Raw genomic sequence first — 115,343 nt, 5'->3', positions numbered from 1 at the left:
GCGGAACACCGTACTCGGAGTCTCCGATGTGGACGGAAAGGTGGCGTTCGTCTTCCCGGGGCAGGGCACCCAGTGGGCGGGCATGGCGGCCGGGCTGATGAGCGAACCGGTGTTCGCCGAATCCATCCACGCCTGTGAACGGGCGCTCAAGCCCCATGTGGACTGGTCCCTCACGGAGGTGCTGGCCGGCGGCGCCGACCGACTGGAACGGCTGGACCTCATCCACCCCGCGCTGTTCTCGGTGATGGTGTCGCTGGCCGCCCTGTGGCGCTCTCGTGGCGTCGAACCCGACGCGGTGCTCGGCCACTCCATGGGTGAGGTGGCCGCCGCGTGTGTCGCGGGCGCGCTGTCGCTGGAGGAGGCCGCCCGTGTCGTCGTGGTGCGCAGCCAGGTCATCGCCGAACTCGGCGTCAGCGCCGGCATGGCGTCGGTGACCGCGTCGCGCGCACAGCTGGACTGGCTGCTGGAGCGCTGGCCGGACCAGCTCTGGATCGCCGCGCTCAACGGTCCGTCCACCACCGTGGTCGCCGGTGACGACCTGGCGATCGACGGCCTGCTCGTCGAGTGCGCGCTGGACGGCCTGCACGCCCGCCGCATCCGCGTCGACGTCGCCTCGCACTGCCCGAAGATGGAGGCACTGCGCGAGGAACTGGTGGCCCGCCTCGGCGAGGTGCACACGACCAGGCCCTCGGTGCCGATGTACTCCACCGTGGACCTGGACTGGGTCGGCGACGCCACACTGACCGGCGCGTACTGGTATCGGAACCTCCGGCAACCCGTGCTGTTCCAGCCGGCCGTCGAGCATCTCGTCGACCAGGGCTTCCGGGTCTTCGTGGAGTCCAGCCCGCACCCGGCGCTGACCTCCGCCGTCGAGCAGACGCTGGAGAAGAGCGGCACGACCGGGGTGGTCACCGGCACCCTGCGCCGCGACGACGGCGGCCCCACACGGTTCCTGACCTCCGCCGCACAGCTGTACACGCGGGGCAAGGACGGCGTGCGCCTCGCCACCGGCACCGCCTACGGAACAGGCACCGGCACTGCCTCCGGCACCGGCACCGGCCGGCCGGTGCCCCTGCCGACCACACCGTTCCAACGGCGGCGGTTCTGGCTCACGACCACCGCCTCGGCCAGGCCGAGCACCGGCCATCCGCTGCTCGGCACGTTCGTCGAATCCGCCCGCAGCGGTGAGTCCGTGGCCACCGGCAGCATCTCGCCGGTCGAGCAGCCCTGGCTGGCCGACCACGCGGTGAACGGGACCTGCATCCTGCCCGGCACCGCGCTGCTGGACCTCGCGCTGCGCGCCGCGCACGGCACCGGTGGCACCGGAGTCGGCGAGCTGGTCATCGAGGCGCCCCTGGCACTGTCGCAGCAGGGCACGGCGGAACTTCAGGTCGTCGCGGACCCGGCCCGGCGTACGGTCGAGGTGTTCAGCAGGCCGGAACAGCCCGGCAGCCAGTGGCGACGCCACGCGCAAGGCACGATCGACGACACCCGCCAGGAGCCGTTCGTCGGGGCACCCCCGCCGGCCGACGCCGAGGAGATCGACGTCGACTACGCGTCGTCGGCCGCGCGCGGCTACGAGTACGGTCCCGCGTTCAGGGCCGTACGCAGGCTCTGGCGGCGAGGCGGGGAACTGTTCGCCGAGCTGCGGCTGCCCGAAGAGGCACCCGGCGGCTTCGCCGGCCCCGGGCTGCACCCCGTGCTCGGTGACGCCGCCCTGCACGCCCTCGCCCTGACCGAACAGCGCCCGGACGGCCACGTCGGGCTGCCGTTCGTGTGGCACGACGTATGGGCCGCCGACCGGCACACCACCCACGCGTACGCCCACCTGGCACCCGGCGGCCGGGACGAGTTCACCGTCACCCTCACCACCGCCGAGGGCGAACCGCTGTTCCGGGGCACACTCGGCATACGTACGGTGGCCCTGCGCGAGCTGACGGGCGCGCTGCCGACGGATTCGGCGTACCGGACGCGGTGGACCGAACTCGCCGACCCGGTGGCGGCACCCGCGCCGCGATGGGCGCTGCTGGGTACCGACCACCTCGGTGTGACCGCTGACGCCGACCTGGTGGATCTCGCCGATGCCGACGCGGTCCTCTGCATCCCGGCGCCCGGCGACGTCCGGGCGGCGACGCTGGACACGCTGTCCCACATCCAGCACTGGCTGGCGGCCGACCGCCCGGCCGACGTCCCCCTCGTCGTGCTGACCCGCAGCGACGACCTGGCGCACGCGGCGGCGCGCGGCCTGGTGCGCTCGGCGCAGTCCGAGCACCCCGGACGGTTCCTGCTGGTCGAGATGGACGACATGGCCGAGGATCCCCGCTCCTCGGCGCGGCTGGCCGACGCGGTGGCCGCCGGACGGCCGCACGTGCGGATCGGCGGCGGACGCCTCCGGGCGCCGGAACTGGAGCGTGTCACGCCGGGGCGGAACGCCCGACCGGACCTCAGCCGCGGCACGGTGCTGATCACCGGCGGCACCGGCACGCTCGGATCGCTGGTGGCGCGGCACCTGGTGACCGAGTACGGGGTACGCAGCCTCCTGCTCACCAGCCGCAGCGGTGCGCGGGGCGCCGGCCCTCTCGTCGCGGAACTGACCGGGCTGGGCGCCGAGGTGTCCGTAGCCGCCTGCGACGTCGCCGACCGGGACAGCCTGGCCGCAGCCCTCGACCTTGTGCCCGCCCGACACCCGCTGGTCGCGGTGGTGCACGCGGCCGGCGTCCTCGCGGACGGGGTGGTGACCGGGATGACCGCCGACCGGGTGGAGCAGGTGCTGCGCCCCAAGGTCGACGGCGCGCTGAACCTGCACGAGCTGACCAAGGACACCGAGCTGGCCGCCTTCGTACTGTTCTCCTCGCTGGCCGGGGTGCTGGGCAGCCCGGGGCAGGGCAACTACGCGGCCGCGAACGGGTTCCTGGACGCGCTCGCCGAGCGCCGCAGGGCCGACGGGCTGCCGGCGCAGTCCCAGGCGTGGGGCCTGTGGGAGGAGGCCTCCGGTATGACCGCCGTGCTGCGCGAGACCGACCGCGACGGCACCCTGCCGGACTCCACCCTGCCCATGCCCACCGAGTTCGCGCTGGCCCTGTTCGACGAGGCGCTGCGGCAGGACGACGCGGTACTCACCCTCGCCAGGTTCGACATCGCCAAGCTGCGCACCCGCGGGGCGCCCGCGCTGCTGAGCCGTCTCGTGCCCGCCGGACCGGCAGCCTCCGCACCCACCGTCCAGTTGCGCGACCTGACTCCGGCCGAGCGGGCCGAACGGCTGCTGGCCGAGGTGCGCGCGGCCGCCGCCGAGCTGCTCGGCCACCCGGATGCCGAGGCCGTACCCCCGGACCGGAGCCTGCACGAGTCCGGGCTGGACTCGCTGACCGCGGTGGAACTGCGCAACCGGCTGAGCGCCCTGACCGGGCTGCGGCTGCCCGCCACGCTGGTGTTCGACCACCCCGCTCCGCGGGCCCTGGCCGACCACCTCCACCGAGTGCTGGACGCTCCGGTGGAGGCGAGCGCCTGATGCGGCCGTACGGCTGTGCCCCCGCGCCGGGTGACCGGTCACGGGTCGCCCGGCGCCACTCGACGCGGGCGAAGGCCGACCGCGCCCGGGCCCGCTGTCGGCCGACCGGGCCGTGCGAGGCCGGCTCCAGCAGTTCGACCGCCGTGCCGAGGAAGAAGACCGGGCGGCACGACGCGTACGGCGAAGTGTCCTGGTGGGCCTCAGCGAATCCCAGCAACTGACTTGAACATGCTTGAACATGGTGGAGGTTGTGATGTCTCAAGACACGACGGACCTGGCCGGCCTGCGGGTCCTGGTGACCGGCGCGGCCGGCGGACTCGGCCGGGCCATCGCCGAGGCCGTGCACGCGGCGGGCGCGCACCTGGTGCTGACCACGAGGGACGCCGACTCGCTGCCCAGAGCCGCCGCCGGTCTCGACCGGGGCCCCGAGGTCGTCACGGCCGCCGCCGACGTCACCAACGACGTCGAGCTGGCCAAGGCCGTCGAGCTGGCCACCGAGCGGCTCGGCGGGATCGACGTACTGGTCAACAACGCCGGCGTGCCCGGACCGGCCGGACCGGCCTGGGAGAACGACCCGGCCGAGTGGGTGCACACCATGGAGGTCAACCTGGGCGGCGCGCTGGCAGCGTGCCGGGCGGTGCTGCCGGGCATGATCGAGCGCGGCCGGGGGCGGGTCGTCACGATCTCCAGCCACGCGGGGCACACCCGCTGGCCCTACGTCAGCGCGTACTCGGTGTCCAAGGCGGCGGTGAACAAGCTGACCGAGAACATGGCCATCGAACTGCTGCCGCACGGGATCAGCGCGTTCAGCTACCACCCGGGGATCTTGGACGTCGGCCTGGGGGCGTCGGCGACGGCGACCCGGACCAGCGACAACCCATGGCAGCGCCGCGTCGACTCCTGGCTCGACTCCCAGCGGGAGAGCGGCCGTTACACCCCGGTCGCCGAGGCCGTCGCCAACCTGCTCCGGCTGATCCGGGGCGAGGCCGACGCGCTCACCGGCCGCTACCTGACCCACGAGGACGACATCGCCGCGCTCGTCGCGGCAACCGGCCGCGCCTGACGAACCGGCGGTCGCTGTCGTCGTGGTCAGCCGAGCCGGACGCCCGTGTGGCTTTCCAGGACTCGAACGAGGCGGGCCTGGAACTCCTCGTCCCGTGACGCGGGGTGTGGTGTCTGGGTCCGCCGGTGGTACCAGTAGCCGCCGGTGCCCGGGGTCACGTCGTCGTGGGTGGCGAGCCACACCTGTGTTTGGTGGCCGGCGGCCAGGTCGTCCGGCGCGCCGGGACCGCCCATGCGGGTGGGAACCCATCCGGGGTCGACGACGTGGCTGGAGGTTCCTTCCCAGCGGGACGCGAACGCGAGCGCGAGGGTGGTGACCCAGAGTTTGGTGTCGTCGTAGGAAGCGGTGCCCGCGGTCAGCCGCCGTAGGTCGGTGGAGCCGGTTCGGTGCATGGAGCTGCTGAGGTAGATGAGGCGGGCCGGTTTGTCCATCAGGGCCGTCAGCATGTAGGGCGCGACGGTGTTGACAGTGATCGCTTCGGGGGAGTGCAGGACGCCGGCGTTGTGGATGACGGCGTCGAAGCGGCCGAACTCGGCGGCCTGTCGGGCAACTCCGCGGATCTCGTCCGGATCGGCGAGGTCCCCGACGACGACGCCCTTCCACCGGTCGGCGTCGTCGGCGTCGGTGAGACGGGCCGGATTGCGGACGTGGACGACCACGTCATGCCCGTCGTCGGCCAACATGTTCGCCGTGTCGCGTCCGAGCCCGCTGGAGGCCCCGGACACCAGAATCAGTGCCATGTCAGTCATCTTCTCGAACGAACCGCAGTTCATCGGGGACTGAAAGGGGGAAAAGCCTTTCCTCCCGCCTCGGCCGGAGACGTGAAGAGGGCTTCTGGGGACAGGCGCGGGCGATGGCCAGGGCGAGCGCCGGGGCCGGCTCCGATGACGGCGACATGGAACACCCGTTGGATAGGTCTATCCGTTTCCGGATTCGGTTAGCCCGATCCGGTTCGGTGCGGCCAGTGCGGAAGCAGAAATGGATAGGGTGATCCGGTAGCTAGACTGGGCGCCATGAACCCTGGCGCCCGAGAACCCCACGCCCCCGCCGCCCAGCGGCTGCGCAGTGACGCCGAGCGCAACCGGGCCCGCATCATCGCCGCCGGGCGCAAGGTGTTCGCGCGAGACGGGCTGAACGCCTCGATGGCCTCCGTGGCCCGGGAGGCGGGCGTGGGGATCGCCACCATCCTTCGCCACTTCCCCGCGAAGGCGGACCTGGTCGCCGCCGTCTTCTCCGACCGGATGGACGCCTACGCCGACGCCGTGGCAGTCGCGCTCGCGGACCCCGACCCCTGGCACGGGTTCACCGGCTACATCGAGACCGCCTGCGCCATGCAGGCCGCCGACTACGGCTTCGCCGACGTCCTGACCATGACCTTCCCCACCGCCAAAGCCCTGGAGAAGCGACGCGACGAGGCCTACGAGGCCATGGTCGAGCTCATCCGCCGCGCCAAGGCCACCGGCCGGCTGCGCGAGGACTTCGCCCCCTCCGACCTGGTCCTGATCCACATGGCCAACGCCGGCGTCGTCAACGCCACCGGCGACGCCGCCCCCGACGCCTGGCGCCGCGTCGTCGCCCTGCTGATCCAGTCCCTCGAGGCCCCTGCCCGCGGCCCCCTGCCCGCCTCGCCCGAACACGACGCCCTCTACAAGGCCATGCTCCGCGCCGGTCCGGCGGGCCCCAGCTCACCGGCACCGGGCAAGAAGGGCTGACCTCAGGGCCCGGTCGCCACCGCGTCGGCGGCCGCCGGGCGGAACGCCCCCGGGTTTTCACGCACAGCCGTCCGGGCGCGCGCGGCGAGGAGCGGCCGTGCTCCGTCATGGTCGACGTGCAGGGCGACGCCCAGCGCTGTTCGCATGGCCGGCGAGTACGCGATCTCACCCGTCGCTTCGTTTGCCTTCCGGGCAGGTGGGGACCCGGTTGCCCATGAATACGACACAACGCCGCCAGATGGGGCAGAACCGGATTTTGTGGCTGCTGGACCGCCTGGAGCGGGAACCACGGGCCGATGCGCTGATCGACGCGGCCCGCAGACGGGTGCGGTCCCTGCCGCTGGGGCGCGGCAGGGACGTACTGCACGGCAGGTGGCTGGGGCACCCGGTCCATCCGCTGATGGTGCAGGTGCCGATCGGCAGCTGGCTGTCGGCGGCGGTACTGGATCTGCGACCCGGCCACTCCCGCGAGGCGGGCCTCCTGGTCGGAGTCGGACTGGCCACGGCCGCTCCGGCGGCTCTGGCCGGCGCTGTCGACTGGGCGGAACTGCACCACCGGCAACAGCGGGTCGGCCTGGTGCACGCCGTGGCCAACTGGGCGGCCGTCGGCCTGTACACAACCTCCCTGGTCTGCCGACTCAAGGGCCGTACGGGTGCCGGCCGGGCGTACGGCTTCCTGGGGCTGACGGCGGTCGGTGTCGGCGGGATGCTGGGCGGCCACCTCGCGTACCGGCAGGCGTCCGGCGCCAACCACGCCGAAGAGGTCCCGCACGTCGTCACGGAGGGCTGGCACCGGATCGGGACCGTGGACGAGTTCCCGGTAGGTCGGCCCGTGCGGCGCAGTGTGGACGACGTGCCGGTCCTGGTCGTCCGGGAGACCGGCGGGGCGGTCCACGCGCTGGCCGAGCGGTGCAGCCACCTCGCGGGGCCGCTGTCCGAGGGCACGATCGTGGACGGGTGTATCGAGTGCCCGTGGCACGGCAGCGCCTTCCGGCTCGTGGACGGCTGGAACGTACGCGGTCCCGCGACCGCGCCCCAGCCCGCCTTCGACACCCGGATCGTCGGCGGCCACGTCGAGATACGCCTGCGCCACCAGGACGGGGGCGAGCGCGCGGCGAACGGCCGGGGAGCGGGCTGGCGGATGAGCGGGACAGGAGCGGCGCGTAACCCTCACGGCCACCACGACTGACGGTCGTCTGACCTCGCTGAGGCCGCCGCGTCGCACGGACGGCCTCACACGGGGCGTGCGGGCGACGGCGCTCCTCACTCGTGTGCCGACGCTCCGAAGGGGAGGGGCTGGTTGGAGCGCAGGTGTTCCCTCAGCGCCTGTTCGGTGTTGCTCAAGTGCAGCAACGCGGCGGCCTGGCTGAGGGCGGAGTCGCGGGTGGTGAGGGCCGAGTAGATCGCCTCGTGCTCGGCGAGGGTCCGGCCGGCGGCCTGGTCGTCGACCCGGCCGCGCCAGATCCGGGCGCGCAACGTTCGGCCGGAAACGCTTTCCAGGAGGGTGAGCAGGGTCTCGTTGCCGGTCGCCGCGACGACGGCCCGGTGGAAGGCGGCGTCGTGCGAGTTGAGCAGTTCGACGTCATCGCGGGCTTCGCGCATGGCGTCCAAGTGGCCTTTGACTTCGGCGAGTTGATCGTCGGTGATCCGGGTGGCGGCCAGCGCGGTGGCGACGGGTTCGAGGAGCCGGCGCACCTCCATGAGGTCCTGCAGGGCGGCCGAGTCGCTCTGCATCAGCTCCACCGCCCCGCCGAGCCCCTCCAGAAGCAGGCTCGGCTGCAGGCTGGTGACGTAGGTGCCGTCGCCCCGGCGGATCTCGAGGACCCGGGCGACGGCCAGCGCCTTGACCGCCTCACGCGCGAGGTTGCGGGACAGACCCAGCTGGGCGGCCAGGTCCGGTTCCGGGGGGAGCTTCGATCCCGGGGGCAGCGCACCCGTGCGGATCAGCTCCCGGAGCTGATCGATGGCCTTGTCCGTCAGAGACACTGAGAACTCCTCGCCCTACCGCCCACCCCGGGCACGTCCGACCTGATCAGTCCTTGGGCTCGGAGCTCGTCCCAGAGGCCTTCGGGAACGCACCGCCGGTGGAGTTCCACGTTCCGTCTGACCTGTTCCGAAGTCCGCATGCCGAGGGTGACATTGGTGACGGTGGGATGAGTGTGCGGGAAGGCGATCGCTGCCGCGGGCAGGGTCGTCCCGTGTGCCGCGCAGACCTCGGCGATCGCCCGGGCTCGGTCGACCAGGGCGGGCGGGGCGGCCTGGTAGTCGTACTTCATGCCCTCGGCGGGCCGGTCGCGTGACAGCAGTCCCGAGTTGAACACGCCGACGGCCACGACGCTCTTGCCCGATTCCCGTGCGGCGGGCAGTACGTCGTCCAGCGCCGACTGGTCGAGGAGGGTGTAGCGGCCGGCGAGCATCACCACGTCGGCGGCGGTCTCGCGCAGGAAGCGGGCTAGCATGGCCGACTGGTTCATGCCGGCGCCGATCGCACCGATCACTCCTTGGTCGCGCAGGTCCGCCAGGGCGGGCATGGCCTCGTCGGCGGCCTGCCTCCAGTGGTCGTCGGGGTCGTGCAGGTAGACGACGTCCAGGCGGTCGAGGCCCGTCCTCTCCAGCGTGGCCTCGATGGACCGCAGCACTCCGTCGCGGCTGAAGTCCCACTGGCGGCGCAGGTCGTCCCGTACGACGAAGCCCTCGCTGTCGACGCCCCGCGGGTGTTCGTTGGGTACGAGCAGCCGTCCCACTTTGGAGGAGACGACGTACTCGGCGCGGGGCCGCTGCCGCAGGGCCGCGCCCAGGCGCAGCTCGGACAGGCCCAGGCCGTAGTGCGGGGCCGTGTCGAAGTAACGGATGCCGGCTTCCCAGGCTGCCTCGACCGCGGCGGTCGCGTCCTCGACCGGGGTGACGCGGTACAGGTTGCCGATGACGGAGGCCCCGAAGCCGAGTTCGGTGAGTTCGACAGGGGTGTTCGTGATCTTCCGGCGTCCGATGGTCCGGTGCCTCAACTGCGCTCCTAGCGACTACGACTACGACTACGACTACGACTACGACTACGACTACGACTACGGGGACTACGGGGACTACGGGGACTACGGGGATACGGGTGGTGCGGTCGGGCCCGGTCGCAGGTCAGCGCCTGACGGCGGCCGAGCCGTCGGCCATGAGCGCCTCGACCTCGGCGAGCGAGGCCATGGAGACGTCCCCGGGGGTGGTCATGGTGAGCGCGCCGTGCGCGGTGCCGTAGGCGAGGGCCCGCTCCAGGCAGGCGTTCGTCAACCGGCCCGGCCGGACGCCGTCCCCGGTCAGCAGGCCGTGGATGAGACCGGCGGCGAAGCCGTCGCCGGAGCCGATGCGGTCCAGGACGTGCAGGCCGGGCATCAGGGGGCCGGTGACCAGGCCGGTCTCGGGTGACCAGGCGGCCGAGGCCCAGTCGTTGACACCGGCCGAGGGCACCTCGCGCAGGGTCGTCGCCAGCACCCTGGCGGAGGGGACCAGTCCCGCCACCTCGGCGAGCGCGTCCGGCACCTCGTCGGCGAGGACCCGCCCGTCGCCCGGGCGCGGACCGGCCAGCCCCAGGGCGCCGACGACCACATCCGCGTGCCGGGCGAGCCGCAGATCGACCTCGCGGGCCCGGTCGGCGCCGCCCCGGCCGACCCAGAGACTGGGGCGGTGGTTGGGGTCGTAGGAGACCGTGACGCCGTGGCGCCGGGCCGCGGCCATCGCCTCGTCCGCGACCTCCACGGTGGTGTCCGACAGGCCGGCGAAGACGCCACCCGTGTGGAACCAGCGCGGCCCCGCCGCGAAGATCGCGTCCCAGTCGACGTCCCCCTCGGCGAGCTGGGAGACGGCCGTGTGCGCGCGGTCGCTGACGCCCAGCGCGCCCCGGATGCCGTAGCCGCGCTCGACGAAGTTCAGGCCGTTGCGGGCGGTGCGGCCGATGCCGTCTTCGGGCACCCAGCGGATCAGTGACGTGTCGACGCCGCCCTGAAGGATCAGGTCCTCGACGAGACGCCCGACCGCGTTGTCCGCGAGGGAGGTGACGACGGCCGTCCGCCATCCGAAGCAGCGGCGCAGCCCGCGCACGACGTTGTACTCGCCGCCGCCCTCCCACACCTGGAAGGTGCGGGCGGTGCGGATCCGTCCCTCGCCCGGATCGAAGCGGAGCATCACCTCGCCGAGCGCCACCACGTCGGTCACGGCGCGCTCCTCTCCACGGCTTCGGCGGTCAGCCGGCGGATCTCGTCGAAGTCGCCCCGCTCCAGGTGCGCGGAGGTCGCCATCCAACTGCCGCCGACGGCGACGACCGCCGGCTCGGCGAGGTAGTCGGTCAGCCGGTCCGCGCCGATTCCACCGGTCGGCACGAAACGTGCCTGGGGGAAGGGCGCGGCGAGCGCCCGCAGGGTCCGCAGGCCGCCGAGGGGCTCGGCAGGGAAGAGCTTGACCGTGTCCACACCAGCCCGCAGGGCCCTCATCAGCTCGGTGGCGGTGGCGACACCCGGTACCACCGGCACGCCCAGCTCCCGGCACTTCGCGACGACGTCCCCGTCGAACCCGGGGGAGACCACGAAGCGGGCGCCCGCAGCCACGGCCCGCTCCGCCTGCTCGGGGGTGAGGACCGTGCCGGCGCCGACGGTGAGCCCGCCGTGCGCCGCCATCGCCTTGAGCACCTGCTCGGCGTCGGGGGTGCGGAAGGTGACCTCGGCGCACCGGGCGCCGCCCGCGACGAGCGCGGCGGCCAGCGGCGCCGCCACGTCGGCGTCCGGCACGGTCAGCACCGGCATGAGCCGGGCGCCCGCCAGGACGCAGGCCAGGTCGTCGGTGTCGCTCATCGGCCCAGCCATCCGCCGTCGACGGGCAGTACGGTGCCGTGGACGTAGGCGGCGGCGTCCGAGACGAGGAAGACCGTGGCGCCCGCCAGATCGTCCGCGCTGCCCCAGCGTCCGGCCGGGATACGCTCCAGGATCGCCTTGCTGCGTGCCGGGTCGTCCTGGAGGGCCTGGGTGTTGTCGGTGGCGATGTAGCCCGGGGCGATGGCGTTGACGTTGACGCCGTGCGGAGCCCACTCGTTGGCCAGCGCCTTGGTCAGACCGGTCACGCCGTGCTTGGCGGCGGTGTAGCCGGGCACGGTGATGCCGCCCTGGAAGCTGAGCAGCGACGCGGTGAAGATGATCTTCCCCTGGCCGCGTGCCACCATCGCCGCGCCGACGGCCCGGGTGAGGGCGAACTGCGCGTTGAGATTGACCTGGAGGACCAACTCCCAGTCGGCGTCGGTGTGTTCGGCGGCCGGGGCGCGACGGATGGTGCCCGCGTTGTTGACCAGGATGTCCACCGGCCGTTCCCGCCCCGCGAGGTCCGCGCCCAGGGCACGTACGGCCTCGGGGTCGGCGAAGTCGGTGCGGATGGCCTCGAAGGCGCGGCCCGCGGCGACGACGTCCTTCTCGATGTCGCTGCCGGACTCCTCCAGCGTGGCGCTGACGCCGATGACGTCCGCGCCGGCCTCGGCGAGCGCGCGGGCCATGGCCCGGCCGATGCCGCGCCGGGCCCCGGTGACGACGGCGAGCTTTCCGGTGAGGTCGAAGGAGGTCATACGGCGGCTCCCTGAGCGTCGTCGCTCTCGTCGGTGCAGTCCACGAGGATCTTCATCACGTCGCCGCCCGCCTCCAGCGCCTCGAACGCGGCGGGCGCCTCGGTGAGTGGCACGACCTTGCTGATGAGCCGGTCGGCCGGAACGGTGCCGTCGGCGACGAGCGCCACCGCCTTCTCGAAGTCGGAACGGTCGTACAACCGGGCGCCGACGAGGGTGAGTTCGCGCCAGAAGAAGCGGTGCAGGTTGATCTCGCGAGGCCGGGGGTGGATGGCGACGAGGCACAGCCGGCCGCGCACTCCGAGCACCTCGACCGCCGTGCCGACGCCGGCCGCGGCGCCGGACACCTCGAAGGCGACGTCCGCGCCCGCGTCCCCGGTCCACTCGCGGACCAGCTCGGGCACGTCGTCCACGGCCGGGTCCCAGGCGGTCAGCCCCGACTCCTCGGCGAGCGCGCGCCGGTGGGCGCTGAGTTCGGCGATGCGTACGTCGGCTCCGGCGGCCCGCGCGACCAGCGCTATCAGGATGCCGACGGGCCCGCCGCCGACCACGACGACCCGCTCGCCCTCCTTCACTCCGGCCCGGCCCACGTCGTGCACGGCGACCGCTGTTGGTTCGACGAGCGCGGCCCGGTCCAGGGCGAGGGCTTCGGGCAGCCGGATCAGGGTGGTGGCGGGCACGGTCCAGCGCTGCTGCATCGCACCGGGGGAGTCGATGCCGATGAAGTCCAGGTTCTGGCAGACGTGCTGGTGACCGGCCTGGCAGGCCGGGCAGGTGTCGTCCCAGCGCAGCGGCATCACGGTCACCGCGTCACCGGGAGCCCAGCCCTCCACGCCCGGGCCGACGCTCACGACACGGCCCGACATCTCGTGCCCGAGAACGGCGGGCGTGTCGACCCGGGCGTCCATGTCGCCGTGGAAGATGTGCAGGTCGGTGCCGCAGATGCCGACGTAGGCGGGGGCCAGTTCCACCTCGCCGGGTCCGGGCGGCGCACTGAGTGCGGGAGCCGTGTCCAGGGTGCGGGCGGCCGTGTAACGGACGGCGAGTGTCATCGTGTTCTCAGGGTCCCTTCTGCGCGGACGCCGATGGTCAGCAGCAGGTTGGCGTAGGTGCGGATGTCGGCGGTGACGATCGCCAGCGCCAGGTCGGGGGAGCGGGCGGCGTCGTAGAACTCGAAGCGGCCGAGCGTGTCGACCGGGGCGGGCGTCAGACGTGCGCGGTACTCGGCGATGGCCGGCGGTTCCGGTTCGTCCTCGGGCGGCACCATCACGTGGGCCGACTCGACGGGCAGGGCGCTCAGCAGGACGTCGAGCACAGTGGTGACGTCCAGCAGGCCGGGGGTCAGGTTGAGGTGGACGGTCCGGGCACGGTCGCCGATGGCGGTGCTCGCGGGGTAGTGGCCGTCGGCGAGCAGGACGCGGGCGCCGTGGCCGGCTCCGGCCAGCGCTTCGAGGATCCCGGGGTGCAGCAGTTCGGTCAGGAGCACGGTGTTCCCTCCTTCCTCTCAAAGGGCTGTAGGTGCGAGGGAGTTCAGGTGGTAGAAGCCGGTCGCGGTGCCGGCGAGGATCGCGTCGGTCTCGGCGGCGGAGCAGTCGCCGAGCAGGTCCTCGACGGTGGCGGCCCACTGGTTCCAGCCGCCCGCGAGGACGCAGACCGGCCAGTCCGAGCCGAACATCAGCCGGTCGGCGCCGAAGGCGGACAGCAGCACGTCCCACACCGGGCGGATGTCGTCGGTCGTCCACGTCCGGTGGTCGGCCTCCGTGACCAGGCCCGAGACCTTGCAGTACACCTGGGGGTGCGCTGCCAGTCGCCGCAGCGCCTCTTCCCAGAGCTTCAGTTCACCCGACGCGATGGGTGGCTTTCCCGCGTGGTCGAGGACGAGCGGCAGGTCGGGGAGGCGTTCGGCGAGCCGTACGGCCTGGTCGAACTGGTGGTCGCGGATCAGCACGTCGTACGCCAGTCCGCGCTCGCCGACGTTCCGCAACCCCCACTCCACGGAGGGGCGTTGCAGCCACGCCGGATCCGACTCGCCCTGGACGAGGTGTCGCACGGCCCGCAGATACCGGCCGCCGGGACCGGCCCGCAGTTCGTCGAGTACGTCGGCGATAGCGAGGGAGGTCAGGTCGACCCAGCCGACGACCGCTTCGATCAGGGGGTCCTGCTCGGCCAGGGCGAGCAGTTCGCGTGTCTCCGCCACGGAGGTGACGCACTGGACGACGACTGTGCTGCCCAGCCGCCGTCCCCCGATCGACCGGGTCGCGGTCGAGCACAGGTCGGCCGTGCCGAAGGAGCGGCGGATCGGTTCGTGGCCGGGCTCGTCCAGCCAGGGCTGGGGGCGGTGATCCAGGTCCCACACATGGTGGTGGGCGTCCACCAGACGCCGGGTGTCAGACACGGGCGGACCAGACCGGGCCGTCGGGGTAGGTGTACTCCTTGAGCGACTCCTGGTGCATCTCCGCGCTCAGGCCGGGCAGGGTGGGCGCGAGGTAGTGGCCGTCGGAGACGCGTACCGGGTCGACGAAGTGCTCGTGCAGGTGGTCGACGTACTCGATGACGCGGTCCTCGAGCGTGCCGGAGACGGCGACGTAGTCGAACATCGACAGGTGCTGGACCATCTCGCACAGGCCCACCCCGCCCGCGTGCGGGCAGACCGGCACGCCGAACTTCGCGGCGAGCAGCAGGATCGCGAGGTTCTCGTTGACCCCGCCGACCCGCGCGGAGTCGATCTGCACGATGTCCACGGCGCCCGCCTGGAGCAGCTGCTTGAAGACGACCCGGTTGGCGATGTGCTCACCGGTGGCGACCTTGATCGGGGTCACGGCCCGGCGGACGGCGGCGTGGCCGAGGATGTCGTCGGGTGAGGTCGGCTCCTCGATCCAGTACGGCTGGTAGGGGGCGAGGGCGCTCATCCAGTCGATGGCGGGCTGGACGTCCCATCTCTGGTTGGCGTCGACGGCGATACGGATGGAGTCGCCGACCGTCTCTCGGGCGGTGCGCATCCGCCGTACGTCGTCCTCCAGGGACGCGCCCACCTTCAGCTTGATCTGGGTGAAGCCGTCCGCGACGGCCTCCCGGGCGAGGCGGGAGAGCTTCTCGTCGGAGTAGCCGAGCCAGCCGGGGGTGGTGGTGTAGGCGGGGTAACCGCGCTCCAGCAGACGGGCGACGCGCTCCTCGCGGCCCGGTTCGGCACGCTGGAGGATCTCCAGCGCCTCCTCGGGGGTGAGGGCGTCGCTGAGCCAGCGGAAATCGACCTGGGCGACCAGTTCCTCGGGCGGCATCTCGCCGAGGAAGCGCCAGACGGGCTTGCCGGCCCGCTTGGCGGCGAGGTCCCACGCGGCGTTGACCACCGCGCCGGTGGCCATGTGGATGGCGCCCTTCTCCGGTCCCAGCCAGCGCAGTTGGGGATCGTGCACAAGGGAGCGGGAGAACGCGCCGAGGTCACCGCAGACTTCCTCGACGGACAGACCCACCACGTGCGGGGCCAGGGCCGCGATGGCGGCTGCCTGCACGTCGTTGCCGCGGCCGGTGGTGAAGGCCAGGGCGTGGCCCTCCAGCCCGTCGGCCGCGTCGGTGCGCAGGACGACATAGGCGGCCGAGTAGTCGGGTTCGGGGTTCATCGCGTCCGACCCGTCCAGATGCTCGGACGTGGGGAAACGTACGTCGAGGACGTCCAGGGCGGTGATGCGGGCGGAGGCGGATTCAGAGGACGACATGGCAACTCCTGTGCGAGCAGGGGGCGAACAGGCCCTGCGACGAGACGGGGGAAGAACGGGGGTCCGGCGGCCGTGCCGGCACGGTGTGTCCGGCGACGGCCGTCCGGAGTCACTCCTGGACCTTGCCGCCCGTGATGCGCGAGATCATCAGCGCGACCAGGATGATCAGGCCGTTGAGGGCGCCGATCCACTGGGCGGGGACGCCTGCCAGGGTGAGCACGTTCTGGATCATGAAGAGCAGCAGGATGCCGCTGAAGGCGCCGAACATGGTGCCCTTGCCGCCGTTCAGGCTGATCCCGCCGATCACGGCGGCGGCGAAGACGGTGAAGATGTAGCCGTTGCCCTGCGCGGACGCCACGGACGCGAGTCGCCCGGACAGCAGCAGCCCGGCGAGGGCGGCGAGCAGGCTGCCGGTGACGATGACGATCCACAGCACCCGATCGGTGCGGATGCCGGCCGCCTTCGCCGCGTCGACGTTGCCGCCGATGGCGTACAGCGAGCGGCCGAAGCTGGTCCAGCCGAGGACGACGACGGCGACGGCGAACAGGGTGAGGCAGAGCCAGATGGAGGCCGGCATTCCGAACCACTGGGCCGTGCCCAGGTAGAGCATCGACTGCGGCAGTTGGAAGAAGGTCTGGCCGCCGGAGATGCCCGTCAGGACACCGCGCAGCACGATCAGCATGCCGAGGGTGACGATGAAGCCGTTGAGGCCGAAGCGGATGATCAGCAGGGCGTTGATCACGCCGATGAGCGCGCCCACGGCGAGCGTGACGGGGATCGCCCAGGCGCCGGGGAGGAGCCCGAGTCCGTGTCCGGCGCCGGTCGGTACGACCAGCCAGGCCGCGACGCCGGGCGCGAGGCCCATGGTGGACTCCAGCGACAGGTCCATCTTCTTGACGATCAGGATCATCGTCTGGGCGAGGACCAGCAGGGCGATCTCGGACATGGTCTGCAGGACGTTGATGAGGTTGTCGGCCTGCAGGAAGACCGGGTTGACGATCTGACCGACGATCGCGATGACCACGATCGCGGGGACCAGCGCGAGGTCGCGCAGCCGGGCCAGGGGTATGCGGCCGCCGAACAGCGCGGTCCGCCTGGCCCCCGGCTCGGCGGCCTTGGGCGCGGGGGTGTCCGCGAGGACGGTTTCAGGCATTGAGGTCCACTCCTTCCATCGCGGCCACGAGGTCGTGGTCGTGCCAGCCGCGGGCGATCTCCGAGGTCACCCGGCCCTGGAACATCACCAGGACCCGGTCGCACATCCGCAGGTCGTCGAGTTCGTCGGAGGCGATGAGCACTCCGGTTCCGGTGTCCGCGGTCTCCTCGACCTTGCCGAGGAGGAACTCCTTGGAGCGCACGTCCACCCCCGCGGTCGGGTTGATCAGGACCAGCAGCCGGGGGTCGTCGGCGAGGGCACGGGCCATGACGACCTTCTGCTGGTTGCCCCCGGACAGGGAGGAGACGGGCAGCTCGGGGCCGGGTGTCTTGATCGCCAGGTTCTCGATCATGTCCTCGGCGAGCCGGTCCCGGCTGCGGCTGCTGAGGAACCCGTTCCGGCCGAGCCGGTGGGGCACGGACAGCGTGGCGTTGTCCGCGATCGACAGGTCCGGGACGAAGCCCTGGTGGTGCCGGTCCTGGGGCACGAACCCGGCGCCCGCGGCGAGCGCGGCGGGCACGCTTCCCGGCCGCGGCCGTTTCCCGGCGATCTCGACCTGGCCGCCGTCGGCGGACCGCAGCCCCACGACGGTCTCGGCGACCTCGGTACGACCGCTGCCGGCCGCCCCCGCCAGCCCGACGATCTCCCCGGCGCCCACCTGGAAGCTGACGCCGTCGTAGGTGTCGCCGCTCAGGTCACTGACGCTCAGGGCCGCCGTCGCGCCGGTGTCCAGGGAACTCACCCGTTCCCGGCTCCGGTCGGCGGCCGCCTCGCCGGTCATGGCGGCGACGAGTTCGGTGCGGGGGAGCTCGGTGACCGGCGCGGTCAGGATGTGCCGGGCGTCTCGGAACACCGTCACCATGTCGCAGATCTCGTAGATCTCCTGGAGGTGGTGACTGATGAACAGGAAGGTCACGCCCTGGCGTTGCAGATCGCGGATGCGGTCGAAGAGCCGGTTGATCGCCGCGCCGTCGAGCTGGGCGGTCGGCTCGTCGAGGATGATGAACCGGGCGCCGAAGGACAGCGCGCGGGCGATCTCGACGAACTGCCGCTGCTCCACGCTGAGATCGGCGGCCGGGGTCTGCGGATCCACGTCCACCGACCACGTCGACAGCAGTTCCCGCGCCCTGCTGCGCACACCCTGCCAGCTGATCAGCCGGTGCCGGCCGTGATCGTGCCGGTTCAGGAAGAGGTTCTCGGCCACGGTCAGGGTGGGGATGATCGTCGACTTCTGGTAGACGCAGGCCACCCGCTGCCGCCAGGCGTCCCGGTCCGAGAGCCGGGGCGCCGGGGCACCGCCGAAGGTGACCGTTCCCTCGTCCGGCGACTGAAGCCCGGTGAGGACGGAGACAAGGGTCGACTTGCCGGCGCCGTTGCGGCCGACGAGCGCGTGGGTCTCGCCGGGCCTGATGGTGATCCGGGCGCCGTTCAGGGCCACCGTCGGACCGAATCGCTTGACTATGCCCGTCGCCTCGACGACGGGCGGGCCCGCCGGGGCCCGTCCGTCGTCCGCCGGGGCGGGCGCGGGGGTGACTGTTCGCTCCCCGTCGCTCATCTCAACCGCCTTGAAATCGTGAGCCGTTGCGTTTCCCGGCGAGCCGTCAGCCGAGGTTGTTGCCCCACAGGGACTTGTCGTCGCTCTTCAGGCTGGCCACGCCGCCGTATGTGCCGCCGTCGGCGGTGACGAGCGGGGCGGAGAGCTGGTCCTCCAGCAAGCCGTCGCGGACCTGGACGATGGTGCTGTCGTGGTCGGTCCTGCCGGGCTTGAACGTCTTCCCGTCGATCGCGGCCTTCAGGTAGTACAGGGCGTACTCGGCGTAGAGGTCCGCCGGCTGGGAGACGGTGGCGTCGATCTTCCCCGCGGCGATGGACTTGAGCTCCTCCGGAATGCCGTCGTTGGAGACGACGAAGACGTGCTTCTTGTTCTCGGGGCCGACCAGCAGGCCCTTCTGCTTGAGGACCTGGAGGGTGCCGGACAGGGCGAAGCTCGACTGCATGTAGATGCCCTTGATGTCCGGGTTGGCGGTCAGGTCCGTCTGGAGCTTCTGCGCGGCGACGGCGCCGTCCCAGTTGGTGGCCTCACCGAACACCTTGATGTCCGGGAAGTCCTTCTTCATGCACTCGTTGAACGCCTCGGTGCGGTCACGGCCGTTGATGGAGTCGAGGCCGCCTTGCAGCATGACGACCTTGCCCTTGCCGCCGAGCTTGGTCCCGAGGTACTGGCACGCCTTCTCGCCGTACGCGCGGTTGTCGGCGCGCACGACCATGTAGACCTTGCCGCTGTCGGGGCGGGTGTCGACCGTGACGACCGGGATCTTCTTCGCCTCCAGCTGCGCCAGAGTCGGCGCGATGGCGGCGGTGTCCTGCGGTGCCATCGCGAGGCCCTTGACGCCCTGGCTGATGAACGTCTGCGCGTTGGCGGTCAGCTTGGCGACGTCGTTCTGCGAGTTGGTGGTCTTGAGGGAGAGGCCGAGCTCCTTGGCGTACTCCGGCGTGTACTTGATGTACGAGTTCCAGAAGTCGGTGTCGGAGCGCGGGTAGTCGACGCCGACCAGCGGCTCGTCGTTGCTCGACGCGGTGGTGCTGCCGGAACCGCCGCAGGCGGTGAGCAGAGCCAGTGCGGAGAGGGCGGAGGCGGCGGAACAGAGGGCGGTTCGGACTCTCATCGGTACTTCCTCACGCTGGTCCCGTAGCGGGAGATGGTTCACAGGGGCGACAACTGTGTGTCATCGCCGGGGAGAGATGGGATGTATGTATAGACGGGTGATCGGAGGTCTGTCTAGAGCCTCGAGCATTTCGCCCTCTAGATCCCGTTTGTGGCGCACTTCGGCATCGTGAATGAGTGCTCGAAGATCAAATCCATCCCATCAATCGTGGCCGGCCTGTGATGTGACTCAGCCACGCGTGATGCGCGAGACATTCCATGTCTTACTGGTGGCAAAGAGTGATGAAACGGAAAATAATCAGCAAAGCGACCGGTTGCGCAGTGCTTTTCATCCCTGCACGCCCGTTGACATCCCAGGGACGCATGAGTGACCTTCGTGCGTAACAACCGGCGCCCCGGGCAACGAGAGCCGCGCCGGTCGCGCCCTCCCCCGTCTTCCCTTCCGCATCAGGGATGTCCCATGTCGAGTTCGATCAACAGACGCCAGCTCCTGGCGGGCGCCACCTTCGTGGCCGCGACAACGGTCGCCGGTGGCATGTTCGGCGCAGGCCACGCGCAGGCGGCGCCCAGCACGTACACGCCCGACTGGAACTCGGTCGACCAGCACCCGCCGGCCCCGGAGTGGTTCCAGGACGCCAAGTTCGGCATCTACTTCCACTGGGGCGCCTTCAGCGTTCCCGCCTACGACAACGAGTGGTACCCGCGCAGCATGTACCAGGGCGGCAGTAACGCCAACAAGCACCACATAGCGACCTTCGGCAACCCGTCGGCCTGGCCGTACCACAACTTCATCAACGGCGCAGAGGACCTGGCGGGCAACACCGTCAAGTTCGCCCCGAAGCTGAAGTCGGCGGGCGGGAACTTCGACCCCGACGAGTGGGTCCAGCTCTTCGTCGACGCCGGCGCGAAGTTCGCCGGCCCCGTCGCCGAGCACCACGACGGCTTCTCCATGTGGGACAGCCAGGTCAACGAGTGGAACTCGGTGACCAAGGGGCCGAAGCTGGACCTGCTGGCCCTGTTCACCACAGCCATCCGCGCCAAGAACCTGAAGCTCCTGGTCGCCATGCACCACGCGTACAACTACAACGGTTTCTACCAGTACGCGCCCGCCCAGACGGACCCCGGCCTGAAGAAGCTCTACGGGCAGCTGAGCAGGGCGGAGGAGGACCAGCTCTGGTACGACAAGCTCAAGGAGGTCATCGACCGGGCCAAGCCCGACATCCTCTGGCAGGACTTCAAACTGGACGCCGTCGACGAGACGCAGCGTCTGAAGTTTCTCTCGTACTACTACAACCAGGCGGGCAGTTGGGGCCGTGAGGTCGTCGCCACCTACAAGGACGGCATGCACGGCAAGGGCGAGGTCTTCGACTACGAGCGCGGCGGCCCGGCCGACCTCACCGCCCCGTACTGGCTCACCGACGACAGCATCTCCAGCTCCAGCTGGTGCTACACCCAGGGCATCGGCTACTACAGCACCCAGCAGATGCTGCACTCGTTCCTCGACCGGGTCAGCAAGAACGGCAACGTGCTGCTGAACATCGCGCCGATGGCCGACGGCACCATCCCCCAGGCGCAGAAGGACATCCTGCTCGGCATCGGCGACCACCTGAAGCGCTTCGGTGAGTCCGTCTACGCGACCCGCGCGTGGACCGTGTTCGGCGAGGGCCCCACGATGATGGGCGGCGGCGCCTTCACCACACCGCACGCCGGCACCGCGCAGGACATCCGCTTCACCCGGAACAAGGCGAACAACGTCCTGTACGCCACCGTCCTGGGCTGGCCCGGGAGCTCCCTGACGATCAAGACCCTCGGCTCGGACCGGATCGACCTGGGGTCGCTGACCTCGGTGAAGCTCCTCGGCTCCACCGCCGGCACCTACATCGACCTGCCGACGCCCGCCCAGAACTCCTCCGGCCTGACGGTCACCCTGCCGTCCTCGGCGCCGTACAGCGCGAACGCCTACGTCCTCAAGCTCACCTTCTCCGGCACGATTCCCAGCGTGCGGCCGCTCACCGGTGCAGTCGCCTTCAAGGACGTCGACTACGCCGGTACCGGCGCCGTGCTCTCCACCGGTGACCACACCGCGGCCCAGCTGACCGCGGCAGGACTGGGGGCGCTCACCCTCTCCTCCCTCCGGCTCGCCCCCGGCCACCAGGTCATCGGCTACGCCGGGGACAACTTCACCGGCACCTCCTGGACCTTCACCGCCGACAACCCCGACCTCCGGGTCACCGGCAACAACGACAAGATCACCTCACTGAAGGTGCAGTTCAAGCCGTCGACCTACTTCCGGATCACCAACGTCACCAACGGCCTCGCCCTGGACAGCGGCGGCAACGTCGCCTCCGGGTCCAACCTCAAGCAGTGGACCTGGGACGGCCACGCCAACCTGCAGTGGCAGGTGGTGGAAGTCGGAGGCGGTTACTACAAGCTGGTCAACCGCACCAACGGCATGGTCGCCGACGGCTGGGGCGCCACCAGCAACGGCTCCCCGGCCAGGGAGGCCGCCTGGGACGGCAACAACAACCAACAGTGGACGATCACCCACCGGGGTAACGGCCGCTACTCGATCACCAACCGTGCCACCGGCCTGGCCCTCGACGGCGGCGGCAACGTGGCCTCGGGATCCGTGGCCAAGCAGTGGACGTACGACAGCAGCACCAACCTGCTGTGGACCTTGACGGCACTCTGACCCGCACAGGACGTGAGGGCACTTTGACCCGCACAGGACGTGACGGCGGCGGCGACGGCGTGACTCTCCCGCGCTCCCGCGTCCGCCGTCACGGCCGCGCAGTTCGCCACCGCGCCCGGCTCGGGTCACAGGCGACCCGCGTCGGTCGGATGCCGAGCAGGGGACGCAGCCGGCCAACTCCCCTGCGGGTGGGCTCACCGGCATATGGGCGGTCACGGCGGCCGCGTTTTCTGCTTGTGCGGGTGCCATTAACGAACGTGTCACGAGCCGCAAACGGTGTGGATCTCAGATGAAGGTACCGGCGGTGGACTTCGGTCTGTCCGAGGGGTCCGGGCGGACGATCGAGTACCACCGGTCCCAGATACGCGAGCACCTGGGGTTCCGGGTGTGCTCGGTTCAGGACGCGGAGAAGCTGACGGCCTGGCTGGCCGTCAGCGTCGCGCACGCGGAACGGAATCCGGACCGGGTGCGCGACGAACTGCTGAAGCACTGCCGCCAGGAGTGCATCGAGCCGCCGGCGCCGGACCGGATCACGCGCATGGTCCGCTCCGCCCTGCACACTGCGGAGGAGACTTGGTTCGCGACCCTCGCGGCCCGGCTGACCGATCAGGCGCGGGCCCGGGTCTTGGCGCTGGTAGCCGATGAGGCGGAGGACGAGGGCCAGGACGACGGCGAGGGTGAGTCGGTGCTGGCGCTGCTGAAGGCGATGCAGGGGAATGTGAGCCTGGAGTCGATGCTGCGGGAGATCCGCAAGCTGATCGCGGTCCGGGCGATCGGGCCGCCGCCGGGCTTGTTCGCGGATGTGGCGCCGAAGGTGCTGGCGTCCTGGCGGCAGCGGGCCGCGGTGGAGTCGCCGTCTCATCTGCGCCGCAGGGCGCCGGAGGCGGCGGTGACGCTGCTGTCCGCGCTGCTGGTGGAGCGGGGGCGGGAGGTGACTGACGCGCTGGTGGACCTGCTGATCGCCACGGTGCACCGGATCGGCGCCCGCGCGGAGCAGAAGGTGACCAAGGAGCTGATCAACGCCTTCATACGGGTCTCGGGCAAGGAGAACATCCTGTTCGCGATCGCCGAGGCGTCGCTGGGCGCCCCCGACCAGGAGGTGCGGGAGGTGGCGTTCCCGGCTGTGCGCGGGGGCGAGCAGACGCTGAAGGAACTGGTCCACGAGTACAAGACGAAGGGGCCGGTGTACCGGCGGACGGTGCAGACCACGCTGAAGGCGTCGTACACCAACCACTACCGCAGGGGCCCGATCTAGCTGCCATCGTGCGCCCGCTGCGGCGCCACCGACGTGATCGTCAGCGGGAAGCCGCCGGTGACGAACGCGTTCGGGCAGTCGGTGGACGTTCTCGTCCAGCTGTGCCGGCACTGCGACGCCGACACCGCCGCGGGCGGGCTGCTGCTGCGGTTCTTCGCAGAGGGCGGCGGCCGGGACAGGCCGAGGGCGCCCGGCTGATGTTCGCCTGGCAGAAGGAGGCCATGGCCCGCGAGGGGTTCGCGTGGGTCACGGCCCCGACACCGCCCCCTGAACCGGCTGCCCCTGCCAGGCAGTTCAGGCCCGCGGCAGGGGATGGCGGCATATGCTGCCTCAATCTGGGTCAGGAACTGGCCGGGGCAACCGTCGTCCGCTCAAGGCGGGCGAGGAAGCGGTCGTGTACGCGGCTGAGGAGCAGCAGGGACACGGTGGCGCCGATCAGGCAGCAGAACATGTCCCACTGGGCGTCCCACACATCGCCCTGGGAGCCCAGGAAGTCGTCCGCGGCGTCTCCGCCGACCACCGCGGACAGCCACTCCAGCATCTCGAAGACGGCGCTGAAGGCGAGGCAGGCGCAGACCGTCAGCGGGGCCAGCCAGCGGCTGCCGCGCAACGGCGAGGTGCGGACGAGGAGTTCGCGGACCAGGATCGCCGGAACGAAGCCCTGCATGAGGTGGCCGAAGCGGTCGTAGGGGTTGCGCTCCAGGCCGAACCAGTCCCGTATCCAGTCGCCCGCGGGCACCTCCGCGTAGGTGTAGTGCCCGCCCGCCATGAGGACGAGGGCGTGCGCGGCCAGCAGGCAGTACAGCAGATCGCTGAGCGGGAATCGCTTGCGCAGCAGGACCAGCAGCGGCAGGCCGACCATCACCCACACCGTTTCCAGGACCCAGGTGGTGGGGTCCTTCGCGTGCCATGCCGACACCGCGAGCGCGACGGTGACGAGGACCGCCAGCACGCCGGGCAGGCGGAGTCCGCCGGGAAGGGCACCCGGCTTGCCGACGCGCGGTGCCGGTGCCGTCGGGGTTGCGGCTGGGGGGAGGGGGGACATGGCTGGCTCCCTGTGTTTCGGGGCGGACGTCTTCCTCGGGTGGCTCCCGAGCCCTCGGCATGACGTGCGGCTGCTCATCTGCCGGTACTTCTCTACCGGACGGTGAAGCCGGCCGCCTTGGTGTCCAGGGTCGTGGTGCCGTCCTGCGCGGTGGCCAGGACGGCGATGTGCCAGACCCCGCGCGGGGACGAGGCAGCGTCGGAGCCGGTGACCTTGACGGTGTAGGTGCAGCGCACGGTGTCCCGTCCGGCGGGCTCGCAGACGGCCGGCTCCGCGGCGGCCATATCCTTGCTGGTCAGCTCCTCCTCAGCCAGGGACGAGTCCTCCGGCCAGGCCAGCACCTTCACGCTCTCGACGCCTGAGGACGCCGTGACGTCGGTGGCGAAGGCCAGCGAGCCGTCGCGGTCACCGTCCGGAGCGGTGTAGCGGGCGGTGCTGTGCGCCAGCGCCAAAGACTCCTCCCCGGCGTAGGCGAGGGTGAAGGCACCGGCACCACCGAGGGCGACGACACCGGCGGCAACGGACAGAGCGATACGTCGGGACATGACATTCTCCGTAACTGTCTTGAGCACTGGATCGGGTCGGCGCCACTGCCTGCGCCGCTGCACCGATACTCGCCGCGCGCGGGTGTGCCGGGCATGAGCGCACCTACTCAACTCAGCTTGAGTAGGCAGCACTTACCGGATCACGGCCCGTTCCCCGTCACACCGGTCAGGTCCTCCACCGTCGCGAGGCCGTCGGCCGGTGTCGCCTTGTCCACCAGCGTGCCGCCCGCTTCGGCTGCTGCGCCGGGGAATTGGTCGGCGCTCACGAACTTTCGCGCCCCAACCGTGTGCCGCCGGTCTCCTCGCCCAGCTGCATGCTGTTCGCAAACGAACGTTTGACGACAGGCGCGATGGTCATCCAATGAACCCGGACATTCCGGGACTCCGGGACGGCGCCAATCCAATCAGATCCGATGGTGATTGCTGACAGGGTTTGACGACAGATGGGGTCCGATCCTCCGCATGGAAGGGGCCCTCGGTGGCGAACCTGGTCTACAAGCGGGTCTCGACCGACCAGCAGTCGACCGCCCGGCAGAACCTCGTCCTGGATGAGGCCGGGATCGATGACCCGGTCGTCTTCGAGGAGGACCCAGGCACCTCCAGCCGCCTCCATCCCCTCCGGCGACCGAAGTTCGCCGAACTGCTCACCTACGCGCGGCCGGGCGACACCGTGCACATCTCCGAGATGTTCCGCCTCGTGCGCGGCACCCAGCACATCCTCGACGTGCTCGACGTCCTGCACCACGACCGGCTGGCCCTGCGCATCCACGACGGCGCGTTCTCCGCGACGGACCTCACCGCCCGCCACCCGCGCACCGGAGAGCTGCTGTCCACGGTGACGTTCATGGTGCAGACCCTCGCTGCCGCCGGCGAACTCCAGCGCGCCCTCCAGCGGGAGCTGACCTACGACGGACTGCGCGCCGCCGAGGCCAAGGGCAGCAAGGGCGGCCGTCGCCCGGCCGTGGCGGCCGGGAAGACCGGCACCGTCCGCACGGCGTACCTGGAGGGCCGGTCCATTGCCGCCCTGGCCCACGAACACGGCGTCAGCCGCGGCGCCATCCGCACGGCCATCGCCGACCTCATGCCCGAGCACACCCCCGCCGGCCGCGAGGACGCCTCGGACTGATCGAACTGGTCCGCAGGGCGCATGGCGCGGGCCTGATCGGCGAGATCCAGGTCGCCGACGTCCCCGGCCGCCGCGAACCCGGCACCGGCGAGATCAACTACGCCGCCGTCGCCCGCGCCCTCGCGGACCTCGGCTACGAGGGCACGGTCGCACTGGAGGCATGGGCCTCCGGCGACAGCGAACTCGCTCTGCAACGCTTCCGCTCCGCCTTCACTCTCTGAGGACGACGCCTTCTAAGACGTCGTCTCATTTGGCGAGTCTGCGGTAGCAGATGAGGCTGCAGGCAATGGCGGTGAAGGCCAGGAAGTGTTCGGCCTTGCGTTCGTAGCGGCGGTGCAGACGGCGGCAGCCGCCCAGCCATGACATCGTGCGCTCGATAGTCCAACGGTGTCGGCCGAGTCGCGTGGAGGACTCGATGCCCTTGCGGGCGATGCGGTGCCGGATACCTCGCTTGCGTAGCCATCGGCGCAGGTGGTCGTAGTCGTAGCCTTTGTCCGCGTGCAGCTTGGCCGGCCGGCGTCTGCGCGGGCCGCGGCGGGAGCGGATCGGCGGGATGCCGCGCACCAGCGGCTCGAGTGCCTGGCTGTCATGCAGGTTCGCGCCGGAGATCCCGACCGAGAGGGGTAAACCGGTCCGCTCGGTGATCAAGTGGACCTTCGAGCCCTTCTTGCCCCGGTCTACAGGATTCGGACCTGTCAGGTCCCCCCTTTCAGGGCCCGCATGTTCACCGAGTCGATCGCGCAACGTGACCAGTCCAACTCTCCGCGCGAGCCCAGTTCGTCGAGGATGACGCGGTGCAGCTTCGCCCAGACCCGGGCGGCGGTCCACTCGGTGAAGCGCCGGTGCGCGGTCGGCCCCGAGGGGCCGAAGACCGGCGGCAACTGCCGCCAGGTGCAACCCGTCGTGGCCACGAAGATGATCGCGGCCAGCACCTCACGATCCCCGTACCGCCGCCGACCGCCGCCCTGCGGCCGCGATGGAGCAGGCGGGACCACCCACTGGAACAGTTCCCACAACTCGTCCGGCACCATGCGCTCGACCATCACCACATCGTGCAGACTACCCAGCACTCCAAATGAGACGACGTCTAAGGACGACGCCCCTGAGAACGACGCCCTCCGACGACGACATCCTCCGACGACGCCAAAGGACGTAAGGATTCCCCGCATGACCGCCCAGCAGCGGTTCTTCGCGTCGGAGCGTGAGCCGGATCGAGGCGCTGTTCGTGTCGCCGGAGACTTCGACTGCGTCCAGATCTCCGCTCATCTCCAGGACCGATGTCTTCACGTCGAGCGAGGTCGGGGACAGTGCCACGTCGTGATCAGCCCGTCCCCCCTGCTCCACCGCGCACTGCTCCGGTCCTTGCGACGCGTTTCCTCCGCGCCCCTCCCCCCCCGACTGGTGTCTGCCGCTGCTTCCAGACTGCGACGTCGATCAACGCACGACGAGCGACGGGCATCGACGGGCACCGCCACCGACACTTGCGGACCGAAACTGTCCTCAACCCTCGCTAACGTGCGCCCCATGACGAACAAGGCCGCACGGAACACGCCCGGGACCGCAGCAACGGAAGGGTCCCGCCTCGACCCTCGCGCCCTCAACCGCGCCACCCTCGCCCGCCAACTCCTCCTGCGCCGGGAACCCGTGTCCGCCATGCCCGCGTACGACGCCGTAGGGCATCTCCTCGGTCTCCAGGCGCAGAACGTCAAACCGCCGTACCACGCGCTCGCCGCCCGCCTGGACGGCTTCGAGCCGGAGCAGTTGTCGGCGCTCATGGCCGACCGTGCCGTCGTCCGGATCGTCACCCTGCGCTCCACGATCCACACCCACACCGCCGAGGACTGCCTCACCCTGCGTCCCCTGGTGCAGCCGGCGCGCGAGCGGGAACTGAACCAGTTCCGCAAGGGGCTCGTCGGAGTCGATCTCGACCGGCTCGCGGCCATCGCGCGGGAACTCGTCGAGGCTGAGCCGCGCACCCTCAAACAGCTCCGCGAAGCCCTGATCGTCGAGTGGCCCGACGCCGACCCGTTCGCCCTCGGCCTCGCCGCGCGCTGCCGGCTGCCGCTCGTCCAGGTCACCCCGCGCGGACTGTGGGGGAGGAGCGGGCAAGTCGCGCTGACCACCGCCGAACACTGGCTCGGCCGCCCCGCCGAACCCGCCCCGGCACTGGAAGCTGTCGTCCGTCGCTACCTCGCCGCCTTCGGGCCCGCCTCGGTCAAGGACATGCAGACCTGGGCCGGGCTGACCCGGCTGCGCGACGCCTTCGAGCGGCTGCGCCCGGAGCTGCTCACCTTCCGGGACGACAACGGGGTCGAGCTCTTCGACCTTCCCGACGCTCCCCGCCCCGACCCGGACACCCCGGCCCCGCCGCGCCTGCTGCCCGAGTTCGACAACCTGCTCCTCTCCCACGCCGACCGCTCCCGTGTCGTACCGCCCGCCCTCAAGGGCCGCAGCTGGCAGGGCAACCAGGCGTACCGGACGTTCCTCGTCGACGGGTTCCTGGCCGGGATCTGGAAAATCGAAGAGGACGTCCTCACCCTCGAGCCGTTCGGCCGGCTCACGAAGGAACAGCGGCACGAACTCGTCGAGGAGGCAGGACGCATGCTCGCGGTCCTCCACGGCCACGAGTCGTACGACATCCGCTTCGGAACCGTGGCGAACTGACGCCCACTCAACCGATGCCCACTCAACCGATGCCCACTCAACCGACGCCGACCGAACCGACGTTGACCGAGCCGACGTTGTACCGAGCCGACGTCGACCGACCCCGTGCGCCCAATGGATAGGGGGCGCTGCGAACCGCTCGTGGCAGGTTCGCGGCGCCCCCTGGCAGTCACCTGAGGGGATGCCTCAGGAGTCTTCCGGGTGCCGGGCCTCGAAGGCCGTGGCTCCGCTAGGAGTTGACCTCAGCGGTGACCAGGTTCGAGAAGGTCGTCAACCGGGTGTAGATACCGGGGTACTGCGCGTCCGCGCAGCCGTAACCCCAGGAAGTAATACCTGCCAGGACGCCCCCGATGATCAGGGGACCGCCGCTGTCGCCCTGGCAGGTGTCCACGCCGCCGGACGTGTATCCGGCGCACACCATGTCGCTCGCGATGAACTCGGAGCCGTAGGAGCTGGAGCTGCCGCAGACCGAGTTGGCGACGATCGGCACGGTCGCGGTGCGGAGCTGGTTGGAGGAGCTGCCACCCGAGGAGGTGGTGCCCCAGCCGAGGATGCGGGCGGTGGTGCCGGCCGCGTACACGGAGGTCTGGCTCGACGAGACGTACCCGATCGGGGAGTACGGCATCGAGGTGGCCAGCGTCAGCACGGCCACGTCCTTGCCGCTCTCGGCGGAGGTGTAGCTCGGGTGGATCCAGATGTCGGTGACCTGGCTGACCGTGCCGTTGGTGCCGTTGCGGTACGTACGGCCGCCCACGACACGCGTGTTGCTGGTCGTTCTGCCGTCCACACAGTGCGCGGCGGTGACGACCTTGGTGGCCGAGACCAGGGTGCCACCACAGAACTGGCTCTGCGAGGCGTTCGTGATCTGCATGACGTACGGGTACGCGCTCGCGGTGGTCGTCGAGCCGCCGACTATGGGCTGGGGAGCGGCGACGGCGCCGGGAGCGGTGAGCAGAGCCGCCGCGGCGGCGGCAGCGGTCGCCGCAGCACCTACGACGGTCTTCCTGGCGCGAAGGAACCCGAACATGGGATCTCCTCTAGTGGGGGTTGCCGGTGGGGGACGCGCGGGTGTGGGGGGTGGTGCACAGCTTCACGGTGCCGCCCCGCTCGGGGGAGCCGAGCGGGGCGGCGGGCCGGTCTGTGTGCCCTGGCGTTGCGGCACGGCGTAACGCTAAGAGTCGGCGGGATCACCTCCCAATGGGGGATCCCCCTAGGGGAGTTGGGGAGGGAAAACCCTCGATGACCTCGGCCGGGGTTTGAGCCTAGGCTGGTGCCACCAGGCCGCCGAAGGTCGCGAGACCGACTCGGGGCATGGTCGTCAGGCCGCTCAAGGCATGGTCGTCAGGCCGCTCAATGGCACGGTCGTGGGGGCACCCCAAGGTCCCCCGGCCGTCAGGTCGCTTCGCGCGCCGGTCCCCGGGAGGGGCTCGTCAGCCGCTCCCGGGGAGGTCAGTTCGTACGGTGTCCCGCCGCCAGACGCACGATGTCCACCCGCGACCGGATTCCCAGCTTCCGGTAGACCCGGGTGAGGGTCGCCTCGACCGTCTTCACGCTGATGTACAGCCGGCCGGCGATCTCCCGGTTGGTCGCGCCCTCCATGACGAGTTCGGCGACCTGACGCTCCGTCGCCGCGAGCACGGCGAGCGCGTCCAGCGCCGGTGCCGAGGGCGCCGCCACCGGCTGCTGCTGAGGCGCGGGAGCCGTGGCCGCCTGCTCCACCTGCCGCAGCCAGGGCAGCGCACGGCAGCGCCGGAAGAGCCGGGACGCCTCGTCGTACGCCGTCGGCCCGGGCCGGGTCGTGCGCAAGGACGCCAGGGCGTACGCCGCCCGGGCCTCCTCCAGGCCGTACCCCAGCTTGGCCAGCCGATCCTGGGCCGATGTCAACTGCCGTACGGCGGCGTCCCGTTCACCCCGTGCGGCACGCACCAGCGCCTCGGCGCGGTCGAGGACGGCGAGCACGCTCTCCCGGCCGAGCCGCAGCGCGCGCTGCCGGGTGACGTCGATGACGTCCTGGGCCTCGGCCAGTTCACCGATCCGCACCAGAGCCTCGGCGAGATCGCCCTGCCAGCGCCCGCGCGCCGGGTCGGTGACCCCGAGCCCCTCCTCCAGCTCCCGTACCCGGCGCAGCGACTGCGCCGTGCCGGACACGTCGCCCGCCACCAGCTGGGCATGCCCGAGGGCGCACAGGGCGCGCGAGAGGTACATCAGGTCGCCGTCCTGCTCCGCGTGCTCGGCGGCCTCCCGGGCGAGCGCCTGGGCCCGCTCCACATCACCGCCCGCGGCCTCGCAGAACGAGGCGAGCATGGCGGAGGCACCTTCGGCGATACCGGAGTCCCGGGCGAGGACATAGCCCTCGCGGGCGAGGTCCAGGGCCCGGCCGCAGTGCCCGCTGCGCAATTCGATCTCGGCGAGGAAGCGCACGTAGTGCACCTCGCTCTCGACCATCCCGCGCCGGCGCACCTCACGCAGCAGCGCAGTGACCGTGGCCCGGGCCTCGGCGAACTGGTCGCTCATCATCAGCCAGCGGAAACGGGTCGCGCCCGCCCCGTTGTGATGGCACGCCAGCTGCGGGTCCTGCGGCTCCTTCAACGCCCGCTTGATCGTCGTCGGCGCGTCCGGGTGCCCCATCAGGGTCTCGATCTGCGCCTGGAGGGCCAGCGCGAGCAGTTCGGTGCGCCGGTCCTCGGCCTTCTCGGCCAGTTCCGCCGCGCGCGCGGCCTCCTCACGGCCCTCGGCGAAGTCACCGTCGATGACCAGCGCGCGCCAGGCCAGCTGGTAGCGGACGAGGGCGAGCAGCCGGGGGTCGTCGCCCGCGTCGGCGAGGGCCTGCGGGTAGACGGCGTCGACCTCGGTGATGGACTGCCCGGCCGCGTCGATCACCACCATCCACGCCCGCACCCGCTCCGCCGGTTCGGTGGCCCGGCTCAGTACCTCGCGGCCGATGTCCCGGGCGAGGTCGTTCTCCCCGGCGGTCACCGCGTCCTCGGCCGCCTGCAGCCGCCGCTCGTCCGGGCCGGGCACGGCGTCGGCCGGGGTGTGCCGGGCCGCGAGCAGCCCCAGCTCGGCGGCGACGGTGGGCGCGCCCCGGTCGCGGGCCACGGCCGCGGCCTCGCTGAGCCGGTCGGCGACCTGTGGATCGGTGCCGATGGTGGCCAGCGCCAGATGCCGGGCCCGCTCGATCGGGTCGACGGCGGCGGTGGACAGCGCGGCATGGGCGGCCCGCCGCTCCTGGGCGGTTGCCTCCGCGTACAGCGCGGCCGACACGAGGGGGTGCGCGAACCGTACGCCCGGCCCCTCCCGCTCCGGCGCCAGCAGGCCCAGCTCGACGGCCTGAGCGGTCTCCGCCTCGGCGTTCTCGCGCCCGGCGGCGTGCAGCAGCGCCGTCGTGGGCCGGGCGCCGGCGCTCGCCACGAGCAGGGTCCGGCGGGCCTCGGCCGACAGCATGTCCAGCCGGTTCAGCACCAGCGTGCGCAGCGAGGTCGGCACGGGCAGCGGCTCACCGGGGCGCGGCGGGGTCGGGCTGTCGGCGAGGGCGCGGCCCAGCTCCAGCGCGAACAGCGGGTTGCCGCCGCTGGTCTGGTGGATGTCCCGCACGGTGGAGCGCGGCAGACCGGTGTACCCCCGGTTGCCGAGTAGTTCGGCGACATGTGCCCTGGACAGCGGACTGATCCTCAGGGCGAGGGTGTCGGGAGGGGACGCGCGTAGATATCTGTCCTGCTCATGGCCCTGCGGGTCCGTCGACGTACGCACGGCGCACAGCATCCGCACCGGCATCTCGCCGAGCCGCCGCGCGGCGAATCCGAGCAGCTCGACACTGGCCGGATCCAGCCACTGGAGGTCGTCCGCGACGATCAGCACCGGCCCCTTGGCGGCGAGCACGCGCAGCGCCGACAGCACCGCGAGCCGCAGCGCGAGCCCGTCGCGCTGAAGGGTGGACTCACCGCGCCCGGTGAGCGCCGACTCCAGGGCCGTGCGCTGCGGAGCGGGCAACTGGTCGGACACCTCGTCCATGACCAGACCGAGGAGGTCGGTCAGGGCGAGGAACGGCAGGTGCGACTCGGACTCGGTCGCCGAGCAGCGCAGCACCGTCCGTGCCGTTTCGTCGTATTCCGTGGCCAAAGCGCGCAGGATGGTCGACTTGCCGATTCCCGCGGAGCCGTGCACGAGCACGCTGCCGCCGCGCGAGAGCTGCTCACGCGCTGCCGCGAACAGCTCCTCCCTGCCGATGACCTGGTCGGGGCGGGGTCTGCCAGGCTCCTTGAAGTCCCGTCGCACGGGCCACCGCTCCCCTCGTGTGTCGTGTCCGGGCCAATATTAGGCAACCAGTCTTTGAATTTCGGAACGCTGCCTTGGTGAGGGAAATAACAGGAAGGGTACGGCATTGGGAAATTCACAGGGATGTCACATGAATGGGAGCGGCTGGGCCGCCCCCTGAGGGCGCGGGGAACCGCGCGACAAGCCCCCACCGGCCTGCGGCTTCGAGGGACCGCGCTGCCGCCGGAGCGCTACGGCAGCAGCCCCGCCCGCCGGGCCTCCACCACCGCTTCCAGCCGGGTGTGGGCCCCCAGCTTGCGCATGGCCGAGCGCAGATATCCCTTGACCGTCTCAGGGCGGAGCCCCAGCCGCTCCGCCGCGACCGCGTTGGTCGCGCCCCCGGCGACGCACGACAGGACGTCCACCTCGCGCGGCGCCAGGACGGCCGGGCCCGTGCTTTCGGCGCCGGGCCCGGAGGCCGCTCCCGCCAGCCGCCCGCACACCTGCAGCAGCTCCTCCCGCAGCGCCGGGTCGTCGATCCTCGGGGCCAGCGCGCGCAGCGCCCCGTGGGCCTCGCGGACCTCCTCCCAGGCACCGGCCGACCCCTCCTCGGGGGCCCGGGCCGCGGTCAGCAGGCTCCGCGCCTCGTCCCGCACCACCAGGGCCTGCTCCACGTCCCGCGCCGCCTCCATGGCCATGCCGAGCGTGCGGTCGCCCAGCGGCTGGGCCGTGCGCAGCGCCCCGTACAGCACACCGCGCACCCGGCGGCGTACGACGATCGGCACGGCGAGGACCGAGCGGATGCCCTCGGCGGCGACCGCCGCGTCGTACTCATGGCTGATCTGGCGCGAGACCGAGTAGTCCGTCACGGCGCAGGGCCGCGCCAGGGCGACCGTCTTGCCGCCGAGGCCGTTGCCGGAGATCACGGCGAGGCTGCTGAGGGCGGTGGTCCTGTTGCCCTGGAGTTCGCTGATGCGCATATGCCCGAGGTCTGTTTCCACCAGTCCGCCGAAGGCCAGCGGCAGCCCCGTGGCCTGGCGCATCCGGTGCAGCGCGGCGCGCATGTCGGCCGTTCCGACGACTCCTAACGGGTCGAATGCCACGAACTCGTCCCTTTCCGCGCGGCGCACCCCCGTTCGGGGGTAGTGAGAGCTGTATCACGCATTACACGATGTCAGGCAACGGTCCGGCAATGAGGAGGACACATGTCGGCGAGGACGAGCGCCACGGAGGAGTTCCGGGCGGCCAGGGATTTCCTACTGGCCCACCGCGAGGACTACGAGGCGGCCTGCAAGGGTTTCGAGTGGCCGCGCCCGGATTACTTCAACTGGGCGCTCGACTGGTTCGACGTGATCGCACGTGGGAACGACCGCACGGCGCTGCACATCGTCGAGGAGGACGGCACCGAGACCCGGATCACCTTCGCCGAGATGTCCGAGCGCTCGGCCCGCGTCGCGAGCTGGCTGCGGGCACAGCGCGTCCGGGCCGACGACCGCGTCCTCGTCATGCTCGGCAACCAGGCCGAGCTGTGGGAGGTCGCCCTCGCCGCGATGAAGCTGCGTGCCGTCGTCATCCCCGCCACCCCGCTGCTCGGCCCCGCCGACCTGCGCGACCGCGTGGAGCGCGGCCGGGTGCGCCATGTGATCGTGCGGTCCGAGGACGCGCCCAAGTTCGACGAGGTGCCCGGCCGCTACACCCGGATCGCGGTGGGTGACGAGGTCGCCGACTGGCGGTCGTACGCGGACGCCTACGACGCCTCCGCCGACTTCGAGCCGGACGGCGACACCAACGCCTCCGACCCGCTGATGCTGTACTTCACCTCGGGCACGACCGCCCGGCCCAAGCTGGTCGAGCACACCCATGTGTCGTACCCCATCGGCCACTTGGCGACGATGTACTGGATCGGCCTGAAACCCGGTGACGTCCACCTCAACATCTCCTCGCCCGGCTGGGCCAAGCACGCCTGGTCCAACCTCTTCGGCCCGTGGAACGCCGAGGCGACGGTCTTCATCCACAACTACACGCGTTTCGATCCGGCCCGGCTGCTGGCCGAGATGGACCGTGTGGGCGTGACCAGCTTCTGTGCCCCGCCGACCGTGTGGCGCATGCTCATCCAGGCCGACCTCACCCAGCTGCGTACCCCGCCCCGCGAGGCCGTCGCCGCCGGTGAGCCCCTCAACCCCGAGGTCATCGAGCAGGTGCGCCGGGCCTGGGACGTCACCATCCGTGACGGCTTCGGCCAGACGGAGACGGCCGTGCAGGTCTCCAACAGCCCCGGTCAGGAGCTCAAGACCGGCTCGATGGGCAGGCCAGGACCCGGCTTCAAGATCGTCCTCCTCGACCCGATCACGGGCGCCCCGGACGCCGACGAGGGCGAGATCGCGATCGACCTGTCCAACCGCCCCGTGGGCGTGATGACCGGCTACCACGGTGACCCCGACCGTACGGCGCAGTCCATGGCCGGCGGCTACTACCGCACCGGTGACATCGGCTCGCGCGACGCCGACGGGTACATCACGTACGTCGGCCGGGCCGACGACGTGTTCAAGGCGAGCGACTACAAGATCAGCCCGTTCGAGCTGGAGAGCGCCCTCCTGGAGCACGAGGCGGTGGCCGAGGCGGCCGTCGTGCCCGCCCCGGACGAAGTACGGCTCGCGGTGCCGAAGGCCTACATCGTGCTGGCGGCGGGCTGGGAGCCGGACGCGGACACCGCCAAGGTGCTCTTCAAGCACTCGCGGGAGGTCCTCGCCCCCTACAAGCGGCTGCGCCGCATCGAGTTCGCCCCGCTGCCCAAGACCGTCTCCGGCAAGATCCGCAGGATCGAGCTGCGCGAGGCCACGGCGGCGGGTTCGGACGCCGAGTACCGCGAGGAGGACTTCCGGTGACCTCGTCGACCAAGTCCTCGACCAAGTCCTCGACCAAGTCCTCGTACACGCACGGGACGAGCCCGACGGCCCTCCTCGGCGACACGATCGGCGCCAACCTGGACCGCGCGGTCGCCGCCTGGCCGGACCGTGAGGCCCTCGTCGACGTCCCCTCCGGGCGCCGCTGGACCTACGCCCGGTTCGCCGCCGACGTCGACGAGCTGGCGTACGCGCTGCTCGCGAGCGGGGTGGCCAAGGGCGACCGGGTGGGCATCTGGGCGGTCAACTGTCCGGAGTGGGTGCTCGTCCAGTACGCCACCGCCCGCATCGGCGCGATCATGGTGAACATCAACCCGGCCTACCGCACCCACGAGGTCGAGTACGTCCTGGGCCAGGCCGGGATCTCGCTCCTCTTCGCCTCGCTCGCCCACAAGAGCAGCGACTACCGGGCGATGGTCGAGCAAGTACGCGGCAACTGCCCGAAGTTGCGGGAGACCGTCTACTTCGGCGACCCGAGCTGGGACGCGCTGCTGGGTCGCGGGACCCCGGTGCCGTTCGAGGAACTGTCCTGCGACGACCCGATCAACATCCAGTACACCTCGGGCACGACGGGCTTCCCCAAGGGGGCGACCCTCTCCCATCACAACATCCTCAACAACGGTTATTCCGTAGGGGAGTTGATCGCCTACACCGAGCAGGACCGGATCTGCGTCCCCGTGCCCTTCTACCACTGCTTCGGCATGGTGATGGGCAATCTGGCCGCGACCTCGCACGGCGCCTGCATCGTCGTCCCGGCCCCCTCCTTCGACCCGAAGGCCACCCTGGAGGCCGTCCAGCAGGAGCGCTGCACCTCCCTGTACGGCGTCCCCACCATGTTCATCGCGGAGCTGAACCTCCCCGACTTCGCGTCGTACGACCTGTCCTCCCTCCGCACCGGCATCATGGCGGGCTCGCCCTGTCCGGTGGAGGTGATGAAGCGGGTCGTCGCGGAGATGAACATGGCGGAGGTGTCGATCTGCTACGGCATGACGGAGACCTCGCCCGTCTCCACCCAGACCCGCCGCGACGACGACCTCGCACACCGCACCGGCACCGTCGGCCGCGTCCTGCCGCACATCGAGGTGAAGATCGTCGACCCGGTGAGCGGGGTGACCCAACCGCGCGGCACGGCAGGTGAGTTGTGCACCCGGGGCTACAGCGTGATGCTCGGCTACTGGGAGGAGCCCGAGAAGACCGCCGAGGCCGTCGACGCGGGGCGGTGGATGCACACCGGGGACCTCGCGGTGATGCGCGAGGACGGGTACGTCGAGATCGTCGGCCGCATCAAGGACATGATCATCCGGGGTGGCGAGAACATCTACCCGCGCGAGATCGAGGAGTTCCTGTACGCCCACCCGAAGATCGCCGACGTCCAGGTGGTCGGCGTACCGCATGAGCGGTACGGCGAGGAGGTACTCGCCTGTGTCATCCCGCGCGAGGCCACCGACCCGCTCACGCTGGAGGAGCTGCGGGCCTTCTGCGACGGGCAGTTGGCGCACTACAAGATCCCGAGCGCGCTGCGGATCCTGGACGCCTTCCCCATGACGGTGTCGGGGAAGGTACGCAAGATCGAGCTGCGGCAGCGGTACGGAACCGAGTAGAAGCAGCGCCGCCGTGAGGGGCGCCGGGCCGTCGCGCATGCGTCTGCGCCGCGCGGGCGCGACCAGCCGCGGACGGCCCGCGGTTCCACTCCCACGCTCCCGGCGGAGCGTTCAGGCGCCGGTCGCGACCAGGTCGGCCGCCGCGCCGTTGACCGGCTGCGGGGTGCCCGTGAGGTCCAGGACGAACAGGGAGACGCCCAGGCCGTCGGCACGGTCGCGGGCGTCGTTCGCGTACCCGGCCAGGGAGAAGTAGACGCAGTCCGCGGACTCGGTCATCGCGGTCAGCCACAGGCACTCGACGTCGCGCAGCGAGGCCGGATGGATGGACGGGTCCACCTGCGCCAGGACGCCCCGCGCGGCCAGCCCGATCCCGTTGGGCTGCCGCTGGTCGGCCCGGCGCACGCCCCGGTAGCCCAGCCAGCGCAGATAGAGGGCGACCGCGGTGACCGCGTCACGGGCGGTGCGGATCGTGACGGGCGTGAAGGCGGTACGGGGACGTGCGGGGCGATCGATCCCGTTCGGGTCCCGGGACCGCAGTGGCCGTAGCGCGCCCGCGACGGGAACGCGCAGCACGGTCCCGCAGGCGCAGCCCAGCTCGGGGTGGGGCCACTGGCCCTCGCGGCCACAGGTCCCGCAGCGGACGGTGACCCAGTCCTCGTCCCAGGTGCGGTGGGTGACGGCGCTGGGGTCGGCACGGCGGTTCAGCGACGGGGCGACGGGGGTGCCGCAGGCGCACGGATAGGCCGGGGCCGCGTACACATGCTCCCGCCCGCAGTCCGGGCACCTCACCGGCATGCTCTCGCTCATGCTCCCCCCTACCGCCGAATCACTACGAACAGCCCCCTCATCGTCCTCCAACCAGGGCCGTTCCGGCAGGGAAACACCCCGAGACGCCCAGGTCGAATCCGCTTCGCCCGCCCTTGACGCTCATTGCGTCGCCCCCTACATTGCTTCCAGATAGCAGAAAACACTTTCCATAATACGGAAACTGAGTGCTCACCGCGGGGCGCGAGGCGAGCGCGAGTCCGGCAGCTGAAGCAGGAGTACGCAATGGCTCGTATGACCGCTGCCCGCGCGGCAGTCGAGATCCTCAAGCGCGAGGGCGTCCGGGACGTGTTCGGTGTCCCCGGCGCGGCGATCAACCCCTTCTACGCCGCGCTGAAGGCCTCCGGCGGCATCCACCACACCCTCGCCCGCCATGTCGAGGGCGCCTCGCACATGGCCGAGGGCTACACCCGCACCCACCCCGGCAACATCGGCGTCTGCGTCGGCACCTCCGGGCCCGCCGGGACCGACATGATCACCGGGCTCTACTCGGCGACCGGTGACTCGATCCCGATCCTCTGCATCACGGGCCAGGCGCCCACCGCCGTGATCCACAAGGAGGACTTCCAGGCGGTCGACATCGCGTCCATCGCCAGACCGGTCACGAAGATGGCCATGACGGTCCTGGAGGCCGCGCAGGTTCCGGGAGCCCTCCAGCAGGCCTTCCATCTGATGCGCTCCGGCCGCCCGGGCCCCGTGCTCATCGACCTGCCCATCGACGTCCAGCTCACCGAGATCGAGTTCGACCCCGACACCTACGAACCCCTCCCGGTCTACAAGCCGGCCGCGACCCGCGCCCAGATCGAGAAGGCGATCGGGATGCTGAACGAGGCGGAGCGCCCGCTGATCGTGGCGGGCGGCGGCGTCATCAACGCCGACGCCTCGGAACTCCTCGTGGAATTCGCCGAGTTGACCGGCGTCCCCGTCGTCCCCACCCTCATGGGGTGGGGCGTCCTGCCCGACGACCACGAGCTGAACGCCGGCATGGTCGGCCTCCAGACCTCGCACCGCTACGGCAACGCCACCTTCCTGGAGTCCGACTTCGTCCTCGGCATCGGCAACCGCTGGGCCAACCGCCACACCGGGAAACTGGACGTCTACACGGCCGGACGGACGTTCGTCCACGTCGACATCGAGCCCACCCAGATCGGCAGGATCTTCGCCCCCGACTACGGCATCGCGTCCGACGCGCGCGCCGCGCTGGAGCTGTTCGTGCGGGTGGCGAGGGAACTGAGGGCGGAGGGGAGGCTGCCCTCCCGTACGGAGTGGGCGGCGGCCGCGCAGGACCGCAAGGCCCGCCTCCAGCGCCGTACGCACTTCGACGACGTCCCGATCAAGCCGCAGCGCGTCTACGAGGAGATGAACAAGGCCTTCGGCCCCGAGACGCGGTACGTCACCACCATCGGCCTCTCCCAGATCGCCGGCGCCCAGATGCTGCACGTCTACCGGCCGCGGCACTGGATCAACTGCGGCCAGGCGGGACCGCTGGGCTGGACGGTCCCGGCGGCGCTCGGCGTGGCGAAGGCCGACCCGGAGGCGCGGGTCGTCGCTCTGTCCGGCGACTACGACTTCCAGTTCATGATCGAGGAGCTGGCGGTCGGCGCGCAGCACCGCATCCCGTACGTCCACGTCCTCGTGAACAACTCCTACCTGGGCCTGATCCGCCAGGCCCAGCGCGCCTTCGACATCGACTTCCAGGTCAACCTGGAGTTCGAGAACGTCAACTCGCCCGAGCTCGGGGTGTACGGCGTCGACCACGTGAAGGTCGCGGAGGGGCTGGGCTGCAAGGCGATCCGGGTGACCGATCCGGGGGAGCTGGGCGCCGCGTTCGAGCAGGCGAAGAAGCTGGCGGCGGAGTACCGCGTGCCGGTGGTGGTCGAGGCGATCCTGGAGCGGGTCACCAACATCTCCATGTCCACGACGAACGACATCGGGAATGTCGTGGAGTTCGAGGAGGTGGCGACGGAGGCGGGGCATGCGCCTACGTCGATCAGGGCGCTGAAGGTCTGACGCGCGGCGTCCGTCCGAGGGTCGGCCTGGCGGCGGCGCGATCTCGCAAGAGCGAGCCGCTTTGTCGCACCGCCGCCTCTGGCCTCCCCCGTTCCCCCGTTCCCCCGTCGAGGCCCGCCGCCCCCGTGTCGGCGGGCCTCGCGTGTGGAGAATGTGCCCGCCCCCGGGGGTGGTTGAAGCCTCCGGGGGCGGGTTCAGAGCTTGATTTGAGGGTTTCGTAGGTGGGCTACGCATGCTGGCGTAGGCGTGTTCGGCACTGCGAGAGAGCTCGGGGGGTGGGATCGGTTGGCGGGTGCGGGTGCGGGTGCGGGTGCGGCTTTTGGCGTTGGTGGGTTGCTCGCGGCCCAGCAACCCACCAGCGCCGAAAGCCGCCCGGCGTCGGGCGGCTGGGACCGCGGCGGGGCGCGACGGTACTCGGCGCTGCTTCCCTCACGTCGAGAAGGAGGCCGGGACCTTCACCACCGCACTGGCTCGCGTTCCGCCGCGGTCCTCGCCCTGCCCGCGCGTGCCGCCGGGCGGTCACCCCTCATCCGGGTCGCTCGGCGGGCTGCCACGGGCGATGCGTCCGAATGCCCCCGAGGGTTCGTCGGGGACATTCGGACGCGGCCTTGAAGTCCGGGTGTTGGTGCCGGGCGGCGCGGCCGCTTGGGCGCGACAGGACAGATGTCAGCGGCGGCGCCGCCCGGGGTTCAGGGGGGTGTCTCGTGCGGGCCGGTCAGATGTCGGCGCCGGACAGGCGGTCCACCGCCCGCAGCAGCGCCGAGTGGTCCAGGCCTCCGTCGCCCTGGGCGCGCAGGGACGCCACCAGCTGGGCCACGACCGCGCCGACGGGCAGGGCGGCGCCGACGTTGCGCGCGGCGTCCGTCACGATGCCCATGTCCTTGTGGTGCAGATCGATGCGGAAGCCCGGCTTGAAGTCCCGGTTCAGGAAGTTGTCCTTCTTGCGGGTCAGGACCGTCGAGCCGGCCAGACCACCGTTGAGGACGTCCAGCGCGGCCGTCAGGTCCACGCCCGACTTCTCCAGGAAGACCACGGCCTCCGCGCACGCCTGGATGTTCACGGCGACGATCAGCTGGTTCGCGGCCTTCACGGTCTGGCCGGAGCCGTGCGGACCGCACAGCACGATCGTCCTGCCGAGCGCCTCGAAGATCGGCTTCGCCGTCTCGAAGTCGGCCTGCTCGCCGCCGACCATGATGGACAGCACGGCCTCGATGGCCCCGGCCTCACCGCCGGACACGGGCGCGTCGAGGACCCGGACGCCCTTCTCCGCCGCCGCCCTCGCCAGGTCGACCGACGTCTGCGGCGTGATGGACGACATGTCGATCAGCAGGGCGCCGGGCCGCGCGTTCTCCAGGATGCCCTCGGGGCCGTACGCGATGGCCTCGACCTGCGGGGAGGCCGGCACCATCGTGATCACCACATCCGCGGCACGCACGGCCTCGGCGATCGAACCGGCCGCGGAGCCGCCCGCGGCGGCCAGCCGGTCCAGCTTGTCCTGCTCCAGCGTGTAGCCGGTGACGTCGTAACCCGCCTTGATCAGGTTCTCGGACATGGGGGAGCCCATGATGCCGAGACCTATCCAGGCGATCTTGGGGAGCTGGTCGCTCATGATGGGGTGCCTCTCCGTACGGGTGTGTTCAGCGGGCGGCGCGGGCCGCGCGCGGCAGCCACTCGAAGGCCTCGGCGCTCGGGCGGTCGCCCGGCTTGTACTCCAGGCCGACCCAGCCCTCGTAACCGGCCTTCCGGAGGCGGTCGAGGAGGTCCGCCAGCGGGAGTGAGCCCGTGCCGGGGGCGCCGCGGCCCGGGTTGTCGGCGATCTGTACGTGGCCGGTCTTCGGCACGTACCGCTCGATCACCTGCGGCAGGTCCTCGCCGTTCATGGACAGGTGGTAGAGGTCCATCAGGAACTTCGCGTTGCCGAGTCCCGCGGCCTCGTTGACCTTGTCGACGACCTCGATCGCGGCCGGGGCGCTCACCAGCGGATACAACGGTGACTCCGGCTTGTTGAGCGCCTCGATCAGCAGGATCGCGCCGATCCGGTCGGCGGCCCGCGCCGCGAGCACCAGGTTCTCCAGTGCCAGCGCGTCCTGCTCGGCCGGGTCCACGCCCTCGACCCGGTTGCCGTAGAGGGCGTTGAGCGCCTTGCAGCCCAGGGACTCGGCGAACTCCGCGACCACGTCGATGTTGGCGCGGAACCTCTCCGACTCCACGCCCGGCACCGACAGCGCGCCGCGGTCCGGGCCCGGGAGCTGCCCGGAGTAGAAGTTCAACCCCGTCAACCGGACGCCCGCGTCCTCGATCGCGCCCTTGAGCGCGGCGAGTTCGGCGGGCTCGGGGGTGGGGGAGCCGACCCAGGGCCACCACAGCTCGACCGCGGTGAAGCCGGCCGCGGCGGCGGCCGCGGGGCGCTCCAGGAGCGGGAGTTCCGTGAAGAGGATCGACAGGTTGACGTTGAAGCGTTGCTCTGCGGCTGTGCTCGATTCAAAACCTGGCATGGGCCCTCAGACGCTCCCTTCCGCTCGTCAGCTCGCGCTTTATAATTCCGTATTACGGAAGTTTATTTCTGCTTAATGGAAGATTGCCGCCGGGGGTCCGGCCTTGTCAAGAGGGGGGCGGTGGAACCGGGTGTCGCGAGTTCGGTTGGGTGCGTGCGATTGGGGGCGACGCCCTGCGTGGCGCGGGGGTGGGCGGCTCCTCGGGACGTCGGCGGCTTGACCACGTGCAGGGCGAAGGGTCGCCCCGGTCGGTTAGGGTCGCCTCGTGGCGGACCGAGCGGCTCCGTCCTGGTGAAATTGATCGGCCTGGGGTGCGTGGCGGCTGTGAAGCGGTCGACCGGCGCGTCCCCGTTGTGCCCTGATGCGCCCTCGCGGTGAGGGATCTGGGTAAAAGCGCAGGTCGGATGCGTGTTCTGGGGGCGCAATGCGATTGAGAGTGGAGTTCACGACCGAGCCCTTCGACCTCGACGAGGCGCCCGCGCACGCGTTGGTGGCGCGCGAGGTCGTCGAGGCGGCGGAGTTGGACGCCGTGGATGTCGGCCCGTTCGGCAATACCGCGGAAGGGCGTGCCGACGCGGTTCTCACCACCGTGGAGGCCCTGCTGCGCAAGACTCTGGAGGCCGGCGCCACGCGGATCTCGCTCCAGGTCAACGTCGTCGAGGAGGGCGAGTGACCGACCTCGGGGACCTCGGGGGTGACCCCTTCGTCGCGGCCGTGAAGCCGCTCGTCGACGCCATGGGCGGGCTCATGCTGCCGCCGGGCGAGGCCGGCCCCGACGATGTCGTGCTCTCCTGGCAGGGCGCCGACGTCGTCGCCGTACGTCTGCCGCAGCTCGCCGAGTCGCTGGACCACATCCTGGCCGCGATGGAGCGCAAGCAGGGCAAGCCCCTGTCCGACCTCGACCGCAAGGCCAAGCAGGAGGTCGTACGGATCCTCGAAGCGCGCGGCGCCTTCTCCGTGCGGCACGGTGTGGAGACCGTCGCGAGCGCGCTCGGCGTCAGCCGTTTCACCGTCTACAACTACCTGAACAGGGAAAACGCGGCCAAGGGCAACTGAGCGGCGGGGCGGAGAGCGGTCCGTAACCGCGATTTTTCAACAAACTGTTGACGCGATGTCGGGGCAGGGCGTTAGCTTGCCGTAGCCAGTCCAGCGATACGGCCACGGAGGCCTCCCGTGACTTCGAGTTCTTCGACGCCCCCCGGCCTCGCCCAGTTCAACGCCCTGGAGGAGCACGCGGCCGCCGCGGCGCTCCACGAGGCGTGCGCCTCGGCGCGCTGGGGGCGCCTTCTCCTCGCCGGACGGCCGTACGCCACCGTCGAGGACCTCCTCACCGCCAGTGACGCCGCCATGGCCGAGCTGACCGCCGAGGACCTCGCCGAGGCGATGGCCGGGCATCCGCCGATCGGCCGCCCCAAGCCGGGCGATCCGACCTCCGCCCGCGAGCAGCGCGGTATGGCCGGCGCCTCCGACGCGCTGAAGGCGGAGATGCTCGAACTGAACCTGGCCTACCAGGAGAAGTTCGGCCATGTCTTCCTGATCTGCGCCACCGGCCGTACGGGCGAGCAGATGCGCGACGCGGTGAGGGAACGGATCGGCAACGCGCCGGAGACGGAACGCGAGATCGTCCGCACCGAACTGGGCAAGATCAACCGCATCCGCCTCACCCGCGTCGTCGAAGAGGCTGAGACCAGCATGAGCACCAGCACCACCGCCTCGGTGTCCACGCACATCCTGGACACCAGCGTCGGCCGCCCCGCCCAGGGCGTCGCCGTCCGGTTGTCCGCCCGCTCCGCCCATTACGGGCAAGGAGGAGACTGGCGGGCGCTCGGCGGCTCCGCGACCGACGCCGACGGCCGGTGCAAGGACCTCCCGGCGCTGCCGGCGGGGACCACTCACGTACGGCTCGACTTCGAGGTCGAGCCCTACTTCCAGAAGAAGCAAGCCGATGCGCAGCAGGACGCCCCCGCGAATCGGGACAGCGGTCCCGGTGTGTTCTTCCCGGAGGTGGCGATCACGTTCGCCGTCGTGCCGGGCGAGCACTACCACGTACCGCTGCTGCTCAACCCGTTCGGCTACTCCGTATACCGAGGGAGCTAGCAGAGATGGCAGAGATTTCCCGCCCGACCCACGCCGTGCTGGGACAGAACCAGTACGGCAAGGCCGAGAACCGAGTCGTCAAGATCACGCGGGACGGGGCCACCCACCACATCAAGGACCTGAACGTGTCCGTGTCGCTCTCCGGCGACATGGACGACGTCCACCTCTCCGGTTCGAACGCGAACGTCCTGCCGACGGACACCACCAAGAACACGGTGTACGCCTTCGCCAAGGAGCACGGCATCGAGTCCGCCGAGCAGTTCGGCATCCATCTCGCCCGCCACTTCGTGACCTCGCAGCCGGCGATCCACCGGGCCCGTATCCGAATAGAGGAGTACTCCTGGGAGCGGATCGAGCACGGCGGTGAGGGCGCGCACTCCTTCGTCCGCAAGGGACAGGAGACCCGCCTCGCCCAGATCACCCACGACGGGGAGAACTGGGAGGTCGTCTCCGGGCTCAAGGACCTGACGGTCATGAACTCGACCGACTCCGAGTTCTGGGGCTACGTCAAGGACAAGTACACGACCCTCCCCGAGGCGCACGACCGCATCCTCGCCACCGAGGTCTCCGGCCGCTGGCGCTTCAACTGGACGGACGGCGAGCAGACGGCGCCCGACTGGGACGAGTCCTACGCGCAGGTCAAGAAGCACATGCTCGCCGCGTTCGCAGAGACGTACTCGCTCTCGCTCCAGCAGACCCTGTACGCCATGGGCGCCCGGATCATCGACAACCGCGGCGAGATAGACGAGGTCCGCTTCTCCCTCCCGAACAAGCACCACTTCCTCGTGGACCTCGCTCCGTTCGGGCTGAAGAACGACACCGTCGACGGGGGTGTGTACTTCGCCGCCGACCGCCCCTACGGCCTGATCGAGGCCACGATCCTGCGGGACGGCGCCGAGGCGAGGATCCCGGTCGACCTCACCAACCTCTGACGCGGACAGGGAAGCCCACGGAAAGCCCCCACGCAAAGCCCCCACGACAAACAAAGGACGAACGATGGCACAGCGCATCGTCATCGAGAACGCGGCGATCGCGACCGTGGACGCGACGGACACCGAGTACACCTCGGGTCATGTGGTCGTGGCGGACAACCTCATCGAGTCGGTGGGCGCGGGCAAGGCCCCGGAGGGCCTGGCCGACGTCGTACGCCGGATCGACGCGACCGGCCACCTCGTGACCCCCGGCCTGGTCAACACGCACCACCACTACTACCAGTGGATCACCCGGGGCCTCGCCACGGACCACAACCTCTTCGACTGGCTCGTCGCGCTCTATCCGACCTGGGCGCGCATCGACGAGCGCATGACGTACGCGGCGGCCCAGGGCTCGCTCGGCATGATGGCCCGCGGCGGTGTGACCACGGCGATGGACCACCACTACGTGTTCCCGAAGGGCTCCGGCGACCTGTCGGGCTCGATCATCCGGGCGGCGCGCGAGATGGGCGTCCGCTTCACGCTCGCCCGTGGCTCCATGGACCGCAGCGAGAAGGACGGCGGACTGCCCCCGGACTTCGCCGTCGAGACCCTCGAAGGCGCGCTCGCCGCCACCGAGGAGACGGTCAAGAAGCACCACGACGCCTCCTTCGGCGCGATGACCCAGATCGCAGTCGCCCCCTGCTCACCCTTCTCGGTCTCCACCGAACTCCTGCGTCAGGGCGCCGAGTTGGCCCGCCGCCTCGGCGTACGGCTGCACACGCACGGCTCGGAGACGGTCGAGGAGGAGAAGTTCTGCCACGAACTGTTCGGCATGGGCCCGACCGACTACTTCGAGTCGACGGGCTGGCTCGGCGAGGACGTGTGGATGGCGCACTGCGTCCATATGAACGACTCCGACATCGAAGCCTTCGCCCGTACGAAGACGGGTGTGGCCCACTGTCCGTCGTCCAACGCCCGGCTGGCCGCAGGCATCGCCCGCGTCCCGGACATGCTCGCGGCCGGCGTCCCGGTCGGCCTCGGCGTCGACGGCACCGCGTCCAACGAGTCCGGCGAACTCCACACCGAGCTGCGCAACGCGCTCCTCATCAACCGCCTCGGCGCCCACCGCGAGGCCGCGCTGAACGCCCGCCAGGCCCTGCGCCTCGGCACTTTCGGCGGCGCCCAGGTCCTGGGCCGGGCGAGCGAGATCGGCTCCCTGGAGGCCGGCAAGCTCGCCGACCTGGTGCTCTGGAAGCTCGACACCCTCGCCCACGCGTCGATCGCCGACCCGGTGACCGCCCTGGTCTTCGGCGCGGCGGCCCCCGTGACGCTCTCGCTCGTCAATGGCGAGCCGATCGTGGAGAACGGCCGCCTCCTGCACGTCGACGAGGACGCCATCGCCCGCTCCACCCGTGAGGAGGCCCGGCGGCTGGCCGAGATCGCCGCCGGGGAGTGAGCGCCCAAGTCATTTGCGGTGTACGGCAGTTGAACTCCGGTCGAGAGGGACGGCCTTCGGCCGGAAGCCACGGGGCCCGAGCGGGGACCATGGCTGCCGTCCCCGTCTCCGGGGCGCGCCGAAGCGTGCGCGCCCCGGAACGGTTCCTCGGCGGGGTCCTCGCGGCGGCGTCCTGCCGGCGGGGTCAGTCGAGCGTGTAACTGTCCCCGTAGACGCGCCAGTTGAGCGGCAGTTCCAGGTCGAGGTTGCCCGCCTCCAGGAAGACTCGCTGTGCCGTCTCGACCCGGGAGACATCGGTATGGGCCTCCTCCTGCTCCATCGCCCACACCCGCGCATCGAGGAAGGCATGCAGATACGCCGTCTCGTCGCCGCCGTCGGCCGGGGTGTCCGCGTCGCCGAGGGCCCGCTCGCGGACGCCACCGAAGCTGAGGGCGTCGGTGCCGGGGCCGTGCATGACCATCGCGTCGTAGTAGACGAACTGGCCGAGCGTGCCGAGGCCGTCCTGCTCGGCCCGTGCCACCGCAGGGTCGAAGTAGACGCGGTCCCGCTCGTCGCGCTGGGCCGTGCGGAACGCGGCGGTCGCGGCGGCCTCGCGCCAGGCGGCCGGGAAACCGGGGTCCAGACCCTCGTGCGAGTCGGTGCCGTCCACCGCGCGCAGGGCGGTCAGATAGCCGGCCAGCGGATTGTCCGCGACCCGCTCGGTGTACAGCTCGACCAGCGCCAGTATGTCGCTCGTGCCGGAGCAGAACCCGATGATCCCCGCCGTGTAGCCGCGGCCGTCGCCGATGTCCTCGATGTACGCGTACTGCGCCTCCCAGTCCAGTGACGAGTTCTCCGCGCTGGACACCAGCCGCATGGCGATGTCCTTCTTCTCCGGGTCGTCGAGCCCGGTGCTCGCGGTGGTCGCCGCGTCCGCTGTCCTGTTCAGCAGGACCGGGGCGGCGAGCAGAGAGGCTCCGAGGGTGGTCAGCAGCAGTCTGCGGGATGCGGCTTTGGCGGGCAGCAGCGGCACGTGTGGTCTCCAAGTGAGCGCTCCGAAAGGGCAGTTGAGAGTCGCGCGGGCGACTTGGAAACGTGTGGGAGTGCGGTGGCAGCGGGCTGTGACCCTCAGGAGAGGGCTGTGAGCCGGTCCCGGATCTGGGTGGCGACCGCGTGGGTGTCACCGGTCGGCACGGTCGCGAGCGGCCCCGGATCGCGCGTCCAGCGCTCCTCCAGCGCGAACCAGTCGATCTTCGCCGGCGCCCGCGCCTCGGCGAGCGCGTCGCGCAGTTCGTCGAAGTACGTCGACCAGCGCAGCCGGTACAGCCCGCCCACCAGCCCCGCCCACTCCCGGTTGGCGTAGTCGCGCAGCCCCGCGTCCGCGCCCTTCCGCGTCCCCCACACGGTCAGCAGCGACAGGGTGTCGTACGCCAGCCGCTCCCGCTCGGCGTCGTCCGCGCCCCACGCCCGGGCGTCGGCGACCCAACGGCCCAGCAGATGACGGGAGTCGGTGGCCAGCAGCCGGTCCAGCAGGTCCATGAGCGAGAGCCAGCCGCCGGTCAGCTCGTCGAAGCGGGCGAGGTCCCCGTCGTCGTACGCCTTCTTGATCCTCGGCAGCAGGACGCGGCTGCGGTTCGAGACGGTCTGGCGGGCCACGTCGAGCAGATCGCGGCGGTACGCGGACGAGTCGCGCAAGCTCCGTCGGACTTGCAGGAGTTCGCTCAGCGCGGGCTCGAAGTCCGCTGCCTCGTAGCGGAGTCGTCTGGGGGACCAGCGGGCCGCTCGGACGGAGTTCAGTGCGGGGCGGGCGCCGAACAGGCCGTCGGCGCCCTCGCTCCAACTGTCGGCGCGGTTCGTGCCGTACGCGGTGCGCCGCAGGACGTCCCAGGCGGCCTCGGCGTGCGGATCAGGGGCGCCGTAGCGCGCGTGCGCCCACTGGGCGAACCACGCCTTCAAGTCCAACTCCTCGTCCTGCCAGGCGAGTTCGGAGAAAAGGGCGAAGGCGGCGGGGTTGTTGTCGGCGGCCTCCGGCAGCAGGGCGATCCCGCGCAGCTTGCTGCCACTCCTGGTGCGCCACTTCTCGTACAGCTCCGGCCAGTCGCGGGTGTTGGCGCCGAGCGCGGTGTGGCCGCCGAAGTTCCAGATCGAGCCGAAGGCGTACGGGGTGTCGCCCCAGTCGGCCTCGCGGTCGGTGACCGTCGGGAAGCGGTCGGAGAGGCCGTCGACGACGAGCATGCGCGCCTTGTCGACGGCGTCGAGGATCGCGCGCGGCGGGTTGTGCTGCCAGCCGAGAATCACCCAGATGGCCCCGGGGCGCGCGGCTTGCAAGGCTCTCTCGACGCCCCGTGCGGCCTCGCCGACCGGCACGTCACCGGGGTCGCCGCCCTCGTGCAGCAGATCCATCTTGTACAGGGTCGAGGGGCCGTCGAACAGCTCGTCCTGGAGGCGGTAGAAGGCCGCCGCCACCCGGGCGAAGTGGTCCGAGCGCGGATCCAGCCAGTCGGGGCGTGCGAAGCCCATCCAGTCGCCCTGCGGAACCGTGCGCGCCCCCGGATTGCGCTCGGCGAAACCGGGCGGAACCGTCCCGAAATATCCAGGGAGCACCGGGGTCATCCCCAGCTCGCGCACCCGGCGCGCGATCCGCCGACCGAGTGCGGCGCGGGCGTCGAGCAGCTGCCGCGATACCGGTTCGGGGAAGCCGGACAGATTCTGCAGCAGCCACCACGGCTGATGGGCCGGGCCCGGGATCCACGCCCGCAGCTCCTTCTCCCCGTACCCGAACTCCTGGAACACCCGGTGGTACAGCGCGTCCGCGCCCGTGTGGACGAGGACCTCGTTGTAGCCGTGCAGCGCCAGTACGTCGAGCTCGTGTTCCCAGTACGCCCAGTCGAGGTACGCGCCCGTGTAGCCGTCGTTGGTGTCGTTGAGGGCGAAGCGGTGCGGGACGTTCGCGCGGCGGGTGACCGTGCCGTCGAGACCGGGCAGCTCGCGGGGGAGGAGGCCGGTCTGCTCGCCCGCCCAGTTGATCTCGGCACGGGCGATGTGCCGCAAGTACCAGTTGAGTCCGGTGAGTTGGATGCCCGGGGTGTCGCCGGAGACGGTGAGGTCCCCGGTGCGGCCGGAGACCCGGAAGGTGTCCCGCTGTCCCTCGGTGAGGAACGTGATCTGCCGCCAGTGTCGCGGGAGCAGCCGCCGGGCCGCCGCCGTGGCCGCGGACGTCGAGTCCGGGGCGCCGGGCGCGTCGTCCGAGGGGATCGCGACGGCCGAGGCGCAGGCGACCGCGGCGCCCGCCGAACCGGCGGCGAAGGCGGTGAGCAGGGCACGGCGGGCGAGCGGCATGGTGTCTCCGGGGTGCGGGTGGGGGTACGCGACGAAACCCATACCCGCAGAAACATCACTTCTGTGCAGATGTACGGCCACAAGGGGGAGAACCGGACGTGAATGGCCGAACCCGAGTGCTCGCCCGCACCGGCTACCGGCTCTGAGCCCGGTCCAGCGGCCGACAGGGCTGCGCGGCCGGAAGGCGCCCGGTGAAGTACGAGGTCGGGGGCACTCCCATCAGCGTGCGGAAGTCGGCGGTCATGTGCGACTGGTCGTAGTACCCGGTGGCCGTCGCGAGCTGCGCCCACGGCACGGCGGGGGAGCGGTGGGCCAGCAGATGGCGTACCCGGGCGATGCGGGCGTAGAGCTTCGGCGAGACACCCACACCGTCCGCGAAGAGGTTCCGCAACTGACGCTCGCTGACGGCGAGACGGCGCGCCAACTCCCTTACCCCGTCCGGGCGATGGTCCGCACTCGGTGACATCGCCTCGACGGCGGCCCGCAGCAGTCCGGTGCGGGAATCGCCGGGCGGAGGGAGCTGATCGGGCAGGGCCCGTGCGAGATGCGGGACGATCGACTCCGCGCTCGTCGTCCGCAGTTCGGCGGCCAGCTGGCGTGCCGCGAGGGCGGGGAGGTCCGCCAGGCGCACGACTCGGTCCAACAGGTCGGTCGCCGGGACACCCAACAGCGGCCGTGCGGTGCCCGGTTCGAGGCGCAACTGGACGCAGGAGGCCGGGCGCCGGCTCGCGTAGTACGAGGCCCGGGTGCGCGGGCCGACCACCACCACGTCACGGCGGCCGTCGGCGTCGGTCCGCACGACCAGCTTGGTCGCCGCGTCCGGGACGTACGTGTACGGCTCGTGCTGAGCGCTGTCGTCGGGCGGGCTCAGGGGGCCTTCGGAGGCGGCCGGGCTCTCGACCCCCGCGAACCACGGCCGCAGGGCCTCGGGCACCGCCGCGATCGTCTCCGGCAGACCGGGATGCGTCTCGTACGTCGTCGCGCTGGTCACCCGTCCACGGTAGACGCGCCGCACACCCGGACGGGGCCGCCGACCGTGCCGGAATTTCCTAGCGACCGAGGGCCGCGGCTCGCCACCGTGGTGGGCATGATCCTCGTGACGGGTGCCACCGGCACCATCGGCAGTGAAGTCGTACGACAGCTCGCGGCGCGCGGCGAGAAGGTCCGCGCCCTGACCCGTGATCCGGACCGGGCCGGGGTGCCCGCCGGGGTGGAGGCGGTGCGCGGCGACTACCACGAGCCCCCGACCGTGGAGGCCGCGCTGGCCGGGGTCTCGGCCCTGTTCGCGGTGGCCGTCCTGGGCCCCGGGGACGCCGACGCGGACCGGCGGCTCGTCGAACTGGCCCGCGCGGCGGGCGTCCGGCGCGTCGTGAAGCTCTCCGCCATCGCCGTCGACGACCCGGCCGTGGGCCCCGCCGGGCTCTGGCACCGGGGTGGCGAACAGGCAGTGCGGGACAGCGGGCTGGAGTGGACGATCCTGCGGCCCTCCTCCTTCGACTCCAACACGCTGAGCTGGGCGGAACCGATTCGCGCGGGCGAGCCCGTGCCCGACATGACCGGCTCCGGCGTGCAGGGCGTGGTAGACCCGCGCGACGTCTCGGCGGTCGCCGTCGAGGCGCTGCTCTCCGACGGTCACGCGGGCCGCATCTACACCCTCACCGGCCCCGAACTGCTCACGGCCGCCGACCAGGCCGCCGCCCTCGCCGCGGCCCTCGGCCGCCCGGTCGGCACCGTCGATCTCACACCGGAGGAGGCCCGCGACCTCATGGCCCGGTCGGGCCTGTCCGACACCTACGTCGAGGGCGTCCTGGGAGGTACGGCGTACGTCCGCGCGGGCGGCAACGCGGTGGTGACGGACGACGTCCACCGGGTGCTCGGGCGCGCGGCGCGGACGTACGCCGAGTGGGCGCGGGATCACACGGAGGCGTTCGGGGCGGCCGACTGAGCTTCAGGTCCGGCCGCCCGGCCGGAGCACGGCCGTGGCGGGCGCCGGCGCCGCGGCCGTGCTGCCCGTGGCCACCGCGAACGCCGGCCGGTAGCCGTCCCCCGTGGCCGGGACGAGCGCCGAACCGCCGTCGAGCAGGGCGTCCGTACGGCTCGCCGCGAGCGTCGTCAGGACGCGCCGGACCGCCTCGCCGCTGAGTGTCTGGACTTGGTCAGCCACATGATCCGAAAGAAACGACCTGGTTCAACCGGACGGCGTGACCGAGGACCACACGCCGAACCACTGCTCGGCGCCCCACTCCTCGAACCGCTCCACTTCGGTGAACCCCAGCTTCGCCGCGAGGCGCATCGAACGGTCGTTGGCGGTCTGGGTGCAGAGCACCACCGGCTCGCCGGGAAGTGCGTCGGCGAACCAGTCGAGTGCCGCTGCGCACGCCTCGGCGGCGTACCCGCATCCCCATGCCTCCGGCAGGAACATGTAACCGAGCTCGGCCTCCCCGGCATCCGGACGGACGTGCCCCGGACGCTCCGCGTCGCGCCGATCGAGCGTGATCGTGCCGATCATCGTTCCGTCGAGATCGATCACGAAAAGGCCAGGGCGCCGCCCGGGTACCTCGGGCATCGCGTGTTCGAGCTCATCACGTGGTCGAGTGCCACCGAGGTAGGTGTGCACCTCTGGCGAGGCGAACAGTTCGATGAACGTCGCACGGTCTCGGGCCTCGGACTCGCGGAGCACGAGCCGTTCGGTCGTTATCGGGGCAGGTGGCCAGGCGACGGGTCCGAGTCCAGTCATGGCGGGCAACCTATCGCATGCCCGTACGAGGACTCCGAAAGAGAAGGCCTAGTCGTCCGAGCCCGCAGCCGACGGCAGTACCTCGACGACGAAGAACAGGAAGTCGGGTTTGGTCGAAAGGTCATGGAAGCCGTCGGGGAACAGCTCACGGGCGGGCCGGGTCTGGCTGGGGCCTTCGGAACGCCGGCGATACCGCCGCCCAGAGGGCTCGGGCTCGGTGCAGTTGTAGGCCACGAAGGTACTGCCGATCAATCCACTCAACCGGACGCGCCCTGCGCACGGGCGTCGGCCCAGGCATCGACGAGCCCGCACACCACCACGGCCGTCACCAGGAACGCGGCCGCCCCCGAGAGCAGCGTCACCTCGTAGTACGCCTTGGGCGTCAACCAAGCGGCCGCGGCCGCAGCACATGCTCCCGCCAGGACGGTACATCCCAGTCTTCCGGCCAGCAGAAGCACAAACGGCCGACGCCGCCCTGCGCCCAAGGCGCCTCTCCCACCCCGATCCTCGGCCGACGAGTCCCGCGCGGCCAACACGCACGCAGTCGCCGCCGTCAGCAGACCCGCACCCGCCGCAAGCTGCGGCGTGCCGAACACCACGCCATACCGCACCGCCAACGCCGGTACGAAGAACAGCGCAAGCCAATACTGCAGAGCGTGCCGCACGAACGACAGCGTCAGGCCGGGAGTGGACGGCTCTGAGAGACGGGCCGCGACCCGGCGGAGCACGAGAAGCGCACCCGCAGCCGCCAGAGCCAGCGGCAGGCGCCGGTCCAGTCGGCCCAGGTTGTAGAGCAGGGCCGTGTCGTAGACGACCAGGACGAGCACCCCCAGGGCGCCCAGCGAACCGATGAACACCAGCAGCCCGGGTACGGAAGCGGGCGTCCGGCACGTCCCCGTGTCTCGGGCAGCCAGGCGGCGGATGAACAGCGGTGTGAACACGGCGGAGACGGCCCGCACCACGAGGTCGTCGACCGTGTACGGGTTGCGCAGGTCCCATTCGACCAGGCAGAACACGGCCGTGTACGACACCGACGCCAGCGGCAGCAGAAAGGAGCGGGTGATCCGCCGATACAGGTCCGAGTCGAACCACCGCACCACGGTCGCGAATGCCAGTAACACAAAGGGAAGTTCAAGGAACGCCTGAACCCGCAGCACGGACGGGGCGAGCAGCGTGGGCACGGGAAAGCCTTCCGCAAGCCGCTGCACCATGTGATCGGCGGAAGCGAGGTCGAACCACCCGGCAGGCAGGTACTGCGCGATGAAGGACGGGTCCCCGCCATGGACACGCATTACGTACACCGTGAACAAGACCTGGTTGACGTAGACAACCCCGGTCACCAGCGCCAAGAAAACGAGCGGCGAAAGGGCACGGCCCGTTGCCCGGGCAGAGCCGGGGCAACGGACGAGTACGCGGGGGGCGAACGCGAGGGTCGATGCGACCGACACGAGCACCAAGGCGTCCACGAGTACCTTCATGGCCGCCAAGGGTAAGAGCTCGTAACACGATCTTGCTGAAAAGACGACGAGTTGTGGGCGCTGATCGAGCCGCTGCTGCCGCCCTGGCCCGAGAAGGCGCGGGGGCCGCAGCCGGTGGCGGACCGGCTATGTCTGCGGGGCACCTGTACGTCTCCCACAACGACATAGCCGGGCAACTTCTGCCCCCGGAGCTGGGGTTCGGCTCCGCACCGACGTCGCCCAGACCCTTGCCCTGGTCGACGGCATCCCGCCCGTCGCAGGCCGCCCCGGCCGGCCACGCCGCCGACCCGAGGCACTGCTCGGGGACAAGGGCTACGACTCCAACCCCCACCGCGACGAGCTCCGGAAGCGCCGGATCCTGCCGGTCATCTCCCGCAAGGGCGCCCCGAACATCAAGGGCATGGGCAAACTCCGCTACGTCGTGGAGCAGACCTTCGCCCTGCTCCACCAGTTCATACGCCTCTCCGTCCGCAGCGGCACTTATCGCGGGGCTGACGCTGGGGTCGAGCAAGCGCTGAGATCACGAGGACAATGCGGCCCGCTCGGATTCGGCCAGCAATATGCAGAACTCGTTGCCCTCCGGGTCGGCGAGAACGACCCAGCCCCAGCCGTCGGGTTCGCGGCGATCGGCGACCAGGGAGGCGCCCAGGCTCAGCAGCCGCTCAACCTCCGCGTCCCGCGAGGTATCGGGGCGCAGGCACAGATGGAGCCTGTTCTTGGCCGACTTCGGCTCCGGAACCTCGTTGAAGTGCAAGGCCGGGCCGCCGGGCAGCATGATCTCGGTCTCGGCGTCACCCGGCTCGTCCTCGGGATCCAGCTGGTGTCCGGTCACATCGCTCCAGAACCGCGCCAGTAGGTAGGCGTTCGCACAGTCGATCGCTATGTTCGTCACCGTTGATCCCATGCGCGCGATCATGTCCGAGCGGCGCCCCGCCCGCCACCGGAATATGGCCGTGCTGGTGACGCGCCCCAGCAGCTCGTTGGGGACCAGGACGGTCGTGCAACTGATGATCACGACGTTCCACAACGGTCCGATGAACGCGCAGGCGGCGCCGATGGCGCCGATCAGAAGGGGGGCTGGAGGTGAACGCGAACACGGGCGCGCCTCATCGGCGTCGGCGGCACGCTCATCGCACAGGTCGTTCGGGCCGTGGGCTCGTACTCACACCCGCTCACATCCCCTCAGAGTCCGAACGCCGTCGGGTCCGCGGCCAGCTTGCGGAAGTACTCGCGGGGGTTCGTCACCAGCTTGCGGATCTTGAGGTCCATCAGGCCGCCCACGCCGGTGATCTCGGCCGCCACCGTGCCGTCGGCCTTGCGAATCGTCTGCTCGATGCGGAACGTCTTGCCCTCGCCCCACACGAAGACACAGGTCACCTCGACCTCGTCACCGGCGAGCAGTTCCCGCCGATAGCTCACGGTCGTCTCCAGGGCCACCGGGCCGACGCCGTTCGCCATCAGGTCGGCCTGGCGGATCCCGGCGGCCTGGAGCAGCGACCAGCGGGCGTGCTCCCCGTACTGGAGGTACACGCTTTGGTTCAGATGCCCCTGCACATCGGTCTCATAGCCCCGGACGGTGACGGGGACGGAAAACGGCTCGGCCATGACTTTCCTTCCTGCGGTCGGCTGCCTCGGCGGTCGGTCCTCGGCAGCCGTGCTGCGGCGGCCGGACGGTTACTGAGCGCTTGCTCAGTCCATCACGCCCGCCGTGGTGAAGCCAACAGATACCGCTCCCGCGTACGCGGATCCGTGTGCTCCCCCGTCTGCCAGCCTGCCTTCTCCAGTGTGACCGCGCAGGCCCGCAACGCCTCGGCGTCCGGCTCGTACACGGCGACGGCCTCCGGCTGGGGCGTGGCCCGCACCCGGTAGCCACCACCGCCCTCCGCTCCCGCCGGGCGGTGCCCCGCAGCCTCCAGCGCGAGCGCGGCGGCCCGCACCAGATGCGTACGCTCCCAACCGCACGGGCGGTCCACGGCACCGCCCGGATTGGTCATCCGCCGCAGCTCCAGGAGCCCCTGCCAGGCGCTGTGCACCTCACGTACCCGCGCGGGCCCGTCATCGGCGACGCCCTCACCGCCCACGCGGGCCGCGAACACCCCCGAGTCGGCGGGCGCGGGAGGATCCGGCGCCGGGGCCGTCTCCGGCATCGGGGGCGCCTCACGTATGCGGTGCCCCGCCGGAGTCAGGAAGTGGGCGTGCGGCGGGCGCGGATGGCGGAACGCCAGGCCCCGCTTCACCAGCGCGGCGAGCTGCGTCTCCGTGCCCGTCAGCCGTCCGGTCACCGGCTCGGCGGCGTCGATGATCCGCCGCTGGGCGGCGGTCGGCGGTCGTGTCACGGCACCCTCCTTCCCCCGAGGAGCGTTGTCTCCAGGGCGCCGACCGGCCCACGCGAAGGCGTCGGTCGACACTCTCGAAGACTACGAGGAGGGTCTGACATTCCACCCCGAGACGACCGGACGCCCGTGTTCCGTACCGAGCCTGCACACGGTCCCCGTCGCCAGCTGGAACAGTGCCCCGCCCGCCGGCGGCAGCCCGAGCCAGCGCGCGGTGAGCACTCGCAGGAAGTGCCCATGGGCCACCAGCACCACACAGCCCTCCGTGTTCCCGAGGGCCGCGTGCACCTTCGCCAGCGTCCGGTCGGCGCGCGCCCCGACCTCCTCCGGGCTCTCCCCGGGGTGCTCGGGCGTCCCGGGCGCGACCCCGTCCGTGAACAGGAACCAGTCGGGCCGGGTGCGATGGATCTCGACGGTCGTGACCCCCTCGTACCCGCCGTAGTCCCACTCGCGGAGGTCCGCGTCGACGCGCGCCCCGGTGAGCCCGGCCAGTTCGGCGGTCTCCTGGGCGCGCTTCATGGGGCTGACGAAGACGGCGCCGATCCGGTGCGAGTTCAGCAGCGGGGCGAGGGTGCGGGCCTGCGCCCGCCCGTTGTCGGTGAGAGGGATGTCGGTCCAGCTGGTGTGCTGCCCGGACATCGACCACTCGGTCTCACCGTGCCGCACAAGAAGAAGATCACCCATGCCTCCCAGGCTACGAGGCCGCCGCACCCGCCACGAACGCACCTCACAGGGCGCGCGCCCAGCGCTCCAGCCGCGCGAACTCCGGTTCCCGCAGCCCCCTGCGCGGATCGATCCGCATCAGCAGCGCCGCAGCGTCGTGGTGTTCGGCCACATGCCGTACGTCGAGGTCGGTGATCATGTCGTCGACCCAGACGAAGGGGCGCCCCGCCGCCCACTCCACCACCCGCCGGGTCTTCCAGTAGAGGCCTTCCGGGTCCGCGGCGAACAGGTTCGTGAACTCGATGACCGGCAGATCGCCCGGCAGTCCGATCACCGGCCCGATCATCTCGTTGGCCTCATGCATCCACGTGGTCGCCCACGCCAGCTCGTACGGCAGGGCGAGCAGCCGTGCCCCGTGTGCCGGGTTGAGCCGGATCCGCAGCCCCCGGCGGAGCCGCCGGGAGCCCGGTTCCTGCCGGGATGACCAGTTGGCGGGATGTACCCGGCGTGTGACGTAGCCGCGCGGACGCCACAATCGGGCGCCGAACGGGTTGAGGGGGCCGTCGACGTCGAGGAGGAGCAACGGTCTGTCGGTCATGGAGAGGGTCTACCCATACGTATACGTCGTGACCGTGACCGTGACCGTGACCGTGACCGAGACCGAGACCGAGACGGGTCGGCACGGTCGTGCTGCGCGGCGGCGATGCGTGTCCGGCGCGGGCTGCGTCATGTGTCCAGGACACGGAAGGCGCGTTCCGTCGCCAGGCCGGTGATGTTCCGGGTCTCGTCCTGTGCCGGGGCGTCCGGGGCCGCGGCATGGCTGAGCACGACGAGCACCCTGCCCTTCTGGACCAGGGTCTTGGTCTCGCCGGAGGGGTAACCGTCCAGGTCCACGCGGATGTTCGCCGCCCAACTGCGGTCGTCCAGACCCGGGTTCGTCGTCTCCCGCACCCGCTCGGTCCCGGTGGCCGCGAGGTCGGACCAGGTGACGGTGAACAGCTCGCAGTCCGAGAGGCCGGACACGGCCTTCTCGTACGCCTTCTCGGCGGCGGAGTCGTCGGGGTAGACCCGGAGCGTCTCGCGGAGCCATGGGCCCAGCTTGCTGTGCCCGAACTCCCGCCGGGCCTGAACCGCACTGCCGGAGGCGGGAGTTCCGTAGTCGAGGTCGTTGAGGGCGCGCAGACAGCGGGGCCGGTCCGAGCCGTCCGGCGGTGTGGCGTCCCGGTCCGGCTCGATCCGGTCGTACCCCGTGAGGTCGTCCGTGCTCAGCAGCGCGGCGGAGACCTCGGGGGGTGCGGGCAGCCGCTCGTCCTCGCCCTCGTCCGGCGCGGAGCCGCCGCCACCGCAGCCGCCGGTCAGCAGGGTGACGGCGGCGGTGAACAGGATCGTGGTGATGCCGATGCGATTCATGGATTCCCCCGGCGTCTTGAATTGCTCATTCACTGGCTGGGCGTTATCGATCCTGAACGACTTTGCACGCCGCATGGAGATCAAGTACGGCTGCTTCGACGTCGAATGTGTCGGCGTCCGTCCGAGCGCTTTCGAGACCCTTGAGAACTCTCAGAACGACCGAGCGCAATCCCGTATCGCGCGTCACTTTCATACGTTCCGCCACTTCTTCGAGGCCGTCGGGAGAGTGGAGGCGCTCGGTGGGGGTGCTGGAGAAGATGTAGCAGGCGAGTTTCGGTTCGACGGCCGGATCGCGGCCGGGAGTCGTGGCGCTCGGCGCGATGGGCAGGGATCGTTCCGGAATCTCATGGGCACTGCCGGTCTCCTCGGACGGCCTCGTCAGCGGGGGTGCCGGACCGGCGCGGTGTTCGACGACCGTGCCGACGGCCATCGCGGTGAGCGGCAGCAGGGCCGCGCAGACACAGGCGAGGGCCAGAGCCGGGCGCCACCGCTGCGGGCACAGCAGCGCGAGCGCGACGAGCCCGGTGGTGCCCAGGGCCCCGAGCGCGACCGGATCCAGCAGCACGCGCGCGACGGCCCTCGGCGGCACATACGAGGTGGCGACCAGTCGCTGCAGCTGGAACCACAGGGCCAGCGGCACCGAGAGCACCAGCCCGCCGAGGACGATCAGCACGGTGGTTCCGGTCAGGACGGTGGTTCCGGCCGCCCGGGACCGCACGCGTGCGAGCGCCCTCGACCAGGCCAGGAAGACGACCCCGCCGACGACCGGGGCGGCCACGAGCGGCAGCGCGGCGAGCGGCCGGGTGCCGAGGAGGGAGTAGTTGTCGCCGGTGACGAGAGCCGACGGGAACAGCCGTTCCCAGGCGGCGGCCGCGCGCGGGGACAACTGCGAACCCACGACGAGCGCGAGCCCCAGCAGAGCCCCGGGAAGCACGGTGTCCCGGAGCGGGGCGTAGGCGTACGGCGTGCCGTGGGCGTCCGGCCCGGCGTCCGGCGCGAGGTCGCGCCGCCACACCGAGACCGACACCACGGCGGTGACGCCCGTGCCCGCGAGCAGCCCCGTGAGCCAGTACGGGACGAGGGAGTTCCCGCCCGTCGCCGCCTCCGACAGCAGGGCGATCTCCTGGAACGCGGACCCGACCGCCACACCCGCGATCAGACAGGAGGCGAGCAGTGCCCGGCCCGGCTTCCCCGGGGTCTTCAGCATGCGCAGCCGACTGCGGTCGTGCGGATGCAGCCGCAGGAACTCCGGCAGCCGGGTACGGCCCCGGGCCATCGACGTCTCCACGGCGAACGCCATCCCGCCGGGATCCGACGCGGCGGTGTCGGAGGCCGCGTCGGCCTCGTACTCGCGGGTGCGGACGAACGCGGCGAAGGCCAGCAGGACCACGACGGTCACCGCGGCGAGCCGCCAGCCCAGGGCCGTCGCTAGGTCCGCCGGGCGCCCGACGGCCGCGACCGCCAGCGGGAGGACGACCACGCACGGGAAGACCCACAGGGCGTGGAACGCGAACCGGCCGCGGCCCACGTCCCCGGCGCGCAGATGGGCGATCTCGTGCCGCAGACCCGCGAGCGCGATCCGCCCGTCGGACTCGCTCCACGGCGTGTCCGTCGAGAGAGTCGTGTAGTTGGCGACGACGACGTACCGCCGGCCGAACAGCCCGTACGCCCGCGCCTCCTCGCGTACGCCGCCGAAGCCGCCGCGTCTCTCGACGACCAGCCGTGGTGGCCCGGCGGGGGCGTACCCCGTCTCGGTGAGGCAGGCCTTCAGTGCCGCCGTGGTCCGGCCGGGAACCGGCAGCGGGTGGCGTCGCCAGCGGCGCAGGCGCCAGAACGTGGTCAGCAGGACGGCGAGACCGGCGAGGGCGAGCACCACCGCCGGGCCGATCAGCGTCACGGCCGACTCCCGGAGCAGCAGTTCGTGCACGCAGTGCGCGGTGTCGCCCGGTGCCGGTCCCGCGTTCTCGGCCGCGCGGCGCAGACAGCCGTCCCGCCGCGATGCCCAGCCGTCCCGGGTCAGTACGCCCCACCAGGTGCCGGCGAACAGCGACGCGGCGCCCAGCATGAGCAGCAGGAGCAGGAACTGGGTGGATGTCGGATGGGGGAGCGTGGAAGTGGACGGTGTGGCCGGGGGACTGTCGTACGAGGACCCGTCGCGGGAGAAGCGGTCGTGCGAGGAGTGGGTGCGTAAGGACCCGTGGGGCGAGGCCCCGGTGCGAGGGCGGCGGCCCCTCACCCCCGGCCGCCCTCCTGGGTCGGCGCGTCCGGATCGCCGGTGCCGCCGCCCGGATCGCCGGTGCCGCCGCCCGGTACGCCGGTGCCGCCGCCCGGTTCGCCGCTGCCGCGTCCCTGACCGCTGGTGCCGCCCCCGGGTTCGCCGCTGTCACCCCCCGGTTCGCGCCCCGCGCCCCCCTCGCCGTCACGGTCGGGACGCACGGCCCGCCCCCGTGTCACCCACGCCGTGGCCACGGCGTCCGCCACCGCCGCGGCCTGCTCCGGCGGGCAGCCGACCCCCTCGCACTGGGCCGTCACATAACCGCGCAGCCACTCCGCGTCCTGGGCGCCGAACGGCTGGGCCGGCTGGCGCAGGGCCGAGGCCAGCCGGTGGCCGCGCCGCCGGTTCCACCAGCGGGACAGCTTCCCGGTGGCCGCACGGGCTCCCACCTGGACCTGCTCGGCGATGATGTGCGCCACGACGGCCGACACGAGGGACGAGGTGAGGATCGTGGTGACCAGGCCCGTGGTCATCAGGCCGCCCCGCCGGGCGGCGAGCTGATCGACCGTCACCGGATCGGTACGGAACTGCTCCAGATATCTCGGCAGTTCACTTTCGACCTGTTCGACGTCGGGAAGGCCGTATTCCCCCCGGGCGGCGAGCAGTCGCAGCGCGGCGCCTATGACTTCTTCCCCAGTGGCCTCTTCCGAACCAGAATTCACAAGTACCCCCGAACTCGCGTTCTCCCTGTGTCTGCGGACTATAGGGGGATATGCCGGGGGCGGCGAGCACGGGGAATTATCTTTTGGAAAATTCCCGGCCGCGTACGCCGCGAATGGAGGAGTCCATTGCCGCGTCTATTGCCGGTACCCGCTCAGGAACCGCCCGATCCGGCTGATCGCCGCGTCGAGGTCGTCCGCGTGGGGGAGGGTGAGGATGCGGAAGTGGTCGGGGGTCGGCCAGTTGAAGCCCGTGCCCTGCACCACCTGGATCTTCTCCCGCAGCAGCAGGTCAAGGACGAACTTCTCGTCGTCATGGATCTTGTGGACCTTGGGGTCGAGGCGCGGGAACGCGTACAGCGCCCCCTTCGGCTTCACACACGACACCCCCGGGATCTCGTTGAGTTTCTCCCAGGCCACATCGCGCTGTTCGTGCAGCCTGCCGCCCGGCGCGGTGAGGTCGTGGATCGACTGGCGGCCGCCGAGCGCGGCCTGGATGGCGTACTGCGCGGGCGCGTTGGCGCACAGCCGCATGGAGGCCAGCATGGTCAGGCCCTCCAGGTAGTCCTTCGCGTGCTGCTTCGGGCCCGTCACGACCAGCCAGCCCGAGCGGAACCCCGCCACCCGGTACGTCTTCGACAGGCCGCAGAAGGTCAGGACCACCAGGTCGGGAGCGAGCGCGGCGGCCGAGTGGTGCACGGCGTCGTCGTACAGGATCTGGTCGTAGATCTCGTCGGCGAAGACCATCAGACCGTGCCGGCGGGCGAGGTCGAGGATGCCCTCGATGATCTCCTTGGGATAGACCGCGCCCGTGGGGTTGTTCGGGTTGATGATCAGGACGGCCTTCGTGCGGTCCGTGATCTTCGACGCCATGTCGTCGAGGTCCGGGTACCAGTCGGCCTGCTCGTCGCAGAGGTAGTGGACCGCCTTGCCGCCCGCGAGGGTGGTCACCGCCGTCCAGAGAGGGAAGTCGGGGGCGGGGATCAGGATCTCGTCGCCGTCCTCGACCAGGGCCTGTACGGCCATCGAGATCAGCTCGGAGATGCCGTTGCCGAGGAAGACGTCGTCGACGCCGACCTCCAGGCCCAGGGTCTGGTAGCGCTGGGCCACGGCACGGCGGGCGGACAGGATGCCGCGTGAGTCGGTGTACCCGTGCGCCTGCGGCAGCATCCGGATCATGTCCTGGAGGATCTCCTCCGGGGCCTCGAAGCCGAAGAGTGCCGGGTTGCCGGTGTTGAGGCGCAGCACGCTGTGGCCCGCCTTCTCGAGCGCGTTGGCGTGCTCGACCACCGGGCCGCGGATCTCGTAACAGACCTCGCTGAGCTTGTTCGACTGCCGGAACTCCATGCGCGCTCGCCCTCCGGTTCGTTGTGTTGCTTGGTTTTACCAAGTTCCAGCTTGGAAAGTCCAACGACATGTCTAGACTGCGTGCCATGTCACGTCGCCGAAGCTACGACCAGTACTGTTCCGCCGCCCGCGCGCTCGACGCCGTCGGTGACCGCTGGACCCTGCTGATCGTCCGGGAGCTGCTCGCCGGTCCGCGCCGCTACACCGACCTGCACGCCGACCTGCCGGGCGTCAGTACGGACGTACTCGCCGGGCGGCTGAAGGACATGGAGCGCGACGGTCTCGCCACCCGGCGAAGGCTGCCTCCGCCGGGAGCGGCGTACGTCTACGAACTCACCGGGCGGGGCCGGGAGTTGCTGCCGGTGATCCAGGCGCTGGGAAAGTGGGGCGAGGGCGAACTCGGCGAGCGCAGCCCCACCGACGCCGTCCGCGCCCACTGGTTCGCGCTGCCGCTGCTGCGCTCGCTGGAGGGCGAGGGTCTCGTCGAAGTCCGGCTGGAGGAGGGGGACTTCCATCTGTACGTCGGTGTGGAGGACGGGCCGGTCTACGGCGACGGGCCCGCCCCCCGGGAGCCCGACGCGCGGCTCGCGCTCGACTCCGGCACCTGTGTGGCCGTGTCCCGGGGACTGTTGAGCCTGGCGGACGCGGTGCGCGCCGGGCGGATCGAGGTCGGGGGAGACGGCCCCCTGGCCAAAGCACTGCGGGAGGCATGACGGAGGGCCCACCGCAGCGCTGCGGTGGGCCCTCATGACGTGGGGTCAGGCACCCGGCGGCACGTGGCGCGGCCGTCCGGATCCCCGGGTCAGGGCGTAACCGCCGATGCCCGCGAGCGCGGCCAGCACGCCCCCGAGCGCCGTCCACACCCAGCGGTCGCTCCACCAGCCGGAGGCCCAGCCGTCGTCCGGTTCGAGGGAGGACAGCACGGCCTCCGAGGACGACTCGTCGTCCTCGGCCCCCTCCGACTGCGAGGTCACCGCGATGCCCGGCACGAGCGGCTTGGACAGCGCGCCGTCGACCGCCGCCGAACCGCCCATGTCCTCGGACTCGGCCTTCACCTCGGTGCTGAACGTCAGACCCAGGTCGGCGGTGCCCAGCGTCGTGGTGGTCAGCCGCACGTAGTACGTGCCCGGCAGCGGGTCGTCGGCCCACTGCTCCGACCAGGCACGGACCGTGCGCAGCGTGCAGGACAGCTCCACGGAGGCCGCGCCCGCCTCGGCGGTCCGGGTCTGCGACCCGTACTGGCAGGCCTGGCGGCGCCGCAGTCCGTCGTACACGTCGAGCTGCCAGGTGGACGACGACTTCGCGGCCTCGGGCAGCTTGACCGTCGCCCGCACGGTGGGCCGCTGCAGCGCGTCCGCCGGGAACGACCAGTACAGGTAGTCGCCGGTCGAGGCGCTCGCCGTCGCGGTCTGCCCCTGCTCGAACTCGGCGGCCGTACGGAAGGAGGTGCCCGCCTCGGTGGGCGCGTCACCGTCCTCGGCGGGGCTCGCGGAGGGAGTGGAGTCGGCGAAGGCCGGGGACACGGCCAGGCCGAGCATCAGCAGGGCTGCGCCCAGTACACGTGTGATCCGCATCAGTTGGTCCTCCAGACCGCGACACGCCAGCGCGACAGCCAGCCCCACAGCACACCGGCCAGGAAGCCGACGAGCACCAGCACGCCGAGCAGCCACCAGCCGCGGCCGAGGCCGAACGACGCCACGTCGCTCGACGTGTCCGGGCCCTCGACGACGTCGACGGTCAGCTCCAGCGGCAGACCGGGCGTCGTCTTGACCCTGCTGCCCGGCGAGTAGGAGTGGGTCACCTGCAGACACACCGCCTCGGCGACGTCCTCATCCTCCTCGTCGTCCGCCTCGGCCTTGGCATAACGCAAACCCGTCGAGATGACGTCGGTGCGGCCGGTGCCCCCGGCCTCGCCGCGCACGATCTCGCGGCCCTTCACGGTCACCGCCCGCAGCAGCACCCCGTAGTGGGGGTTGACGTCACGGTCCGCCGCGACGCTCACCGAGGCCCGCAGCTCCTGACCCGGCTTCACGTCCACGCGGTACCAGCGCTGCTGCCCGAACTCCTCGCGGTCGGTGAACAGACCCGACTCCACCGCCTTGGCGTTCGCACAGGTGTCACCGCCCTCGACGGCCTTGGGTACGACCACCGGATCGGCGGCCCGGTCCACCAACTGGTTGACCCGGTCGGTGAGTTCGTCGGTGTGCTCCACCGAGGTGAACGTCCCGCCGGTCGCCTCGGCGATACAGCTGAGCTGCTGCCGCAGCTTGGTGTTCGGCACCAGGCCGAGCGTGTCGATGGTCAGGCCGATGCCCTTCGCCGCGATCTCCCGGGCCACCTCGCACGGGTCCAGCGGGGCGCAGGTGTCCTCGCCGTCGCTGATCAGCACGATGCGCTTGGTGCCCTCGCCGCCCTCCAGGTCGTCGGCCGCCTTCAGCAGCGCCGGACCGATCGGGGTCCAGCCGGTCGGCGTGAGCGTCGCCACGGCCGTCTTCGCCTCGGTGCGGTCCAGCGGGCCGACCGGGTAGAGCTGCGCGGTGTCCTTGCAGCCCGTCTTGCGGTCGTCCCCCGGGTAGTTGGCGCCCAGCGTGCGGATGCCGAGCTGGACCTCCTCGGGCGTGGCGTCCAGTACCTCGTTGAACGCCTGCTTCGCCGCGGCCATCCGGGACTGCCCGTCGATGTCCTTGGCCCGCATCGAACCGCTGACGTCCAGCACGAGGTTGACCTTGGGCGCCAGCGCCGTGGTCTCGTCGGCGACGGCCGTGGTCGGGACGGCGATCCCGGCCGTCAGGGCGGCGAGCAGGGCGATGACCCCTGCCGCCAGCCGTTGTCTTGTGATCATCGGCGGATCCTATTGATCCAAGGGGCCGGGCTTCAAAACGAGACCGGCCGTTCACCCGCACGACTCCGACGGATACCGCCAACGGCCCCCGCAGGACCCGCCGTTCACCGGGTGCCGTCGAAAGCCGCTCACCGCAGCGGACTCGGCACCTCCGCCCAGCTGTCCCCCGACCGCTCGGGCGACAGCCGCATCAGCGTCAACGCCTTCGTCGGCACCGGCCCGTCCAGCAGCGGCACGAGGTCCGGCGTGCGCGGCAACTCCGGTACGGCGGCGGTGAGCGCCTCGCGCAGGGCGGGCGCCGAACCTGCCGTGGCCCCCAGCGCGCCCGTCACCAGTGCGCCGAACAGCTTGCGGCGCAACGTCGACTCGTCGTCGGTGACGATGCGTCCGGCGAGGTCCGGGACCGGGATTCCGTGCCGGGCCAGCCGGGCGGGGCTGACGCGGATGTCCGCCAGATCGCGGTAGACCAGCCGCAGCGGCGCACCCGACGGGGACAGCACCACCATCAGGTTCTGGCCGTGCGCCTCCAGGGCCACGCCCATCTCCAGCAGCCGGAGGCAGACGGTGAGCGCCAGCGTCGTGAACCCGGCCAGCCACGCGGGCGACCGGGGCAGTTCCGTCGTGGCCAGCGCGCCCACCGGCACGACACGCTCGCCGGCCGCCGTGTCCGCGTACGCCTCCGGTGACTCGCGCAGGACCGCCGCGAGGTCGGGCGAACCGGCGGTCACCGCGCCGAGCGTGCGCGTCACGTGCAGCAGACCGTCCGTGCGGGTCGCGAGGTCGGCCATGAAGTCAGAGACGGCCGCCGCGTTCTCGATCGAGTAGACCGAGATGTCGCGCACGGAGGAGGTCAGGCGGGCGCTCAGCGCGGTTTTGACATGCGGCCCGCCGTCGGCGAGCGCGAGGGTGCGCAGCGACATCAGCGGATGGGCGTCGAGCCCGTCGGGCCCCGGCGGGCTCTTGAGCACATGCGCCGCCTGCCACGGATGGACCGGCACCAGCACCCGCCGCCCGTCCCGGAACCGCTCCGGCCACTCCCCGACGACCAGCGCGTCGTCCACGGGCGCGAGCCCCAGCCGGACGACCGGCCGATGCTCGGGCCCGTACGCCAGCTGGTCGGCCGCCGTGAAGCCGGGCCGGGAGCGGCAGTTGGGGTGGAAGGGGTGCCCGTCGACCACCCGCTGCTCCCACTCCCAGCCGGCCACGGGCTCCTCGACACCGGCCTGGTCGGCGCGGGACAGGGCCAAGGAGGCCACGCTGTGGTCGAGTTCGGCGGCGAAGGCCGCGCTGTGCGGCACGGCCAGCGCGGTCATCAGCCGCGCCGGACGGTCGTACGCCCGCTCGTCGAGCCGGACCTCCGAGGTGTGCGCGGCGGTGGCGTACGGGTCCACGGCCGGGCCGTGCAGCCGCCGCCCGTCGGCGAGCCGGAGCAGGACCGAGTCGCCGCCCGGCTCACGGCTCGCGACCCAGGGCAGTGGCTCATGGACGAGCGCCCGCCACAGCCGCGACAGCACGGCCGCCCGCGCACCGGGGAGCGCCGCCGTGTACGGCTGCGTCAGATCGGGACGTACGGCGGCCAGCTCGGCGCCGAGCGCCGCCTCGGCGTCGGACATCGGACGATGTGGCACGGGCGGGCTCCTCGGGTACGGGGACTGTGTCGACCGGGTGTGCGGACCGCGTCGAACGAGTACGGGCACGCGGGACGGCATGGCGTACGACCACTGCCCGCACCGCTTCGCCGTGACGCGTCACGGCAGCCATACTGATCATGAGTGCACCGTAAGGAACGAATGGACCCCGTGGACGCCACCCCTGACCGTGACGGCATCGGCAAGGCCGCCGACTCCCTCGCCGCCGCGCCCCTGCTCAACTGTCTCCTGCGGGAGGCGGCCGAGCCCGTCGAACCCGGTGTGCACCGCCTCCGCGCCACCGGCCGCCTCCTACGGGTGCACGGCACCCGCCGCCCCACGGCACCCGAACTCCGCACGGACGGCACCTGGCAGCGCCTCTCCCACGCGGAGCTGGTCAAACTCACCACCGAGGAACTCCGCCTCCTCACCGGCCTGTCCAACCCCGAGCTGCCCACCGAGATGCTCGACAGCCGCGACGCCGTCGCCGCCATTCTCACCGCGCGCGCCGGCGCCACGGCACCCGAGGACCTCTACCTCCGCTCCGAGCAGTCCCTGATCACCGGGCACCCCCACCACCCCGCCCCCAAGGCCCGCGGCACCGGCCCGGCCACCGCCTGGCTGCCGTACGCGCCCGAGGCCTACGCCCGCTTCCCGCTGACCCTGCTCGGCGTACGCGAGGACACGGTGGTCGAGGAGGGCGACACCACCGCCCTGGACACCCTGGGCGAGGCCCCGCCCGGCTACCGCCTCCTGCCCGCCCACCCCTGGCAACTCGACCTGGCCGCCCGGGAACTGACACCCGCCTTCGCGGACGGCCGCCTCGTACGGCTGGGGCACTCGGCGGCCGGGGTATGGCCGACGGCGGCGATCCGCACGGTGTACGCGGCGGACGGCGACCTGTTCCTCAAGTTCAGCCTGGATGTGCGGATCACCAACGACATACGCCGACTCTGGCGCCATGACCTGCTGAAACTCCGCCGCACGGACACAGCCGTCACCAGGGCGTTCACCGAACTGCCGGGGGCGTGGCTGAGCGACCGCGGCTACCGCACCGCCGACTTCGCCTTCGAGGAGCTGGCGGTACTGGTACGCGACGGCCTGCGCCCGCACCTGGCCCCCGGTACCACCCCCGTCCTCGCCGCCGCCCTCGCCGAGGGCTTCCCCGGCAACCCCCTGGACCGGATCACCGACCCCGCCGCCTGGTGGGAGGCGTATCTGCGCGCTGTCGTGTCCCCGGCCCTCGGCGCCTTCCACCGCCACGGCGTCGTCCTGGAGGCCCACCTCCAGAACACCGTGGTCGTGGTCGACGCCGCCGGCACACCCGTGCAGGCCGTGTACCGCGACGCCGAGGGCGTGAAGCTCCTGCCGGACGTGGAGCGGGCGACCGGCTGGGAACGTCTCGTGTACTGCCTCGTCGTCAACAACCTCCTGGAGATCGCGGCGGCCCTCACGGAACGCCACCCGGACGCCGACCTCTGGCCGACGGCGCGGCGCGAGCTGAAGCGGCACGGGGAGATCCCCGAGGTCGATGAACTCCTCAGCTCACCCACGCTGCCGGGCAAGACGAATCTCCTGCTGCGGTGGACGGGCGCTGACGGTGCGGATGCCCGCTATCTGCCGCTGGCCAACCCCCTCCGCGGCGCATGAATGCCCGCGGGTTCGGTGAGCGGCTGTTTTGCAGTGGCCGGTGTGCGGTCGGACGAACGGTGCGCGTGTCGCGATGGCCGGGCCTCTGAGGCGTGGCCTGGCCATGGGCCCGTCAACTTGGCGGTGAGGTGCCGTCAGCGTGCCCGAGCCAGCGCAGGAGCGCCTGCGACTGGCTGTGCACTCCGAGCTTTCCGTAGACGTTGCTCAGATAGTTTCTGACCGTCTTCTCGGCCAGCCGCATCTCCACGGCCGTCTCACGCACCGACACGCCCGAGGCCAGCCGGGCCATGATCTCCCGCTCCTGCCGTGAGAGCGCGAGGGGCGATGAGCGGCCACCGGTCCGATCCCCGCCCTTGATGGTGTCCGCCTTCTGCGCGCGCGGCGTCGGAAGCCACGAGCCCCTTGCGCGCGCCGTGGCCTTCGGGTGCTCCGCGGCGATCTGCGGGGCGAGAATGGTGTGCCCGTGGGAGACGCACTGCAGCGCAGCCGTCAGCAGGTCCGGATCGTCGGTCTCCAGCAGATAGCCGACGGCCCCGCTGTCCAGTGCGAGACACACGTCGTCCCGGTCGAAGCAGGTCGCGAGGACGGCGAGGGGCGGCAGCCCGCCGTTCGCCTCGTCCGAGAAACGCCTCAACTCCGCGCCCATGCGGGGCCCGTGGAAGAGGACGACGTCGTCGGACGGGCGGATCTCCCAGGGCTCGCGGACGATGCGGCTGTGGAACCCCTCGCAGGCGAAGGGCCCGGCGCATCCGTGGCGGACCAGCGCGACCGACAGGGTCGTCGTGTGTGAAGGCCGCAGGGGTGCTGAGTAGACGGTGGAGGGTGGAATCACTGCTGCTCCGTGCATGGGGAGGTGGAGAAGCCCCGGCGGGCGACCATGTCGCCTTCGCTGCGGCCACAGGCCGGCCGGGGAGAGGGGAGGCCTCGGTTCCGGCGTCAAGACACGACCGCGCCATAAAGACATTCGGCCCGGGATTCCGTCTGGTTCGCCTTTCGCCCCGAGACCTCTCAGTGATACGGCGTGAGTGAGCACAGGGCGGCTGTCGTCGGCGCATACGTACTCGGTTGGTTATCTGCTTAAGCGGTCGGCAGGGTCTAGTCGTTCGACTGGAAAATTTCTCTCTTCGCAACCGAGGCCTACGAACTTGGGGCTATCTTGTGTTGCTTGAAGCTTCCAGTGGTTTAATGGTTGTGTTCTGGGCGGCTGATCGGCGCAGGTGCAGAGGCGAATGTGCTCGCCGGTGCCGTCGTCCAGGAAGGGGTCGGACGCATGATTTCATTGATGGCCGAGGAATCCGAGCGGAATCCGGGGAAAGCCACACGGATAATGCTCGTCGGTGACGACGATTTGGTGCGCAGTGGTCTCAAACAGATGCTTCTGCGGGCCACCGGATTCGATGTCGTCGCGGAGAAGCGGATCGATCAGGACGTCATTGAATTCGTGGCCAGAACGGCTCCGAAAGTGGTCGTGCTCGATATCGGCAGCCACGACGAGAACGACACTCTGCGTTTGGTGGGCCGGCTGTCCGCAGCCTCGCTCCGCGCCCGGCCGCGCGTGCTGATGCTCGCCGACCAACACGTCATCGACCGTAATCTGACCCGGGCCATCCGCCTGGGCGTCAGCGGCATCCTGCTGCCGGGTCTCACCCAGGACGAATTGATCTACGCGGTACGGCAGGTCTCGAACGGCCACAGCGTCCTCCAGCCGCTGCTGACGAGCAGGCTCTTCGTCGGCCTGCGGAACCTCGCGCCCTTCGGCGTCGAGGAGGGACGTGGCGATTCGCAGACGGTGGTGGCCGATCTCAGTCCTCGCGAGCGGGACGTGGTGGCCGGTGTCGCGAGAGGCATGTCCAACCAGGAGATCGCCAACGAGTTCTGCCTCACGGTGGCGACGGTCAAGTCCCACGTCTCCAGCATTCTCACCAAACTCGGGGCTCGTGACCGGCTCCAGGCGGCTCTCATATTCCTCCAGTACAGCCTGCTGCACGGTGAGAGGTGACCGCCCTCCGTAGCCGTACGGCGACCGGCCCACCCTGGACGACGTACGGCACGCTGAGCGGGAATTCATCGGGCAACACCTCGTCGAGCAGTTCCCCACGTTCTACGCAGCCGGGTTGCGGGGCGCGCGGGTGCCCAGGATGGCCGAGCCCACGCGGACATGCGTGGCGCCCGACGCGATCGCCATCTCCAGGTCGCCGCTCATCCCCGCGGAGCGGATCACGGCGCCCGGATGGCTCGCCCTCAGTCGCTCGTGCAGTACCGCGAGACGGTCGAACGCCTCGGCGGGCGAGATGTGCAGCGGAGCCACCGTCATGACGCCGGCCAGCTCCAGCCGGGGGGCGCGGGAGGCGATGGCGTCGGCCAGTCGCTCAAGTCCGGCGGGCGCGACACCGCCCCGCCCGGGGGCGTCGTCCAGGCCGACCTGGACCAGACAGCGCAGCCGCCGCCCGGCCCGCTCCGCGCCGCGGGCGAGCGCGTCCACCAGGGGGAGCCGGTCGACGGAGTGCACCAGGTCTGCGTACTGGGCCACGGACGCGGCCTTGTTGCGCTGCAACTGGCCGATGAAGTGCCAGCGCAGTGGCAGGTCCTCGGTCGCGGCGGCCTTGGCCGCGGCCTGCTGGTCCTGGTTCTCACCGACGTCCGTGACGCCGAGCGCGTGAAGGGTCCGTACGTCCTCGGCGGGCCAGGTCTTGGTGACGACCACCAGCGTGACCTCCGAGGGGGCCCGCCCCGCGGCCCGGCACGCATGGGCGATACGGGACCGGGCGGCGGCGAGGTTGCGCTCCAGTTCGGCGGCGCGGGACTGCGCGGCGGCGTCGGTGACGGGGGAGGGGGCGGTGATGGCGTCGGTCACGGAAGAGCACTCCAGGCAAGGGGGGTGGGTGATGGTGGCGAGGCGCCGCTCGGCGTCGGCGGCCGCGGCACGGCGGGGCGGCTCCGATACGTGCCGGCCCCGGCCGCCGACGGCGGTGAACGGTGCCTCAGCCGGCCGTTCGCAGCGGGGCGAGGCGGCGCAGCGCCTCCCGCAGTACGTTCTCCTGCTTGCAGAAGACGAACCGCACCAGATGGCGGCCCGCCTGGGGATCGGCGTAGAAGACCTGGGCGGGAATGGCTGCGACACCGTACCGGCGCGGCAGCTCCCGGCAGAACTCCAGACCGTCCGCCGCGCCCAGGGCCCGCACATCGGCGAGGACGAAGTACGTCCCCTCAGGTGCACGGGGCCGCAGACCGAGCGCGCTCAAACCCTCGACCAGCAGATCACGCCGGGCTCGGAGCGAGTCGCGTAGATCGGTGTAGTGACGCTCGGGCAGCCGCAGCGCGTCGGCCACCGCGTGCTGGAAGGGCGTACCGGAGGCGAAGGACAGATACTGCTTGACCGCGAGAACGCCGGCAACCAGATCGGCGGGACCGGTGGCCCAGCCGACCTTCCAGCCGGTGAACGAGAACGTCTTGCCTGCCGAGCCGATGGTGACCGTCCGCTCGAACATCCCGGGCAGCATGGCGATCGGGCGATGCCGACCGTCGTACACGAGGTGCTCGTACACCTCGTCGGAGATCACCACCAGGTCGTGGTCGATCGCGACACGCGCGACTTCGGTCAGTTCCCGCTCGTTCAGCACTGTTCCGGTGGGATTGTGCGGGTTGTTGAGGAGCAGGACCCTCGTGCGGTCGGTGACGGCGGCACGCAGCAGCTCGGGGGCGAGCCGGAAGTCCGGGCCGGGCAGCGGGACCGGGACGAGCCGGGCACCGGCCAACTCGGCGCCGGCCGCGTACGAGTCGTAGTACGGCTCCAGCGTGAGGATCTCGTCACCGGGTCCCGCGAAGGCGAGCAGCGCCGCGGCGATCGCCTCCGAGGCGCCGGTGGTGACCACGACCTCGGTCTCCGGGGCGAGCACGATGCCGTACCGGTCGCGCTGGTGGTCGGCGATGGCGGTACGCAGCGAGGGCAGCCCGGGCACCGGCGGATACTGATGATGCCCGGCGTGCAGAGCCCTGACGGCGGAATCGGTGACGGAACTCGGCCCGGGCGCATCGGGGAAGCCCTGCGCGAGGTTGACGGCCTGGTACCGGACGGCGAGCGCGGACATCTCGGTGAAGATGTTGCTCCCCACCCCGGCGAGCCGTACCCGAGGGTTCGCGCGGCGGCCCGCCGTCGGCGGACGTTCCGCCGTGGTCATTCCGCCACCTCCGGGCCGCGGCGTCCGGCGTCCTCGGCCGGAAAACCGGCCGAGGACCGTTCGAGCCCGGTCACACCAGGTCCTTCTCGACAAGTGCGCCGCTCGGCAGGCCCCTCCCCACGGGCGCGCGCACGGCATCGGTGTCGAGCCACAGAGGGTTGCCCGCCCGCCGGTACGTCACCCACTCGGGCCAGGACGGGTGATCCTCCAGCACCCCGTGGTTGTCCAGGATCAGCAGCGGCGACTCCCGCCGCTCCGTGAGCAGCTCCAGATACGGATCGCCGCGAAACTCGGGGTGGTCCGGGACTATCAGGACGGTGTCGGCACCGCGCACGGCCGCGGCGAGGTCCTTGGTGACCGTGCCGGCGCCGAGCAGCGCCTCGATCTCCTCGTCCGTGTACATCGGGTCGTGCACGGAGAACGGCACACCCAGCCGGTGGAGCTCCTCGGCGATACGGATCGTCGGGCTGAGGGTGGCGACCTTTATGCCTCCCTTGTAGGCGACTCCCAGGATCAGGACCGGGCCGCCGCCGACCGCTGTGGCGACCAGCGACCGCATCCGCATGTCCGTGTCGACGGCCTGGCTGAGCAGCGACAGCTCCTCGGGCCGTGCGGCCCCACTGAGCAGATAGCGGCTGGACAGTGGGATGCAGTAGCCGCCGGTGCCGAAGCTCGGGTGGTAGGTGCCGATGTTCCACTTGGTGCCCGCGAGCCGCAGCACCTCCACCATGTCGACGTGTGGGTAGCCCAGGGTGAGCTGGTTGGCGAGAGTGATCTCCAGATGGCGGTAGGAGTTCTCCACGCACTTGACGAGCTCGGCCTCCACGTGACCCTGAGCCCGGTGCAGGGTGTCGCACACCAGCGACAACACGTCGTACGCCGCGTCGGCGGAGGTCTCGCCGACACCGCCGTACACCCGGTCCAGGTCGCGCAGGCCGTACCCCTCCGAGAGGAACCAGTCCCGGCGCGGTGCGAGCGCCAGCAGCAGATCCTGGTCGGGAATGAGCCCGGCGTCGATGGCCTGCGGAAGCAGCAGTTGTGCCACGGTGCCGGGGGTGAGCGTCGACTCGATGATCACCAGCGGGGGAGGGCCGGATCGCGGGCGGGACGCGGTCGCTCGGACGATGGAGACGAAGACGTCCAGGAGGGCCTCGGAGTAGGGCTCGGCCTGCCGCTCCGTGGGGACACAGATGAAATGCACGGCGATGTCGTCGCCGAGCGCCAGGTCCCGGTCGTCGGTCACCCGGAGGAGACCCGGCTCCTCCTGGTCCTTCAGGAAGGCCACACGGTCGGCGCTGACGTCGTAGCCCACGACGTTGATCTTCTCGGCGCGCAGCGCCTCCACCGTGGACCAACCGATGTATCCGAGACCCCAGACGCAGGCCGTCCTGGTCCGGCCGAGCAGCTCGGAGGAGGGGGAGGCGACGGCGTCGGGAAGGCGAGCGGGTGGCTGTGCGGTGCCGTCGGTCACTCGGTTTCCGTCCTCGTGCTGGGTCTGTTTCGCGATCAGATCGCTCAAGGCAGAGGCTCACTCTCGGGTGAACGCAGGCTGGTGGCCTGCTCCGCATGCGCGTGCTGCGGGGGGCGGTCGGTGGGTTGCTGGGTGTGCGGTCGCGGCGAGGGGCGGCCGGGATCCGGGCGGTGGCGGACGAGAACGAGTCCCTCCGCCGCCCGGGTGCCGACCGCTGCGCCGCGCGCCCGGTCGAAGGCTTCGACGGTCTCCAGGTCCAGGGCGCGGAAGCCCTGGCCGGGGTAGCTGTAGCAGGCGAGGGCGCGCGCCTTCGCGGCGCTGTGGCCGCCCGTCGGTACGTAGACGGTCGGGACGAACTGGGCGTGGCGGACGGTCCGGTACTCGTTCGGCCCGAACTGCAGGAAGGTGACCTCGGGCCAGCGGCGAGAGGCGGAGACCACCGCCTGGGCGACCCGCACATGGTCGGTGTGCGAGTCTCCGTCCCAGTGGCTGATCACCGTGTCCGGGCGGATCCGGTCCAGGAGTTCGTCCAGCAGGGTCACGACGCGGTACGCGGGCAGGTCCTCCACCTGGTCGTACCGACCGTCGGCGACCCAGACGAGATCGTGTCCGAGCACCGTGGCGGCGGCCTCGGCCGCCGCCATCCGGCGGGTGCGTCGGTCCGGATCGTCGTCGGACGGCGTTTCCGAGACCGTCAGCACGGCGACGGTGACCTTCGCGTCCCGCTCGGTGAGGGCGGCGATCGTGCCGCCCACGGCGAGTTCCGCGTCGTCCGGGTGGGCGGCGATCACCAGCACCCGGTCGCCGAACAGGCTCACGTCGAGCCCTTGCGGCCGGCGGCGAGGGCGGCGTCGAAGGAGTCGAGGAAGGTACGGAACTCGTCGGCAGCCGTCCCGCCCGCCTGTTCGAGCGCGTTGCGCAGGCCGGGGCAGCGGTCGGCGAACACGGGGGCGCGGACGTCCTTCATCCTGGCTCCGTGCAGGGTGACTTTCACCCAGGTCGACTGGTACATGTTGGTGCCGTCGAGCCGGGCGCCCGACAGGTCGGACTGGCTGAAGCGGCTGTAGGCGCAGTTCGCTCCGTTGAGGTCGGCCTCCCGCAGGTCCGCCGCGATGTAGGCCTGCACCAGGGTCGCGCCTTCGAGGACGGCACCACGCAGGCTCATGCCACGCGGGGGATCGCCGGTGATCATCGCCCGGTAGAGATTGGCGAACCGCAGGATCACGCGGGCCATGTTGCCGTCCCGGACCGTCATACATCGGCCGGTGAAGGAGGTGAGGTCGGCGTCGGTGAGGTCGGCCTCCACGATGTGCAGGTTCTCGCCGTGGGCGCCCCGCAGGTCCGCGCGGCGCAGATTGCCGCCGGAGATCTTGCCGTTGTTGAGCAGGGCGCCGGCCAGCGACGCGTCGGGCATCGAGCAGCGCAGCAGCCGGGCCCCGCTCAGCTCGGCGTCGCGGAGGTCGGCCGCCGGGGCTGCGACGTCGGTGAGGTCGGCGCCCGCGGCCTTGAGCCCGGCCGCCTGCCAGTCCTGGCCGCTGATGTCGGACAGCCGAAGCTCGGGCAGGTCGGCGTCGGTGAGGATCAGGCCGTCGGAGGCCGTCAGCCGCTGCAGGACCAGGCCGCGTCCCGAGGCACGTACGAAGGAGGTGGCACGCAGGCTGGACTTGGTGATCGTGAGCTGGTCCGCGCAGATGCCGTAGAGCTCGGCCTCGTCCAGCATGCACTCGTTGATCAGCGAGCCCTGGAGATTGGCGTGGCGGATCGACGCGCCGGACAGGTCGCACTGGTAGAACGAGCTGCCGGCCAGGTGGCCGCCGTCGAGATGGACACCGCGCATGCTGCACCCGTGGAAGAGGGTGCCGGTCGCGTCCCGCAGGTCGCTCATGTCGGCGCCGTCGAAGTTGCAGGTCTGCGCGGCCAGCGCGTGGACGTAGGCCGAGCGCAAGCTCGCCTCGGAGAGGTTGGTGCGCTCCATGCCGGGACAGACCATGGTGACCTCGTCGAGGTTCGCCCGCTGGAGCTGAGTGCCGTGCAGCACGGCCCGGTTGAGGGTGGCCCTGCGTAGATCCGCCTCGTCGAGCCGAAGGTTGGACAGATCCGCCTCGGAGAGGGACAGACCACGGCCGGTGGAGTCGATCAGCCGCTGGGTCAGCTCGGAGAGTTCTTTGAGCCGCTCCGTGCGTTCCTTGCCGTCCGCCACAGAGATACGGCGGAGGAGTTCCACATGGTCAAACTGAGTCATCACATCTCTTTCGACGCAGGGTGAAGATTCGCGGGGGTGGATTTCACAGGGGGGATGTTCGAGGGGGCTGGACTCTCGAGGGGTCACAGGTGACGCGGCGACGGGCCCGGCGCCCGGTGCTGGTCCGGGTTCTGATCCGTGGCGAGGCCCGAGGCCGGAGTCCGGGAAATCAGCTCCCGGAGCCAGTCCGCGGTCCGGCGCGGCCTGTCCCTCTCGCGCCGCCCGGTCGGCTGGGGATTGTGCTCCATGACCACGACCGGTGGGCGGGTCAGTGCCAGCAGCCGGGGCAGTACGACGCCGAGGTCCAGATAGCCGTCCCGGCCCGACTGACCGGGGGCGGCCGCCTCGTGGCCGTGCCGGGGATAGCGGTCAGGGGTGGTGTTGTAGACGTGCATGCTGCGCACGGCGGGCCCGAGGACCTGCCCGAAGTGCAGCGGTGTGCCCCGCTCCCCGAGCAGGTGCGCGTGGCCCAGGTCCAGACAGAGGCCCAGTCCGGTGCCGTCCAGCGCTCGCGCGTACTGCTCGGGGGTGTGCAGGAGAGGGTGTGCGGTCAGGTTCTCCACCAGCACGGAAACACCATGCGTCTGGGCGGTCTCGGCCAAAGCCGTCAGGAACTCGGTGCAGCGCTCGGTGAAACCCTCGCTCGAGAACGGGGGATACGGGCTGGGGAAGTGGACGACGACATGGACGGCGTCCAGGTCCGCCGCGAGCCGGATGGTCCGCTGGGCCAGCCGCAGCGCGAGCGCGGCCTCCGCGGCGTCCGGCCCGGTGGGGGCGAACCGGCGCAGGGGCACGTCGAGGTCGTACGGCACAGGGGTGTGCAGTGCCGGCCGTATCCCGTGCCGCTCGCAGAAGCGGGCCAGGCGGGGGACCATCGTGCTGGGGTAGTTGTAGAACTCGACGACATCGGGTTCGTACGGCAGCAGGGATTCCAGCGCCGTGCGGTCGGACAGCACGCTGGTGGACACGCCCAGGGCGGGCGGCGGGATCGGGCCGGGTGCCTCGGAGGCAGGGGATTCCGGGGATCTCGGTACGGGCGTCACAGCGCGGCCGTCCGCATCGGGTGCGGGGTGGGTGACCGGTCGGCCGTGCCGGCGCGGTCGAGGGGGTGAGCCTGGGCCGACCCGCCGGCGAACGGCCAGCCGTTCGTCAGGGCGACACGGTCGACGAGGCAGCCGCTGTAGTGGCCGAGCGGGGAGTCGAAGCGGCGGAGAACAGTGCCGGAGCGCCGTAGCGAGGTGCCGGCCTGCTGGAGGGCGGTGCCGGATTGCCGGAGGGAGGCGCTGAAGTGATCGAAGATGCGCATGGTCAGCTCACTTCTACGCGGTCGGTCTCCTGGTCCGCCGTCTGTTCGGGGGGTGCGTCCCTGCCAGTCTGCTCGCTGGTGGCGGTGCCGGCCCGTTCGAGGCCGAGGCACTGCTGGTCGCTGAGGCGGCGGCCGTCGTCGCGGAGGGCGCCGAGCAGCCGGTCGACGCCGAGTGAGAAGCCGCCGAGCGGGGGCAGTCCGTGCTCCACGGCGGTCAGGAACTCCTCGTCCAGCGGCAGGTGTTCAAGACCCGGTTCGCGCCGCTGTTCCGTCATCCGACGGCGCTGTTCGACGGGGTCGGTGAGTTCTGTACAGCCTTGGCCGATGTCGGTGCCGGCCAGCACCAGGCTCCACGCCTCCACCAGCGTGGGATCACCCGGCCGGGGGCGGGCGAACCGCGCGGCGCGTGTGGGGAAGTCGAACACGAAGGTGGGCTGGGTCAGTGTCGGACGTACGAGCTTGCGGAAGAGGAGCAGCGAGAGGGCCGAGGCGGTGGTGTCGTCGGCGACATCGAGGCCGTGGCGGCGAGCGTGCTGAAGAAACGTTTCGGTTGAGGTCACGGACGTGATGGGGGCCTTGAGGTGCTCGGAGAGAAGCTGACGCAGCGTGACCCGGGCGAACGGCATGGGCCCTGTGGCGGCAAGGGGACTGTCGGGGGCGCGGAGACCGCCCGTGGGGTCGCCACCGCCTGTTTCACCGGGAGCACGTCCTGTTTCACCGGGAGCCCCCATGCCGTGCCGGGCGGTGCCCGCCGCCGGGCGGTGCGGCCTGTCGTCCGCCCCTCCCAGGACGGCCGAGGTGATACGACTCGGCCCCTCGGCCTCGTGCAGGACCGACGCGGCGGCGCGGACGAGTCGTTCCACCAGCTCCGCGCTGTCGCGGTAGTCGGTGTGGGCGGCGTACCCCTCGCAGACGGTGAACTCGGGGTGGTGCATGGCCCCGGTGCCCTCGTTACGGAAGACTCGGCCGAGTTCGAAGACCCGCTCGGCCCCGCCGACGACCAGCCGTTTCAGGTACAGCTCGGTGTTGCCCCGTAAGAAGACCGGCACCCCCCAGGCGTTCATCCAGGTGACGAAGGGGCGGGCGGTGCCTCCGGGCAGGGCGTGCAGGAGCGGGGTGTCCGCCTCCAGGTAGCCGGCGGTGTACAGCTCCTCCCGCAGCGCGCGCAGCACCGACGCACGGCCCCTGGCGCGCGCCCCCTCCCGACGGTCGACCATCATGCGCTGATAGGAGGGGAGTTGATCGCCGCCGCTCGGACGCTGCGTCCTCGTGGAGCCGCGGCCGTGCCCTGGTGCGCTGGGCAGCGGGCGCAGGGCCTTGGAGGCGAGCATCCAGCCGTCGACCCGGATCGAGAGGGCTCCCGTACGGCTGGTGACGATCTCACCCGAGACGCTCACCTGGTCCCCCAGGTCGACGTCGGTCTGCCAATCCGTGTAGACGGGCTGGGTCTCCGGAGCGCCGTCGGTGAGGAGAAGCTGGATGTCATCGGTGCCGTCCCGGAGGTCGACGAAACCCATGCCCCCGTGGGAGCGGTGGGCCATGACCCGGCCGACCAGGACGACGCTGTCCCCGGTCGTCGTGTCTGCGGGGAGTTCTCCGTACAGCCGTCGCAACTGGCCGAGAGTATGGGTCGGCTGAAGAGCCGGGGGATAAGGGTGCTTACCTTCGGATATCAATCGACGGCGGGTGGCGAGCCGGTCGGCCGACGGAGCCGGGTGCCTGAGTTTTTGTCGCATCGCTTTGCCTTTGCTCTCGGAGGCTCGGGGAATATCTGAGCTCTCCCGCTCTGCATTTGGCATGCCAGATGTCAGGGGTGGCTGAGTAAGTGCATAGTCAGAAGGAGTTCCGCGCCGTTGTCGGGTGGAGACGTCTGAACCTTAAGCCAGTAATGATCCATAGGCCAGAAGAATCAATCTCGGGTATGAGTGCGGCTCCGCCGCGGGACTGTCCGGCTGGGCGAAATAATCCTTTTTGAGGGTAGATTATTCGGTGAATTGGACATCGCGACCACGCCCTCGACCTGTGTGAACGACCATGAAGAAAATTTAGGAGTCTTGAGGTTTAGAACCGATAGGTATGGCATGCTGCCGAGGCATGGACGCCGATATTTTGGTGCTGGAAGCAGATCCATGTGTGGGTGTCGAACTCCGTCGAGGCCTTGAAGCAGCGGACTATGCGGTGGATCTCGTCGGAGACGGGATCACCGCAATGCGGCTCGTCGGGCGACATTCCTACAGGGCTGTTCTGATGGACATCCCGGAGCCCGGATCGAATCACTACCGGGTATGCGCCGAACTAAGAAGAAGCCGTATGGACGTGCCGATTCTCGTACTGACCGAGAAGGGTGGCGAAAATGACGAAGTGGAGGCCCTCGACGCGGGCGCCGACGACTACCTCCGCAAGCCGTACTCCCACGAGGTGCTGCTCGCCCGGCTGCGTGCCCTGACCCGGCGCAGCACTCAACCCGCCGACCGGACGCTGCGGATAGGTGACCTCTGGCTGGATCCGGCGCGCCATCGCTGCGGCCGGGGCCGACGTGACATAGCACTGACGGCTCGTGAGTTCGCCGTACTCGCCCAACTGGCCCGGCACCCCGGGCAGGTCGTCTCCAAGCCGGAGATACTCGACGAGGTCTGGGACATGGCCTACACGGGCAGCCCCGCCATCGTCGAGGTGTACATCAGCGTGCTCCGCCGCAAGATCGACGCCCCCTTCGGAGTCTGTTCCATCGAAACGGTCCGCGGCTCCGGATACCGCCTGGTGGCCGTGGGCGGCTGACCGCTTCCCGCCGCCTGGCACTCCTGGCCATCGGTCGTACGCAGACCGTGCCCTCGGCCCCGGCCGAGCGGGCTCGCCGCTCTCGGGAGCCGATGAGCGAAGCGGCCCTCAGCGGACCCGGCCGCACTGCCGGATCGGCCGATGTGAGGTTGACCGCCGTACGAGGTCGGCTGCCTTACGAGGTCGGCTGCCTTACGAGGTCGGCTTGCCGTACGAGGTCGGCTGCCTTACGAGGTCGGCGCAAGGGGGCGAACGCCCGGACCGGCGATGGTGTCGCCGTCCGCACCTGAAGCGCGACACGGGTCACCCCAGCCGGCCTCGCCTCCCCAACTTCCCCCCGTTCTCCCCTGCTTCACCTTCGTGTCCGGCGCCGACCGCGCCGCCGCGAACCCCTCCCCGGCGGCGTGGCTCGCCTTCTTCCGCCCGCCTGCCTGCTTCACCCCCCCGTTCAGAACTGGAAGGAACGACATGATCCTCGCCCAGCTCGGCATCCGTCTGCTCGCCGCTGATGTCCCCAACCCCCAGCCCGACGCCCCGACCGAGATCATCACCAAGACCGACACCGTGCTCAGCCTCGTGGCCTGGCTGGGCACCGCGGCCGCCGTGCTCGGCGTCGTCGCCATCGCCATCAAGATGGCCGGCTCGCTGCAGAAGGGCGACGCGGAGGACCACATCGGCCAGATGCTCACCGTGCTCGTCGGCTGTGTGCTGCTGAGCACCGCCGGGCCCCTGGTCAGTTTTGTCCTCTGAACGCGACCGGGAGTCTCGAGATGAAGAAAGTCGGACACCACCCGCAGAGCGGCGAGGAGTGGCGGCAGCCGTTCTGGCGGCAGCGGAGCTGGATCACCGCCGCGATATTCCTGCTGCTGATCTGTGTCACGGCGGTCGTCAACATGATCGCCGAGTCCGGCGACGGCGGAGGCGGTATCGCCGCCGACGCCACCCCGGACCCGGGCTCCTCCGCCTCCGACGACGGCGCTGAAGCGGACAAGGGCGGGGACACAGGTGGCACCTGCCCCCGACAGCAGAGCGGCGAGGCCCCGGCCGCCGTCCCGGCCGACCTCAAGTGGCGCAACCTCGGTGGCGGCTTCCTGCCGACCTCGTCGACGAGCGGCCCCCTGAGCCGTACGTCCACCACCTGGTCCTGCTTCGCGCACAGTCCCACCGGAGCCGTGCTCGCCGCCCATGTCATCCCCAGCCAGATGAGCGGCCCGCGCTGGCGCGACGCCGCCCGCACACAGCTCGTCCCCGGGGCGGGACAGCGCCAGTTCATGGCCGCCCGCGCGGTCGTGTCGGACGAGGAGGCCGGCGGATCCCCCGGCGAGCTCGGCACGTACGACGGATTCAACGTCCTCGACTACGCCGCCGATCGAGCCCATGTGCAACTGCTCGTGCGCCGCCCCGACGGAGCGTATGTCGCCACCTCCGTCTCGGTCTCCTGGAAGGACGGCGACTGGAAGCTTGTCCCGCAGTCCGATGGCGCGCTCACCTCGACGTTCGTCGCCGTGAGCGGCACCACCGGCTTCGTCCGCTGGGAGGATTGATGAGCTTTCTGAAATGCATTACCAATCCACTCAAGTGCGCCGTCGAGGTGCCGGCCAAGGCCGTGGTGTCCACCGCCGTCCAGCTCTTCGCGGAAGCCATCGGCAACGCCACCGCCGAAGTGCTGAAGTCGCTCAACGGAGTCTGGCTGCGGGTGGGTTCGGCGGCCGGGAGCAGCAGCGCGATCCAGGACATCAGCGACGAGACGGAATGGCTGGTCGCCTATGTCGCGGTGGCCTCGCTACTCGTCGCGGCGTTCAAGATGGCCATGGACCGCAGAGGCGAACCCCTGGTCCCGGTGATCCGCGGCATGCTGCGGGTGCTGCTGATCGCCACGGCCGGGACATGGATCTTCCAGCGGCTGGCGACCGCGTCCGACAACTTCGCCTCCTACATCTACGAGAAATCGGAACTGGGCGACAGGGCCTCGGCGATCCTAGGAGTCGTCACACTGCGCGTACCAGGCCTGATCCTCGTCCTCGGACTCGTCGTCATGCTGGCGGCCATCATCCAGATCGTCCTGATGTACGTACGCGTCGGCGTACTGATCCTGCTCCTGGGCACCCTGCCCCTGGCGGCGAGCGCGTCGATGACCGGCTGGGGCGAGAACTGGTGGCGCAAACACCTCGGCTGGCTGATCGCCTGGCTGCTCTACAAACCCGCCGCGGCCCTCGTCATCTACTCCGCCACGGCAATGACCCAGGACGCCGCCGGACTCGACGCCAACATCGCAGGCCTCGGCATGCTGGTCCTCGCCACTTTCGCGCTCCCGGCGCTCCTCAACCTCATCGTCCCGGCCACCGCTGCCCTCGGCAGCGCGTCCGGCGGCGGCATGGTCCTCGGCGCCGCCTCCGACCTCACCGACCTCGGGAAGCAGGGCTACCAGGCACTGAAGGCCTCCGGCTCGTCACCTCCGTCCCCAGCCCCGCCGGCGGTGGAGGGCGGCGGCTCCCCGGCCAAGGGCCCGAGCGGCAGCGAGGCACCGCCCGACAGTTCGGCTCCCGCGCCCCCGCCTCCCAAACCCCCGGCGGGCAACCCGGCCGCGGCCAAGGCCATGGGCACTGCCGGAAACATCGCCGGGAACTTCGCGCGACAGGTCGTCCATTCGGCGGACGACCAGGGCTGATCCCCACGCGACAAGGCCGCGGGCCCTGAGACCCGGCACGGGCTCACTGCCTCTCCGAGCGAGGGCCGGCCGCCTTCCCGAGCGAGGGCCGGCCGCCTTCCCGAGCGAGGGCCGGCCGCCTTCCCGAGCGAGGGCCGGCCGCCTTCCCGGGCGCGGGTTCGGCGCTTCCCCGGGCGTGCCCGCGTACCCCGCGGACCGAGCCCCGCACCGCAGTCGCACACGAGCACGAGACAGCAGAAGGAGTTGGTCCATGCCGGCAGAAACGACGCCGCGCACCTACGGAAACTGGCGGCGCCCCAGAGCGGCGGGTCTCGGCCCGCTGGGGATGATCGGAACCATCGTGATGCTCGGCGGGATCATCCTGGCCCTGCTCGTCTCGCTGGTCTCCCTGCGGGCCGCCATCGTCACCTTCGTCCTGGTCGCCCTCGTCACGGCGGCCTTCGCCTTACGCACGGCCGACGGCCGTACCGTCTTCAACGTCCTGGGAGTACGTATGGGATGGTCGCTCCGCCGGTCCAGGGGCTCCCATGTCTATGTCTCCGGCCCGCTCTCCAGGCGGCCGGGGGGCCGTTTCGCCCCGCCCGGCCTCCTTGCCAAGGTGGACATGCTGGAGACACACGACCCCTCGGGCCGCCCCGTCGGGGTGCTCCACCACAAGGGCCGCGGCCTCTACACCCTGGTGCTGGCGTGCGAGGCCGAAGGCATCTCCCTGGTCGACTCCGGGCAGGTCGACCGCTGGGTCGGTGCCTGGGGCGGCTGGCTGTCCAGGCTTTCCCAGGAACCCGGTCTGCGCGGCGCGGCCGTCGTCGTGGAGACCGCCCCCGAGAGCGGCGTCCGGCTCGCCGCGGAGGTGCTGCCCCGCATCGTCGACAAGGCGCCACCGCTGTCCCGGTCGGTGCTGGAGGAGGTGGTCAACGCCAACCCGGTGACCGCGTCGGAGACCAAGGTGTACGTCACCCTGACGTATCAGCCGCCCCGGGCCAGGCAACGCCCTGCGGCCGTCGCCGAGCAACTGGCCGACCGGATCCCGGCTCTGGCGGCGGGCCTGGTCGGCGCGGGCACCACCTCGGTGCGTCCGCTCTCGGCCGTGGGAATCGCCGAGAGCGTCCGTACGGCGTACGACCCGAGCGTCGCCTCCCGCGTCGCGGCCGCCCACGAGGACGGCGGTGACACCGGGCTCGAATGGGCGGACGCGGGCCCCGCCGTCACGCTGGAGACGCCGGACCACTACGAGCACGACGCGTCCTACTCACGGAGCTGGCTGCTCGCGCTCGCGCCCCGGGGCGCGGTCTACTCGTCCGTCCTGCGTGAGCTGCTCCAGCCCACACAGGACATACGCCGCAAGCGGATCGCTCTCTTCTACCGGCCGCTGCCGCAGGCCGCCGCCGCCCGCATGGTCGAGGCCGACCGGAGGGCGGCGCTCTTCAGGGCGTCCTCCAACGGAAAGAAGCAGATGAACGCCCGCGCGCAGGCCGAGCTGATGGCCGCCGAGCAGACCGCGCAGGAAGAGGCGTCGGGAGCGGGGCTCGTCGAGTTCTCGATCATGGCCACCGTCACCGTGGACACGGAGATGCAGCTGAACCACGCCCAGGCGCTCATCGACGAACAGCAGGCCTCCGCCCGTATCCAGCTGCGCCCGGCCCGCCGGACCCAGGCGGCGGCCTTCAGCTGCACGCTCCCGGTGGGGCTGCTGCCGTGGGAACTCACCCTCATGCCCCAGCAGCTCAGGGACGCGCTGTGAGCCCGCGCACATCGGCGACAGCGCGTGAGGAATTCCGAACCGCGACACGTACCAGCAGATGGTGCGACCCACGTCTTCCGGAGTCTCCGCTCCTCGAAGGGGAGCCCTGAGGGCGAAGTCCGAACATGCCGGGCCTCGGCGGTCCGAACACCTTCCTCGCCCGTGGAGTCGCGCCGGTTGCGGCCACCGCATCGCGGTGGTAGCCCGTTCCCGCGCCGGCATCCGCCCGGTCCAGGGCACTTCCTGACCCACTCCCTCTTTCCCGGCTCCCAGAGTCTGCCGTCGGCCCGGGGACCTCCCGCCGTGATCCGGCGTGATCAGCGGCGAGGCACCCATCTCGGGCCAGTCCTCCGGACTGGCCACCAACGTACGGAGCACCCCATGAGTAAACACAGGCTCACCCACGACCGGCAGGCGACGGAACCGCAGAAGGCTCCGCAGCCGGAACCCAGAGGACGGCGGCGCAAGAAGGCGGACACCGCCACGCACACCGCCCCGACGACGAAGCCCGTCCAGCGTCACAAGCGGGTGCCCTACAGCGCCGACGGCCCCGTGGCGCTGCCCACCGCCGAGAAGCTCACGGTCCGGGGCTGGACCGGCCCCGCCGGCGGCCAGGTCGGCCACGTGGATCCCCCGTCCCTGTGGCGGGCCACCACCGTGCAGGCGTGCGGCCTGTGGCCCTTCGCGGCCTCGGCCACCGCTCCGACCACGGGGGTCCCCCTGGGGCCGCATCTGCGCACGGGGACGACGGTGTGCGGCGACCCCATCTCCTGGTTCACGCGGGCCAACTATCTGTCCAACCCGTCGATGTTCATGCTCGGCATGCCCGGGCTGGGCAAGTCCACGCTGGTCAACCGCATGCTGATCGGTCTGGCAGCGACCGGCGTGGTCCCCATGGTCCTGGGTGACCTCAAGCCGGACTACGCGGAGACCGTCAGGGCGCTGGGCGGGCAGGTAATCAAGATCGGCCGTGGAGTGGGCGGCATCAACGTCCTCGACCCGGGCGCCATGGGCCGGACCGCGCGCCGGATCGGGGGCAGGGCGGGCGAGGCACTCGCCGCCGAGGCCCACGGCCGGGTGCTCAACACGCTGACCGCGCTGATCTCGGTGGTCCGCTCCGGCCAGGTCGACGACCATGAGCAGGCCATCCTCTCCGTCTGCCTCAACCTGCTGATGGAGCGTCACCCCCCTGGCCGGCCACCGACGTTGCCGGATCTGATCCGCCTGCTCGACGAGGGGCCGCCCCGGCTGAGGTCAGTCGCCCTGGACCGGGGACAGACGACCCGATACCACGAGGCGGTGGATCCGCTGCTCCGCTCGCTCATCGGCATCCTCAGCGGTGCGCTGGGCAGTTGCTTCGCGGGGGAGAGCACCACACGGATGGACCTCGACGCGCCCGCCGTGTGCATGGACATCTCCCGGATCGGCGAGGCGGACACCCAGCTGACGGCGGCGGCGATGCTCGCCTCCTGGTCCGACGGGCTCGGCGCGGTGGCAGCGGCGGGTGCCCTCGCGGATGCCGGGCTCGCGCCCCAGCGGTGGTACCTCACCGTGCTCGACGAGCTGTGGCGTCCGCTGCGGGCGGCTTCGGGCATCGTGAACCGGATCGACGCGCTGACTCGGCTCAACCGCACCATGGGCGTCGGCAGTGTGATGATCACGCACACTCTCAAGGACGCGGCGGCCCTGGACTCCAGCGCCGACCGGGCCAAGGCGGACGGCCTGGCGGAACGCGCGGGCATGGTGGTGTGCGCGGGACTGCCGGAGCGCGAGCTGGAGGACCTCAGCAGGATCGTCCATCTCTCGCGGGCCGAGATCGACCTCGTCTCGTCCTGGTCGTCACCGGAGGGCTGGAACGCCGCCGACGGCCCGGACGGTGCGCCTGGCCGGGGCAAGTTCCTGATCAAGGTCGGTGGCCGCCCCGGGGTTCCCTTCCGGCTCGCGGTGACCAAGCAGGAGCTGGCACTTCACGACACCAGTTCCCGCTGGTCGGAGGAGGCGCGTACGATCACCGCTCCCGCGCCCCTGCCGCCGGAGCGGACCATGAAGCTGTATCTGCCGGAGGTACGGACGGCCCAGCAGGGTCCCCGCCACGGGCAGGTGAAGCACGGTCGGCCGCGGCAGCCGGTGTTGCCCCTGCACGAGACGGCATGGGCACCGCAGGACGGATGGGGGGCGCAAAACCCGGCGCAGCCGGCGTGGGCCGCTGAAGGATCGGCACAGCCGGCATGGACTCCGGAGGCGGCCCAGTCGCATCCGCCGTTCCCGGACCCGGCGCCGCGCAGCGAGTCCACCTCCGTGCTGGGACGTATCGGACCGGGCCGACAGCAACAACGGCGTGTGCGGACGGAATCGGTGACCCCGGACGGCCAGTCGGTCTGGTCCCCCTGACCGACGGCCCTCCGGCCGCCGAGAACTCCTGTCGGCCGCGGCCCCGCAACGGGGGGCCGCAGCCGACAGGATCCGGGTCCGTGGGAACCCGAGGGCGTCGGGGGCCGACCCCCGGGGTCGGCCCCCGGGAGCTCAGCGCGCGGAGCCGGTCTCGTACCGGGGGATCAGCTTCCGTACCTCGCCGACGTAGTCTCGCGTCTCGCCGCTCGGCGGAAGCCCCCGGTACTGTTCCACGGCCTTCGTCCCGGAGTGATAGGCCGCCAGGGTCAGTTCGAGCGAGTCACCGGAGGCGAGACCTTTCTCCTTGAGCCGCTGGACCCCTTCGGCCAGGGCGCAGTCGAAGCGGCCCAGCGCCATGATGGCGTCCCCCGCGTCGAGCGGGGAGACTTGACCGTTGCCGTCGTCGTCCGACGCCCACTCCTCGAAGTCCGCCGCGCTCATCCCGACGAGCGCCCGCTCGGCCGGGGCGGTGTTCGCCGGGGTGGGGCTCGGTGATCCCTCCTGCCAGCCCGTCTCGGCGTCGATCTGCGCGGCGATCACGGACGGCAGGACGACATCGCAGATCGAGCCGGCGCGGATCACCCATTTCACATGGGCGGGAGGCACCTTCGCGGAGTCGAACGCCTGTTGGCGCTGATCGTCCCCATCGGTGAGCTTCGAGCCGGACAGACCCACCATCACCAGCAGGGGCATCAGGCACACCGCAAGCGCCCCCGCCGCGGACCACGTTGCCGCCTTCCTGAAGTTGCTACCGGCCACAGCGGCCCCCCGTCGCGAGCGCCAGGCCCGCACCCGCCGCTCCCAGGGCCACGGCCCTGTCCCCCGAACCGCCTGCCCGGCCCCAGGGCACGGCTGCTGCCACGAAAGGACCCACCCTTATGAACCCGCTGGCTGTCGACCCGACGGTGACCGCTCCACTCGACGACGTGATGTCACTCCTGGCCTGGCTGGTGACCGCGGCGGGCGTCGGTGGCCTGCTCTGGCTGGGCGCCTCGATGGCCGTTTCCGTCAGGTCGGGGCAGCGTGTGGGGGACTTCATGGAGAGCTTCTTGATGGTGATGGTGGCCTGTGTGCTCGCGGTGACCGCAGGTCCGCTGGTGGCGTTCATCCTGTGAGGGCGCCGGGCGCGAGCGTCAGGAGGAGCGGGGAAAAATGAGGAAGCGAACACCTTTACCTCTCTTCTGAGGCCCTGCGGTTCGCTGTGGGACGGTCATCCGCCCCACAAAGCAGGGAAGCCTGCCGCTCATCATGGACCAGCATCCCTGAAGCCCCGCCAAAAACCCTGAAGCCGTCTTCAGTATTCCTGTTTCGGATTCCGATTCACGGGCCCAGAATTGCGGGCGCCGGGTTCCATGGCCTCGCGGCGAACCTGCGGCGGCCAGACCCCGATGCTCAGAATTCCCAGGGAATACGCCCGGGACACCAGGGCGGATCGGTTCGGCACATCGAATTTGCGCAGCATTCCGGCGATGCGGTACTCGATGCCCTGTCGGCTCATACAGAGCCGGGTGGCCAGTCGGGTGGACGGCATCCCGGCCGCCACGCCCTCCAGGATGCGGGCGTCGACCTCCGTGACCGTGTCGGGCCGCAGCGCGGCCGGTCCCTGCTCGGAGACTGCCGGACCTTCGGGTTTCACGAGCACCACACAGGAGTCCGGGGCACCGTCCGTAGTCGGCGGCGTGATGCCGGTGAGCAGTCCGTGAAAGGTCGAACCGTCGGGGCGTAGCGCGACGATCGGGGCGTCCACACGGGTTCCGCCCGGTTCGAAGAGCTTGTTCAGCTGCTGCCGGATGTGCATCCTCAACCCGGGGTGCAGCAATTCCTCGAACTGGCGTCCGCTCATCTCCTGGGCGGGGCGGCTGAACTGACTGAGGAAATTCCGGTCGGCCGAGACGATCTGTAACCGGGAGTTCAGGGTCATCGTACAGATGCCGGAGATCTCGGACAGGACGGCGGACAGCCATGGCCCCCTGTCCACGAAACCCCGGTCGACATCGGAAGGGAATTCGGAGGTGAGACAGGAAGTCATGTGTACCTTCTCTACTACTCGAAGCCCGTGACGGAACATCTCGCGGAAGCGCCGCCCGAGCGCATGTCGAGGTCACTTGTCAAGCTGCTCGCGGACCGGTTAGGTCGTCTGTTCCGGGAGCTTCCGTAGCACCGTCGCTCATATCCGGTTCCGCCTCGGACCGCTGAAGATCGCGTTCGTCTTTTTCGGACTCCGCGACCGTCCTCGGCTGGGGCGGTGACACGAAATCCGTTGCGATGCGCGGCGGCCAGTGCCCGCCCGAGAAGATTCCGAGGGAATGGGCCCGGGACACGAGCGCGGTACGGTTCGGGACGCCCGCCTTACGGAGCATCGCGCCGATGTGGTATTCGACGCCCTGGCGGCTCAGATGCAGTCGGAGCGCGAGCTTCCGAGTGGAGATTCCGGTGGCCAGCTGCTCCAGGATCCGGGCCTCCATCTCCGTCAGCGTCATCGGCGCGGTCGTGTTCGGTACCCTGACCCGCTGTCGGCCGAGGGACTCGGAGGGCTCCTTCTCGGGGGCGACGAGGACGATGATCTCGCTGGCCCCGGGGGTGACGCCGTCCCGTACGCCGATCAGCGTCAGTTCCACCGGCAGGGGCGATCCGTCGGCCCGCAGCGCGACTCCGCGATCACCGAGCCGCACCCGACTGCCGGCCGCGACCTTGGACAGCTGCTCCCGGACGCCGGGTCCGGTGGACGGGTGCAGAAAGTCGAGGAAGGGCCGTCCGCGCAGCGCGGACGGCGAACCCCCGAACCAACGCACGAAGTCGCTGTTGGCTTCGAGCAGACATAAATCGGAGTCCAGGCGCGCCATGGATATGCCCGCCTGCTGGAATATGCTCAAGAAAGACTCGGCGTGCCGGTGCAGCGATTCCTGTGCGGTCCCCGAGGCTGCCCAAAACGAAGTCATTGACATCGAACCCTCCGAATGTGGATGCTCTGGGAATCGCCGGCCCAGGCGCACCTCCCATTTTCCTGAGGCTAGGCGGACGGCTTCTTCCCGATCAACCCGATCTTCGGCCCGGAGGGAAAGTTAGTGGTAGTACGTGACTACCGAGGTTCGGACCCTTACGCGACGTACGGCTCCGCGAGGGGGGGAGGTACGGTCACCCGAAGGTGCCCGTTCGGGCACCTTCCGTGAGGGTCCGTCGACTACGTCACGTGCCCTCGAGGCTCCGGCGGCTGGGCCGGGTCGGCCGGAGGGTCGACCATCTCGTCCGGGCTCAGCACTGAGCGAAGATCCGAGCGTGTGGTCACCAGCAGCTTGCGGTACACGGCCGTCAGATGTTTCTCCACCGCCCGTGAAGTGATGCCCAGCGCCTTCGCGATGTCACGGTTCGTCAGCCCCTGCGCGGCCCACGACGCAACCGTCCGCTGGGTACCGGTGAGCGGTTGGCGGGCTCCCCTCTGGGGGAAGAACTCCATTTCGCTCTCCGCGCGGGTCGCGGCCCAGTGTGCCCCGCACTGGACGGCGAGGTCATGGCCCCGGCGCAACCGAGTCTCGGCCTGGGCGAGATCGCCGGCCTCCCGCAACAGTTGACCGAGCGACACCAGGGATCGGGCCAGCTCCAGCTGGTTGTGGCTGTGCTCCAACGTCTCCACCGAGGATTCCGCCAGCGCCAACGCCTCCCGGCCGCCGACCAGTGTCGCCCGCATCCGCAGCGCCCGGCCGATGAACTTGGGCGCACCCCAGGCCTCGGCGATCCGCAAGTCCTCATCGACCAGCTCCATCGCCGCCGCCGTGTCGTGCAGGCGTACGTACTGCCGTGCCGCCCACGGCCGCCACGCCACCTGGAGGCCCGCCACCGGGCCGTCCACATGCTCCACCCGTCTGCCGCACCGGCGCAGCACCGCCAAGGCGGTCGAGGGATCCCCGGCCAGATCGGCGGCCATGCCTCTGAACATGTCGGCCAGCACGGGGAAACCGCCCGGGGCGAGCCGGTACTCGTGGATCTGGGACGTGTGCAGCCGTATCTCCTCGCGCAGTTGCCGGGCCAGGCCCAGGTCGCGGCTCTCCAGCGCGACCATCATCAGCGCGGTGAAGGCCGGTCCCGCCGTCGGATGCAGGCGGTCGGCCGTCGCCAGGGATTCCTCGGCGCTGGTCCGCGCCGCGACGAGATTGCCCTGGGCGGCCGACGTCCAGGCGTGCAGGCCGAGCGCGATGCTCCGGGCGACGATGTCGTCGTCGGGATCCATCCGTTGCAGGGCGGTCCGCAGCCCTGCCTGCAGGAAGTCCACCTCGTCGGCCATGAACAGGGTGCTGGTCAGCAGGGGCAGCGAGACGTGGACGGGGGAGGACAGCATCTCGCTCGCCAGAATCCGGTGTGCGAGCGCGACGGCCTCTGCCCGAGGGAGCAGACCCGCTGCCGTCACCGACCGCAACAGGACGGCCGCCATTTGCCGTTCGGCCCAGGTGTCCACGGGAACCTGCGGACCCAGCCCGGTCAGCCGCTCCAGGCTCTTGGCTGCATGGTCGGCGCCCCAGCCGAGACTCTCGTGGCGGGCTGCCAACCACATCGGCGGACGCCCGCCGCGGGCTCCCGGCGCTCGGCCGTCATCGTCGGTGAAGCTCTGCATCAACTCGGCCACGGTTGCCTCGTCGACGCACCAGTAGGGCGCGAAGCGGACGAGTACCTCGAACTGTTCGTAAGGCGTCTTCAACAGTGCCAGCGCCTGCCGCAGATGGCGGTCCGCGGCGTGGGGGGCGAACCGGCTCTCCGCGACGGCGAGATCGCTCAGCAGTGCCGGCCGCTCCACCAGCGCCCCCGGGTCTTCCTCGGTGTCCGCCAGGGCGCGCCGCAGATAGCGTGCGGAGGTGTGCGACGCGCCCCTGTCCAGTGCGGTCTTGGCCGCTGTGCGCAGTGCCGTCCGCAGGGACCGGGACATCGGGGAGGTGGTGAGCAGCAAATGCTCGGCGGCCTCCTCCACTGCATGACCGTGTGCCAGCAGCAACCGCGCGGCCTTGAGGTGCAGTTCCTCGTACCGCTCGTCGGACAGCGCGTCGATGAAGGCCTCCTGGAGCATGGAGTGCCGGAAACGAGTGCGTTTCGCCGAGGGGCAGGGGCTCCCGTCCGGCCTGACTCCCGTCGGTTCTGTCTCCACCAGACCCAGTTGCTCCATGGCCGTCAGTGCGGCCGCACTGTTACTGGTGTCGAGTCCGGTGAGCGGCGCGATCAGCCCGGCTCGGGCCGACCCGTCGAGCAGGGCCACGGCGGTGGCGCAACGACGCAGCCTCTCGGGCAGCCACAGCACCAGCTGGGCCAGCCGCTCCCGCAATGGTTCGGGCCGTAGCCGGGGGAACGCGAGCGCCTCTTCGGCCGAGGGCTTCCGCCCCTCGTCCGCCAGCTCCCACAGAGATGGCAGCAGGAAGAGCGGGATGCCGCCGGAGACGCTGTGGCACACCCGGACGAACTCGGGGTCGCCCTCCGTGCCGAAGACATACCGCACCGCGGCGGCCACCCCGGACAGGCTGAGCGGACCCAGCTCGAGCATCCGGTCGGCGGCGTTGGTGGTCTCCCTCAGCCGGGTCGGGCTGTACAGCGCATGGCCGGACGGCAGTGTGGCCACCACCGTGACGGCCAGACCGTTCAGGCGCCTGGCGAGATAGCTCAGAAAGGTCAGCGACGCGTCGTCGGCGTGCTGGAGGTCGTCGACGAGCAACAACAGTGGCTGCTGTCGGCATATGGCGGCGACCAACGCCCGCAGCCCTTCCAGGAAGTGCGGGCGCAGCCCGGTCGACATGACGGGCGATCCGCCCGAGAACAGCCACTGGGTGTCGGCGGCGGCGCCCGCGAACCAGCCACGGCGTATATTGACGGGCGCCTGCCGCACCACGGAGTCGAAGAGCTGGGTGACGATCCCGAGGACGAAGTCCTGCTCGGACGGAGTGCCGACCGCCCGCAACGCCCGTACGTCCTGGTCGGAAGCCCGTCGTGCCAGTTCGTCCAGGAGCGTGGTCCGGCCGATGCCCGTGGGACCGGTGACCAGCAGCATCGAGCCGCCGCCGGCGGCCGCGGCGGCCTCGTCCACCGCGCGCAGCACGGTTGTCCGTTCAAGCAGCACGACCGTCCCCCTTCGTGTGACACACCGAGGCGAGAGCGGCCCGCAGCCCGGCCCGGCCGGAGATGCCCAGCTTCCGGTAGGCGCGGGTCAGGTGCAGTTCCACGGTCCGGGGGCTGATGGACAGCCGTTCGGCGACGAGCTTGTTGGACAGTCCCTCGGCGGCGAGCTCGGCGACCCGGCTCTCGGCCGGGGTGAGCGCCACCGCGCCCGGCGACGGATCGGGCCCCCGCTCCCGACCGTACGCACGCTCCGCTTCACCCGCGCGGGACGTGGGGGAGAGCCTGGACGGATCCACGGACCCCGAGTCCCCCGATGTCCCCGCCACTGCCCACGCCGACGCCAACCGCCGCTCCTCGGCGAAAAGCCTGCTCGCGAACGCCCTCTTGCCGAGTCGCTCTGCCAACGTGGCCGCGCGAGCGCGCCACGGCAGCAGCGCGGGATTGTGCCACCCCCGGTTGGACAGCCCCCGGCCGACGCTCATGAGGTCGGCCAGCGCCTCCTCGAACCGGCCTGTGGCCTCGTACACCTTGGCGCGGGCGGACAGGAAGGCGGACATGGCCATGCTCTCCTCGCGTACCTCGGGCAGATCCACGGCCAGGACGTGCTCCGCGGCGGCGAGATGGCCCTCGAGCCGCAGAAGTGTCGCGTGCGCGGCGGAGAGCAACGGCAGCAGCCGCGGATGAGGTGTTCTGTTGTCACTCAGCTCGGCAACGCTTTTCAGGTCGGCGATCTGCAGGTCCGTCCTGCCGAGACGGCGGTAGGCCTGTGCCCGCAGCAGCAGACCGTGCAGCGCGGCAAACCGCGCGCCGGCGAACAGGGCGTCGTCGACAACGGCCCCGGCACTGAGAACGGCCTCTTCGATGTCTTTCACGTCCTCCGACAGCATCAGGGCGCCCACGCCGGCGAGAGTGGGGGTGAACAGGGTGATCCCCGGGGGAGGGGGCGCACCGCACAGCGCCTGCCTGGCCAGTGCCATCGCCCGTTCCTGGTCGACGCCCGCCGCGGCCAACTGCCAGGCGCGCAGCGCCGCCCGGGCCGGTCCGGGAAGGGGGTCGACGGCGTCCGGGCCTTCGGCACTGCCGGACCTCGGCGCGGACGGTTCGCGCCAAGGGTGACCCGCCTGGGGCGGGACTCCCCGCTGGAACTGCCCGACCGTGGCATCGGCCAGGGCGTCGGGCCCCTGGAGCATCGTCAGAATGTCGGCGGCATGCAGTCGTATCCGGGTGGACACGGGGTCCGTGCCCGACAGGGACAGCCGGTACGCCGTGTCCAATTGCCGTTGGGTGACGATCGGGTTGGACGTTATCGAGGCCAGTGCCAGCTGGATGTGCAGGCCCAGCCGTTCCATCGGGGCCTCGGTGCGGAGCAGCGAGTGCTCCAGGACATGGATGGGGGAGTGAGCCTCCTCCGACGGCCGCGGTGCTGTCACGTCCGAGCACAGCACCTCCAAGGCCCAGGGCGGCCGGAAGGACGGGGCGGCGATCAGCATCCCGGCGATGCGGGACGCGCGGACCCCGGTGCGGTAGCACAGCTCCGCCGCCCGGGCATGCAACTCCTCTCGCTCCGTGGCGTTCAGCCTCGCGAAGGCGAGCCTTACGGAGCCGGGGAAGGTCGGCACGGGACGGTCGCCGTCGGTCAGCAGGTCGAGGCGGTTCAGCAGCGTCTGAGCGCGGGCACCGGCCGGGACGCTCAGCCCGGCCAGCCGTACGACCTGTTCGGTCTCCAGTGCGCCGGCGGCGACGTCGTAGGCGCGCAGCAGTGCCTGGGCCTCGTCGGGCAGGTGTTCCACCGCGCGGTCGGCCAGCTCGGCCAGAGCGGCGGTCGCGGGCCCCTGTAGAGCCTCCGGGGTGACCTCGCCACCGGTCGGCCGGTCCGCCCCGCAGGCGGCCAGCGCCCGGTCGAGCGCCTTGGGGTTGCCCCGGCACAGCCGCGTCACCTCGGCGGCGAGGGCCGGGTCGACGGGCGCGGGCCAGCCGTGTGCGGCGAGCATCTCGGCGAACGCCTCCGGGCCGAGCGGCCCGAGTCGGAGCAGCCGGTCCGTACGGCCCCGGCCCCGGTGCAGCGCACCGAGCCCCAGCAGACGGCGCAGCGAGTCAGGGCGGTCGTCGGGAGTGGTGGCGACGAGAACCGTCACCCGAGTGTCGCGAAGCTGCCGGATCGTTTGCGTGAGTACGTGCAGGGAGGCGGCGTCCGCCCATTGGGCGTCGTCCAGCACGAGCAGCAGAGGCCGCTCTGCGGCCTCGGCCAGGAGCGCCGGGGCCAGCCATCGCGTCCGCGCACACGGATCGGCCGGCGGGTGGAAACGAAGTAGTTCCGACACCTTGGGCGCGAAGCTCGGCAAGGGCGCCAACAGCTGGGTCACCGCGCCGTACGGGAAGTCGGACTCCGTGCGCGAGCAGTGGGCGGCGAGCACCTGGGCTCCGTGCCGCTCGGCGGTGGCGGCGGCCCACCGCAGCAGTGTGGTGCGGCCCAGCCCGAACCTGCCTTCGAGGAGGACGACGGCGGCGGACGAGGTGATGTCGTGCCGCTTGGGCAGGACCTTTTCCAGCAGCCTTCGTTCCTTGTCGCGTCCGACCGGCAGGAGCCCCGGGCGGGCCGTCGTACAGGGTCCGGGACGGTCCGGGGCCCCGCACGTGGTCTGTCTACTCATCGCTCTTTCCTTTCTTGGGCCCCCGGTACGTGCGGTGGTGCCGGTTCTCCCGCCGTGTCGACCAGGGACAGGCGCAAGGCCGCCCGGCCGCCCGGAATCTTCTTGTAGACGCTGGTGAGATGGGACTCCACCGTCCGGGACGCGATGAACAGCCGGTCGGCGATCTCCCTGTTGGTCGCTCCCCCGGCAGCCAGTTCCGCGACCCTGCGCTCGCTCGGGGTCAACGCGTCCGCGCTGTGCCGGAGCGGGCCCCCGGCAGCGGCCAGCTCGGTCTGGGCCATGGTGGCGAGCACCTGCGCGCCGCACTGGTCGGCCAGGCCGTATGCCCGGTACAGCTGCTCACGGGCGGCGTGGATCTCGCCGCGGCGCAGCAGGGCCGAGCCGAGCCGGTACACGGCCCAGGCGGACGCCAGGCGCTGCCCCGGCCCGCCCGTCAGAGCGTGCGCGGTCTCGGTGAGTTCCCCCACGGATCGTTCGCCGTCGACGGTGACCGTGAGCGTGTCGGTGAGCAGGCCGAGGCCGGCGCGGCGGGCGGCGTGCCATCGGCCGTCCGCCCGTGGCGTGTTCCCGAGGACGAGCAGGGCCTGGTCGACGGAGAGCCGCCAGTGGGTGAGGACGGGGTTACCTCGGTCGGATGTCAGGACGGTGTCCTGGCGTCGCTGGACGCGCCGCGTGTCGGTTGGGTCCTGGGACGGCTGGGCCGGCCGTCCCGGGACCGCCGCGAGCACGTACTGCTCGTACAGCGGCCTCTTCATCTCCCACAAGTCGTTGCCGCTGGGCACTGTGGCCGGGGCGCTCTGGGAAGCACCCGCGGCGAGTCCGGTCGCACCGCACCCGACAAGGCTCTGCACATGTGCGATGTAGGGCAGCAGGAGCCCCGCCGCCTGCGGGGTGCGAGCCATCGTGGACAGGGCGGAGCGGGCGGTGTCCTGCGCCTCGGCGAGGTCTCCGACGACGTGTGAGATCAAGGAGCGTACGGATAACGCGAGGATCAGGGCGCGCGGGTCACTCTCCGCCGAGGCCGTCCGGAACGAGCGTCCCAGCAGCGCGCGGGCTTCCCCGGACCGCTCCGCCAGGTGGAGCGCCACTGCCGCGGGCAGCTCCGGCGGCAGAGCGGGACGCGGCTCGCCCGGGTCCTGGGGGGCGTCCTGGGGCTCGAGCAGGGCAAGGGCCAGCCGGGCGTACGCGACCCGGGTCCGTAAGGCCCCGGAGGCGGGGACGGAGGGCTCGGCGGGCTCGGGGGCCAGGGCGCGCAGAGCCTTTTCCAGATAGCCGTCCGCCTCGGTCATGTGGGCCGTGTCCGCCACGAGCGCACCGAAGTGGATCGCCGCGTCGGCCAGGAGCTGAGGGTCGCGCGAATGCTGCAGGATCGCGCGCAGATGCCGCGCTGCGGTCGTGGGGCTGGTGCGGGCCAGGAGGTACTCAAGTTCCAGCCGGTGCCGGAGCCGAATGTCCGAGTCGAGCGTGGGCAGGTCGGCGGCGATCAGCCGGTCCAGGAAGCACACTGCGGCCATCTGGGCCCCGAGCCGGGCGGCGCGGGTCGTGGCCTCGCGCAGGACGTCGTACATCCAGAGCTGGTCCGGGGAGTCGGGCAGAAGCCTGGCCACGGCTTCGGCGGGGCCACCCGCCTCGTTGAGCAGCCGGGCGGCGCGGCTGCGCAGGTCCCGCAGCTCCGGGACGGGTAACGCGGCGAGCAACCGGGACCGCACGTTCGGCCGGATCCGCGTACCGCATGCAGTCGTGCTCAGTAACTCGTCCTGGCGCAGGGTGTCGAGGGCGTCGTTCGTGACCGCCCGGGGCACCCGGGCCAGGGCGCTGACCAGCTCGGATTCCGTCGGCTCGGGGCTGTCGATGTCGACGGCGCCGACGCTGTCGAGCAGGGCGACGGCCTGGGCGACCCGGTGGACGCGTTCGCCGTGCTGGGCCAGCTTCCGCAAGGCCAGGACGGAGAGCACCTCGTGTGCGAGGGTGTCCAGACGGCGGGTGCCACGGGTGTCGGGGCGGAGGCCGTGCCGCCGTGCCGCGTCGAGGACACGCTGGAGCACGAGCGGATTGCCTCCGGACAACTCCGCGCAGCGGACGGCGAAGTCGCGCTCGGGGGGCTCGCCCAGCGCCCGGCCGACGGTCTCGGCGACCTCGTCGGTGGTGAGGGGCGGCAGGGTGATGACGTTCCGCTGCCAACGGGTGGCGAGTGTGCGCAGAACCGGATGTCCGGGACCGGAGTCGCCGGGTCGGTGGGCGAGGACGACCAGGAGGCGGAGTTCCGCCCCGTGACGCAGCACATGGTCGATGCAGCGCAATGACTCCTCGTCGCACAGATGGGCGTCGTCGACGAGCAGAGCCACCGGATGGGCGGCCGTCAGGTCGGCGAGCGCCTGGTGAACACGGTTGCTGATGCTCTGTCGCGACTGCCGGGAGGAGTGCGCCAACGACAGGCCGAGTGGGGACGCCACGGCACGGATCGCGCCGTAGGCACCGAGCGGAGGAAGCAGGCGTCCGGCGGTTCTCAGTACCTCGTAGCCGCCTTCGGAGGCTCTTTCGTGGACGGCGCGCAGCACCGTGCTCCGGCCGCTTCCCCATCCCCCTCGGACGAGCGCGCACTCGGCGGGGCCGGACCTGGTGGCCAGGACGAGATCGTGCAGCGAGGCGAGCACGGTGGCGGTGTTCCTGGGCCGTTGTGCCTCCGTGGCCCGGTGCCCGACGTTCGTCATGTGTACCTCCAGCAGTGGGGGCGGCGAGGGAATGTGCGGATGGATTCATGCGGGATTATGGGGCGTGATGTCCGCAAATGAAGGCAAGGTCGGACGGAAAACTAGGGAGTTCCCCAGGGCCTTCTCGCGGAGATCGCGCAACCGTTCCGTTACGGTTAATTGCATGAGGGCTTCAGGGCGGTCGGAATCGGTCATGGCGCCCCACGCGTTCCTTGGCGGGAGTCGTGGATGGCCGACCGGAGGGATGCTCTTCACGGATTCCCGAAGAGTGCGGTTTCCGCGACCAGGAACATCGATCCCACCGGCGGGCTGTGAGCGTCGCGGGTTCGCGGGCCGAACGCATCCGTCGTTCTGCATGACTCATGCGGGCAGTGGTGCGAGGGCACCCCGGGCGCGCAAGGAGGTCTAGACGTGTCCCGTGTCCCGCTCAATATCCGTGCTTCTTTCCTTTGTGGCGCTGTGCCTCGGCGGTCGCGCACTTCGCGGTTGCCGAGGCGGGCCGGAGTTCATCCCGGCCGGTGTGCCGGCTCCCCCTTTCCGGCCGGGAAGGCGGTGCAGGTAAATATATGCGCTCGACGGTGGCATGCCGACCTTTTGGCGCATTGCTTACCTGGTGGTTCCGCGTGCGTCGGTTATTCCAGCCGCCGTCGCGGTGGCTGAAAATGTTCGATCCGAAGGCGGACTCTGGGGCGGGAGCGACCTCGCTCTCTCGCATCGAGTCCACGGGGTGAGTCGACGGAGTTTGGAAAAGTTCGATTTCGTGCTGGGTTGGCGTTTTCGGAAATCTTCTGTCGGTATCACCTCGGAGGAAGGGGCGCAGGTGTGATCAGGTCGGTTGAGCCGGTGGCTGCGCGTGATCAACATCAAGTCATCAGCATCGTCCTCGTCGATGACGAGGATCTGGTCCGTAGCGGTCTGAAGCAGGTGCTGCTGCGGGGGGCCGGGTTCTCCGTCGTCGCGGAGACGAGGGTCGGCCGGGGTGTGCTGTCGAGCGTGGGCAGGCTTGCTCCGGATGTGCTGGTGCTCGGAGTCGGCAGTCATGGCGAGGTCGCGGCGCTGGAACTCGTGGCGCGGCTCTCCGAGGCCCCGCCGCGCGTCCGGCCGAAGGTGCTCATGCTCGCCGACCAGCAAGTCATCGATCGGAACATGACGCGGGCCATTCAGCTGGGCGTCAGTGGTCTCCTGCTGCGCGGCGTCTCCGCGGAGGAACTGCTCTACGCGGTACGGCAGGTGTCGCGCGGCCACAGTGTCCTGCAGCCCCTGCTGACGAGTCGGCTTTTCGCGGGTGTGCGCAACTTCGTCCCGCACGGTTCGCCGGAGTGGCGCGGGGATCTGCACGAGGTCCTCGTCGGTCTCAGCCCCCGTGAGCGGGACGTGCTGGCCGGTATCACACGCGGAATGTCCAACCAGGAGATAGCCGAGGACTTTCAGCTCGCCGTGGCCACGGTCAAATCCCATGTATCCAGCATTCTCAACAAGATGGGTGCGCGAGACCGACTCCAGGCAGCTCTCATGTGCCTCCAGTTCAGTCTTTTCCACGGCGACCGTTGAGGGTCCACCCGTATTTGTTTCGCTCGAAAATCCTGATTTCGACAAGCGAATAAATCCGTGCGCCTCGGAATGCCGACCGGATGATCAATGAATCACTATCAGGTCCACCGGAATCGTGCTGCCATCGAGCAGTCCGGTATGGCATCGACGGGTGAGGGTGTCCGTGCAAGCATGCGATATCCGTTCAAGCAGAGAGGAACCGGAGCTTGATTTCAAGTGAAGCCTGGGAATTCGATGACGAGGCTCGGGTGGATTCTTTGATCGTTTCCGCATGCAACCGCTTCGGTGCGGAACCGGCCATTCTCGGCGGCGACGCGGAGATGTCATACCGACAGCTCCTCTCCAGCTCGCAGGAAATCGCCTCGAGGCTGAAGTCGACGGGCGTGGGCCCCGGCGACGCGGTCGCATTGGTCGTTGCCAACCGCCCTGGCGACATCGCCACGCAGTTGGGTGTATGGCTTGCCGGAGGCACGGTTGTCCCGCTCAATCACACGCTTCCCCCGAATGCGGTCCGGCGTGTGCTGCGCCGCTCGGGAGCCCGCTGGGTCGTGTCATGTGAAGATACGTTCCTTCTCGATGGGTACCAGCAGCGATCGCCACATACGAAGCGCTGGGCCGAGGGAATTCACGCCGTCGTGCCGGACGTCGACGACGAGCCCGTATCGGTCAGACGGGACACGGCTTTGGTGGCTTTCTCGTCGGGTTCGACCGGCGAGCCCAAGGCCATCGAGCTGTCGCACGCGGCTTTCGCCAACAAGCTCCTGGCCATCCAGTCGGTGCTTCGTTTCGAGGCGGGGCAGCGCGCGCTGCAAGTGCTCCAGTTGAACTTCACCTTCGGGCAGTGGACGTCCTTGCTGACGCTCCTGACGGGCGGTGTTCTCGAGCTGATGCCCTCCTTCAGCCCGCGGCGGACACATGCGCGTCTGGGCCGGGGAGATGTCGACCGTGTCGCCGTGGTTCCCACCATGCTCCGCATGCTGTTGCGCATGCGTGAGTCCGACCCGGTCGCCGCCGCGACGGGGCGGGTCGGCGTGGGACCGAAGCTGTGGATCGCCGGGGGCGAGCCTCTCTCGGCAGGCTTGGGACGCAAGGTCCGGCAGCACTACCCCGGCTCGTCCATCACCGATGTCTACGGGCTGAGTGAGACATCGACCTCCGATCTGATCCTTCGGGCGGAGGATTACCAAGACGGAGCCGGTACCATCGGCACACCGTGCCCGGGTGTCGTATGCCGCATCGATGCGGCGCCCGGCGAAGCCGGGGAGATACAGATCAAAACCCCGTTTCTGATGTCCGGTTATCTCGGATTCGACGACGCCACGCACCGTGCCGTTCCGGACGGTTGGTTTCGCACGGGGGACATCGGCAGGATTCGGTCGGACGGCCGCGTGGAACTCGTCGGCCGCGCGAAGAGCATGATCTCCCGCGGCGCGGTCAAGGTCTCGCCCCTGGAGATCGAAGCCGCATATGCCGGAAACGCGGCCTGGACCGACTGCCTGGCGGTCGGTGTTCCGGACGACGTACTGGGAGAGAAGATCCACCTCCTCATCGCCCGGACCGGCGCCTCGGTCGATGCCGAAGAGCTGCGCCAATGGGCCAAGGACCACCTCGAGCCGGGGAAAATCCCCGATGCGTTCCACCTCGTCGACGAGATTCCCCAGGGGGAGACGGGCAAGGTCGATCGAAGGGCCGCCGCCATCCTCGCGACACAAATGAGTCGGACGTGACGCCGGTCGGCGTGTCCTGGCATACCGACGGCGAGAGAGCTCCCGAAAAACCTGAGGCGATGAGGTGCGAAAACAGGAAAACCGGCACGGGGAAGGTGTGAGAACCGGAAATTCTGAAACATGCTCTCTTCGTGTCGGCCAGATGTCGGCGCGCCGCCCCATGAATGCTCTCGACGTCCATGTCGAACCCCTTGGCCCGTGAACGGTTCGGCCCGCGGCGGACTCGGCTTCGCGGCCGGTCACCAGCGCCCCCGGACGCATGACAGCGGTCCTCGCCACGCCGGTTCGGCACCGACGTGCCGAGTGAATCATCCTCAGCATTCCCTCTCCGAAAGGCAGACCCACCAGCCATGACTTTGGCCGCCACCCAGGTTCGGTTTTTCGAGACCTTCGGCTTCCTCCACCTGCCAGGTCTGATGGCGAACGAGATCGAACGGATCACAGCGGCATTCGAGTCCGTGTGGGAGCGGGCTGGCCGTCAGCGGACCCCGGGAAAGCGGGCCTGCCTGGTTCCCTTCGTCGACCGTGACGCATACCTGAGCGCTCTCCTCGACGATCCGCGCATCAACACCATCCCCAGCCAGCTACTGGGCCCCGACTTCAACTACTGCTCGTCGGACGGAAACTTCTACACCGGGAACACGGCGTACCACTCGAACCCCTTCTCCGGCGGGCTGTCGGCGCTGAAGGTCGCGTTCTACCTCGACCCCGTCGGCCCCGACTCGGGGTGCCTGAGGGTCTTCCCGGGCAGCCACAGGTTCGACGACAGCTACGCCAAGCTGCTCAGCGGCAGCATCGGTTCCTCGGCGGAGGCATGGGGGCAGGAGCAGTCCGACCTGCCCGCGATCTCGATCTCGAGTCAGCCCGGCGACGTGGTCGTGTTCACCCACGGCATCAAGCACGGCTCGTTCGGAGGCGGGGAGGGCCGGCGGCTGTTCGTCATGAACTTCACCGAGCACTGTCCGCAGGAGCTGCTGCCCGCCCTGCGCGACCATGTCGGCGCCATGGCCCGCTTCTGGAACGACAACTACTACGGCGAGGCCATGCTTGCCACGGCGGGTCCCGAGCGGATGGTCCACCTCCAGCAGATCCTCGACAACCAGGACCACCTGCCGGAACTCGTCGCCCAGGCCCGTCGGGAGATGGACGGACCTGCACAGGGATGACCCGCTCCCCAGGGCGACGAAAGGTGACCGTATGACGGAGCGTGATCTCCCCACGCGAAAGATCGGGCTCATCGGCGGAATGAGCTGGCCCTCGACCATCACGTACTACCGCGAGCTCAACCGCAGGCTGGCCGCGAAGCTGGGCGGATCCCATTCCGCCCATGTCATCATCTGGTCCGCCGACTACCACTTCGTGGAACAGGCACAGCTCAGCGGCGACTGGCCTGCGGCGGGCCGCCTGCTCGGAGAGGCGGCCGAGGCTCTGGAGGCGGCCGGTGCCGACTTCCTGGCCGTGGCCTGCAACACGATGCATGCCGTCGCGGACGAGATACCGCGACACTCTTCCTTACCTCTCGTCAGCCTCATCGACGCGACCGTCGACGCACTGGACGGACGCACCCGGGTCGCCCTGCTGGGAACGAGCACCACCACGCGTATGCCCGCGTTCGCGAATGCCTTCGCGAGGGCGGGGATCGAAGTGGTCGATCTCGGCGAGCAGGCACAACGGGAGCTTGACAGGATCATCTATTCGGAACTGTGCCTCGGGCACGTCGTATCGGACTCGGCCCTACAGCTGCGGAAGCTCGGCCAGGCCGCGGTGGACCGTGGAGCCGAGGCGGTGATCCTCGCGTGCACTGAGCTGAACCTGCTCATCGACGCCACCGAGCCGACGCGGGTCCCCTGGCTCGACACCACCGTGGCCCACATCGACGCGATCGCTGACGCCGCCCTGCGGTGAGCAAGGAGAGGAGGACAACAGTGCTGACCATGACGGGCACTGACCAAGAGATCGCCGGTCTGCCTGCCTCACTGCGAGCCGAGCTCCGCGCGCTCGGGGAGAGCGACGAGGACCGGCTGCCCGCCGGACTCGTCACCAAGCTCCGGCGAAGCGGTCTGACCGGCCGGGTCATGAGCGCGGAGTACGGAGGATCCGACGAGTCCCTGCCGGACTTCACCCGCACCCTGAGAGCCGTTGCCGAGTTGAACGGCTCCGCGGCCTGGCTGGTCATGGTCTGGGCCCAGGGAAATCTCATCCTGCCGCGACTCAGCCCATGGGCCCGTGACCGGATCCTCGCCGATCCCGATGTCCCCTTGATCGCGGCGACCTCGGCCGGCAAGGGAAGCGTGCGCGAGCAGAACGGCGTGTTGCGGGTCGACGGCCGGTGGAACTACGTCAGCGGCGTCTGCCACGCACAGTGGGTCCTGGTCCACTGCGAACACGAGGAGTCGCAGCGGACCGTCGGTGTCGTCCTGCCCGCCGACGCCGTCGCCATCGACCGGACGTGGCAGGTCATGGGGCTGGCCGCCACAGGGAGCCACTCCGCCGTCGTGGACGGCGTGAGCGTGCGCCCGGAGCAGCTGTACCCGCTCGACACGTTCGACGAGACCGCTGTGCTGACCCGGCACGACCGCCTCCCGCACCGCATGGCGTACGCCCTCCACATGGCCGCTGTGTGTGCCGGCCTGGCGCGTGGCGCCCTGCGGGACGTGGCCGAGATCCTCCAGGGTTCTCCGCCGGACCATCGCACGGTCGAGCTCGGAGATCTCGCCGGCCGGCTGACGATGGCCGAAGCCGCGCTCGAACGTGCGAGTGCCCAGGTGTGGAACGAGACGGCCGAGGGCAGCTGGAGCGAAGCCGAGATCTCGGGTCTCGCCCGCGCGATCTGCCGCATGGCGGCATCGGTGACTCAAGGAGCGTTCGGCCTGGCCGGCTCACGAGCCAACTTCACTACCGTCCCGGTCCAACGCCGACTCCGCGACGTCCTCGCGGCAAGCTCCCACGCCAACGTCGGAGCCCAGCGCGCCTCGGCTCTGGGAGAGCTTCTGACCGGACGGGGCGGCCTCGTATGACGACGTCGGACAACACGCCTGACGCACCGGGAGCGACCTCGGCCGGCACCAGCCTCTGGGAACACGACTGGCGTCACACCGAGGGCGCCCGCTCGATCGACCTCCGTTATCTCCAGCGCGATCCCCACACCACCCAGCGGCCGTACTTCGCTCCCGTCCTGCGGCTCGCCGCCGGCCACAAGCGCTTCGACGAGAAGCTGCGTCTGCTCGACGTGGGCTGCGCCAACGGCGCTTTCGCCCGCTACGTCCTCGAACGGAGACCCCGGTGGGACGTCAGCGGGATCGATGTCCTGCCCGAACTCGTCGACGCGGCTTCGGCCGCTCTGCCCCAGGCGAGCTTCTCCGTCGCCAGTATCTGTGAACCGCGCTCTCTTCCGTCGCTCCAGGCCGACATCGTCACGGCTCTGACGGTCCCGAGCCATTTCGACACCCTGGACGTGTGGCTTCCGCATCTGCTGCGAATGGTCGCCGCCGACGGCATGGCGATTCTCTACGGTCCCATGAACCCGTCGCCGGTCGACCTGGTCTGTCGCCTGCGCCATGCCGAGGGGGACGGGGAATGGCTGCCGGGCTGGAATGTGCTGTCGCAGCAGACCTATGACTCCTTTCTGACCGGACGGGCCCGCTCCTGGGACTTTCACTACCCCTCCGTGGCCGACATGGGATATCCCACGGGAGATCCGGCCGACGACCTGTCCAGCAGGCTCGTGTCGGCGCAGGACGGCCCACGACTGGGCAACGCGTCCGGACTCACCTACCGCATGGCCTTCTTGGAGATTCATGTATGAACGCGGTCACCGCGTCGACAAGCGCGCCCTATGAACTGGTCAGTCCTTCCAACGGCGAGCCCCTGCGGCCCGCCGCCAGGAATCTGCTGACCGACGGGGAGCGACTGTGGCCCCACTTCGACAACTGTCACTACCTCCGTGTGGGCAGGGAGGCTCTGATCGAGGAGGTCGTGTCCCTCATCCAGAACGGCAGACGTGAGCAGGCGCTGGCCCTCCTGCTGTGCGACCGCCGAAGCGCGGACATCCCTGAACTCGACCCGCGCGACGCGTATGAGGCGGTGCGGGCGAAACTCTCATTCCACAAGACCGTCGAGCTTCTGGACTACGGAGGACTGGGCTGGTACTTCGAGCACCGCTGGATCATCCCCACCTATCTCAGTGGTCTCTCCCTGCTTCACTGGCACGCCCCACGGAACCGGCGGATTCTCGAAATCGGCGCCGGCCTCGGGCACCTGACCGCCCATTGGGAACAGATGGGCGGTGCCGAATCCATCTGCTCCGACGTCGTCTTCTCCCACCTGTGGTTGTCCCAACGGTATCTGCGCCCCGGACGCACCTCGGTGTGCTTCGACGCGAACGGTCCCTTCCCGTTCTCCTCCGGGGCGGTGGACACCGTCCTGGGGCACGACTGCCTGCACTACCTGTCCGACATCCCGGGCGCGATCTCGGAGATGCGACGTGTCACGTCGTCAGGCAGGCTCCTTGTCGGCCATCTGCACAACGCGGACGTTGAGAATCTCTCTCCCGGCGGCCCCCTCACTCTCAGCGAGTACGAACGACTGCTGGAGCCGAGCACCGTCTACGACGACGCCGAGATGACTCGCGCGTGGGTGGGACAACGCCCGCCTCGGCCGCTCCCGGCCACAGCGGAATTTCCTGTCCAGGCGTTCGCCTTCGTCACCGGCGAGCCCACGGCCGACCCGGTCGGCATCCTTCCGGACCCGGAGCCGTCCCGACTCGGCGAGATCACCGTGAACCCTCTGCTGGGGGAGACCTCACCGGCGTGGCCGTCGGCGAAGTTCGTCAAGGAGTACGTCCGGCCCTTCCCCTATCTCGAAGGTCTTCGGCGTCCGAGCGAGGCGGAACTCTCCCGCGTTCGGCAGGGGGCGGCGGACGTCGAAGCGCTGCGGAAAGGGCTGGCAGTGGGCGCCCTGATTCGCCCTCCGGCCGACTGGTACTGAGATGTGGACTCGAAGCCGAACCGGTACAGCACCGCGCGATCAGGAGGCACTCGCATGAGACATTGGCCGGTGGACAGGCCGGGGGTCGACCCCAGCGTCCGAATTCACTGTGAAGAGCTGAAGCTGGCGCCGGACGTGATCATCGGTGCGGGGACCGTCCTTGTCGGTGACCGGATAGAGATCGCGGAAGGAACGGTGATCGGACCCGGCTGTGATGTGCGGGCCTCGCAGGTCCGGATCGGACCCGGGAGCGAATTCGACCGGGATGTGCGCGTACTGGTCGCCGAACGGTTCGAGGTCGGCGCCGCGGCTCGGATGGCCCGAGGCGCGCGTATAACCTGCCGGTCGTTCACCGCGGGAAATCTCCTCTACTTCGGTGACGAATCGGTGGTCGGCTACGGCGGTACGACGACGTCCACCGCACATGTCTCCGTCGGATCGCGCGTCACCATCGGACAGCACTCGATTCTGAACGCCAATCTTCCGATCACCATCGGCGACAACGTCGGAACAGGTTCCTATCTGTCCATCTGGACCCACGGATATCACTTCGGGCACGGCCCCCTGGACGGCTTCGAGACCGCCTACGCACCGGTGACCGTCGAGGACAACGTCTGGCTCGGCTTCCAGATCACGATTCTCCCCGGCGTCTCCGTAGGACGGAACACCATGGTCGCCGCCGGTGCGGTCGTCTCACGGTCTCTGCCGGAGAACGTGATGGCGGCGGGCGTGCCGGCGAAGGTGAAGAAGACCATCGCCGCCAGGCAGCTCACCCCGGGCGACGCGGTGAAAGCCTTGACCGCGGTGGTGGACAAGTGGGCCGAAGAGCTGCGCTGGAAGGGACACCAGGTCTCCCACCGCGGCGAGGACGGAATCTGGACGGCCAGGCTGAGCCCGGCGGGCACCGCCTCGTCGGAAGAGCTGAGCGTGAGCGTGCGGAGCCGGCACCAGCCCGCGCCTGCCATGGGCGGTGCGTCGCACCATGCCGTGATCTTCGTGGACGGGCTGCCGGACGGCTTCGAGCGTGACCATCCGGACGTCAGCTACTTCGATGTGCGGGGCGGTGGCATGGGCGGCCCCCGGACCGGACTGTCGGAGGACCTCCGCAACGAGCTGCGCCGTCATGCCATGCCCTGCGGGGAGAGGCACACGTTCACGTCCATCAAGCCGGAGCCCTTCGGCCGCCTCTCGCGGGTCGGCATCACGGGCGAGTTGTCCGACGGCGCACGGAGGGAAGCGGGGGCCGACGTCGTCGACGGCGCGCACTGACCGCAAATCCGCACCGCCGCTGGACCGATCACGATCCTGGTCGCAGCCGCCGTGTCCGAGCACGGCGAGGCCTTTCGACCGTGGCCCGATGGCTCGGGCATTCCTCCTCAGCGATCACCCTCGGTTACTATGCTCACTTCATGCCCGGAGGCAAGGGGTGGACGGCCATTGACGGATCGCTGGGGAGGCAGGGAGATCCGCATGCCGGTCCGAACTCCCCAGATTCTCCCCAGGGGTGTTGACGGGCAGTTCCCCCTAATCGGACACCTCCGAGGTGAGCCATGGATTGCAAGGTCAATGAAGTGGGTGGCCTGAGAAAATGCTGAGGGAAGTCACCGCAACCCGCTATATCGAGCCCCTGCGGGCAGGCGGCTCCGTCCCCGGGATCGTCGAGGCCGACGACCTGGGCACCTACGTCGTGAAGTTCACGGCCTCCGCGCAGGGCCGCAAGGCGCTGGTCGCCGAGGTGATCGTGGGGGAGCTGGCCCGCGCGCTCGGGCTGAGGTTCCCCGAGCTGGTCCTCGCGCACTTCGACCCGGCGATCGCCGACCACGAGCCCCACCAGGAGGTGCGCGAGCTGCACGGGGCGAGCACGGGTCTCAACCTCGGCATGGACTATCTGCCGGGGGCCGCGGACTTCACCCCCGAGGCCGCCAAGACGTTCCGTGTGGATTCGCTGGAGGCGGGCCGGATCGTCTGGCTGGACGCCCTGACCGTGAACGTGGACCGCACGGTCCACAGCTCCAACCTCATGATCTGGCCGACCTTCGGGACCGTCCCCCCGCGCCTCTGGCTCATCGACCACGGCGCCGCCCTCGTCTTCCACCACCGCTGGGACGCCTCCGACCCGGCCAAGGCCTACGACTTCCGTCACCACGCCCTCGGGCACTACGCCCCCGACGTACGGGCGGCCGACGCCGAGCTGGCGCCGAGGGTCACCGAGGAGCTGCTGCGGAAGATCGTGGCCGAGGTCCCGGACGCCTGGCTGACCATGGAGGACGGGTTCGCCTCGCCCGACGAGGTCCGGGCCGCGTACGTGGACTACCTCCACACGCGGGTACGGGCCTCCGCGGCCTGGCTCCCCACCGACTTCCCCACCCGGGAGGAACTCGCCGCCGAGGAGGCCCTGCGCGCGGCGAAGACACGGCGAGACCGGCCGAACTGGCTGAAGCGGGTCCCCGACCTGCACGGCAAACCGGCGGCGGAACAGGATTGGTCGGTGCATCTCGGATGAGCCAAGCAGTGGAGATCGAGTACTGCACGCAGTGCCGCTGGCTGCCCAGGGCGGCCTGGCTGGCGCAGGAACTGCTCACCACGTTCGAGGAGGAACTGACCGAGCTGTCCCTCAAGCCCGGCAAGGGCGGCGTCTTCGTCGTCCGAGTCAACGACGAGGTGGTGTGGGACCGCCGCGAGCAGGGCTTCCCGGAGCCCACGGCAGTGAAGCAGGCCGTACGCGACCGAGTGGCCCCGGGGAAGTCCCTGGGCCACTCGGACAAGCCTGCTTCGTGAAGAGCCGGGTTCAGCCCTTGAGCTGCTCGTACGCCGGCAGGGTCAGGAAGTCCGCGTAGTCCTCGTCGAGGGCGACCTCGAGCAGCAGGTCGTGGGCCTGCTGCCAGTGACCGGCGGCGAACGCCTCCTCGCCCAGCTCCGCGCGGATGTTCGCCAGCTCCTCGGCGGCGACCTTGCGGGCCAGCTCCGGCGTCGCCTTCTCGCCGTTCTCGAACTCGACGCCCGCGTTGATCCACTGCCAGATCTGGGAGCGGGAGATCTCGGCGGTGGCCGCGTCCTCCATGAGGTTGAAGATGGCGACCGCGCCGAGGCCGCGCAGCCAGGCCTCGATGTAACGGATGCCGACCTGGACGGCGTTGACGAGACCGGGATACGTCGGCTTGGCGTCCAGCGAGTCGACGGCGATCAGGTCACCGGCGGCGACGGACACGTCCTCGCGGAGGCGGTCCTTCTGGTTCGGCTTGTCGCCGAGGACGGCGTCGAAGGAGGCCATGGCGATCGGGACCAGGTCGGGGTGGGCGACCCAGGAGCCGTCGAAGCCGTCGTTCGCCTCGCGGTCCTTGTCGGCCTTGACCTTCTCGAACGCGACCTTGTTGACCTCCTCGTCACGGCGCGACGGGATGAACGCCGCCATGCCGCCGATCGCGTGCGCGCCGCGCTTGTGGCAGGTGCGGACGAGGAGTTCGGTGTACGCCCGCATGAACGGGGCCGTCATCGTGACCGCGTTGCGGTCCGGGAGCACGAACTTCTCCCCGCCGTCACGGAAGTTCTTCACGATGGAGAAGAGGTAGTCCCAGCGGCCCGCGTTCAGCCCCGAGGCGTGGTCGCGGAGTTCGTAGAGGATCTCCTCCATCTCGTACGCGGCCGTGATCGTCTCGATCAGGACGGTCGCGCGGACGGTGCCCTGCGGGATGCCGACATAGTCCTGCGCGAAGACGAAGACCTCGTTCCAGAGGCGGGCCTCCAGGTGCGACTCCGTCTTCGGGAGGTAGAAGTACGGGCCCTTGCCGAGGTCGAGCAGCCGCTGGGCGTTGTGGAAGAAGTACAGGCCGAAGTCGACGAGCGCGCCGGGCACCGGGGTGCCGTCGGCGTCGACGAGGTGGCGCTCGCTCAGGTGCCAGCCGCGCGGGCGCATGACGACCGTCGCCAGCTCCTCGTTCGGCCGCAGGGCGTACGACTTGCCGGTCCGCGCGTCGGTGAAGTCGATGTTCCGGGTGTAGGCGTCGGCCATGTTCACCTGGCCGATGACGACGTTCTCCCAGGTCGGCGCCGAGGCGTCCTCGAAGTCCGCGAGCCAGATCCTCGCGCCCGAGTTGAGGGCGTTGATCGTCATCTTGCGGTCGGTGGGGCCGGTGATCTCGACGCGCCGGTCGTTCAGGGCGTCCGGAGAAGGGGCGACCTTCCAGGAGTCGTCCGCGCGGATCGCGGCGGTCTCCGGGAGGAAGTCGAGCGTGGAGGTGCGGGCGATCTCCGCACGGCGCTCGGCACGGCGGGCGAGGAGCTCGTCACGCCGGGGCGTGAACCGCCGGTGCAGCTCGGCCACGAAGGCGAGGGCCGCCTCGGTGAGGACCTCCTCCTGCCGGGGCAGGGGCTCGGCGTCGACGATGGCCAGCGGGGACGGCGCTGGTGCGGACATGAGCTGTCACTTCCTTCGGCGGGCGTGGCACCGGGTGCCAGTCGACCTGGATACGGCTGTGGCGCCCGCAAGTCGGTCAGGCGCTTCTGAACAGTGGATACTAGTTTCCTCATCGTGGAAGTTCAATATTTTGTTGATGTCGAGATTCTCAGGGGCGAGGCGGTGTGGCGCCGAGTGCCGTCCCGCTCACTCCAGGTGGCCCAGATCGGCCTCCGTGTCGATGTCGTACGCCCGCGCCACATCCCCGCACTCGACCAGCACCACCTCGTCCTCGCGGGCCTTCAGATAGCCCCGCGCCCCCCGGTCGCCCACGGCGGCCTCGGTGATCCCGGCCCAGTGGTCGGCGCCGAACAGCACGGGGTGGCCCCGCTCGCCGTCGTACGCGGCTGCCGCGAGCGACGCGCCCGACCTGTACGCGGCGAGGACCCTGGCCACGGCCTCCGGCCCGATCCCCGGCTGGTCGACGAGCGAGACCAGCGCGGCCCCGGCGCCCGTCCCGGCCAGCGAGGTGAGCCCGGCCCGCAGCGACGAGCCCATGCCCTCCTCCCACTCAGGGTTGTCCACCAGGACGCAGCCGGACAGCTCGGCCCGCGCGCGTACGGCCGCCGCGTCGGCCCCCAGGACCACATGCACCCGCGTGCAGCCGCCCGCCCGCAGCACCGCGACCGCGTGCTCGACCAGGGGGCGCCCCCGGTGGGACAGCAGTGCCTTGGGGCGCCCGCCGAGGCGCCGGCCGCCACCGGCGGCGAGCAGCAGCCCGACGACGGTGCCGGTGCCGGGCTCGGTGTCGTGCCGGTCGTCCGGCTCGGCGTCCGCGTCCTTGTCCGGACCGCTGTCCCGGCTGCGGTCCCGGCCGTTGTTCTCGGTCATGTCCCTTGCATACCCGACCCGGCGCGGGCGCGCCCGCGAACCTCGGTGGGCCGTGTGAAGTCGAGGACTGAATTTCGGTCCCCGTAGTGGCGTTCGCCATGCGGATTGGCTTTACTGGCCCGCGCACCCCGGCGCCCGACCGGCGCCACGGGGTGGTCGACCGTACGACCACGTGCGGCGGCGGGCGGCGCACGAAGGCGTGCGAGGGGGAGCTGTGTTGCGGAGCTTGGGGCAGAGGCCAGTGACCGGCATTGACGAGGACCCGAGAGTGACGGAGCTGCGCTCCGCCGTGTCCCGGTTGCGCCGTGAACTCGCCGCCCATCCGGCGGAGTTCCCGGACCGAGGCATCGCCGAGGACGAGCTGGCGGCGCTGGCCGCGATGGCCGTCAGTGGTATCCCGGAGATACCCCGTCTGCGTCGCTCCCTGCTGCTGATCGCGGGCTCCATCGGCTCGGTCAGCGCCCTGGCGCGGGGCCTGGCGGAGGTCCGCACCGCGGTGGAGCTGTTCGGGGAGCCGCCGCGTCGGTGAGGGCCGGGTGCGTTCGCGGGTGCGGGTGTGTCGTGGTTGCGCGCGCAGCCCCTGCTGCTCAGGGACGCAGGGGCCGTTGCTTTCGGGGACTGGAACTGCGGGACCAGCCCCCACCCCCCTACCCGCGGACAACGAACCGGCCCGGGGGTCCGGGCGCGGAGCCCCCGGGATGGGATCCCCGGACTGGCGTCAGCCCGTGGTTCCCGAGCTCGCCAGCGCCTCCGACAGTTCCACCGCCACCTGCTGAAGCACCGGCACGATCTTCTCCGTGGCCGCCTCCGTGACGCGTCCCGCCGGCCCGGAGATCGAGATCGCCGCGGCGGTGGGGGAGCCGGGCACGGACACCGCGAGACACCGGACGCCGATCTCCTGCTCGTTGTCGTCGACCGCGTAGCCGAGCCGACGGACGTCGTCGAGCGCGGCCAGGAAGCCTTCCGGCGTGGTGATCGTCTTCTCCGTGGCGGCCGGCATACCCGTACGGGCCAGCAGCGCGCGCACCTCCTCGGCCGGGAAACCCGCGAGCAGGGCCTTGCCGACGCCCGTCGAGTGCGGCAGCACCCGGCGTCCCACCTCGGTGAACATCCGCATCGAGTGCTTGGACGGCACCTGAGCGACGTAAACGATCTCGTCGCCGTCGAGCAGCGCCATGTTCGCCGTCTCGCCGGTCTCCTCGACCAGGCGTGCGAGATAGGGGCGGGCCCAGGTGCCGAGCAGCCGGGACGCCGACTCGCCGAGCCGGATCAGGCGCGGGCCGAGCGCGTATCGCCGATTGGTCTGCTGGCGTACGTAACCGCAGACCACCAGCGTGCGCATCAGGCGGTGGATCGTGGGCAGCGGCAGCCCGCTGCTCGCGGAGAGCTCGCTGAGGCCGACCTCGCCGCCGGCGTCCGCCATCCGCTCCAGCAGATCGAAGGCGCGCTCGAGGGACTGGACACCACCGCCGGACGAGGGCGACTTGGCGGAGTCGGTGGTGCTGGCGCTGGACGTCGGCACGGGCGCGGTCCTTTCGGCATCAGGATCAAGGGGTGCGGCCCGTAGGGGCTCGGTCGGGGCGGCGGCGGGTGACGGGCGGGCAAGGTCGCAGCCTACCGGGCAGTTCGTTGACTACCTGCTTGTGTGTCACTACGTTCTGCGCAGTGGAATTTTAATTCCACCTTGTGAAAACATCCAGAGTGGAGGTGAGGGGGCGCAGAGTGGAGAGGGCGCCCTTGACTGCGCTGGGGCCGGAGTGAAGACTCCTTCAACAGAACGTTGAATTCCGTTACGCGGAAGTTAACGGCGGTACGGAGAGAGGGGTTCGGGTGTCCGACGTAGAAGACGTGGAACTGGTGCTGCGCTCGACGCGCGTCATCACGCCCGAGGGGATGCGCGCCGCGTCCGTCGCGGTGACCGACGGCATGATCACGGCCGTACTGCCGT

General features: G+C 70.6%; 101 protein-coding genes and 2 pseudogenes (2 of these 103 only partly in view). 42 read left to right on the top strand and 61 right to left on the bottom strand.

From position 1 onward, the window contains the following. Both SGFS_RS15530 and SGFS_RS15525 read left to right on the top strand, forming a co-directional pair. Positions 1-3,508 carry the 3' portion of a type I polyketide synthase gene (locus tag SGFS_RS15530; protein ID WP_286250810.1) on the top strand. 3,806 nt of this gene lie to the left of the window's left edge, so the window shows 3,508 of its 7,314 coding nt (coding positions 3,807-7,314); its start codon lies beyond the left edge, outside the window; it ends in the stop codon at positions 3,506-3,508. Positions 3,509-3,761: 253 nt separating this feature from the next. Further along, positions 3,762-4,571, top strand: coding sequence for an SDR family oxidoreductase (locus tag SGFS_RS15525; protein WP_286250808.1), 810 nt, complete (start codon positions 3,762-3,764; stop codon positions 4,569-4,571). Positions 4,572-4,597: 26 nt separating this feature from the next. On the opposite strand, the gene SGFS_RS15520 is transcribed toward SGFS_RS15525, so the two are convergent. Continuing rightward, the gene (locus tag SGFS_RS15520; RefSeq protein ID WP_286250806.1) at positions 4,598-5,311 is read right to left on the bottom strand and encodes an SDR family NAD(P)-dependent oxidoreductase; all 714 of its coding nucleotides are present in this window, start codon (positions 5,309-5,311) and stop codon (positions 4,598-4,600) included. A gap of 273 nt (positions 5,312-5,584) precedes the next feature. Between SGFS_RS15520 and SGFS_RS15515 the strand changes: the two genes are divergently transcribed. Next, complete coding sequence (locus tag SGFS_RS15515; RefSeq protein WP_286250804.1) at positions 5,585-6,283, top strand: TetR/AcrR family transcriptional regulator; 699 nt, start codon at positions 5,585-5,587, stop codon at positions 6,281-6,283. 2 nt (positions 6,284-6,285) lie between these two features. Here SGFS_RS15515 and SGFS_RS15510 read toward each other — a convergent pair whose 3' ends face one another. Next, positions 6,286-6,429, bottom strand: coding sequence for a hypothetical protein (locus SGFS_RS15510; RefSeq protein ID WP_286250802.1), 144 nt, complete (start codon positions 6,427-6,429; stop codon positions 6,286-6,288). 92 nt (positions 6,430-6,521) lie between these two features. On the opposite strand from SGFS_RS15510, the gene SGFS_RS15505 reads away from it, so the two are divergent. Next, complete coding sequence (locus SGFS_RS15505) at positions 6,522-7,472, top strand: Rieske (2Fe-2S) protein (protein WP_286259942.1); 951 nt, start codon at positions 6,522-6,524, stop codon at positions 7,470-7,472. A gap of 74 nt (positions 7,473-7,546) precedes the next feature. Here SGFS_RS15505 and SGFS_RS15500 read toward each other — a convergent pair whose 3' ends face one another. The 12 genes from SGFS_RS15500 to SGFS_RS15445 all read right to left on the bottom strand — a co-directional run bounded on the left by SGFS_RS15500 (position 7,547) and on the right by SGFS_RS15445 (position 19,399). Then, on the bottom strand, positions 7,547-8,269 hold the full coding sequence (locus SGFS_RS15500) for a FadR/GntR family transcriptional regulator (protein ID WP_286250800.1): 723 nt from the start codon (positions 8,267-8,269) through the stop codon (positions 7,547-7,549). Beyond that, positions 8,260-9,288, bottom strand: a complete 1,029-nt coding sequence (locus SGFS_RS15495; RefSeq protein ID WP_286250797.1) for an aldo/keto reductase — start codon at positions 9,286-9,288, stop codon at positions 8,260-8,262. Before SGFS_RS15495 ends, SGFS_RS15500 begins: the two co-directional genes overlap by 10 nt. 124 nt (positions 9,289-9,412) lie before the next feature. Continuing rightward, entirely contained in the window at positions 9,413-10,480 is a 1,068-nt protein-coding gene (locus SGFS_RS15490; protein WP_286250794.1) for a sugar kinase, read from the bottom strand. Then, positions 10,477-11,112 (bottom strand): bifunctional 4-hydroxy-2-oxoglutarate aldolase/2-dehydro-3-deoxy-phosphogluconate aldolase, encoded by a 636-nt coding sequence (locus SGFS_RS15485; RefSeq protein ID WP_286250792.1) that lies wholly within the window; start codon positions 11,110-11,112, stop codon positions 10,477-10,479. Before SGFS_RS15485 ends, SGFS_RS15490 begins: the two co-directional genes overlap by 4 nt. After that, on the bottom strand, positions 11,109-11,870 hold the full coding sequence (locus SGFS_RS15480; RefSeq protein ID WP_286250790.1) for an SDR family oxidoreductase: 762 nt from the start codon (positions 11,868-11,870) through the stop codon (positions 11,109-11,111). The genes SGFS_RS15485 and SGFS_RS15480 overlap by 4 nt, the downstream gene beginning before the upstream one ends. Continuing rightward, complete coding sequence (locus tag SGFS_RS15475) at positions 11,867-12,919, bottom strand: zinc-dependent alcohol dehydrogenase (RefSeq protein ID WP_286250788.1); 1,053 nt, start codon at positions 12,917-12,919, stop codon at positions 11,867-11,869. The genes SGFS_RS15480 and SGFS_RS15475 overlap by 4 nt, the downstream gene beginning before the upstream one ends. Next, a complete protein-coding gene (locus SGFS_RS15470; protein WP_286250787.1) occupies positions 12,916-13,353 on the bottom strand; it encodes an RbsD/FucU domain-containing protein in 438 nt (145 codons plus the stop codon). The genes SGFS_RS15475 and SGFS_RS15470 overlap by 4 nt, the downstream gene beginning before the upstream one ends. 18 nt (positions 13,354-13,371) lie before the next feature. Beyond that, positions 13,372-14,262 carry an amidohydrolase family protein gene (locus SGFS_RS15465; RefSeq protein WP_286250785.1) on the bottom strand — a complete coding sequence of 297 codons (891 nt, stop codon included), beginning with the start codon at positions 14,260-14,262 and terminating at the stop codon, positions 13,372-13,374. Further along, complete coding sequence (locus tag SGFS_RS15460) at positions 14,255-15,580, bottom strand: L-fuconate dehydratase (protein WP_286250783.1); 1,326 nt, start codon at positions 15,578-15,580, stop codon at positions 14,255-14,257. The genes SGFS_RS15465 and SGFS_RS15460 overlap by 8 nt, the downstream gene beginning before the upstream one ends. Before the next feature lie 109 nt (positions 15,581-15,689). Further along, on the bottom strand, positions 15,690-16,733 hold the full coding sequence (locus tag SGFS_RS15455; RefSeq protein ID WP_286250781.1) for an ABC transporter permease: 1,044 nt from the start codon (positions 16,731-16,733) through the stop codon (positions 15,690-15,692). After that, positions 16,726-18,288 (bottom strand): sugar ABC transporter ATP-binding protein, encoded by a 1,563-nt coding sequence (locus SGFS_RS15450; RefSeq protein ID WP_286250780.1) that lies wholly within the window; start codon positions 18,286-18,288, stop codon positions 16,726-16,728. Before SGFS_RS15450 ends, SGFS_RS15455 begins: the two co-directional genes overlap by 8 nt. A gap of 46 nt (positions 18,289-18,334) precedes the next feature. Then, a complete protein-coding gene (locus SGFS_RS15445) occupies positions 18,335-19,399 on the bottom strand; it encodes a sugar ABC transporter substrate-binding protein (RefSeq protein WP_286250778.1) in 1,065 nt (354 codons plus the stop codon). 459 nt (positions 19,400-19,858) lie between these two features. Between SGFS_RS15445 and SGFS_RS15440 the strand changes: the two genes are divergently transcribed. The 3 genes from SGFS_RS15440 to SGFS_RS15430 all read left to right on the top strand — a co-directional run bounded on the left by SGFS_RS15440 (position 19,859) and on the right by SGFS_RS15430 (position 23,543). Further along, positions 19,859-22,090, top strand: coding sequence for an alpha-L-fucosidase (locus SGFS_RS15440; RefSeq protein ID WP_286250776.1), 2,232 nt, complete (start codon positions 19,859-19,861; stop codon positions 22,088-22,090). Positions 22,091-22,379: 289 nt separating this feature from the next. Continuing rightward, a complete protein-coding gene (locus SGFS_RS15435) occupies positions 22,380-23,345 on the top strand; it encodes a DUF4158 domain-containing protein (protein WP_286250774.1) in 966 nt (321 codons plus the stop codon). Further along, the gene (locus SGFS_RS15430) at positions 23,346-23,543 is read left to right on the top strand and encodes a DUF6300 family protein (protein ID WP_286259941.1); all 198 of its coding nucleotides are present in this window, start codon (positions 23,346-23,348) and stop codon (positions 23,541-23,543) included. 142 nt (positions 23,544-23,685) lie between these two features. Here SGFS_RS15430 and SGFS_RS15425 read toward each other — a convergent pair whose 3' ends face one another. From SGFS_RS15425 to SGFS_RS15415, 3 genes are all read right to left on the bottom strand, one after another. Beyond that, positions 23,686-24,390: a DUF2238 domain-containing protein gene (locus tag SGFS_RS15425; protein WP_286250772.1), complete on the bottom strand. Its 705-nt coding sequence runs from the start codon at positions 24,388-24,390 to the stop codon at positions 23,686-23,688. A gap of 92 nt (positions 24,391-24,482) precedes the next feature. After that, positions 24,483-24,935 (bottom strand): DUF5707 domain-containing protein, encoded by a 453-nt coding sequence (locus SGFS_RS15420; protein ID WP_286250770.1) that lies wholly within the window; start codon positions 24,933-24,935, stop codon positions 24,483-24,485. A gap of 140 nt (positions 24,936-25,075) precedes the next feature. Next, positions 25,076-25,201, bottom strand: coding sequence for a hypothetical protein (locus SGFS_RS15415; protein WP_286250768.1), 126 nt, complete (start codon positions 25,199-25,201; stop codon positions 25,076-25,078). 212 nt (positions 25,202-25,413) lie between these two features. On the opposite strand from SGFS_RS15415, the gene SGFS_RS15410 reads away from it, so the two are divergent. Together SGFS_RS15410 and SGFS_RS51415 are read left to right on the top strand one after the other, a co-directional pair. Continuing rightward, a complete protein-coding gene (locus tag SGFS_RS15410) occupies positions 25,414-26,061 on the top strand; it encodes a recombinase family protein (protein ID WP_286250766.1) in 648 nt (215 codons plus the stop codon). Beyond that, entirely contained in the window at positions 26,058-26,282 is a 225-nt protein-coding gene (locus SGFS_RS51415) for a TIM barrel protein (RefSeq protein ID WP_350284088.1), read from the top strand. Before SGFS_RS15410 ends, SGFS_RS51415 begins: the two co-directional genes overlap by 4 nt. A gap of 25 nt (positions 26,283-26,307) precedes the next feature. On the opposite strand, the gene SGFS_RS15405 is transcribed toward SGFS_RS51415, so the two are convergent. Next, positions 26,308-27,104 (bottom strand): IS5 family transposase gene (locus SGFS_RS15405; RefSeq protein WP_434025902.1). Its coding sequence is split into 2 segments (ribosomal slippage): positions 26,308-26,766 and positions 26,769-27,104, totalling 795 coding nucleotides; the frame shifts between segments, so codons are not numbered across the junction. Positions 27,105-27,585: 481 nt separating this feature from the next. Between SGFS_RS15405 and SGFS_RS15400 the strand changes: the two genes are divergently transcribed. Next, positions 27,586-28,725 carry a winged helix DNA-binding domain-containing protein gene (locus SGFS_RS15400; protein WP_286250764.1) on the top strand — a complete coding sequence of 380 codons (1,140 nt, stop codon included), beginning with the start codon at positions 27,586-27,588 and terminating at the stop codon, positions 28,723-28,725. Between the two features lie 229 nt (positions 28,726-28,954). Here SGFS_RS15400 and SGFS_RS15395 read toward each other — a convergent pair whose 3' ends face one another. The 3 genes from SGFS_RS15395 to SGFS_RS15385 all read right to left on the bottom strand — a co-directional run bounded on the left by SGFS_RS15395 (position 28,955) and on the right by SGFS_RS15385 (position 34,043). Continuing rightward, positions 28,955-29,752: a S1 family serine peptidase gene (locus tag SGFS_RS15395; protein ID WP_286250762.1), complete on the bottom strand. Its 798-nt coding sequence runs from the start codon at positions 29,750-29,752 to the stop codon at positions 28,955-28,957. Positions 29,753-30,174: 422 nt separating this feature from the next. Beyond that, the gene (locus SGFS_RS15390; protein ID WP_286250760.1) at positions 30,175-33,000 is read right to left on the bottom strand and encodes a helix-turn-helix transcriptional regulator; all 2,826 of its coding nucleotides are present in this window, start codon (positions 32,998-33,000) and stop codon (positions 30,175-30,177) included. 230 nt (positions 33,001-33,230) lie between these two features. Beyond that, a complete protein-coding gene (locus SGFS_RS15385; protein ID WP_286259940.1) occupies positions 33,231-34,043 on the bottom strand; it encodes a helix-turn-helix transcriptional regulator in 813 nt (270 codons plus the stop codon). A 141-nt stretch (positions 34,044-34,184) separates the two neighbouring features. Between SGFS_RS15385 and SGFS_RS15380 the strand changes: the two genes are divergently transcribed. Further along, the gene (locus SGFS_RS15380; RefSeq protein WP_286250759.1) at positions 34,185-35,864 is read left to right on the top strand and encodes an AMP-binding protein; all 1,680 of its coding nucleotides are present in this window, start codon (positions 34,185-34,187) and stop codon (positions 35,862-35,864) included. Continuing rightward, positions 35,861-37,483 (top strand): AMP-binding protein, encoded by a 1,623-nt coding sequence (locus SGFS_RS15375; RefSeq protein WP_286250758.1) that lies wholly within the window; start codon positions 35,861-35,863, stop codon positions 37,481-37,483. The genes SGFS_RS15380 and SGFS_RS15375 overlap by 4 nt, the downstream gene beginning before the upstream one ends. 111 nt (positions 37,484-37,594) lie before the next feature. Here SGFS_RS15375 and SGFS_RS15370 read toward each other — a convergent pair whose 3' ends face one another. Continuing rightward, positions 37,595-38,290, bottom strand: a complete 696-nt coding sequence (locus tag SGFS_RS15370) for a hypothetical protein (RefSeq protein ID WP_286250757.1) — start codon at positions 38,288-38,290, stop codon at positions 37,595-37,597. Between the two features lie 243 nt (positions 38,291-38,533). Here SGFS_RS15370 and gcl point away from each other — a divergent pair, with 243 nt between their 5' ends. Then, positions 38,534-40,318 (top strand): glyoxylate carboligase, encoded by a 1,785-nt coding sequence (gene gcl / locus SGFS_RS15365; RefSeq protein WP_286250756.1) that lies wholly within the window; start codon positions 38,534-38,536, stop codon positions 40,316-40,318. 715 nt (positions 40,319-41,033) lie between these two features. On the opposite strand, the gene SGFS_RS15360 is transcribed toward gcl, so the two are convergent. Further along, a complete protein-coding gene (locus SGFS_RS15360) occupies positions 41,034-41,927 on the bottom strand; it encodes a 2-hydroxy-3-oxopropionate reductase (RefSeq protein ID WP_286250754.1) in 894 nt (297 codons plus the stop codon). 28 nt (positions 41,928-41,955) lie between these two features. After that, positions 41,956-42,813 (bottom strand): TIM barrel protein, encoded by an 858-nt coding sequence (locus SGFS_RS15355; RefSeq protein ID WP_286250752.1) that lies wholly within the window; start codon positions 42,811-42,813, stop codon positions 41,956-41,958. 424 nt (positions 42,814-43,237) lie between these two features. Here SGFS_RS15355 and SGFS_RS15350 point away from each other — a divergent pair, with 424 nt between their 5' ends. The 5 genes from SGFS_RS15350 (at position 43,238) to SGFS_RS15330 (ending at position 47,280) form a co-directional block, all read left to right on the top strand. Then, the gene (locus tag SGFS_RS15350) at positions 43,238-43,486 is read left to right on the top strand and encodes a YkoF family thiamine-binding protein (RefSeq protein WP_286250750.1); all 249 of its coding nucleotides are present in this window, start codon (positions 43,238-43,240) and stop codon (positions 43,484-43,486) included. Between the two features lie 62 nt (positions 43,487-43,548). Then, complete coding sequence (locus tag SGFS_RS15345; RefSeq protein ID WP_286259939.1) at positions 43,549-43,869, top strand: helix-turn-helix domain-containing protein; 321 nt, start codon at positions 43,549-43,551, stop codon at positions 43,867-43,869. Between the two features lie 117 nt (positions 43,870-43,986). Beyond that, on the top strand, positions 43,987-44,910 hold the full coding sequence (uraD, locus tag SGFS_RS15340; RefSeq protein ID WP_286250749.1) for a 2-oxo-4-hydroxy-4-carboxy-5-ureidoimidazoline decarboxylase: 924 nt from the start codon (positions 43,987-43,989) through the stop codon (positions 44,908-44,910). A 5-nt stretch (positions 44,911-44,915) separates the two neighbouring features. Beyond that, positions 44,916-45,842, top strand: a complete 927-nt coding sequence (gene pucL / locus SGFS_RS15335) for a factor-independent urate hydroxylase (protein WP_286250747.1) — start codon at positions 44,916-44,918, stop codon at positions 45,840-45,842. A 64-nt stretch (positions 45,843-45,906) separates the two neighbouring features. Then, positions 45,907-47,280 carry an 8-oxoguanine deaminase gene (locus SGFS_RS15330; protein ID WP_286250745.1) on the top strand — a complete coding sequence of 458 codons (1,374 nt, stop codon included), beginning with the start codon at positions 45,907-45,909 and terminating at the stop codon, positions 47,278-47,280. 184 nt (positions 47,281-47,464) lie between these two features. Here the strand turns inward: SGFS_RS15330 and SGFS_RS15325 are convergent, their stop codons facing one another. The 3 genes from SGFS_RS15325 to SGFS_RS15315 all read right to left on the bottom strand — a co-directional run bounded on the left by SGFS_RS15325 (position 47,465) and on the right by SGFS_RS15315 (position 51,589). Continuing rightward, entirely contained in the window at positions 47,465-48,292 is an 828-nt protein-coding gene (locus SGFS_RS15325; protein ID WP_286250743.1) for a chitosanase, read from the bottom strand. Positions 48,293-48,387: 95 nt separating this feature from the next. Then, complete coding sequence (locus tag SGFS_RS15320; protein WP_286250741.1) at positions 48,388-50,598, bottom strand: alpha-N-acetylglucosaminidase; 2,211 nt, start codon at positions 50,596-50,598, stop codon at positions 48,388-48,390. Between the two features lie 133 nt (positions 50,599-50,731). Further along, positions 50,732-51,589: a helix-turn-helix domain-containing protein gene (locus SGFS_RS15315; protein WP_286250738.1), complete on the bottom strand. Its 858-nt coding sequence runs from the start codon at positions 51,587-51,589 to the stop codon at positions 50,732-50,734. 96 nt (positions 51,590-51,685) lie between these two features. Between SGFS_RS15315 and SGFS_RS15310 the strand changes: the two genes are divergently transcribed. Further along, entirely contained in the window at positions 51,686-52,543 is an 858-nt protein-coding gene (locus tag SGFS_RS15310) for an NAD(P)H-binding protein (protein WP_434027126.1), read from the top strand. Between the two features lie 3 nt (positions 52,544-52,546). Here SGFS_RS15310 and SGFS_RS15305 read toward each other — a convergent pair whose 3' ends face one another. From SGFS_RS15305 to SGFS_RS15290, 4 genes and pseudogenes are all read right to left on the bottom strand, one after another. Then, positions 52,547-52,762 carry a hypothetical protein gene (locus SGFS_RS15305; RefSeq protein ID WP_286250736.1) on the bottom strand — a complete coding sequence of 72 codons (216 nt, stop codon included), beginning with the start codon at positions 52,760-52,762 and terminating at the stop codon, positions 52,547-52,549. Positions 52,763-52,786: 24 nt separating this feature from the next. Continuing rightward, complete coding sequence (locus SGFS_RS15300; protein WP_286250733.1) at positions 52,787-53,335, bottom strand: GNAT family N-acetyltransferase; 549 nt, start codon at positions 53,333-53,335, stop codon at positions 52,787-52,789. A 48-nt stretch (positions 53,336-53,383) separates the two neighbouring features. Next, a pseudogene (locus SGFS_RS15295) lies at positions 53,384-53,519 on the bottom strand (SAM-dependent methyltransferase); the annotation flags it as partial. A 73-nt stretch (positions 53,520-53,592) separates the two neighbouring features. Continuing rightward, positions 53,593-54,813: a hypothetical protein gene (locus SGFS_RS15290; protein WP_286250729.1), complete on the bottom strand. Its 1,221-nt coding sequence runs from the start codon at positions 54,811-54,813 to the stop codon at positions 53,593-53,595. 220 nt (positions 54,814-55,033) lie between these two features. On the opposite strand from SGFS_RS15290, the pseudogene SGFS_RS51410 reads away from it, so the two are divergent. Beyond that, positions 55,034-55,294: pseudogene (locus tag SGFS_RS51410) on the top strand (transposase); the annotation flags it as partial. Positions 55,295-55,333: 39 nt separating this feature from the next. On the opposite strand, the gene SGFS_RS15285 reads toward SGFS_RS51410, so the two are convergent. From SGFS_RS15285 to SGFS_RS15245, 9 genes are all read right to left on the bottom strand, one after another. Further along, entirely contained in the window at positions 55,334-55,717 is a 384-nt protein-coding gene (locus tag SGFS_RS15285) for a VOC family protein (RefSeq protein WP_286259937.1), read from the bottom strand. Between the two features lie 278 nt (positions 55,718-55,995). Beyond that, entirely contained in the window at positions 55,996-56,418 is a 423-nt protein-coding gene (locus tag SGFS_RS15280; protein WP_286250727.1) for an acyl-CoA thioesterase, read from the bottom strand. A 92-nt stretch (positions 56,419-56,510) separates the two neighbouring features. Continuing rightward, positions 56,511-57,149, bottom strand: a complete 639-nt coding sequence (locus tag SGFS_RS15275) for a hypothetical protein (RefSeq protein ID WP_286250725.1) — start codon at positions 57,147-57,149, stop codon at positions 56,511-56,513. A gap of 81 nt (positions 57,150-57,230) precedes the next feature. Further along, a complete protein-coding gene (locus tag SGFS_RS15270; protein ID WP_286250723.1) occupies positions 57,231-57,830 on the bottom strand; it encodes a histidine phosphatase family protein in 600 nt (199 codons plus the stop codon). Positions 57,831-57,873: 43 nt separating this feature from the next. Continuing rightward, positions 57,874-58,407, bottom strand: coding sequence for an HAD domain-containing protein (locus SGFS_RS15265; RefSeq protein WP_286250721.1), 534 nt, complete (start codon positions 58,405-58,407; stop codon positions 57,874-57,876). Positions 58,408-58,535: 128 nt separating this feature from the next. Beyond that, positions 58,536-59,219 (bottom strand): hypothetical protein, encoded by a 684-nt coding sequence (locus SGFS_RS15260; protein WP_286250719.1) that lies wholly within the window; start codon positions 59,217-59,219, stop codon positions 58,536-58,538. Between the two features lie 43 nt (positions 59,220-59,262). Next, entirely contained in the window at positions 59,263-61,455 is a 2,193-nt protein-coding gene (locus SGFS_RS15255; protein WP_286250717.1) for a M48 family metalloprotease, read from the bottom strand. Then, a complete protein-coding gene (locus SGFS_RS15250; protein WP_286250715.1) occupies positions 61,452-62,156 on the bottom strand; it encodes a hypothetical protein in 705 nt (234 codons plus the stop codon). The genes SGFS_RS15255 and SGFS_RS15250 overlap by 4 nt, the downstream gene beginning before the upstream one ends. A 135-nt stretch (positions 62,157-62,291) precedes the next feature. Beyond that, entirely contained in the window at positions 62,292-63,500 is a 1,209-nt protein-coding gene (locus SGFS_RS15245; protein WP_286250713.1) for a pyridoxal phosphate-dependent aminotransferase, read from the bottom strand. 86 nt (positions 63,501-63,586) lie between these two features. On the opposite strand from SGFS_RS15245, the gene SGFS_RS15240 reads away from it, so the two are divergent. Next, entirely contained in the window at positions 63,587-64,213 is a 627-nt protein-coding gene (locus SGFS_RS15240; RefSeq protein WP_286250710.1) for a winged helix-turn-helix transcriptional regulator, read from the top strand. Positions 64,214-64,258: 45 nt separating this feature from the next. Here the strand turns inward: SGFS_RS15240 and SGFS_RS15235 are convergent, their stop codons facing one another. From SGFS_RS15235 to SGFS_RS15225, 3 genes are all read right to left on the bottom strand, one after another. After that, on the bottom strand, positions 64,259-65,074 hold the full coding sequence (locus SGFS_RS15235; protein ID WP_286250708.1) for a hypothetical protein: 816 nt from the start codon (positions 65,072-65,074) through the stop codon (positions 64,259-64,261). Further along, entirely contained in the window at positions 65,074-66,342 is a 1,269-nt protein-coding gene (locus SGFS_RS15230) for a VWA domain-containing protein (protein WP_286250706.1), read from the bottom strand. Before SGFS_RS15230 ends, SGFS_RS15235 begins: the two co-directional genes overlap by 1 nt. 128 nt (positions 66,343-66,470) lie before the next feature. After that, a complete protein-coding gene (locus SGFS_RS15225; RefSeq protein WP_434028199.1) occupies positions 66,471-67,955 on the bottom strand; it encodes an IucA/IucC family protein in 1,485 nt (494 codons plus the stop codon). Between the two features lie 177 nt (positions 67,956-68,132). Between SGFS_RS15225 and SGFS_RS15220 the strand changes: the two genes are divergently transcribed. Beyond that, a complete protein-coding gene (locus SGFS_RS15220; protein WP_286250703.1) occupies positions 68,133-69,620 on the top strand; it encodes an IucA/IucC family protein in 1,488 nt (495 codons plus the stop codon). A 112-nt stretch (positions 69,621-69,732) separates the two neighbouring features. Here the strand turns inward: SGFS_RS15220 and SGFS_RS15215 are convergent, their stop codons facing one another. After that, positions 69,733-70,452, bottom strand: coding sequence for a response regulator transcription factor (locus SGFS_RS15215; protein WP_286250700.1), 720 nt, complete (start codon positions 70,450-70,452; stop codon positions 69,733-69,735). 399 nt (positions 70,453-70,851) lie between these two features. Between SGFS_RS15215 and SGFS_RS15210 the strand changes: the two genes are divergently transcribed. Further along, positions 70,852-71,619: a LuxR C-terminal-related transcriptional regulator gene (locus SGFS_RS15210; protein WP_286250698.1), complete on the top strand. Its 768-nt coding sequence runs from the start codon at positions 70,852-70,854 to the stop codon at positions 71,617-71,619. A 102-nt stretch (positions 71,620-71,721) separates the two neighbouring features. Here the strand turns inward: SGFS_RS15210 and SGFS_RS15205 are convergent, their stop codons facing one another. The 8 genes from SGFS_RS15205 to SGFS_RS15170 form a co-directional block, all read right to left on the bottom strand. Further along, the gene (locus tag SGFS_RS15205) at positions 71,722-72,462 is read right to left on the bottom strand and encodes a YggS family pyridoxal phosphate-dependent enzyme (protein WP_434028198.1); all 741 of its coding nucleotides are present in this window, start codon (positions 72,460-72,462) and stop codon (positions 71,722-71,724) included. Between the two features lie 139 nt (positions 72,463-72,601). Next, positions 72,602-73,798 carry an aminotransferase class I/II-fold pyridoxal phosphate-dependent enzyme gene (locus SGFS_RS15200; protein WP_286250696.1) on the bottom strand — a complete coding sequence of 399 codons (1,197 nt, stop codon included), beginning with the start codon at positions 73,796-73,798 and terminating at the stop codon, positions 72,602-72,604. A 70-nt stretch (positions 73,799-73,868) separates the two neighbouring features. Then, entirely contained in the window at positions 73,869-75,317 is a 1,449-nt protein-coding gene (locus SGFS_RS15195; protein WP_286250693.1) for a UDP binding domain-containing protein, read from the bottom strand. Beyond that, positions 75,314-76,087 (bottom strand): PIG-L deacetylase family protein, encoded by a 774-nt coding sequence (locus tag SGFS_RS15190; RefSeq protein ID WP_286250690.1) that lies wholly within the window; start codon positions 76,085-76,087, stop codon positions 75,314-75,316. The genes SGFS_RS15195 and SGFS_RS15190 overlap by 4 nt, the downstream gene beginning before the upstream one ends. After that, positions 76,084-77,511, bottom strand: a complete 1,428-nt coding sequence (locus SGFS_RS15185; RefSeq protein WP_286250688.1) for a pentapeptide repeat-containing protein — start codon at positions 77,509-77,511, stop codon at positions 76,084-76,086. Before SGFS_RS15185 ends, SGFS_RS15190 begins: the two co-directional genes overlap by 4 nt. An 83-nt stretch (positions 77,512-77,594) precedes the next feature. After that, a complete protein-coding gene (locus SGFS_RS15180; RefSeq protein WP_286250686.1) occupies positions 77,595-78,479 on the bottom strand; it encodes a sugar phosphate isomerase/epimerase family protein in 885 nt (294 codons plus the stop codon). 71 nt (positions 78,480-78,550) lie between these two features. Beyond that, a complete protein-coding gene (locus SGFS_RS15175; protein ID WP_286250685.1) occupies positions 78,551-78,817 on the bottom strand; it encodes a hypothetical protein in 267 nt (88 codons plus the stop codon). A 2-nt stretch (positions 78,818-78,819) separates the two neighbouring features. Further along, entirely contained in the window at positions 78,820-80,430 is a 1,611-nt protein-coding gene (locus SGFS_RS15170) for an amino acid--tRNA ligase-related protein (RefSeq protein ID WP_286250683.1), read from the bottom strand. 463 nt (positions 80,431-80,893) lie between these two features. Here SGFS_RS15170 and SGFS_RS15165 point away from each other — a divergent pair, with 463 nt between their 5' ends. The 6 genes from SGFS_RS15165 to SGFS_RS15140 all read left to right on the top strand — a co-directional run bounded on the left by SGFS_RS15165 (position 80,894) and on the right by SGFS_RS15140 (position 88,395). Continuing rightward, on the top strand, positions 80,894-81,595 hold the full coding sequence (locus SGFS_RS15165) for a response regulator transcription factor (protein WP_350284000.1): 702 nt from the start codon (positions 80,894-80,896) through the stop codon (positions 81,593-81,595). A 468-nt stretch (positions 81,596-82,063) separates the two neighbouring features. Continuing rightward, entirely contained in the window at positions 82,064-82,345 is a 282-nt protein-coding gene (locus tag SGFS_RS15160; protein WP_286250678.1) for a hypothetical protein, read from the top strand. Positions 82,346-82,365: 20 nt separating this feature from the next. Then, positions 82,366-83,139, top strand: coding sequence for a hypothetical protein (locus SGFS_RS15155; protein ID WP_286250675.1), 774 nt, complete (start codon positions 82,366-82,368; stop codon positions 83,137-83,139). Then, positions 83,139-84,263: a hypothetical protein gene (locus tag SGFS_RS15150; protein WP_286250673.1), complete on the top strand. Its 1,125-nt coding sequence runs from the start codon at positions 83,139-83,141 to the stop codon at positions 84,261-84,263. The genes SGFS_RS15155 and SGFS_RS15150 overlap by 1 nt, the downstream gene beginning before the upstream one ends. 250 nt (positions 84,264-84,513) lie before the next feature. Beyond that, positions 84,514-86,004, top strand: coding sequence for an SCO6880 family protein (locus SGFS_RS15145; protein WP_286250671.1), 1,491 nt, complete (start codon positions 84,514-84,516; stop codon positions 86,002-86,004). Between the two features lie 381 nt (positions 86,005-86,385). Next, positions 86,386-88,395 carry an ATP/GTP-binding protein gene (locus tag SGFS_RS15140; protein ID WP_286250668.1) on the top strand — a complete coding sequence of 670 codons (2,010 nt, stop codon included), beginning with the start codon at positions 86,386-86,388 and terminating at the stop codon, positions 88,393-88,395. A 132-nt stretch (positions 88,396-88,527) separates the two neighbouring features. On the opposite strand, the gene SGFS_RS15135 is transcribed toward SGFS_RS15140, so the two are convergent. Then, a complete protein-coding gene (locus SGFS_RS15135; RefSeq protein ID WP_286250664.1) occupies positions 88,528-89,088 on the bottom strand; it encodes a lysozyme family protein in 561 nt (186 codons plus the stop codon). 185 nt (positions 89,089-89,273) lie between these two features. Between SGFS_RS15135 and SGFS_RS15130 the strand changes: the two genes are divergently transcribed. Then, the gene (locus SGFS_RS15130; RefSeq protein WP_286250661.1) at positions 89,274-89,510 is read left to right on the top strand and encodes a hypothetical protein; all 237 of its coding nucleotides are present in this window, start codon (positions 89,274-89,276) and stop codon (positions 89,508-89,510) included. Positions 89,511-89,689: 179 nt separating this feature from the next. Here SGFS_RS15130 and SGFS_RS15125 read toward each other — a convergent pair whose 3' ends face one another. The 5 genes from SGFS_RS15125 to SGFS_RS15105 form a co-directional block, all read right to left on the bottom strand. Beyond that, complete coding sequence (locus SGFS_RS15125; RefSeq protein WP_286250659.1) at positions 89,690-90,424, bottom strand: helix-turn-helix transcriptional regulator; 735 nt, start codon at positions 90,422-90,424, stop codon at positions 89,690-89,692. A 79-nt stretch (positions 90,425-90,503) separates the two neighbouring features. After that, positions 90,504-91,334 carry a LuxR C-terminal-related transcriptional regulator gene (locus tag SGFS_RS15120; RefSeq protein WP_286250657.1) on the bottom strand — a complete coding sequence of 277 codons (831 nt, stop codon included), beginning with the start codon at positions 91,332-91,334 and terminating at the stop codon, positions 90,504-90,506. A 242-nt stretch (positions 91,335-91,576) separates the two neighbouring features. Beyond that, entirely contained in the window at positions 91,577-94,486 is a 2,910-nt protein-coding gene (locus SGFS_RS15115) for an ATP-binding protein (protein ID WP_286250656.1), read from the bottom strand. Further along, a complete protein-coding gene (locus SGFS_RS15110; RefSeq protein WP_286250655.1) occupies positions 94,476-97,136 on the bottom strand; it encodes a helix-turn-helix transcriptional regulator in 2,661 nt (886 codons plus the stop codon). Before SGFS_RS15110 ends, SGFS_RS15115 begins: the two co-directional genes overlap by 11 nt. Continuing rightward, positions 97,133-99,847, bottom strand: coding sequence for a LuxR C-terminal-related transcriptional regulator (locus SGFS_RS15105; RefSeq protein ID WP_286250652.1), 2,715 nt, complete (start codon positions 99,845-99,847; stop codon positions 97,133-97,135). Before SGFS_RS15105 ends, SGFS_RS15110 begins: the two co-directional genes overlap by 4 nt. 822 nt (positions 99,848-100,669) lie before the next feature. On the opposite strand from SGFS_RS15105, the gene SGFS_RS15100 reads away from it, so the two are divergent. The 10 genes from SGFS_RS15100 to SGFS_RS15055 all read left to right on the top strand — a co-directional run bounded on the left by SGFS_RS15100 (position 100,670) and on the right by SGFS_RS15055 (position 110,889). Continuing rightward, complete coding sequence (locus tag SGFS_RS15100) at positions 100,670-101,398, top strand: LuxR C-terminal-related transcriptional regulator (RefSeq protein ID WP_286250650.1); 729 nt, start codon at positions 100,670-100,672, stop codon at positions 101,396-101,398. Between the two features lie 206 nt (positions 101,399-101,604). Continuing rightward, positions 101,605-103,125 (top strand): class I adenylate-forming enzyme family protein, encoded by a 1,521-nt coding sequence (locus tag SGFS_RS15095; RefSeq protein WP_286250648.1) that lies wholly within the window; start codon positions 101,605-101,607, stop codon positions 103,123-103,125. A 350-nt stretch (positions 103,126-103,475) separates the two neighbouring features. Further along, on the top strand, positions 103,476-104,291 hold the full coding sequence (locus SGFS_RS15090; RefSeq protein ID WP_286250647.1) for a phytanoyl-CoA dioxygenase family protein: 816 nt from the start codon (positions 103,476-103,478) through the stop codon (positions 104,289-104,291). 31 nt (positions 104,292-104,322) lie between these two features. Further along, positions 104,323-105,030 carry an aspartate/glutamate racemase family protein gene (locus SGFS_RS15085; protein ID WP_286250644.1) on the top strand — a complete coding sequence of 236 codons (708 nt, stop codon included), beginning with the start codon at positions 104,323-104,325 and terminating at the stop codon, positions 105,028-105,030. Between the two features lie 29 nt (positions 105,031-105,059). Further along, positions 105,060-106,142 (top strand): acyl-CoA dehydrogenase family protein, encoded by a 1,083-nt coding sequence (locus SGFS_RS15080; RefSeq protein ID WP_286250642.1) that lies wholly within the window; start codon positions 105,060-105,062, stop codon positions 106,140-106,142. Further along, a complete protein-coding gene (locus SGFS_RS15075; RefSeq protein WP_286250641.1) occupies positions 106,139-106,930 on the top strand; it encodes a class I SAM-dependent methyltransferase in 792 nt (263 codons plus the stop codon). The genes SGFS_RS15080 and SGFS_RS15075 overlap by 4 nt, the downstream gene beginning before the upstream one ends. Then, on the top strand, positions 106,927-108,111 hold the full coding sequence (locus SGFS_RS15070) for a class I SAM-dependent methyltransferase (protein ID WP_286250639.1): 1,185 nt from the start codon (positions 106,927-106,929) through the stop codon (positions 108,109-108,111). The genes SGFS_RS15075 and SGFS_RS15070 overlap by 4 nt, the downstream gene beginning before the upstream one ends. Positions 108,112-108,165: 54 nt before the next feature. Then, entirely contained in the window at positions 108,166-109,380 is a 1,215-nt protein-coding gene (locus tag SGFS_RS15065) for a DapH/DapD/GlmU-related protein (protein ID WP_286250638.1), read from the top strand. 319 nt (positions 109,381-109,699) lie between these two features. Further along, positions 109,700-110,614 carry a HipA family kinase gene (locus SGFS_RS15060; RefSeq protein ID WP_286250637.1) on the top strand — a complete coding sequence of 305 codons (915 nt, stop codon included), beginning with the start codon at positions 109,700-109,702 and terminating at the stop codon, positions 110,612-110,614. Beyond that, on the top strand, positions 110,611-110,889 hold the full coding sequence (locus tag SGFS_RS15055) for an Rdx family protein (RefSeq protein WP_286250635.1): 279 nt from the start codon (positions 110,611-110,613) through the stop codon (positions 110,887-110,889). The genes SGFS_RS15060 and SGFS_RS15055 overlap by 4 nt, the downstream gene beginning before the upstream one ends. A gap of 10 nt (positions 110,890-110,899) precedes the next feature. Here SGFS_RS15055 and aceB read toward each other — a convergent pair whose 3' ends face one another. Both aceB and SGFS_RS15045 read right to left on the bottom strand, forming a co-directional pair. Further along, a complete protein-coding gene (gene aceB / locus SGFS_RS15050) occupies positions 110,900-112,525 on the bottom strand; it encodes a malate synthase A (protein WP_286250634.1) in 1,626 nt (541 codons plus the stop codon). A 186-nt stretch (positions 112,526-112,711) separates the two neighbouring features. After that, positions 112,712-113,395, bottom strand: coding sequence for a nucleotidyltransferase family protein (locus SGFS_RS15045; protein WP_286250633.1), 684 nt, complete (start codon positions 113,393-113,395; stop codon positions 112,712-112,714). 214 nt (positions 113,396-113,609) lie between these two features. Here SGFS_RS15045 and SGFS_RS15040 point away from each other — a divergent pair, with 214 nt between their 5' ends. After that, complete coding sequence (locus SGFS_RS15040) at positions 113,610-113,924, top strand: DUF5955 family protein (protein WP_286250632.1); 315 nt, start codon at positions 113,610-113,612, stop codon at positions 113,922-113,924. A 189-nt stretch (positions 113,925-114,113) separates the two neighbouring features. Here SGFS_RS15040 and SGFS_RS15035 read toward each other — a convergent pair whose 3' ends face one another. Continuing rightward, a complete protein-coding gene (locus tag SGFS_RS15035; protein ID WP_286250631.1) occupies positions 114,114-114,917 on the bottom strand; it encodes an IclR family transcriptional regulator in 804 nt (267 codons plus the stop codon). A 371-nt stretch (positions 114,918-115,288) separates the two neighbouring features. Here SGFS_RS15035 and allB point away from each other — a divergent pair, with 371 nt between their 5' ends. Continuing rightward, positions 115,289-115,343 carry the beginning of an allantoinase AllB gene (gene allB / locus SGFS_RS15030; protein WP_434028197.1) on the top strand. 1,229 nt of this gene lie beyond the right edge of the window, so only the first 55 of its 1,284 coding nucleotides appear in the window; its start codon is at positions 115,289-115,291; its stop codon lies off the right edge, out of view.

Origin of the sequence: Streptomyces graminofaciens, assembly GCF_030294945.1 — a bacterium.
In the GTDB taxonomy this organism is placed as follows: Bacteria; Actinomycetota; Actinomycetes; order Streptomycetales; family Streptomycetaceae; genus Streptomyces; species Streptomyces graminofaciens.
This window is presented reverse-complemented; position numbering and strand designations above follow the sequence as displayed.

Bases quoted from the DNA above. Each gene is read 5' to 3' on its own strand.
- SGFS_RS15310 (WP_434027126.1), top strand. From the start codon at position 51,686: ATGATCCTCGTGACGGGTGCCACCGGCACCATCGGCAGTGAAGTCGTA.
- pucL (WP_286250747.1), top strand. From the start codon at position 44,916: ATGGCAGAGATTTCCCGCCCGACCCACGCCGTGCTGGGACAGAACCAG.
- SGFS_RS15045 (WP_286250633.1), bottom strand. From the start codon at position 113,395: ATGACCGAGAACAACGGCCGGGACCGCAGCCGGGACAGCGGTCCGGAC.
- SGFS_RS15475 (WP_286250788.1), bottom strand. From the start codon at position 12,919: ATGACACTCGCCGTCCGTTACACGGCCGCCCGCACCCTGGACACGGCT.
- SGFS_RS15110 (WP_286250655.1), bottom strand. From the start codon at position 97,136: ATGAGTAGACAGACCACGTGCGGGGCCCCGGACCGTCCCGGACCCTGT.
- SGFS_RS15265 (WP_286250721.1), bottom strand. From the start codon at position 58,407: ATGACCGACAGACCGTTGCTCCTCCTCGACGTCGACGGCCCCCTCAAC.
- SGFS_RS15160 (WP_286250678.1), top strand. From the start codon at position 82,064: ATGATCCTCGCCCAGCTCGGCATCCGTCTGCTCGCCGCTGATGTCCCC.
- gcl (WP_286250756.1), top strand. From the start codon at position 38,534: ATGGCTCGTATGACCGCTGCCCGCGCGGCAGTCGAGATCCTCAAGCGC.
- SGFS_RS15230 (WP_286250706.1), bottom strand. From the start codon at position 66,342: ATGATCACAAGACAACGGCTGGCGGCAGGGGTCATCGCCCTGCTCGCC.
- SGFS_RS15055 (WP_286250635.1), top strand. From the start codon at position 110,611: ATGAGCCAAGCAGTGGAGATCGAGTACTGCACGCAGTGCCGCTGGCTG.
- SGFS_RS15075 (WP_286250641.1), top strand. From the start codon at position 106,139: ATGACGACGTCGGACAACACGCCTGACGCACCGGGAGCGACCTCGGCC.
- SGFS_RS15140 (WP_286250668.1), top strand. From the start codon at position 86,386: ATGAGTAAACACAGGCTCACCCACGACCGGCAGGCGACGGAACCGCAG.
- SGFS_RS15480 (WP_286250790.1), bottom strand. From the start codon at position 11,870: ATGACCTCCTTCGACCTCACCGGAAAGCTCGCCGTCGTCACCGGGGCC.
- aceB (WP_286250634.1), bottom strand. From the start codon at position 112,525: ATGTCCGCACCAGCGCCGTCCCCGCTGGCCATCGTCGACGCCGAGCCC.
- SGFS_RS15220 (WP_286250703.1), top strand. From the start codon at position 68,133: ATGGACCCCGTGGACGCCACCCCTGACCGTGACGGCATCGGCAAGGCC.
- SGFS_RS15440 (WP_286250776.1), top strand. From the start codon at position 19,859: ATGTCGAGTTCGATCAACAGACGCCAGCTCCTGGCGGGCGCCACCTTC.
- SGFS_RS15120 (WP_286250657.1), bottom strand. From the start codon at position 91,334: ATGACTTCGTTTTGGGCAGCCTCGGGGACCGCACAGGAATCGCTGCAC.
- SGFS_RS15320 (WP_286250741.1), bottom strand. From the start codon at position 50,598: ATGCCGCTCGCCCGCCGTGCCCTGCTCACCGCCTTCGCCGCCGGTTCG.
- SGFS_RS15445 (WP_286250778.1), bottom strand. From the start codon at position 19,399: ATGAGAGTCCGAACCGCCCTCTGTTCCGCCGCCTCCGCCCTCTCCGCA.
- SGFS_RS15185 (WP_286250688.1), bottom strand. From the start codon at position 77,511: ATGACTCAGTTTGACCATGTGGAACTCCTCCGCCGTATCTCTGTGGCG.
- SGFS_RS15240 (WP_286250710.1), top strand. From the start codon at position 63,587: ATGTCACGTCGCCGAAGCTACGACCAGTACTGTTCCGCCGCCCGCGCG.
- SGFS_RS15525 (WP_286250808.1), top strand. From the start codon at position 3,762: ATGTCTCAAGACACGACGGACCTGGCCGGCCTGCGGGTCCTGGTGACC.
- SGFS_RS15420 (WP_286250770.1), bottom strand. From the start codon at position 24,935: ATGTCCCGACGTATCGCTCTGTCCGTTGCCGCCGGTGTCGTCGCCCTC.
- SGFS_RS15345 (WP_286259939.1), top strand. From the start codon at position 43,549: ATGGGCGGGCTCATGCTGCCGCCGGGCGAGGCCGGCCCCGACGATGTC.
- SGFS_RS15245 (WP_286250713.1), bottom strand. From the start codon at position 63,500: ATGGAGTTCCGGCAGTCGAACAAGCTCAGCGAGGTCTGTTACGAGATC.
- SGFS_RS15135 (WP_286250664.1), bottom strand. From the start codon at position 89,088: ATGCCCCTGCTGGTGATGGTGGGTCTGTCCGGCTCGAAGCTCACCGAT.
- SGFS_RS15505 (WP_286259942.1), top strand. From the start codon at position 6,522: ATGGGGCAGAACCGGATTTTGTGGCTGCTGGACCGCCTGGAGCGGGAA.
- SGFS_RS15520 (WP_286250806.1), bottom strand. From the start codon at position 5,311: ATGGCACTGATTCTGGTGTCCGGGGCCTCCAGCGGGCTCGGACGCGAC.
- SGFS_RS15350 (WP_286250750.1), top strand. From the start codon at position 43,238: ATGCGATTGAGAGTGGAGTTCACGACCGAGCCCTTCGACCTCGACGAG.
- SGFS_RS15070 (WP_286250639.1), top strand. From the start codon at position 106,927: ATGAACGCGGTCACCGCGTCGACAAGCGCGCCCTATGAACTGGTCAGT.
- SGFS_RS15425 (WP_286250772.1), bottom strand. From the start codon at position 24,390: ATGTCCCCCCTCCCCCCAGCCGCAACCCCGACGGCACCGGCACCGCGC.
- SGFS_RS15130 (WP_286250661.1), top strand. From the start codon at position 89,274: ATGAACCCGCTGGCTGTCGACCCGACGGTGACCGCTCCACTCGACGAC.
- SGFS_RS15460 (WP_286250783.1), bottom strand. From the start codon at position 15,580: ATGTCGTCCTCTGAATCCGCCTCCGCCCGCATCACCGCCCTGGACGTC.
- SGFS_RS15085 (WP_286250644.1), top strand. From the start codon at position 104,323: ATGACGGAGCGTGATCTCCCCACGCGAAAGATCGGGCTCATCGGCGGA.
- SGFS_RS15090 (WP_286250647.1), top strand. From the start codon at position 103,476: ATGACTTTGGCCGCCACCCAGGTTCGGTTTTTCGAGACCTTCGGCTTC.
- SGFS_RS15515 (WP_286250804.1), top strand. From the start codon at position 5,585: ATGAACCCTGGCGCCCGAGAACCCCACGCCCCCGCCGCCCAGCGGCTG.
- SGFS_RS15225 (WP_434028199.1), bottom strand. From the start codon at position 67,955: ATGTCCGACGCCGAGGCGGCGCTCGGCGCCGAGCTGGCCGCCGTACGT.
- SGFS_RS15380 (WP_286250759.1), top strand. From the start codon at position 34,185: ATGTCGGCGAGGACGAGCGCCACGGAGGAGTTCCGGGCGGCCAGGGAT.
- SGFS_RS15400 (WP_286250764.1), top strand. From the start codon at position 27,586: ATGACGAACAAGGCCGCACGGAACACGCCCGGGACCGCAGCAACGGAA.
- SGFS_RS15200 (WP_286250696.1), bottom strand. From the start codon at position 73,798: ATGACCACGGCGGAACGTCCGCCGACGGCGGGCCGCCGCGCGAACCCT.
- SGFS_RS15485 (WP_286250792.1), bottom strand. From the start codon at position 11,112: ATGAGCGACACCGACGACCTGGCCTGCGTCCTGGCGGGCGCCCGGCTC.
- SGFS_RS15280 (WP_286250727.1), bottom strand. From the start codon at position 56,418: ATGGCCGAGCCGTTTTCCGTCCCCGTCACCGTCCGGGGCTATGAGACC.
- SGFS_RS15355 (WP_286250752.1), bottom strand. From the start codon at position 42,813: ATGCCAGGTTTTGAATCGAGCACAGCCGCAGAGCAACGCTTCAACGTC.
- SGFS_RS15330 (WP_286250745.1), top strand. From the start codon at position 45,907: ATGGCACAGCGCATCGTCATCGAGAACGCGGCGATCGCGACCGTGGAC.
- SGFS_RS15060 (WP_286250637.1), top strand. From the start codon at position 109,700: ATGCTGAGGGAAGTCACCGCAACCCGCTATATCGAGCCCCTGCGGGCA.
- SGFS_RS15455 (WP_286250781.1), bottom strand. From the start codon at position 16,733: ATGCCTGAAACCGTCCTCGCGGACACCCCCGCGCCCAAGGCCGCCGAG.
- SGFS_RS15450 (WP_286250780.1), bottom strand. From the start codon at position 18,288: ATGAGCGACGGGGAGCGAACAGTCACCCCCGCGCCCGCCCCGGCGGAC.
- SGFS_RS15125 (WP_286250659.1), bottom strand. From the start codon at position 90,424: ATGACTTCCTGTCTCACCTCCGAATTCCCTTCCGATGTCGACCGGGGT.
- SGFS_RS15370 (WP_286250757.1), bottom strand. From the start codon at position 38,290: ATGAGCGAGAGCATGCCGGTGAGGTGCCCGGACTGCGGGCGGGAGCAT.
- SGFS_RS15145 (WP_286250671.1), top strand. From the start codon at position 84,514: ATGCCGGCAGAAACGACGCCGCGCACCTACGGAAACTGGCGGCGCCCC.
- SGFS_RS15165 (WP_350284000.1), top strand. From the start codon at position 80,894: ATGGCATGCTGCCGAGGCATGGACGCCGATATTTTGGTGCTGGAAGCA.
- SGFS_RS15105 (WP_286250652.1), bottom strand. From the start codon at position 99,847: ATGACGAACGTCGGGCACCGGGCCACGGAGGCACAACGGCCCAGGAAC.
- SGFS_RS15435 (WP_286250774.1), top strand. From the start codon at position 22,380: ATGAAGGTACCGGCGGTGGACTTCGGTCTGTCCGAGGGGTCCGGGCGG.
- SGFS_RS15260 (WP_286250719.1), bottom strand. From the start codon at position 59,219: ATGAATCGCATCGGCATCACCACGATCCTGTTCACCGCCGCCGTCACC.
- SGFS_RS15150 (WP_286250673.1), top strand. From the start codon at position 83,139: ATGAGCTTTCTGAAATGCATTACCAATCCACTCAAGTGCGCCGTCGAG.
- SGFS_RS15235 (WP_286250708.1), bottom strand. From the start codon at position 65,074: ATGCGGATCACACGTGTACTGGGCGCAGCCCTGCTGATGCTCGGCCTG.
- SGFS_RS15155 (WP_286250675.1), top strand. From the start codon at position 82,366: ATGAAGAAAGTCGGACACCACCCGCAGAGCGGCGAGGAGTGGCGGCAG.
- SGFS_RS15395 (WP_286250762.1), bottom strand. From the start codon at position 29,752: ATGTTCGGGTTCCTTCGCGCCAGGAAGACCGTCGTAGGTGCTGCGGCG.
- SGFS_RS15175 (WP_286250685.1), bottom strand. From the start codon at position 78,817: ATGCGCATCTTCGATCACTTCAGCGCCTCCCTCCGGCAATCCGGCACC.
- SGFS_RS15080 (WP_286250642.1), top strand. From the start codon at position 105,060: ATGACGGGCACTGACCAAGAGATCGCCGGTCTGCCTGCCTCACTGCGA.
- SGFS_RS15385 (WP_286259940.1), bottom strand. From the start codon at position 34,043: ATGCGCGCCGCGCTGCACCGGATGCGCCAGGCCACGGGGCTGCCGCTG.
- SGFS_RS15270 (WP_286250723.1), bottom strand. From the start codon at position 57,830: ATGGGTGATCTTCTTCTTGTGCGGCACGGTGAGACCGAGTGGTCGATG.
- SGFS_RS15360 (WP_286250754.1), bottom strand. From the start codon at position 41,927: ATGAGCGACCAGCTCCCCAAGATCGCCTGGATAGGTCTCGGCATCATG.
- SGFS_RS15510 (WP_286250802.1), bottom strand. From the start codon at position 6,429: ATGCGAACAGCGCTGGGCGTCGCCCTGCACGTCGACCATGACGGAGCA.
- SGFS_RS15300 (WP_286250733.1), bottom strand. From the start codon at position 53,335: ATGACTGGACTCGGACCCGTCGCCTGGCCACCTGCCCCGATAACGACC.
- SGFS_RS15290 (WP_286250729.1), bottom strand. From the start codon at position 54,813: ATGAAGGTACTCGTGGACGCCTTGGTGCTCGTGTCGGTCGCATCGACC.
- SGFS_RS15065 (WP_286250638.1), top strand. From the start codon at position 108,166: ATGAGACATTGGCCGGTGGACAGGCCGGGGGTCGACCCCAGCGTCCGA.
- SGFS_RS15285 (WP_286259937.1), bottom strand. From the start codon at position 55,717: ATGGGATCAACGGTGACGAACATAGCGATCGACTGTGCGAACGCCTAC.